General features: G+C 67.5%; 116 protein-coding genes, 2 tRNA genes and 1 pseudogene (1 of these 119 cut by a window edge). 58 read left to right on the top strand and 61 right to left on the bottom strand.

Annotated elements, in window-relative coordinates; translation table 11 throughout:
- On the bottom strand, positions 1 to 865 hold the 5' portion of the coding sequence (locus tag ELY12_RS06750) for a PAS domain-containing protein (protein WP_241229757.1). It extends 113 nt beyond the left edge of the window; the window shows 865 of its 978 coding nt (coding positions 1–865); it begins with the start codon at positions 863 to 865; the stop codon falls past the left edge of the window.
- Positions 866 to 984: 119 nt separating this feature from the next.
- A complete protein-coding gene (locus ELY12_RS06745) occupies positions 985 to 1,860 on the bottom strand; it encodes an alpha/beta fold hydrolase (RefSeq protein WP_126175930.1) in 876 nt (291 codons plus the stop codon).
- Positions 1,861 to 1,953: 93 nt separating this feature from the next.
- On the opposite strand from ELY12_RS06745, the gene ELY12_RS06740 reads away from it, so the two are divergent.
- Entirely contained in the window at positions 1,954 to 3,117 is a 1,164-nt protein-coding gene (locus ELY12_RS06740) for an acyl-CoA dehydrogenase family protein (protein WP_126175929.1), read from the top strand.
- Positions 3,118 to 3,260: 143 nt separating this feature from the next.
- Here the strand turns inward: ELY12_RS06740 and ELY12_RS06735 are convergent, their stop codons facing one another.
- On the bottom strand, positions 3,261 to 4,010 hold the full coding sequence (locus ELY12_RS06735; protein WP_126175928.1) for an SDR family NAD(P)-dependent oxidoreductase: 750 nt from the start codon (positions 4,008 to 4,010) through the stop codon (positions 3,261 to 3,263).
- Between the two features lie 58 nt (positions 4,011 to 4,068).
- Between ELY12_RS06735 and ELY12_RS06730 the strand changes: the two genes are divergently transcribed.
- Entirely contained in the window at positions 4,069 to 4,857 is a 789-nt protein-coding gene (locus ELY12_RS06730; RefSeq protein ID WP_126175927.1) for an SDR family oxidoreductase, read from the top strand.
- 131 nt (positions 4,858 to 4,988) lie between these two features.
- On the opposite strand, the gene ligD is transcribed toward ELY12_RS06730, so the two are convergent.
- The 3 genes from ligD to ku are packed head-to-tail and all read right to left on the bottom strand — an operon-like array spanning position 4,989 to position 8,925.
- Positions 4,989 to 7,556 (bottom strand): DNA ligase D, encoded by a 2,568-nt coding sequence (gene ligD, locus ELY12_RS06725; protein WP_126175926.1) that lies wholly within the window; start codon positions 7,554 to 7,556, stop codon positions 4,989 to 4,991.
- Positions 7,553 to 8,023, bottom strand: coding sequence for an MgtC/SapB family protein (locus ELY12_RS06720; protein WP_126175925.1), 471 nt, complete (start codon positions 8,021 to 8,023; stop codon positions 7,553 to 7,555). Before ELY12_RS06720 ends, ligD begins: the two co-directional genes overlap by 4 nt.
- Positions 8,023 to 8,925 carry a non-homologous end joining protein Ku gene (gene ku / locus ELY12_RS06715; protein ID WP_126175924.1) on the bottom strand — a complete coding sequence of 301 codons (903 nt, stop codon included), beginning with the start codon at positions 8,923 to 8,925 and terminating at the stop codon, positions 8,023 to 8,025. Before ku ends, ELY12_RS06720 begins: the two co-directional genes overlap by 1 nt.
- A gap of 86 nt (positions 8,926 to 9,011) precedes the next feature.
- On the opposite strand from ku, the gene ELY12_RS06710 reads away from it, so the two are divergent.
- On the top strand, positions 9,012 to 9,452 hold the full coding sequence (locus tag ELY12_RS06710; protein ID WP_126175923.1) for a DUF2721 domain-containing protein: 441 nt from the start codon (positions 9,012 to 9,014) through the stop codon (positions 9,450 to 9,452).
- Here the strand turns inward: ELY12_RS06710 and ELY12_RS06705 are convergent.
- The 4 genes from ELY12_RS06705 to ELY12_RS06690 form a co-directional block, all read right to left on the bottom strand.
- Positions 9,449 to 9,754, bottom strand: a complete 306-nt coding sequence (locus ELY12_RS06705) for a polyhydroxyalkanoic acid system family protein (protein ID WP_126175922.1) — start codon at positions 9,752 to 9,754, stop codon at positions 9,449 to 9,451. The two genes, ELY12_RS06710 and ELY12_RS06705, sit on opposite strands and share 4 nt — an antisense overlap.
- On the bottom strand, positions 9,754 to 10,539 hold the full coding sequence (locus ELY12_RS06700; RefSeq protein WP_126175921.1) for a hypothetical protein: 786 nt from the start codon (positions 10,537 to 10,539) through the stop codon (positions 9,754 to 9,756). Before ELY12_RS06700 ends, ELY12_RS06705 begins: the two co-directional genes overlap by 1 nt.
- 5 nt (positions 10,540 to 10,544) lie before the next feature.
- Positions 10,545 to 11,744, bottom strand: coding sequence for a toxic anion resistance protein (locus ELY12_RS06695; protein ID WP_126175920.1), 1,200 nt, complete (start codon positions 11,742 to 11,744; stop codon positions 10,545 to 10,547).
- A 106-nt stretch (positions 11,745 to 11,850) separates the two neighbouring features.
- On the bottom strand, positions 11,851 to 13,590 hold the full coding sequence (locus tag ELY12_RS06690; RefSeq protein ID WP_126175919.1) for a fatty acyl-AMP ligase: 1,740 nt from the start codon (positions 13,588 to 13,590) through the stop codon (positions 11,851 to 11,853).
- A gap of 132 nt (positions 13,591 to 13,722) precedes the next feature.
- Between ELY12_RS06690 and ELY12_RS06685 the strand changes: the two genes are divergently transcribed.
- The 4 genes and pseudogenes from ELY12_RS06685 to ELY12_RS14485 all read left to right on the top strand — a co-directional run.
- Positions 13,723 to 14,277: a regulatory protein RecX gene (locus ELY12_RS06685; RefSeq protein ID WP_126175918.1), complete on the top strand. Its 555-nt coding sequence runs from the start codon at positions 13,723 to 13,725 to the stop codon at positions 14,275 to 14,277.
- Positions 14,274 to 14,753, top strand: a complete 480-nt coding sequence (locus ELY12_RS06680; protein ID WP_126175917.1) for a DUF192 domain-containing protein — start codon at positions 14,274 to 14,276, stop codon at positions 14,751 to 14,753. Before ELY12_RS06685 ends, ELY12_RS06680 begins: the two co-directional genes overlap by 4 nt.
- Positions 14,754 to 14,793: 40 nt before the next feature.
- A complete protein-coding gene (locus ELY12_RS06675) occupies positions 14,794 to 15,207 on the top strand; it encodes an NADH:ubiquinone oxidoreductase subunit NDUFA12 (protein WP_126175916.1) in 414 nt (137 codons plus the stop codon).
- Between the two features lie 152 nt (positions 15,208 to 15,359).
- A pseudogene (locus ELY12_RS14485) lies at positions 15,360 to 15,599 on the top strand (DUF2155 domain-containing protein); the annotation flags it as partial.
- Between the two features lie 35 nt (positions 15,600 to 15,634).
- Here ELY12_RS14485 and aat read toward each other — a convergent pair.
- Positions 15,635 to 16,345: a leucyl/phenylalanyl-tRNA--protein transferase gene (aat, locus tag ELY12_RS06665; protein WP_164549431.1), complete on the bottom strand. Its 711-nt coding sequence runs from the start codon at positions 16,343 to 16,345 to the stop codon at positions 15,635 to 15,637.
- Between the two features lie 74 nt (positions 16,346 to 16,419).
- On the opposite strand from aat, the gene ELY12_RS06660 reads away from it, so the two are divergent.
- The 6 genes from ELY12_RS06660 to nusG all read left to right on the top strand — a co-directional run bounded on the left by ELY12_RS06660 (position 16,420) and on the right by nusG (position 19,213).
- Positions 16,420 to 16,495 (top strand) — tRNA-Trp (locus ELY12_RS06660).
- Between the two features lie 131 nt (positions 16,496 to 16,626).
- Positions 16,627 to 17,097: a carboxymuconolactone decarboxylase family protein gene (locus ELY12_RS06655; RefSeq protein WP_126175915.1), complete on the top strand. Its 471-nt coding sequence runs from the start codon at positions 16,627 to 16,629 to the stop codon at positions 17,095 to 17,097.
- Entirely contained in the window at positions 17,087 to 17,998 is a 912-nt protein-coding gene (locus tag ELY12_RS06650; RefSeq protein ID WP_126175914.1) for a sigma-70 family RNA polymerase sigma factor, read from the top strand. The genes ELY12_RS06655 and ELY12_RS06650 overlap by 11 nt, the downstream gene beginning before the upstream one ends.
- Before the next feature lie 75 nt (positions 17,999 to 18,073).
- The gene (locus ELY12_RS14280; RefSeq protein ID WP_164549430.1) at positions 18,074 to 18,223 is read left to right on the top strand and encodes a hypothetical protein; all 150 of its coding nucleotides are present in this window, start codon (positions 18,074 to 18,076) and stop codon (positions 18,221 to 18,223) included.
- 233 nt (positions 18,224 to 18,456) lie between these two features.
- Entirely contained in the window at positions 18,457 to 18,651 is a 195-nt protein-coding gene (gene secE / locus ELY12_RS06645; protein WP_126175913.1) for a preprotein translocase subunit SecE, read from the top strand.
- Between the two features lie 25 nt (positions 18,652 to 18,676).
- Complete coding sequence (gene nusG / locus ELY12_RS06640; protein ID WP_126175912.1) at positions 18,677 to 19,213, top strand: transcription termination/antitermination protein NusG; 537 nt, start codon at positions 18,677 to 18,679, stop codon at positions 19,211 to 19,213.
- A 21-nt stretch (positions 19,214 to 19,234) separates the two neighbouring features.
- Here the strand turns inward: nusG and ELY12_RS06635 are convergent, their stop codons facing one another.
- Positions 19,235 to 20,311: a retroviral-like aspartic protease family protein gene (locus tag ELY12_RS06635; protein WP_126175911.1), complete on the bottom strand. Its 1,077-nt coding sequence runs from the start codon at positions 20,309 to 20,311 to the stop codon at positions 19,235 to 19,237.
- A 225-nt stretch (positions 20,312 to 20,536) separates the two neighbouring features.
- On the opposite strand from ELY12_RS06635, the gene rplK reads away from it, so the two are divergent.
- Positions 20,537 to 20,968 carry a 50S ribosomal protein L11 gene (gene rplK / locus ELY12_RS06630; RefSeq protein WP_126175910.1) on the top strand — a complete coding sequence of 144 codons (432 nt, stop codon included), beginning with the start codon at positions 20,537 to 20,539 and terminating at the stop codon, positions 20,966 to 20,968.
- Positions 20,969 to 20,972: 4 nt separating this feature from the next.
- The gene (gene rplA / locus ELY12_RS06625) at positions 20,973 to 21,668 is read left to right on the top strand and encodes a 50S ribosomal protein L1 (RefSeq protein ID WP_126175909.1); all 696 of its coding nucleotides are present in this window, start codon (positions 20,973 to 20,975) and stop codon (positions 21,666 to 21,668) included.
- A 67-nt stretch (positions 21,669 to 21,735) separates the two neighbouring features.
- Here the strand turns inward: rplA and ELY12_RS06620 are convergent, their stop codons facing one another.
- The 3 genes from ELY12_RS06620 to ELY12_RS06610 all read right to left on the bottom strand — a co-directional run bounded on the left by ELY12_RS06620 (position 21,736) and on the right by ELY12_RS06610 (position 25,124).
- Positions 21,736 to 22,764 carry a polysaccharide deacetylase family protein gene (locus ELY12_RS06620; RefSeq protein ID WP_126175908.1) on the bottom strand — a complete coding sequence of 343 codons (1,029 nt, stop codon included), beginning with the start codon at positions 22,762 to 22,764 and terminating at the stop codon, positions 21,736 to 21,738.
- A 67-nt stretch (positions 22,765 to 22,831) separates the two neighbouring features.
- Positions 22,832 to 23,596, bottom strand: a complete 765-nt coding sequence (locus tag ELY12_RS06615) for a competence/damage-inducible protein A (protein ID WP_126175907.1) — start codon at positions 23,594 to 23,596, stop codon at positions 22,832 to 22,834.
- 37 nt (positions 23,597 to 23,633) lie between these two features.
- A complete protein-coding gene (locus tag ELY12_RS06610) occupies positions 23,634 to 25,124 on the bottom strand; it encodes a flavin-containing monooxygenase (protein WP_241229756.1) in 1,491 nt (496 codons plus the stop codon).
- Positions 25,125 to 25,276: 152 nt separating this feature from the next.
- Here ELY12_RS06610 and ELY12_RS06605 point away from each other — a divergent pair, with 152 nt between their 5' ends.
- On the top strand, positions 25,277 to 28,687 hold the full coding sequence (locus ELY12_RS06605) for an amidohydrolase family protein (RefSeq protein ID WP_126175905.1): 3,411 nt from the start codon (positions 25,277 to 25,279) through the stop codon (positions 28,685 to 28,687).
- Here ELY12_RS06605 and ELY12_RS06600 read toward each other — a convergent pair.
- From ELY12_RS06600 to ELY12_RS06570, 7 genes are all read right to left on the bottom strand, one after another.
- Positions 28,684 to 30,039, bottom strand: coding sequence for a methyl-accepting chemotaxis protein (locus tag ELY12_RS06600; RefSeq protein ID WP_164549429.1), 1,356 nt, complete (start codon positions 30,037 to 30,039; stop codon positions 28,684 to 28,686). The two genes, ELY12_RS06605 and ELY12_RS06600, sit on opposite strands and share 4 nt — an antisense overlap.
- Positions 30,036 to 31,550, bottom strand: coding sequence for a putative bifunctional diguanylate cyclase/phosphodiesterase (locus tag ELY12_RS06595; RefSeq protein ID WP_241229755.1), 1,515 nt, complete (start codon positions 31,548 to 31,550; stop codon positions 30,036 to 30,038). Before ELY12_RS06595 ends, ELY12_RS06600 begins: the two co-directional genes overlap by 4 nt.
- A gap of 83 nt (positions 31,551 to 31,633) precedes the next feature.
- A complete protein-coding gene (locus ELY12_RS06590) occupies positions 31,634 to 32,485 on the bottom strand; it encodes a CheR family methyltransferase (protein ID WP_126175903.1) in 852 nt (283 codons plus the stop codon).
- A complete protein-coding gene (cheB, locus tag ELY12_RS06585; protein ID WP_241229754.1) occupies positions 32,482 to 33,594 on the bottom strand; it encodes a chemotaxis-specific protein-glutamate methyltransferase CheB in 1,113 nt (370 codons plus the stop codon). The genes ELY12_RS06590 and cheB overlap by 4 nt, the downstream gene beginning before the upstream one ends.
- A gap of 11 nt (positions 33,595 to 33,605) precedes the next feature.
- Positions 33,606 to 33,971 carry a response regulator gene (locus ELY12_RS06580; protein WP_126175902.1) on the bottom strand — a complete coding sequence of 122 codons (366 nt, stop codon included), beginning with the start codon at positions 33,969 to 33,971 and terminating at the stop codon, positions 33,606 to 33,608.
- 61 nt (positions 33,972 to 34,032) lie between these two features.
- Complete coding sequence (locus ELY12_RS06575) at positions 34,033 to 34,470, bottom strand: chemotaxis protein CheW (protein WP_126175901.1); 438 nt, start codon at positions 34,468 to 34,470, stop codon at positions 34,033 to 34,035.
- Positions 34,467 to 36,815, bottom strand: coding sequence for a chemotaxis protein CheA (locus ELY12_RS06570; RefSeq protein ID WP_126175900.1), 2,349 nt, complete (start codon positions 36,813 to 36,815; stop codon positions 34,467 to 34,469). Before ELY12_RS06570 ends, ELY12_RS06575 begins: the two co-directional genes overlap by 4 nt.
- 109 nt (positions 36,816 to 36,924) lie before the next feature.
- Here ELY12_RS06570 and ELY12_RS06565 point away from each other — a divergent pair, with 109 nt between their 5' ends.
- From ELY12_RS06565 to ELY12_RS06540, 6 genes are all read left to right on the top strand, one after another.
- Complete coding sequence (locus ELY12_RS06565) at positions 36,925 to 40,488, top strand: hydantoinase B/oxoprolinase family protein (RefSeq protein ID WP_126175899.1); 3,564 nt, start codon at positions 36,925 to 36,927, stop codon at positions 40,486 to 40,488.
- Positions 40,488 to 41,168, top strand: a complete 681-nt coding sequence (locus tag ELY12_RS06560) for a DUF969 domain-containing protein (RefSeq protein WP_126175898.1) — start codon at positions 40,488 to 40,490, stop codon at positions 41,166 to 41,168. Before ELY12_RS06565 ends, ELY12_RS06560 begins: the two co-directional genes overlap by 1 nt.
- Complete coding sequence (locus tag ELY12_RS06555) at positions 41,165 to 42,106, top strand: DUF979 domain-containing protein (RefSeq protein WP_126175897.1); 942 nt, start codon at positions 41,165 to 41,167, stop codon at positions 42,104 to 42,106. The genes ELY12_RS06560 and ELY12_RS06555 overlap by 4 nt, the downstream gene beginning before the upstream one ends.
- Positions 42,107 to 42,367: 261 nt before the next feature.
- Entirely contained in the window at positions 42,368 to 43,357 is a 990-nt protein-coding gene (locus ELY12_RS06550; RefSeq protein ID WP_126175896.1) for a DUF2891 domain-containing protein, read from the top strand.
- 31 nt (positions 43,358 to 43,388) lie between these two features.
- Positions 43,389 to 44,147 (top strand): class II aldolase/adducin family protein, encoded by a 759-nt coding sequence (locus ELY12_RS06545; protein WP_126175895.1) that lies wholly within the window; start codon positions 43,389 to 43,391, stop codon positions 44,145 to 44,147.
- 10 nt (positions 44,148 to 44,157) lie between these two features.
- Positions 44,158 to 44,697: a (2Fe-2S)-binding protein gene (locus ELY12_RS06540; protein WP_126175894.1), complete on the top strand. Its 540-nt coding sequence runs from the start codon at positions 44,158 to 44,160 to the stop codon at positions 44,695 to 44,697.
- On the opposite strand, the gene ELY12_RS06535 is transcribed toward ELY12_RS06540, so the two are convergent.
- A complete protein-coding gene (locus ELY12_RS06535) occupies positions 44,698 to 45,378 on the bottom strand; it encodes a Fe2+-dependent dioxygenase (RefSeq protein ID WP_126175893.1) in 681 nt (226 codons plus the stop codon).
- Positions 45,379 to 45,394: 16 nt separating this feature from the next.
- Positions 45,395 to 47,830, bottom strand: coding sequence for a TonB-dependent receptor (locus ELY12_RS06530; protein ID WP_126175892.1), 2,436 nt, complete (start codon positions 47,828 to 47,830; stop codon positions 45,395 to 45,397).
- Positions 47,831 to 47,972: 142 nt separating this feature from the next.
- On the opposite strand from ELY12_RS06530, the gene arsC reads away from it, so the two are divergent.
- Positions 47,973 to 48,317 carry an arsenate reductase (glutaredoxin) gene (gene arsC / locus ELY12_RS06525; protein WP_126175891.1) on the top strand — a complete coding sequence of 115 codons (345 nt, stop codon included), beginning with the start codon at positions 47,973 to 47,975 and terminating at the stop codon, positions 48,315 to 48,317.
- Here arsC and ELY12_RS06520 read toward each other — a convergent pair whose 3' ends face one another.
- Positions 48,318 to 49,667: an MFS transporter gene (locus ELY12_RS06520; protein WP_206435784.1), complete on the bottom strand. Its 1,350-nt coding sequence runs from the start codon at positions 49,665 to 49,667 to the stop codon at positions 48,318 to 48,320. It abuts the gene before it with no gap.
- 110 nt (positions 49,668 to 49,777) lie between these two features.
- On the opposite strand from ELY12_RS06520, the gene ELY12_RS06515 reads away from it, so the two are divergent.
- Complete coding sequence (locus ELY12_RS06515) at positions 49,778 to 50,404, top strand: class I SAM-dependent methyltransferase (RefSeq protein WP_164549428.1); 627 nt, start codon at positions 49,778 to 49,780, stop codon at positions 50,402 to 50,404.
- Positions 50,405 to 50,408: 4 nt separating this feature from the next.
- Here ELY12_RS06515 and ELY12_RS06510 read toward each other — a convergent pair whose 3' ends face one another.
- Complete coding sequence (locus tag ELY12_RS06510) at positions 50,409 to 51,236, bottom strand: DUF7847 domain-containing protein (protein WP_126175890.1); 828 nt, start codon at positions 51,234 to 51,236, stop codon at positions 50,409 to 50,411.
- Between the two features lie 72 nt (positions 51,237 to 51,308).
- Here ELY12_RS06510 and lipB point away from each other — a divergent pair, with 72 nt between their 5' ends.
- On the top strand, positions 51,309 to 51,974 hold the full coding sequence (lipB, locus tag ELY12_RS06505; protein WP_126175889.1) for a lipoyl(octanoyl) transferase LipB: 666 nt from the start codon (positions 51,309 to 51,311) through the stop codon (positions 51,972 to 51,974).
- Positions 51,974 to 52,288: a hypothetical protein gene (locus tag ELY12_RS06500; protein ID WP_126175888.1), complete on the top strand. Its 315-nt coding sequence runs from the start codon at positions 51,974 to 51,976 to the stop codon at positions 52,286 to 52,288. Before lipB ends, ELY12_RS06500 begins: the two co-directional genes overlap by 1 nt.
- A 3-nt stretch (positions 52,289 to 52,291) precedes the next feature.
- Here ELY12_RS06500 and ELY12_RS06495 read toward each other — a convergent pair whose 3' ends face one another.
- Positions 52,292 to 53,404, bottom strand: a complete 1,113-nt coding sequence (locus ELY12_RS06495; protein WP_126175887.1) for an alkene reductase — start codon at positions 53,402 to 53,404, stop codon at positions 52,292 to 52,294.
- A gap of 51 nt (positions 53,405 to 53,455) precedes the next feature.
- Between ELY12_RS06495 and ELY12_RS06490 the strand changes: the two genes are divergently transcribed.
- Positions 53,456 to 54,343, top strand: a complete 888-nt coding sequence (locus ELY12_RS06490; RefSeq protein WP_126175886.1) for a DMT family transporter — start codon at positions 53,456 to 53,458, stop codon at positions 54,341 to 54,343.
- On the opposite strand, the gene ELY12_RS06485 is transcribed toward ELY12_RS06490, so the two are convergent.
- From ELY12_RS06485 to ELY12_RS06460, 6 genes are all read right to left on the bottom strand, one after another.
- Positions 54,340 to 56,463 (bottom strand): prolyl oligopeptidase family serine peptidase, encoded by a 2,124-nt coding sequence (locus ELY12_RS06485; RefSeq protein ID WP_126175885.1) that lies wholly within the window; start codon positions 56,461 to 56,463, stop codon positions 54,340 to 54,342. The genes ELY12_RS06490 and ELY12_RS06485 overlap by 4 nt on opposite strands.
- Entirely contained in the window at positions 56,460 to 57,452 is a 993-nt protein-coding gene (gene nadA, locus ELY12_RS06480) for a quinolinate synthase NadA (RefSeq protein WP_126175884.1), read from the bottom strand. The genes ELY12_RS06485 and nadA overlap by 4 nt, the downstream gene beginning before the upstream one ends.
- The gene (locus ELY12_RS06475; protein WP_126175883.1) at positions 57,449 to 58,036 is read right to left on the bottom strand and encodes a hypothetical protein; all 588 of its coding nucleotides are present in this window, start codon (positions 58,034 to 58,036) and stop codon (positions 57,449 to 57,451) included. The genes nadA and ELY12_RS06475 overlap by 4 nt, the downstream gene beginning before the upstream one ends.
- A 59-nt stretch (positions 58,037 to 58,095) precedes the next feature.
- Positions 58,096 to 58,899 carry a hypothetical protein gene (locus ELY12_RS06470; protein ID WP_126175882.1) on the bottom strand — a complete coding sequence of 268 codons (804 nt, stop codon included), beginning with the start codon at positions 58,897 to 58,899 and terminating at the stop codon, positions 58,096 to 58,098.
- Positions 58,900 to 58,990: 91 nt separating this feature from the next.
- On the bottom strand, positions 58,991 to 59,671 hold the full coding sequence (locus ELY12_RS06465) for a DUF4230 domain-containing protein (protein ID WP_126175881.1): 681 nt from the start codon (positions 59,669 to 59,671) through the stop codon (positions 58,991 to 58,993).
- A complete protein-coding gene (locus tag ELY12_RS06460) occupies positions 59,656 to 60,531 on the bottom strand; it encodes an MBL fold metallo-hydrolase (RefSeq protein WP_126175880.1) in 876 nt (291 codons plus the stop codon). The genes ELY12_RS06465 and ELY12_RS06460 overlap by 16 nt, the downstream gene beginning before the upstream one ends.
- Positions 60,532 to 60,572: 41 nt before the next feature.
- On the opposite strand from ELY12_RS06460, the gene ELY12_RS06455 reads away from it, so the two are divergent.
- Positions 60,573 to 62,033, top strand: a complete 1,461-nt coding sequence (locus tag ELY12_RS06455; RefSeq protein WP_126175879.1) for a glycerol kinase — start codon at positions 60,573 to 60,575, stop codon at positions 62,031 to 62,033.
- Here ELY12_RS06455 and ELY12_RS06450 read toward each other — a convergent pair.
- Together ELY12_RS06450 and ELY12_RS06445 are read right to left on the bottom strand one after the other, a co-directional pair.
- Complete coding sequence (locus ELY12_RS06450; protein WP_126175878.1) at positions 62,030 to 62,482, bottom strand: DUF1465 family protein; 453 nt, start codon at positions 62,480 to 62,482, stop codon at positions 62,030 to 62,032. The genes ELY12_RS06455 and ELY12_RS06450 overlap by 4 nt on opposite strands.
- 105 nt (positions 62,483 to 62,587) lie before the next feature.
- Positions 62,588 to 62,785 carry a YdcH family protein gene (locus ELY12_RS06445; RefSeq protein ID WP_126175966.1) on the bottom strand — a complete coding sequence of 66 codons (198 nt, stop codon included), beginning with the start codon at positions 62,783 to 62,785 and terminating at the stop codon, positions 62,588 to 62,590.
- A 219-nt stretch (positions 62,786 to 63,004) separates the two neighbouring features.
- Between ELY12_RS06445 and ELY12_RS06440 the strand changes: the two genes are divergently transcribed.
- From ELY12_RS06440 to tilS, 5 genes are all read left to right on the top strand, one after another.
- A complete protein-coding gene (locus ELY12_RS06440) occupies positions 63,005 to 63,163 on the top strand; it encodes a YdcH family protein (RefSeq protein ID WP_338142053.1) in 159 nt (52 codons plus the stop codon).
- 497 nt (positions 63,164 to 63,660) lie between these two features.
- Positions 63,661 to 65,928, top strand: coding sequence for a phosphoenolpyruvate--protein phosphotransferase (ptsP, locus tag ELY12_RS06435; protein WP_126175877.1), 2,268 nt, complete (start codon positions 63,661 to 63,663; stop codon positions 65,926 to 65,928).
- A gap of 126 nt (positions 65,929 to 66,054) precedes the next feature.
- Positions 66,055 to 66,885, top strand: coding sequence for a helix-turn-helix domain-containing protein (locus ELY12_RS06430; RefSeq protein ID WP_126175876.1), 831 nt, complete (start codon positions 66,055 to 66,057; stop codon positions 66,883 to 66,885).
- 81 nt (positions 66,886 to 66,966) lie between these two features.
- Entirely contained in the window at positions 66,967 to 67,884 is a 918-nt protein-coding gene (locus tag ELY12_RS06425) for a hypothetical protein (protein WP_241229753.1), read from the top strand.
- Positions 67,880 to 68,866, top strand: coding sequence for a tRNA lysidine(34) synthetase TilS (gene tilS, locus ELY12_RS06420; protein WP_241229761.1), 987 nt, complete (start codon positions 67,880 to 67,882; stop codon positions 68,864 to 68,866). The genes ELY12_RS06425 and tilS overlap by 5 nt, the downstream gene beginning before the upstream one ends.
- On the opposite strand, the gene ELY12_RS06415 is transcribed toward tilS, so the two are convergent.
- Together ELY12_RS06415 and ELY12_RS06410 are read right to left on the bottom strand one after the other, a co-directional pair.
- A complete protein-coding gene (locus ELY12_RS06415) occupies positions 68,863 to 69,525 on the bottom strand; it encodes a L,D-transpeptidase family protein (RefSeq protein ID WP_126175874.1) in 663 nt (220 codons plus the stop codon). The two genes, tilS and ELY12_RS06415, sit on opposite strands and share 4 nt — an antisense overlap.
- Positions 69,526 to 69,607: 82 nt before the next feature.
- Entirely contained in the window at positions 69,608 to 70,405 is a 798-nt protein-coding gene (locus ELY12_RS06410; RefSeq protein WP_126175873.1) for a transglutaminase-like domain-containing protein, read from the bottom strand.
- Positions 70,406 to 70,496: 91 nt separating this feature from the next.
- Here ELY12_RS06410 and ELY12_RS06405 point away from each other — a divergent pair, with 91 nt between their 5' ends.
- From ELY12_RS06405 to eda, 7 genes are all read left to right on the top strand, one after another.
- Positions 70,497 to 70,949 (top strand): MaoC family dehydratase, encoded by a 453-nt coding sequence (locus tag ELY12_RS06405; RefSeq protein ID WP_126175872.1) that lies wholly within the window; start codon positions 70,497 to 70,499, stop codon positions 70,947 to 70,949.
- Positions 70,946 to 71,836 (top strand): HpcH/HpaI aldolase/citrate lyase family protein, encoded by an 891-nt coding sequence (locus ELY12_RS06400; protein WP_126175871.1) that lies wholly within the window; start codon positions 70,946 to 70,948, stop codon positions 71,834 to 71,836. Before ELY12_RS06405 ends, ELY12_RS06400 begins: the two co-directional genes overlap by 4 nt.
- On the top strand, positions 71,833 to 72,249 hold the full coding sequence (locus ELY12_RS06395; protein ID WP_241229752.1) for a secondary thiamine-phosphate synthase enzyme YjbQ: 417 nt from the start codon (positions 71,833 to 71,835) through the stop codon (positions 72,247 to 72,249). Before ELY12_RS06400 ends, ELY12_RS06395 begins: the two co-directional genes overlap by 4 nt.
- The gene (locus ELY12_RS06390) at positions 72,246 to 73,130 is read left to right on the top strand and encodes an ROK family protein (RefSeq protein ID WP_126175870.1); all 885 of its coding nucleotides are present in this window, start codon (positions 72,246 to 72,248) and stop codon (positions 73,128 to 73,130) included. Before ELY12_RS06395 ends, ELY12_RS06390 begins: the two co-directional genes overlap by 4 nt.
- Before the next feature lie 93 nt (positions 73,131 to 73,223).
- A complete protein-coding gene (gene zwf, locus ELY12_RS06385; protein WP_126175869.1) occupies positions 73,224 to 74,672 on the top strand; it encodes a glucose-6-phosphate dehydrogenase in 1,449 nt (482 codons plus the stop codon).
- Positions 74,665 to 76,479, top strand: coding sequence for a phosphogluconate dehydratase (edd, locus tag ELY12_RS06380; protein ID WP_126175868.1), 1,815 nt, complete (start codon positions 74,665 to 74,667; stop codon positions 76,477 to 76,479). The genes zwf and edd overlap by 8 nt, the downstream gene beginning before the upstream one ends.
- Entirely contained in the window at positions 76,479 to 77,090 is a 612-nt protein-coding gene (gene eda, locus ELY12_RS06375) for a bifunctional 4-hydroxy-2-oxoglutarate aldolase/2-dehydro-3-deoxy-phosphogluconate aldolase (protein ID WP_206435783.1), read from the top strand. The genes edd and eda overlap by 1 nt, the downstream gene beginning before the upstream one ends.
- A gap of 4 nt (positions 77,091 to 77,094) precedes the next feature.
- Here the strand turns inward: eda and ELY12_RS06370 are convergent, their stop codons facing one another.
- Positions 77,095 to 77,820, bottom strand: a complete 726-nt coding sequence (locus tag ELY12_RS06370) for a Crp/Fnr family transcriptional regulator (RefSeq protein ID WP_241229751.1) — start codon at positions 77,818 to 77,820, stop codon at positions 77,095 to 77,097.
- 124 nt (positions 77,821 to 77,944) lie between these two features.
- Here ELY12_RS06370 and ELY12_RS06365 point away from each other — a divergent pair, with 124 nt between their 5' ends.
- The 10 genes from ELY12_RS06365 (at position 77,945) to ELY12_RS06320 (ending at position 91,444) form a co-directional block, all read left to right on the top strand.
- Positions 77,945 to 80,437, top strand: coding sequence for a DUF2339 domain-containing protein (locus tag ELY12_RS06365; RefSeq protein ID WP_164549427.1), 2,493 nt, complete (start codon positions 77,945 to 77,947; stop codon positions 80,435 to 80,437).
- A gap of 54 nt (positions 80,438 to 80,491) precedes the next feature.
- Entirely contained in the window at positions 80,492 to 81,112 is a 621-nt protein-coding gene (locus ELY12_RS06360) for a lytic transglycosylase domain-containing protein (protein ID WP_241229750.1), read from the top strand.
- Between the two features lie 3 nt (positions 81,113 to 81,115).
- Positions 81,116 to 81,430, top strand: coding sequence for a TrbC/VirB2 family type IV secretion system protein (locus tag ELY12_RS06355; protein WP_126175864.1), 315 nt, complete (start codon positions 81,116 to 81,118; stop codon positions 81,428 to 81,430).
- Position 81,431: 1 nt separating this feature from the next.
- Positions 81,432 to 81,713 (top strand): VirB3 family type IV secretion system protein, encoded by a 282-nt coding sequence (locus tag ELY12_RS06350; RefSeq protein WP_126175863.1) that lies wholly within the window; start codon positions 81,432 to 81,434, stop codon positions 81,711 to 81,713.
- Positions 81,710 to 84,142 carry a VirB4 family type IV secretion/conjugal transfer ATPase gene (locus tag ELY12_RS06345; RefSeq protein WP_126175862.1) on the top strand — a complete coding sequence of 811 codons (2,433 nt, stop codon included), beginning with the start codon at positions 81,710 to 81,712 and terminating at the stop codon, positions 84,140 to 84,142. Before ELY12_RS06350 ends, ELY12_RS06345 begins: the two co-directional genes overlap by 4 nt.
- Complete coding sequence (locus ELY12_RS06340) at positions 84,139 to 85,317, top strand: TrbL/VirB6 family protein (protein WP_126175861.1); 1,179 nt, start codon at positions 84,139 to 84,141, stop codon at positions 85,315 to 85,317. The genes ELY12_RS06345 and ELY12_RS06340 overlap by 4 nt, the downstream gene beginning before the upstream one ends.
- Positions 85,314 to 86,090 carry a TrbG/VirB9 family P-type conjugative transfer protein gene (locus ELY12_RS06335; protein ID WP_126175860.1) on the top strand — a complete coding sequence of 259 codons (777 nt, stop codon included), beginning with the start codon at positions 85,314 to 85,316 and terminating at the stop codon, positions 86,088 to 86,090. The genes ELY12_RS06340 and ELY12_RS06335 overlap by 4 nt, the downstream gene beginning before the upstream one ends.
- Complete coding sequence (locus tag ELY12_RS06330) at positions 86,090 to 87,199, top strand: TrbI/VirB10 family protein (protein WP_241229749.1); 1,110 nt, start codon at positions 86,090 to 86,092, stop codon at positions 87,197 to 87,199. The genes ELY12_RS06335 and ELY12_RS06330 overlap by 1 nt, the downstream gene beginning before the upstream one ends.
- Before the next feature lies 1 nt (position 87,200).
- Positions 87,201 to 88,190 (top strand): P-type DNA transfer ATPase VirB11, encoded by a 990-nt coding sequence (virB11, locus tag ELY12_RS06325; RefSeq protein WP_126175859.1) that lies wholly within the window; start codon positions 87,201 to 87,203, stop codon positions 88,188 to 88,190.
- Positions 88,191 to 88,420: 230 nt separating this feature from the next.
- Positions 88,421 to 91,444, top strand: a complete 3,024-nt coding sequence (locus ELY12_RS06320; RefSeq protein WP_206435782.1) for a TonB-dependent receptor — start codon at positions 88,421 to 88,423, stop codon at positions 91,442 to 91,444.
- A gap of 52 nt (positions 91,445 to 91,496) precedes the next feature.
- Here the strand turns inward: ELY12_RS06320 and ELY12_RS06315 are convergent, their stop codons facing one another.
- Positions 91,497 to 92,249, bottom strand: coding sequence for a queuosine precursor transporter (locus ELY12_RS06315; RefSeq protein ID WP_126175858.1), 753 nt, complete (start codon positions 92,247 to 92,249; stop codon positions 91,497 to 91,499).
- 61 nt (positions 92,250 to 92,310) lie between these two features.
- Between ELY12_RS06315 and ELY12_RS06310 the strand changes: the two genes are divergently transcribed.
- Positions 92,311 to 92,387 (top strand) — tRNA-Arg (locus tag ELY12_RS06310).
- A gap of 1 nt (position 92,388) precedes the next feature.
- Here the strand turns inward: ELY12_RS06310 and ELY12_RS06305 are convergent.
- The 11 genes from ELY12_RS06305 to ELY12_RS06255 form a co-directional block, all read right to left on the bottom strand.
- Positions 92,389 to 93,165, bottom strand: coding sequence for an NUDIX domain-containing protein (locus ELY12_RS06305; protein ID WP_126175857.1), 777 nt, complete (start codon positions 93,163 to 93,165; stop codon positions 92,389 to 92,391).
- 308 nt (positions 93,166 to 93,473) lie between these two features.
- Positions 93,474 to 93,797, bottom strand: coding sequence for a Grx4 family monothiol glutaredoxin (gene grxD, locus ELY12_RS06300; protein ID WP_126175856.1), 324 nt, complete (start codon positions 93,795 to 93,797; stop codon positions 93,474 to 93,476).
- Positions 93,798 to 93,831: 34 nt separating this feature from the next.
- Positions 93,832 to 94,065, bottom strand: coding sequence for a BolA/IbaG family iron-sulfur metabolism protein (locus ELY12_RS06295; RefSeq protein WP_126175855.1), 234 nt, complete (start codon positions 94,063 to 94,065; stop codon positions 93,832 to 93,834).
- A gap of 7 nt (positions 94,066 to 94,072) precedes the next feature.
- Entirely contained in the window at positions 94,073 to 94,396 is a 324-nt protein-coding gene (locus ELY12_RS06290; protein ID WP_126175854.1) for a DUF1476 domain-containing protein, read from the bottom strand.
- A 14-nt stretch (positions 94,397 to 94,410) separates the two neighbouring features.
- Positions 94,411 to 94,884 (bottom strand): cytochrome c, encoded by a 474-nt coding sequence (locus tag ELY12_RS06285; protein WP_164549426.1) that lies wholly within the window; start codon positions 94,882 to 94,884, stop codon positions 94,411 to 94,413.
- Between the two features lie 5 nt (positions 94,885 to 94,889).
- Positions 94,890 to 95,888, bottom strand: a complete 999-nt coding sequence (locus ELY12_RS06280) for an NADPH:quinone oxidoreductase family protein (protein ID WP_126175852.1) — start codon at positions 95,886 to 95,888, stop codon at positions 94,890 to 94,892.
- The gene (gene leuD, locus ELY12_RS06275) at positions 95,885 to 96,487 is read right to left on the bottom strand and encodes a 3-isopropylmalate dehydratase small subunit (RefSeq protein ID WP_126175851.1); all 603 of its coding nucleotides are present in this window, start codon (positions 96,485 to 96,487) and stop codon (positions 95,885 to 95,887) included. The genes ELY12_RS06280 and leuD overlap by 4 nt, the downstream gene beginning before the upstream one ends.
- Positions 96,487 to 96,645 carry an isopropylmalate isomerase gene (locus ELY12_RS06270; RefSeq protein WP_126175850.1) on the bottom strand — a complete coding sequence of 53 codons (159 nt, stop codon included), beginning with the start codon at positions 96,643 to 96,645 and terminating at the stop codon, positions 96,487 to 96,489. Before ELY12_RS06270 ends, leuD begins: the two co-directional genes overlap by 1 nt.
- Before the next feature lie 39 nt (positions 96,646 to 96,684).
- On the bottom strand, positions 96,685 to 97,173 hold the full coding sequence (locus ELY12_RS06265) for a DNA-deoxyinosine glycosylase (protein ID WP_277600240.1): 489 nt from the start codon (positions 97,171 to 97,173) through the stop codon (positions 96,685 to 96,687).
- 2 nt (positions 97,174 to 97,175) lie between these two features.
- Positions 97,176 to 98,609 carry a 3-isopropylmalate dehydratase large subunit gene (leuC, locus tag ELY12_RS06260; RefSeq protein ID WP_126175849.1) on the bottom strand — a complete coding sequence of 478 codons (1,434 nt, stop codon included), beginning with the start codon at positions 98,607 to 98,609 and terminating at the stop codon, positions 97,176 to 97,178.
- 70 nt (positions 98,610 to 98,679) lie between these two features.
- A complete protein-coding gene (locus tag ELY12_RS06255) occupies positions 98,680 to 99,057 on the bottom strand; it encodes a hypothetical protein (RefSeq protein WP_126175848.1) in 378 nt (125 codons plus the stop codon).
- 168 nt (positions 99,058 to 99,225) lie between these two features.
- On the opposite strand from ELY12_RS06255, the gene ELY12_RS06250 reads away from it, so the two are divergent.
- Positions 99,226 to 99,624 (top strand): acyl-CoA thioesterase, encoded by a 399-nt coding sequence (locus tag ELY12_RS06250; protein WP_126175847.1) that lies wholly within the window; start codon positions 99,226 to 99,228, stop codon positions 99,622 to 99,624.
- Between the two features lie 14 nt (positions 99,625 to 99,638).
- Complete coding sequence (locus ELY12_RS06245; protein ID WP_126175846.1) at positions 99,639 to 100,154, top strand: sterol desaturase family protein; 516 nt, start codon at positions 99,639 to 99,641, stop codon at positions 100,152 to 100,154.
- Here ELY12_RS06245 and ELY12_RS06240 read toward each other — a convergent pair.
- The 10 genes from ELY12_RS06240 to ELY12_RS14270 all read right to left on the bottom strand — a co-directional run bounded on the left by ELY12_RS06240 (position 100,144) and on the right by ELY12_RS14270 (position 103,717).
- Positions 100,144 to 100,554, bottom strand: a complete 411-nt coding sequence (locus tag ELY12_RS06240; RefSeq protein ID WP_126175845.1) for a SufE family protein — start codon at positions 100,552 to 100,554, stop codon at positions 100,144 to 100,146. The genes ELY12_RS06245 and ELY12_RS06240 overlap by 11 nt on opposite strands.
- A 32-nt stretch (positions 100,555 to 100,586) precedes the next feature.
- Complete coding sequence (locus ELY12_RS14275) at positions 100,587 to 100,763, bottom strand: hypothetical protein (protein ID WP_164549425.1); 177 nt, start codon at positions 100,761 to 100,763, stop codon at positions 100,587 to 100,589.
- Positions 100,763 to 101,002: a hypothetical protein gene (locus tag ELY12_RS06235; protein ID WP_126175844.1), complete on the bottom strand. Its 240-nt coding sequence runs from the start codon at positions 101,000 to 101,002 to the stop codon at positions 100,763 to 100,765. The genes ELY12_RS14275 and ELY12_RS06235 overlap by 1 nt, the downstream gene beginning before the upstream one ends.
- A gap of 34 nt (positions 101,003 to 101,036) precedes the next feature.
- On the bottom strand, positions 101,037 to 101,291 hold the full coding sequence (locus ELY12_RS06230; protein WP_241229747.1) for a hypothetical protein: 255 nt from the start codon (positions 101,289 to 101,291) through the stop codon (positions 101,037 to 101,039).
- Between the two features lie 8 nt (positions 101,292 to 101,299).
- Positions 101,300 to 101,638: a hypothetical protein gene (locus ELY12_RS06225; RefSeq protein WP_126175842.1), complete on the bottom strand. Its 339-nt coding sequence runs from the start codon at positions 101,636 to 101,638 to the stop codon at positions 101,300 to 101,302.
- A complete protein-coding gene (locus tag ELY12_RS06220; protein ID WP_206435781.1) occupies positions 101,638 to 101,952 on the bottom strand; it encodes a hypothetical protein in 315 nt (104 codons plus the stop codon). The genes ELY12_RS06225 and ELY12_RS06220 overlap by 1 nt, the downstream gene beginning before the upstream one ends.
- Positions 101,953 to 101,976: 24 nt before the next feature.
- Positions 101,977 to 102,354 (bottom strand): envelope stress response membrane protein PspC, encoded by a 378-nt coding sequence (gene pspC / locus ELY12_RS06215; RefSeq protein ID WP_126175841.1) that lies wholly within the window; start codon positions 102,352 to 102,354, stop codon positions 101,977 to 101,979.
- A complete protein-coding gene (gene pspB / locus ELY12_RS06210) occupies positions 102,351 to 102,647 on the bottom strand; it encodes an envelope stress response membrane protein PspB (protein WP_126175840.1) in 297 nt (98 codons plus the stop codon). The genes pspC and pspB overlap by 4 nt, the downstream gene beginning before the upstream one ends.
- A 3-nt stretch (positions 102,648 to 102,650) precedes the next feature.
- A complete protein-coding gene (gene pspA / locus ELY12_RS06205; protein WP_126175957.1) occupies positions 102,651 to 103,454 on the bottom strand; it encodes a phage shock protein PspA in 804 nt (267 codons plus the stop codon).
- A gap of 110 nt (positions 103,455 to 103,564) precedes the next feature.
- A complete protein-coding gene (locus ELY12_RS14270) occupies positions 103,565 to 103,717 on the bottom strand; it encodes a hypothetical protein (protein WP_164549424.1) in 153 nt (50 codons plus the stop codon).
- A gap of 142 nt (positions 103,718 to 103,859) precedes the next feature.
- On the opposite strand from ELY12_RS14270, the gene pspF reads away from it, so the two are divergent.
- Positions 103,860 to 104,885, top strand: coding sequence for a phage shock protein operon transcriptional activator (gene pspF / locus ELY12_RS06200; RefSeq protein WP_126175839.1), 1,026 nt, complete (start codon positions 103,860 to 103,862; stop codon positions 104,883 to 104,885).
- Positions 104,886 to 104,911: 26 nt separating this feature from the next.
- Here the strand turns inward: pspF and ELY12_RS06195 are convergent, their stop codons facing one another.
- Positions 104,912 to 106,240 (bottom strand): PepSY-associated TM helix domain-containing protein, encoded by a 1,329-nt coding sequence (locus ELY12_RS06195; protein WP_126175838.1) that lies wholly within the window; start codon positions 106,238 to 106,240, stop codon positions 104,912 to 104,914.
- A gap of 206 nt (positions 106,241 to 106,446) precedes the next feature.
- Between ELY12_RS06195 and rimP the strand changes: the two genes are divergently transcribed.
- The 4 genes from rimP to ELY12_RS06175 all read left to right on the top strand — a co-directional run.
- Complete coding sequence (rimP, locus tag ELY12_RS06190; RefSeq protein WP_126175837.1) at positions 106,447 to 107,025, top strand: ribosome maturation protein RimP; 579 nt, start codon at positions 106,447 to 106,449, stop codon at positions 107,023 to 107,025.
- Between the two features lie 6 nt (positions 107,026 to 107,031).
- A complete protein-coding gene (nusA, locus tag ELY12_RS06185; RefSeq protein WP_126175836.1) occupies positions 107,032 to 108,684 on the top strand; it encodes a transcription termination factor NusA in 1,653 nt (550 codons plus the stop codon).
- Positions 108,665 to 109,384 carry a DUF448 domain-containing protein gene (locus ELY12_RS06180; protein ID WP_126175835.1) on the top strand — a complete coding sequence of 240 codons (720 nt, stop codon included), beginning with the start codon at positions 108,665 to 108,667 and terminating at the stop codon, positions 109,382 to 109,384. The genes nusA and ELY12_RS06180 overlap by 20 nt, the downstream gene beginning before the upstream one ends.
- Before the next feature lie 22 nt (positions 109,385 to 109,406).
- The coding region (locus ELY12_RS06175; protein ID WP_164549423.1) for a translation initiation factor IF-2 associated domain-containing protein at positions 109,407 to 109,573 on the top strand (167 nt) is incomplete at its 3' end.

The raw sequence follows: 109,573 nt of genomic DNA, 5'->3' as shown, positions 1-109,573 counted from the left end.
GCCTCGTCCCAAAGCCGAATTCCTTGGGCTCGCAGGCGATGGGTGGGCCACCTCGCTCCTGCCACTGGATCCGTACTTGGCTATCGACCGAGACATTCAGCTCTATCCGTCCCTCCGGAACCGACAGCGCTCCATATTTTGCTGAGTTGGTCGCCAGTTCGTGGATCACCAGAGCGATCGGGGTAGCACCGCGATCATCCACTTTGAGATCGTCGCCGGAGATCGCCAGCCGCCCCTCGTCGATCGCGGGGTAGGGGCTGAGAATTTGCTTTAGCAAAGCCTTGAGGGTCTGCGGCCCGGGATGCGGTGCGCTGCGGTCGCTATGTGGTCGGGCATAGTCGTGTGCCCTGCCCAATGATGCGATCCGTCCCTGCAGCTGTGCCGAGAGCGGCTTGATCGCCGGGAATTGCCGAGCGGTAAGTGCGATGAGCCCGTTCACCACCGCAAAGATGTTCTTGATCCGATGGCTGAGCTCTCGGCTGAGGATCTCGTTCTGCTCGGCTGTCCGCTTGTGCTCGTCGATATCGGTGCAAGTCCCGACCCAGCGAATGATCCTGCCGCCCTCGTCTCGGACGGGCAAGGCGCGGCCCAACGTCCAGCGGTATTCCCCCGAATGATGCCGCAGGCGGTACTCGATCTCGTATGGCTCGCCGGTCGCGAGGCTGCGGCTCCACGCTTTCCATGCGCGCGGCTGGTCGTCGGGATGAAACATTCCGTTCCAGCCGTCGCCATCGGTCGACCCCGGCTCTACGCCCGTGAACGCGTACCACTGCGCATTGTAGTAGTCGTGCGCACCATCGGGCAGCGTCGACCAGACCATCTGCGGCATGGCGTCGGCAAGCTGGCGAAAGGTGATTTGCCCCACGGCGGAATCCGCGGTGTCAGCGATTGAACTTTCCAAGCAGGGTCTCTCCGCCGCGGTAAGGCGAAACTTGGAGAGCCGGCCCGCTTTTGCAACCTAAATCAACCCGAAGGGAAGCTCAACTAAGAGATGAACTCCCGCACCTCGGTGATGAAATCCTCGAACCGGTCGTGGTGCACCCAGTGGCCGGCGCGCTCATATTCGCTGACCTTCACGTTAGGCCCAAAGTACTGCAACCGCCCGTCCTTTTCGGGGTTCGAAGCCCACGAGTCCGCGCCGTAGATCATCAGCGTCGGGCAGGTGATCGCGCCCCACAGCGCCTGCTGCCCCTTGGTCGGCACGTCCTCGGGCGGCCAGGCGTGGAGGTGGGGGTCGAACTTCCAGCTGAAGGTGCCGTCCTCGTTGCGCATGACTGCGTGCAGCGTGAGGTGCCGGGCCTGTTCGGCCGAGAGGTAACTGTTCGCCTCCCGCATCCGCGCGAGGCAGTCCTCAAAGGTCGCGTACTTGCGCACCGAGCGCGACGAGGCCTCGCGCTTCTTGTCGATCCAACTGGTCCACTGGTCGCCGTAGGGGCGCTGGCGGCGCTGCTCGATCATCTTGGGGCTGGGGCCGAGGCCCTCGATGGTGACCAGCCGGCGGACGTTGTCGGGATAGAGCCCGGTGTAGCGGGTCGAGATATTGCCGCCCAGCGAATGCGCGACGATCGTCACCGGTGCGAGGCCCAATTGGTGGACGAGCTGGGCGACGTCGTAGACGTACCCCATCGTGTTGTAGACGCCGTTGTTGTTCCACTCGCTGTCGCCGTGGCCGCGCAGGTCGGGGCAGATTACGTGCCACTCGTCGCGCAGCGCCTGCGCGGTCCAGTCCCAATTGCGGCAATGATCGCGCCCGCCGTGGAGCAGGATCAGCGGCGGCGCGTCGGGGTTGCCCCAATCGGCGTAGTGCAGCCGCGTGCGCTGGCTGATGTAACTCTGCGAAGTGGGGCCCTGCTCGATCATCGTTGCCCTTTACGTAAGCGGAAAATTCGGTTGCGGATCGCTACCCGGCTGATACGCTCGGGCCAACACAAGAATCAACGAGAGGACCTCCCCATGCCCGTCATCGACGTTCCCGATCCCGAGTTCATGCAGGACGAGGAGATCGCCGTGTTCCGCGACGCGGTGGGCAAGTTCTTCGAACAGCATGCGCCGCAGAAGCGGGTGGAGAAGTGGCGCGAGGACGGGATGGTCGAACGCGCGTTCTGGGAAGAGGCCGGTCAGGCGGGCCTGCTCGGAATGACGGTGCCGGTCGAATACGGAGGCCACGGCGGCGACTTCCGCCACGATCTCGTGCTGCTCGACCAGCAGGCCGAGAAGGGCGTCGACGGGTTCGCCTCCAGCTTACACAACTGCATCATCCTGCCCTACCTCGTCCGTCACGGGACCGAGGAGCAGAAGAAGAAATGGCTGCCCAAGCTGGTCTCCGGCGAGATGATCAGCGCGATCGCGATGACCGAGCCGGGCGTCGGTTCGGACCTTCAGGCCATCACCACCACCGCCACCAAGGACGGCAACGGCTACCGCCTAAATGGCGCCAAGACCTTCATCTCCAGTGGGCAGCTCGCCAACTTCATCATCGTCGTCGCCAAGACCGATCCCACCGAGGGGCACAAGGGGATCAGCCTGATGTGCCTCGAGACCGACGGGGCCGAGGGGTTCCGGCGCGGCAAGAAGCTCGACAAGATCGGCCAGGACGCCGCCGACACCAGCGAGCTGTTCTTCGACGACGTGTACTTGCCCGCCGATAGCGTGCTCGGCGGGGTCGAGGGCAAGGGCTTCTACCAGCTCATGGGCGAGCTGCCGCAGGAGCGACTGTCAATCGCGATCGGCGCGATGATGACCATCGAGAAAGCGCTCGATACCACCGTCGAATACGTCAAGCAGCGCAAGGCGTTCGGCAAGACCATCTGGGACTTCCAGAACACCCAGTTCGTGCTCGCCGATCTGAAGGCGCGCGGCACCGCGGCCAAGGTGTTCGTCAACGACTGCATCGCCAAGCTGCTTCGCGGCGAATTGGACGTCACCACCGCCTCGATGGCGAAGTACTGGCTGACCGAGCTGCAGGGCGAAGTGGTCGACAAGTGCCTGCAGTTCCACGGCGGCTGGGGCTACATCAACGAGTATCCCATCGCGAAGATGTTCCGCGACAGCCGCATCACGCGGATTTTCGGCGGCTCGAACGAGATCATGAAGATGCTGATCGCGCGGTCGATGTAGGCAGGAAGGCAGCACCACCCCGGATCAAGTCCGGGGTGACGTTGAGTGCGATTGCTGCCCTATGTTCTCCGTCGCCCCGGACTTGATCCGGGGGCGGTGCTTTTCCTTCGTCCGGGGTCCCCGCAAAGTACTACTTTGTGGGGTTAGTATCGCGGCCCTCCATCGACCTGCACCAGCGCACCGGTGGTGTAGCTCGACGCCGGACTCGCCAGCATCAGCGCGGCGGTGACGATCTCCGCCGGTTCGCCCGGACGGCCGAGCGCTACGGGCTGCTCACGCCGCGCGTCCTCGCTCCAGGCGTTGGCGATGTCGGTCAGGAAGGGACCGGGGATGAGCGCATTGACCCGGACCTTGGGCGCGTACTCGGCGGCGAGGCTGACGGTCATCGCGTTCACCGCGGCCTTGGCCCCGGCATAGGGCACGACCTGCGGGATCGCCCGCAGCGAGGCGGTGCTGCTGACGTTGACGATGACGCCGCCATCGCCTTGCGCCATGCGGTGCGCGACCTGGCTGGCGAGGCGAAACGGGCCTTTGAAATTGAGGTTGAGCACGCTGTCGAACAGCGCCTCGGACACCTCGTGGCTCGGCATTGCCGGTCCCATGCCGGCGTTGTTGATGAGGATATCGACCCGGCCGAATTCGCCGTAGGCCGCCTCGATCAGCGCATCGATCTCGCCCCATCGCCCGCAGTGCGCGGCATGGGCGAGCGCGCGGCGGCCCATCGTGCTCACTTCCTCCGCCACTATGTCGCAGGCGTCCTGCTTGCGGCTGGCGATCACCACGTCCGCGCCGCGCTGGGCGAGCGCGAGCACCATCTCGCGCCCCAAGCCGCGGCTGCCGCCGGTGACCAGGGCGACCTTGCCGGTGAAATCGAACAGCGGATCGGGCGTCATTGCATCCTCCTCTGGGCAGGCTACGCTGCCGCCGGGCGCGCGCAAGGGAGAGATGCCGATGACGACATTCCGGGACGGGCTGCTCGAGGGCAAGGTGGCGTTCGTCGCCGGCGGGACCAGCGGGATCAACCTCGGCATCGCCAAGCGGATCGCGCAATTGGGCGCCAAGGTCGCAGTGTGCGGGCGCGATCCGGACAAAGCGGCGCGGGCCGCTGGAGCGATCGGTCCAGACGCGCTGGGGCTGTCGGCCGACGTGCGCGATTTCGCCGCGATCCGCGCTGCGCTGGAACAGACCGCGGGCGACTTCGGGCCGCTCGACATCGTCGTCGCCGGCGCGGCGGGCAATTTCCTGGCGCCCGCGCTCGGCATGTCGGCCAACGCGTTCAAGACGGTGGTCGACATCGACCTCCTCGGCACCTTCAACACGCTGCGCGCGTGTCATGACCTGCTCAACCGGCCCGGCGCCTCACTGATCGCGATCACCGCCGGGCAGGCGGACCAGGCGATGGCGCTGCAGATCCACGCCTGCGCGGCGAAAGCGGGGGTCAACCAAGTGGTTCGCACCCTCGCCATCGAGTGGGGGCCGGACGTGCGCGTCAACGGAATCTCGCCCGGGCCGATCGCCGGGACCGAGGGCATGGAGCGCCTCTCCCCGCCCGGCATGCGCGAGGCGAGCGAGGCGCGCATCCCTTTGAAGCGCTGGGGAGAGATCGAGGAGATCGCCGATGCCGCGGCGTTCCTGTGTTCGCCGGCGGCGACTTACATCACCGGCACGATCCTAGACGTCGATGGCGGCAGCTCGGTGGGAGATGCAGGGCGGATGGATTTTGCGAAGGGTCTCAGCTGACACCCCAAGGGCCTTAGCTAACACTCTTCGTCAGCCCGGACTTGATCCGGGCCAGTGCTTTTCTTGCCGATGTCGCAAAGGCAGCACCACCCCGGATCAAGTCCGGGGTGACGGTTGGTTGTGGGGCTGGGTCAGATATCCGGCAGCGACTGCTCGGCGAAGCCCCAGCCGTGCAGCTCCTTGGCTTTCGCCCGCTCCAGCAGCTTGGCGGCGTCCGCAATCGAGAACTCGTGCGCCGAGGGAAAGCCCGGTAGCTCGTCCCACGTCACCGGAACCGCCACCGGCGCGCCGGCGCGGGCGCGGGCGGAGTAGGGCAGCACGGCGGTCGAGCCGCGCTGGTTGCGCAGGTAGTCGATGAAAATCTTCCCCACCCGCTTCGCCTTGCTCATGTTCGAGACGAAGCGGTCGGGCTCGGCGATCGCCATCGCCTCGGCGAAGCGCTTGGAGAAGTCCTTGTGCTGGTCCCACGAATGGCCGGGGGTGAGCGGGATGACCACATGGACTCCCTTGCCGCCTGAGAGCATCGCGTAGCTGACGAGGCCCAGGTCCTCGAGCCGGTCGTGGAAATCGATCGCCGCCCGCTTCACGTCCTCGAAATCGAGGCCTTCGTCGGGGTCGAGGTCGATCACCATCCGGTCGGGCGCCTCCACGTCGGCGGTGCGCGAGCCCCAGCCGTGGAATTCGATCGTGCCCATCTGCACGCAGGTGAGCAGGCCCGCGGCATCCTCGACATAGAGGTAATCCTCCATGTCGCCGTCCTTCTCGCGGATCGGGACGTGGTGGACCGAGGGGCCGAACGACCCGCTGTCGTGCTTTTGGAAGAAGCACTTTTTCCCGCGCCCCTGCGGGCAGCGCACCAGGCTCACCGGGCGGAACGCCGCCCACGGCAGCATCAGCGGCGCGATCGCCTGATAGTAGTCGGCGAGCTGGCCCTTGGTCTCGCCGCTTTCGGGGAAGATCACCCGGTCGCGGTTGGAGATCTTGACCAGCTCTTCCACCGGCTCCGCTGCGGGCGCTTCCTGCGCGACTTCGGGCACGACCTCCTCCGCCTTCTTGTCGCCGCGCAGGCCGAGGAAGCTGCCATGGCGCACGTTGCCGCCCCCACTCTCGCTCGTGGGGCCGGTGAACTCGGCGAAGGCGATCTCGGCGACCAGCTTGGGCTTGATCCAGGTGACCCCGCGGCGTGACGGGCGGTCAACCTCGGCGGGCGCCTTGTCGGTCTTGAGCTTCGCAAACCGCTCGGCGAGGTCCATCAGCGTCTCCTGGTTGAACCCGGTGCCGACATTGCCCTTGTAGACCAGCTTGCCGCCCTCGTTCTGCGCCAACAGGATCGAGGAGAACGGCCGACCCGCTTTGTCGGACTTCTTCCACCCGATGATGACGAATTCCTGCCGCCGGGTGCACTTGACCTTCACCCAGCTCTTGCTCCGGGTCGAACGATAGGGCGCGTCGATCGCCTTCGAGATGATCCCTTCCTGGCCCGCGTCGCACATCGTTTTGAACAGCTTCTCGCCCGCGCCGATCACGTGGTCGGCGACGTGGATCGGCGGCTGCGCGGCCTTGAGCAGCGCCTCGAGCCGCTCCTTGCGCTCGATGTTGGGCAGGCGCGTCAAATCCTCGCCGTTGACTTCGAGCAGGTCGAACGCGTGGAACGAGAGGTTGTCGCTTGCCTTCTGCGACCCGTGCCCGCGCTTGAGCACCGCCTGCAACGAGGAGAAATCGGGATTCCCTTGCGCGTCGTAGGCCACGATCTCGCCGTCGATCAGGCACGGCGGGAGGTCGAGCTCGGCGAGTGCCTGCACCAGCGGCCCGAACTTGTCCGACCAGTCTAGCCCCTTGCGGGTGTAAACGCGCACGTCGCTGCCCGTCGCCGCGATCATCGCGCGGTAGCCGTCGAATTTGATCTCGTGCATCCAGCGGTTTCCCGCCGGTACGCTATCCACCAGCGTGGCGAGCTGCGGTTCGCGGAACCTGGGCGGCTTGCCGGGCTTCTTCGCTGCCTTGGGCTTGGCCTTCCTGGCGTTGTGCTTGGCCGCCTTTTCCATCTCCTTGACGAAGGTATCGCCGCGCTTGCCCTTCAAGGAGTGCGAACCTTCGGCATCGGAGGCGATCTCCGCCATCGAGCGGCCGGTGAGCACGCTGGTCAGCGCGTGTTCGACCAGCGGGTCGCCCGGCTCGGCGTATTCGTCCTGGATCTTGCGCAGCAGCCAGTTGTCGCGTTTCTCGCCCGGGCGGCGCTTCAAACGGATCAGCAGCCATTCGCCCTTCATCCGCTCGCCGTCGCAGCGGAAGTGGAGGTGGCCCTTGGCGAGGTCCTTCCAGCTCTTGCCCTCGACCGGCTCCCACGTGCCGCGGTCCCACAGCATCACCGTGCCGCCGCCATACTCGCCCTTGGGGATCGAGCCTTCGAAGTCGCCGTAGGACATCGGATGGTCCTCGGTCTGCACCGCGAGGCGTTTGATATCGGGATCGGGGCTGGGGCCCTTGGTCACCGCCCACGACTTCAACACGCCATCCGCCTCAAGCCGCAAGTCCCAGTGCAGGCGCGTAGCGTCGTGCTTCTGCACCACCAGCCGCCCGCCTTCCTTGCTCGCCGAGCTAGCCGCGCGCTTACCTGCAGGTTCGGCGGTCTTCTTAAAGTCGCGTTTGGCGTTGTATTCCTTGAGCGGGTCCGCCGCTTTCGCGCGGGTCTTGCTCATTGGGTGAAGTCCTCGTCAGGCCAGTACCGGCGCGCCAGCACGCCGAGCATCGTCAGCATCACGATCGAGGTCGCCGCCAGCATGGCCACCAGCGGCCACTGGCCGGCCCCGCAGGCGATACCCACGACGGCGGTCAGCCACAGGTGCGCCGCCGTGGTCAGGTTCTTGACCCGCCCCTTGCTGAACACGATCAGCCCGGCGCCGACGATGCCGATGAAGGATCCGGTCGCCTCGAAGATGCGGAGCACGTCTGCGCCATCGCCGCCGAGTTGATTGTAGAGCGAGATCATCGACACCGTCATCGCGGCGGCGGCCACGCATATCAGCCCGTGGGTTCGCAGCCCGGCAGCGCGACCCTTCACCTCCCGATCAAGCCCGAGCAGCAGGCCAAGCACGGCAGCGACGACGATCCGCAGCAGGACGTCGGTATCGACCCAGTGGACGAGAACCGGTTCGTTGAGCTCCATCAGGCGCGCTTCCGTGCCTTGTGAGCGGACTCCTTCTTGGGCGCGGCCTTCTTCGCGGTCCCTTTCTTCGCCGAAGCCTTCTTGACGGGCTTCTTCTCGTCGGAATCGTTGGCCGCCTTGCCGCTGACCGAGTTCTTCAGCGCGGCCATCAGGTCGATGACGTTGGAGCCGCGCGGCGCGGGGGCGTCGGGCTCCTCGATGATCTTCTTGCCCTTGGCCTTGGCCTTCTTCTCGACCAGCTTCTTGAGTGCATCGACATAGCGGTCGTGGAACTCGCCCGCGTCGAACGGCGCGCTCTTCTGGTCGATCAGCGAACCGGCCAGTTCGAGCATCTCCTTCGCCGGCTTGGTGGCGGGAATGTCCTTGAAATAGGTTTGCGCTTTCCTGACCTCGTCCTCGTAACGCAGCGTCTCCATGACGATGCCCTTGCCGCACGGCTTCAGGCTGACGAGCTGTTCGCGCCCGCGCACCGACAGCTGGCCGAGCGCGATCTTCTTCTTCGCGCGCAGCGCCTCGCGCAGCACGATGAAGGCCTCTTCCGCCAGCTCGTCTTGAGGCACGATGTAATAGGGCTTCTCGAAGTAGAACACGTCGATCTCGTTGGCGTCGACGAACTGGACGAGCTCGAGCGTGCGCTTGCTCTCGATCTTGACCGCCTCGATCTCGTCGTCGTCGAGGAGGACGTAGTTGCCCTTCGAGATCTCGTAGCCCTTGACTATCTCGTCGCGATCGACCGGGCCGATGCCTTGAACCACCTTCTCGTAGTTGATCCGCTTGCCGCTCGGCTCGTGGATCTGGTGGAACTGGATCGCGGCGCCGCTCTTGGTGGCGGCGTAGGCTTCGACCGGGATCGACACGAGCGCCAGCCTGATCTGTCCGGTCCAGTATGCGCGTGCGGCCATCTGACGAATTCCCCTTCTGTGCGTCAACTTGACGATTCATCGGGGGATTCGGTTCCAATCCCGGTCTGGGGCGTTATCGGGTCGCCATGATCGCGCAGACCATCCAACTCGCGCTCGCGCCGGTCTTCGTGCTGGTGGCGATGGGCAACATCATGAACTTGTTGTCGACCCGCCTCGGCCGGATCGTCGATCGCAGCCGCGCGCTACAGCGCGAGCACGGTGATACCGTGGGCACCGAGCACGACATGGTGGTGCGCGAGATGCGGCTGGTGGACCAGCGCATCCGGCTGATTATCAGGGCGATCTTGCTGCTGGTGATCAGCGGTATCTCGATCGGTCTGACGGTCGCGCTGCTGTTCATCGAGGAGCTGGCGGGCGCCAACCTGCAGCAGGTGGTCGCCGGCACTTTCATCGTCGCGGTCGGCCTGATGATGTGGGCGCTGGTGCTGTTCCTGCGCGAAACCCGGATCGCCTCCGCGGCGCTGCGCATACCCGCCGAGCTACTGGAGCACGAACGGCGGCTTTAGTCCTTCGGCGGCGCTAGCAGCTTCTTGCCGCCGCTCTCGATCGCGCCGGCGATCATCGGTTCGATGAACGACAGCGCCGCCGGCAGCGGCACTTCGAATATCAACTGTCCGGGCTCCAGGTCGACATGCGCGTGGAGGTTCTGGCCCATCGCGTTGATGTCCATCGTCATCCGCTCTTCGGTCGGCCAGGATGTCCGCACCGCGGCGCCGCCGGGGATGTGGTCGGCGATCTCGTGGCTTTTGCCCCGTAGGCGCTCGCGCACGGTGTCGTTGTCGAGAGTGTGCGGAATGGCGACGCGCATCAGGCGGGGTCCTTGGTGGGGGCGGCGATAGAGGGCGCGGGCAGGGCCATGTCCTCGTCGCCGTATTTATAGTCGAGGTAGCGGGTCTTGACCGCCAGATCGTCGAGGCTGCCTTCGGCGAGTTGCCGCGTCACTCGGTCGATCTCGTCGCTGATCTTGCCGAGGCCGCTGGCGAGCTGCGCGTCGGGCGTGGCGCCGGCGCGCTCCTCGGCGCGCAAGTGCTGCGGGATGCGGCGATAGCTGTCGACCATCTCGGGCAGGGTCTCGCCGACCAGGGTGCGGACTTCGTGCGCGGCCGGGTGATTGGGGTCGATCCCGTCGAGCTGCAGGCCGAGCGCATCGAGCTGGACGCCGATCTTGCCGACCATGTCGGCGGCGGGCGCGGGCAGGGCGGGGCGCTGCGCTTCGAGCCATAGCTCGGTGCGGCCAACCAGTTCCTTGGCGTCGGTCGCGCGGGTCAGGTCGACGCGCTTCGGGGTCTTCATCCGCGGGTACTTGCCGAGCACCGCGACCGCGACCACGCTGGCGACGATCAGCGCCATCACGCCCATGAAGCCGATGCCGTCGATGATTGTCCCGATCACCCCGCTCGCGACCCATAGCGCGAACAGCGCGAGCACGATGTTGCGCAGCTTGTGGCTGCGATGCCGCCGCCGCAGCCGGCGCGATTCCTGGCCGATCGACGGCTGGAGCGCGCGCCGGTGACGCCCGCCCGCGCGATTGTCGTCGCGCACCCGGCGCGCCTCGGCGAGCGCGCGTTCGGTGTCGCGGGTGAGGTTGCTCACCTCGGTTACTCCACCGTCAGCAGCTTGGACTCGGCGACGGTCGCCGAAGCCTTCGCCTGGCCCTCGGCGCGCGCGATATAGCCCTTCGACTTCTCGACTTCGGACGACAGCGTGTTGACGGTCTGCTTCATCGAATCGAGCGCGCGCAGCTTGAACGCATCGACCTCGTCCATCGTATCGTAGATGTTCTGGAACGCGCGCTGCAGCGTCTCGAGCGGGATCGTGCTGGCGGCGGCCTGCTCGTGAATCTTGCCGGTCTGCTCGCGCAGCAGCTTCGACGTGCTGTCGATGATGTTCGCGGTCGTGGTGTTGAGCGCGGTGATCTGGTTCAGCACCAGCCGCTGGTTGGTCATCGCCTCGGCCACGGTGACCGCGGTGCGCAGCGCGCCGACGGTGGTGGTGCTGGCGCGGTCGACGCCCTTCACCAGCTCGACGTTGTTCTTCTTGACGAGGTCGAGGCTGAGGTAGCCCTGCACGCTGACCGCCATCTGGGTCAGCAGGTCCTGCGTCCGCTGGCGAACGTAGAACAGCGCGGTCTCGCGGATCGCCTTGGCCTTGGCCGGGTCGGTCGCGTCGAGCTCGGCGGCCTTGTCCTCCAGCTTCTCATCGAGCGTCTTGGAGATGTGAATCATCTGCTCGAGATTACCCATCGCCTCCCACAGCTTCTGCCGCTCGACGTCGATCGCGGCGTTGTCCATCAACAGCTCGTCCTTGCCGCTGGCGAGGTTGCCGAGGATCGACTGGATGTGCGTCTGGGCGGACTGGTAACTGCGGAAATAATTGGTCAGCTTGTTGCCGAACGGGATGATGCCGAGGATTTTCTTCGGCGTGCTGAGCGCGCCGCGCTTGCCGGGATCGAGGTCCTCGACCACCCGCCGCAGCTCGGCAAGATTGGCACCGACGCCTTCATCCTTGCTCATCGCCCGCACCGGCCGGTCGAGGAAGCGGTTCGAGTGCCCGGCCGCCGCCATGATTTCCTTGCGGCCCATGTTGGTGATCTGATCGACCTTGCGGCCGAACTCGGGCGAGTTGGCGTCCTGCGCCACCAGGTCGGCGACGAAAGCATCGGCCTTTTCCTCGAGCTTGGACTTCTTGTCCTCACCCACCGGGACGAGGCCCGAGGCCTTTTCGGCCGAAACCACCGGCACCGGATCGGGCGGGGTCAGGTTGAGGTCGGTCGCGGTTGCGGTCTGTGTCTCTGCCATGGGTCCTCTCAGGAACGCGCTGTGTTAGAATGATAAGACAGTCCGCGCGTGTTTCAAGCCCGTCTAGCACGCCAGACGCGAGGTTGAACCTTTTGTGCGTTGAGAATCAGGCCGCTTCGAGCAGCTTGATCGGCTCGATTTCGCCCGACAGGTACAGCCGCTTCGCCTTGGCGCGGCTGAGCTTGCCCGAGCTGGTGCGCGGCAAAGTGCGCGGCGGGACCAATTCGACCACGCAGTTCATGCCGGTGATCGAACGAACCTTGTCGCGGATCTGGTCGTGGAGGCGCACCCGTTCCTCGGGGTCCGAGACGCGGCAGTGGACCAGCACCGCGGGCACTTCCTCGCCGTTCTCCGCCTCGACCGAGAACGCCGCGATGTCGCCGTGGTTGAAGCCGGGCAATTGCTCGACCGCCCACTCGATGTCTTGCGGCCAGTGGTTCTTGCCGTTGATGATGATCATGTCCTTCGCCCGGCCGACGATGAACAGGTAGCCGTCGCCGAGGTAGCCCATGTCGCCGGTGTCGAGCCAGCCATCGACGAGGCAGTCGTTGGTCGCTTCCTCGTTGCGGAAGTACGAGTGCATCACGCTCTCACCGCGGCACCAGACCTTGCCGATCTGGTGGTCGCCCTTGAGCTGGCCCTGCTCGCCGCGAATCTCCACCTCCATGCCGGGAAGCGGCTTGCCGCAATTGACGATCGCCCGGTAGCGCGCCGGTCTGCTGAGGTCGCGGGGGGTGCCCGACAGGCGCTCTTCCTCGACCAGCTCGACCCGGATGCCTTCGCCCGGCGGCATCACGGTGACCGCCAGGGTGGCTTCTGCGAGACCGTAGCTCGGGGTGAATGCGCTCGCCTTGAAGCCCGCTTCGGCAAATGCGTTGACGAAGTTCTGCATCACGTCGGGCCGGATCATGTCCGCGCCGTTGCCCGCGGTGCGCCAGCGCGACAGGTCGAAGCGTTCTGAAACATGGCTCTGCGACGATATCCGGCGCGCGCAAATGTCGTAACCAAAGGTGGGCGAATAACTGAGCGTATGGCCCGGATTGCGGCTGATCAGGTCGAGCCACGCCAGCGGGCGGCGCGCGAAGTGCTCGGTCTTGAGATAGTCGCAGCTTACCTGGTTGGCGATCGGCGACAGGAAGCAGCCGACGAGGCCCATGTCGTGATACCACGGCAGCCAGCTAACCACCCGGTCGTCGCCGCCAAGGTCCACCCCGGTCGCGTGGCCGTAGAGGTTGTGCAGCAGCGCGCGGTGAGTGACCGCCACGCCGGTCGGAAAACGGGTCGATCCGCTCGAATACTGCAGGTAGCAGATGTCGTCGGGCTGGGCTTTCGGCAGGTCGCACTCGGGTGCTGGACCGTGCGCGAAATCCTCCCAGCTCATGCCTTCGCAGCCCTGCCGGTCGGCGGCGGCCTGTGCCATCTCGGCGATCTCCGCCGGGTAGAACAGGATCTTGGGGTCTGCGCTCTGCAGCTGGACCACCAGCTGGTCGATGTAGCCTTCCTTGCCGCCGAAGGTGGTCGGCAGCGGCAGCGGGACCGGCCAGGCGCCGGCATAGATGCAACCGCAGAACAGGGCGGCGAATTCGGCGCCGGTCTCGGCGATCAGCGCGACGCGGTCGTCCTTGCCGATGCCGGCGGCGATCAGGCGATAGGCCATCGCGATGCCGTCCTCGCGCATCTCGCGGAAGGTGTACGCGCGTTCCAGGTCGCCGCGCATGTCGTGGAAGTTGAGGCCCTTCTCGCTGCGGGCCGCGTAGTCGATCGCCTCGGCAAAAGTGCCGAAATCGGCCCTGCGGCGAGGCAGGGGGCAATCGTTCGGCGTTGGCTTCGGTTGCGTATCGGTCATGTGTGGAGCGAAACCCGTTGTCTGCGCGCCTCTTGCGGCGCTTGTTGCGTGCAGTTCGGTCGTGCGCGTCCAATAGCACGTTGGTCCAAGGTTTCCCAATCGTTACACAGTGTGGCACGATTATGGCGGAAGATGGCCGCCGATCGATCCCGTCCACCGCGCAAACCGCGCCCGCTCGACCCCGCGCGGCTGGAGGAACTGGCGCTCGCCTATGTCGCGCGGTTCGCGACCAGCGGAGGCAAGTTGGAGCAATACCTGATTCGCAAAGTCCGAGAGCGCGGCTGGGAGGCGGATCGCCCAGCCGACCCGCGCGGTATCGTGGAGCGATTCGTCGAACTCGGCTATCTCGACGATGAAGCCTACGCCCGCGCCAAGAGCGGCAGTCTGCTACGGCGCGGGTACGGCCAGCGCCGGGTCAACCAGGCGCTCACCGCCGCCGGCATCGCCGAAGAGGTGCGCGAGGAAGTCCGCGCCGGAGAGGCAGAGGAACGGCGCGCCGCGGTCGCGCTCGCTTCCCGCCGCCGCCTAGGGCCGTGGGGCCCGCCCGCCGACCGCGACGTCCGCCAGAAGCAATTCGCTGCGATGCTGCGCGCGGGCCATGGATTCGATGTCGCCCGCGCGGTAATCGACGCCGCCACGATCGACGCGGCCGAAGAATGGGCCGCCGAGCCCGAGGAGTCCCGATGATCCGTTCCTTCGCCATCGCCGCCGTCGCCGCGCTTGCGGCCTGTTCCCCGCAGCCCGCCACCGAGGCGACCCCCGCCGCGGCCGCCTCGGCGACGCACCCGGTCTCCGGCCTGCCGGTGGTGCCGCTCACCATCACCACCGCGAAGGGCAAGCATACGTTCCGGGTCGAGGTCGCGAAGACCGACGAGGAGCAGGCGCAAGGCCTCATGTTCCGCACCCAGCTCGGGCCGGACGAGGGCATGATCTTTCCCCGCGAACCGGTCGACGTGCCGAGCTTCTGGATGAAGAACACCCCGCTGCCGCTTGATATCATTTTCATCGGCACCGACCTCCGCGTGCTCAACATTGCCGCCAACACCGTGCCCTATTCGCTCACCCCCGTGAGCGCGGTCGGCATGTCTAGCGCGGTGCTGGAAATCCCCGGCGGGCGCGCCGCCGCGCTCGGGATCGGGCCGGGCGCGAAGGTCGATTGGTAGCGCTTGGCGCTCCGCATCGAATCGGCTAACCGCGCCGGCCATGGGCTTTTTCTCCAAGATCTTCACCTGGTGGGACGGCGCGACCATCGGCACTTCGCTGTGGAGCGCGCTGAACGGCGAGCAGGTCGGCACCGACCTTGCCGGCAACCGCTACTTTCGCGCCAAGAAGCGCGTGAAGGCGGGCCAGCCGTTCGCAGGGAGCGAGCGGCGCTGGGTGATCTACGCCGGTGCGAACGATGCCAGCAACGTGCCCGCCGAATGGCACGGCTGGCTGCACGGATCGGTCGACGGCGTACCCGAGAGCCGCCTGCCGCCTCCCCGCGTGTGGGAGGCCGATCACACTCCGAACGCCACCGGCACCGCTACCGCCTATCGCCCCCAAGGCGCGCTCGAGCGCGGCGGACGGCGCGCGGCGGCGTCGGGCGATTACGAGGCTTGGAGCCCGGACGCCTGACCGTGCGCGCGGGTTTCACCTTCTTGGGTCTGGCCGCGCTCGCCGCGTGTTCGAAGGGCCCGCCGCCCCCGCAGGCGGTTGAGACCGATATTCCCGAAGACTTGCGCTCGCCCGCGCTGGTGCGCCCCGTTGAGGCGGGCGAAGGGACGCCGATGAAGGATCGCGTCGCGGTTATCGGGGTACTCAACAAGCGCAACAACCTGTCGCGCGATTTCGAGATGAAGCCGGGCGACGCGCAGCGATGGGGTGATGTGATCGTCCGTCTCGCCGCCTGCGAACGGACCGCTCCGTGGGAGTTCCCCAAGCAGACCGGCGCCTTCGCCCAGGTGTTCGTGCGCGGCGCGCGCGACAACGATGGGTGGAAAAAGATCTTCTCGGGCTGGCTGTTCAAGGAGTCGCCCAGCCTCAACGTGGTCGAGCACCCGATCTATGACGTGTGGGTCAAGGACTGCAGAATGAGCTTCGCGGGCGACAAGCCCGCGCCCGAGGCTTCCGCTTCCAGCGCGCCGAAAGCCTCCGGCAGCGATGCCGCACCGGCTCCGTCGCCCACGCCAACGGCCTCGCCCAGCAACGCCACGTAGCGCTCCTGCGAAATCTCCACCGCGCCCAATGAGGCGAGGTGTTCGGTCATGAACTGACAGTCGAGCAGCCGCGCCCCCGCGCGGCGCAGCAGCGCAACGAGCCAGGTCAGCGCCACCTTGCTCGCATTGTCGGCCCGACTAAACATCGATTCGCCGCAGAACACCCCGCCGAAGCCGACGCCGTAGAGGCCGCCCACCAGCTCATCGCCCTGCCAGCACTCGATCGAATGCGCATGGCCCTCGCCGTGCAGCGCTCGGTAGCTCGCCATAATGCGCGCGCTGATCCAGCTTTCGGGATGATCGGGCCGCGGCTCGGCGCACTCGGCGATCACCTGGTCGAAAGCCGCGTCGCAGGTCACCGCGAAGCGCTCCTTGCGCACAACTTTCGCCAGCGAGCGCGACAGGCGGAACCCGTCGAGCGGGAGAATCGCCCGGTGCTTGGGCTCGACCCAGAATACTTCCGGGTCGTCGCGCCCGTCCGACATCGGGAAGATCCCATTGCGGTACGCGAGCAGCAATAGGTCGCTCGGAATGATGGGCAGGGCAGGCGCGTGCATCGGTACTGCATTCTAGCAGGTTTGGCCGCTTGCGATGCAGCGCTTTTGCACCTACAGGGCGCCTCCTCCAGCGCAGGGGTGTAGCTCAGCTGGTAGAGCATCGGTCTCCAAAACCGAGGGCCGTGGGTTCGAGTCCCTCCGCCCCTGCCAATTTTACCGGAACGTCTGCTTGCTGCCCGTTGGCCGCACTTGCTGACGAATTTTCGGACCCATGTCACAACCGGCATGGCCGGATCGTCTTGGTTTCGAGCGCTTCGACGCTTGTGACAAGGAGACCGATCTTGACCCCCCGCCTCGACAATCCATCCGCCCTCTTTCCCGCCGGCTTCAAGGCGATGGTCGCACTCGAACAAGCGCTCGCCCAGGCGATCGATCCGGAGCTGCTTGAACTCGTCAAGCTGCGCGCGTCGCAGATCAACGGCTGCGCCTTTTGCATCTACATGCACACCACCGACTTGCGGAAGCGCGGCGTCGACGAAATGAAGCTTTACCTCCTGAGCGCGTGGCGCGACTCCTATCTCTATTCCGATCGCGAGCGAGCGGCGCTGGGCTGGACCGAGGCGCTGACCCGCGTGGCGGACGATGGGGCGAGTGAAGAAGCATATGATGCCCTCGCGGCCCAATTCGACGAAGGGGAACGGGTGCAACTGACCTTCGCCATCGGCGCGATCAATGTCTGGAACCGGCTCCAGGTCGGCTTCCGTGTTGCCCATCCGCCGCGCGGTGCGACAATGCGCGCCGATGCAGCCTGATACCCGCCTGAGCGATTTCGAGGCGCAGCGGCCCCGGCTGCTGCGCCTCGCTTATCGCATGCTGGGCTCGCTGAGCGAAGCCGAGGATGTCGTCCAGGATGCCTGGCCGCGCTGGGCGGCGGTCGATGGCAAAATCGATGTGCCGGAGGCCTACCTGACCCGGATCGCGACTCGCCTCTGCCTGGATCGACTAAAGTCGGCGCGGGCGCGGCGCGAGGAATATGTCGGCGCGTGGTTGCCGGAGCCGCTCCTCCAGCAGGCCAGCGAAGAGGCCGTAGCCGACGATGTCACTCTGACGCTCATGATGGCGATGGAGCGGCTTTCACCGCTCGAACGCGCTGCTTTCCTGCTGCACGACATTTTCGATACGCCGCTGAACGAGGTGGCCGCCGTCCTCGAACGCGAACCGGCCGCCGTTCGCCAGCTTGCTTCCCGTGCCCGCCGCCACGTCCGCGAGGCGAGGCCGCGGTACACGCTGTCACCGCAAAGCGCGTCGGAGCTCGTGCGCGCGTTTCATGAGGCGAGCACGAAAGGCGACCTCAAGACCCTGAGCGGTATTCTTGCCGACGAAGTCGCCGTATTCTCCGATGGCGGCGGCAGAGTCGTCGCCTTCCGCAATGTCGTCCGCGGAATGGACCGTGTGCTCCGCCTGTTCCAGGGGCTGGCGCGCAAGGCGGCATATCGGCCGCAACTGCTGCGCATCGTTATGATCGATGGTCTTCCCGGCTTCGTCAGCATCGACCGCGGGGCAATCTTGCAGACAACCGCGCTCGAGGTCCGCGATGGAAAGATCACCGCGCTCTACATCGTGCGCAACCCCGATAAGCTTCGACACATCAAGGCGATGCTTGCGATGAGCGACCGCGATTCTCCCGAGAATCAGCGCGTTAGCAAGCGTTAGCCCGGGAACCACCGCGCTCGGGGAAACGTTGTACGCGATAGCCGGAGGGGCAATTCGGTTCAGGGAATTATACGCATGTCTGGTCTTTCTTACCGCAGCAGCAGGCCCGATACCTGGGTGCAGCCCCGCCCGTTCCATGACGCGTCGATGCGCTATCAGATGCACGGGCCCATTCGGCCGATGGAAGAGCCTGGGTTCCTCGCCCGTCTGTTCGGCTGGCGCTGAGCCCCAACACGCTTTGCAAACGCGATGAGCCGCGCCGCGGGCCGCCGGGCCTGCGGCGCGGCTTGATTTTGGCTGGAGCGGGGCCTAATGGCGATCCCGCTTTTTCCGACAGATGGAGCGCCTGCCTACCCTCCCGGTACCTTGAACCGGGGCGGCTCGGTTCCTTACTTGTAAGAGGCGACCCGATCCCGAGGAAGCAGCACATCCATTTGCAGGCGAGAGCTGACGTTATCATGGCCAAGACCAGCCCGGCGGAATTCTTCAACCAGGTGCGCGCCGAAGCGCGCAAGGTGGTGTGGCCGAGCCGTGAAGAGACGGTTCGCACCGCGATCTTCGTCGCCATCATGATGGTCATCCTCTCGGTCTTCTTCCTCGGCATCGACACTCTGTTCGGCGCGATCATGCGCTGGCTGCTGTCGCTCGCCTGACGCTTTCACAGGTAAACACGCACCCATGGCCCGCTGGTACATCATCCACGCCTATTCCGGCTTCGAGAACAAGGTTCGCGACGCGATCATCTCGGAGGCCGAGCGGCTCGGCCTGTCCGACGCGGTCGAGGCGGTCGAAGTCCCGACCGAAACGGTGACCGAGGTCAAGCGCGGCAAGAAGGTGCAGGTCGAGCGCAAGTTCATGCCCGGCTACGTCCTCGCCAAGCTGGTGATGACCGACGACGTCTACCACCTCGTCAAGAACACCCCGAAGGTGACCGGCTTCCTGGGCTCGGGCAACAAGCCGCAGGCGATCTCGGAACGAGATGCAGCCCGCTATTTCGGCGGGATGGAAGAAGCCAAGGCCGCGCCCAAGCGGCAAGTCCACGTCGATTACGAAATCGGCGACCAGGTCAAGGTCAACGCCGGCCCGTTCGCGAGCTTCAACGGCGTGGTCGAGGAGCTCGACTTCGACAAGCAGCGGGTCAAGGTCAGCGTGTCGATCTTCGGCCGCGCGACCCCGGTCGAGCTGGGCTTCGAGGAAGTCGAACTGGTCAAGTAAGCCGCGCGCCGGGCCGTCGGCTCAGCGCGCGCAGACCGCTTCGTTCAGGCTGCTCAGCCGGCTGGCATATTCCGGCATCGTCGCGATGCGCACGTTGGTCACGTTGCACTTGCGCAACTGGAACCGCACCTTGCGCGCGCGGAAATCCAGGCTGACCTTGCGAAAGGTCTCCATCAGGTCGGTGCCGAGCAGCAGCGACGGCTTGTGGCTGATCCCGAATACCTCGAACGGCGTCACGTCGGCGAAGGCGATCGGGACATTCTGCAACGTGACCGATCCCAGCTTGAGCTCGGGAATGCGAATGAGCTCAAGGTCGGAGACGACGCCCGTCACCCCAGCGACTTGGATCTTCTCGACCTTGCCCGAGTAGCGCTTCATCAGCTTATCGCGGAGCGCGGTGTTGCCGATGGTGACTTCCGAACCGGTGTCGACCACCGCATCGACCTGGGTCTGTCCCGCTTTGACCTGGGTGAGGATAAGCTGCCCGCGCTTGAGCCGGGCGGTGACGACGATCTCGCCGTCCATCTGCGGCATCGGCCGGCTGGCGTCGTCGACCGAGATCGTGCGCTTCTCGAAATCGAGCATCAGCCGCTGTTCGACCAGCGCATCGAGGCCGATCATGCCCTCGGCACCGATGTCGTATTCCTTGAGCACCGGTAGCCGCAGGTCCTGCACCGCCGTGGGGCCAAGCTCGATCTCGTCCACCACCACCCGGTCGACCATGCTGCTGTCGGTCACGCCGTTGAGCAGCACACGGCCGCCATGCTGCAAGTTGAGCGCGCTGGCGATGCGGGTGCCGATGACCGAGGTATCCGCACCGCTATCGACCACGAACCGATAGGGGCCGGTGCCGTTGACGTTGACCTCAACCGTCATCCGGCTGCGCAGCTTGCGCGCCGCAATATCCTCGCCGCCGACCGCCAGGCTGTCGTCGATCTCGGCGGTGGTCGGAACCGGCATGTGCGCGGCGGGGTCGATCGGCTTGGGCTTGGCGGCGTCGTCATCGGCGCCAAGCGCGGGACTCGTGAGCGCGAACCCGATTACGCCGCATGCTGCGAGCCAGGACCTCGGCTGAGCAATCAAGGTGGTCGATCTCATGGCACTAAGCTATCGGGTCCGCAGCCGAGGCGCCAGCACCGTTCGATGAACGGCCCTATGGCGCCTGCTCATGACTTGCTTTTGGACCCCTTCATGCGTAAGGGCCCGGCTCCCCACGCAACAGCACCGGGAATCCATGCGGGAGAGTCGCCTCGGGGCGTCTCGTTCGACCGCTTACCATGAGCCTGTCCAAGCGGCAGGCGACAGTGAGAAAGGAGGCCACTCGTGGCCAAGAAGATCGACGGCTATATCAAGCTGCAGGTGCCCGCGGGCGCCGCCAACCCGTCGCCGCCCATCGGTCCTGCCCTGGGCCAGCGCGGCGTCAACATCATGGAATTCTGCAAGGCGTTCAACGCGGCGACCGGCGAGATGGAAAAGGGCATGCCCATTCCGACCGTCATCACCGTGTTTGCCGACCGCAGCTTCACCTTCGTCACCAAGACGCCGCCGGCGAGCTTCCTGATCAAGAAGGCCGCCAACCTCAAGTCGGGCTCGAAGGAGCCGGGCAAGGTGACCGCGGGCAAGATCGCGCGCAGCGAGCTGAGCAAGATCGCCGAGCTGAAGATGGCGGACCTGAACGCGAACGACATCGACCAGGCGACCAAGATCATCGAGGGCTCCGCGCGCTCGATGGGCCTCGAAGTGGTGGAGGGCTGAGACGATGGCCAAGCTGACCAAGAAGGCGAAGGTTCTCGCCCAGATCGACCGCGACACGCTCTACAGCTTCGACGATGCGCTGAAGCTGCTGCGTGACAACGCCAGCAAGAAGTTCGACGAGACTCTCGAAGTCGCGATGAACCTCGGCGTCGACCCGCGCCACGCCGACCAGATGGTCCGCGGCATGGTGTCGCTGCCCGCCGGCACCGGCAAGACCGTCAAGGTCGCGGTGTTCGCGCGCGGCGACAATGCCGACAAGGCGCTCGCCGCCGGGGCCGACAAGGTCGGTGCCGAAGACCTGATGGAAGACATGCAGGCCGGCAACCTCGACTATGACCGCGTGATCGCGACCCCCGACATGATGGGCGTCGTCGGCCGTCTCGGTAAGGTGCTCGGTCCCAAGGGCCTGATGCCGAACCCCAAGCTCGGCACCGTGACCCCCAACGTGGAACAGGCCGTGAAGGACGCCAAGGGCGGCCAGGTCGAATTCCGCGTGGAGAAGCAGGGCATCATCCACTCGGGGCTCGGCAAGCTGTCGTTCTCGGACGAGGACCTGAAGAAGAACTTCGCGGCGCTGACCAGCGCGGTGGTGCGTTCGAAGCCGGCCGGCGCCAAGGGCAAGTACGTGCAGAAGGTGTCGCTCACCAGCACGATGGGCCCGGGCCTGAAGCTCGACACCGCCGAGGTGGAGGGCGCCTAAGCGCTTTACCTGAGGAACTAAAAAGAAGGGGCCGGTGGAGCGATCCGCCGGCCCTCTTTCTTTGCCTTCAGGTCAGGAGCGCGGTGCTGGCGACCAAGGCATGCTGCGCCCCGAGCCGCACGCCGCGGCTGTAGAGCGCGTTGGAGATTGCCTGCTCGATAATGCGTGCGCCGCCGCGCACTGGGTGATGCGGCAGCAGTGGACAGCCGTCGTTTGCCTCGGGCACCGCGGGCGGTTGATCGGCGAATGTGGCGCTGTGCGCGCCCGGCATCGCGGCGAGAGATTCGCAGAAGCGGCGAAAACGACGCTCGACCAGCCGGTTGATCCTGGTGCGGTCACGGCTCAGCAACTCGAAGCTGTGCGACACGAGCGTCATGCTCGCGGCGCCGGCGTCCCGCGCGTGGCCGAGCGCCGCGACCAGCTCGCGGCGCGAAAGGGCCGTCAGCTGACCGTGGCGGAGCCGGCGGCCGAAGGTCTCGATGCAGCCGACCGGGACCTCGATGACGCCGTTGTGCTGGCGCGGCAGACGGTCGTCCGAGGTGAGCGAGATAGCGCATGCGCCGGTGCCCGTCAGCGCGGGGCAGTGGCTGCTGTCGTAGGCGATCCCGAGCGCCGCCAAAGCCTCGAGAGTATCGTCGTTCGCGCCGTAGTTGCCCGCGCGGAAGGCAACCGGCTTCGGTGCCCCGGCCGCGACGAGCATATCGCGCGCAAATTCGAGAATGCGGAGCTGGTCGTCGAGCGCGAAGTCCTTGAGGTTGCGCCCGGTGCGCCCTCCGGTGAGTCGGCCGCCGGCATGGTCCAGCCACTCGGTGTGACAATGGAGCTGCACGTCGTGGCCGCGTGACACAATCGGCGCGACGACATCCTCGACCGCGGCGACGCCCCACAGCAGCGTGGGCATCGGATCGACGAAGAACACGCCCTTGAGGCCGTGCGCGTCCATCACCTCCATCTGGTGGATGATGCCGACCGCGCCGGCGGGCGTTTCGCAGGCGATCGAGCGGGCGAAGTTCTCGGCGCGCGTGCCGGGGGTGCCGTTCGCTCCCGGAAGGTGCGCGGCGTATTCGGTGTCGATGGTGAGATAGACCGCCGTCACCGCGCGGTTTGCTCCCTGCTGCCTCCACAGTGGCCTTAGCAGCGAAGCGTTAACGGGTGGTGGGCGCTCAGATCTCGTCCGGATGGACCGGATGGCCCGCTGCTTCGAGGGCTTGCGTCAATTCGGCGACGCAGCGATCGAGCACTTCGGCATCGGTCGAGCGGACGACGAAGTTCGCGCCCACGCGCCCGTCGCGGAAGAAGGGGTAGCTGCCGATCTGCACGCCCTCGTGATCGCGCTCGGCGGCGCGCAGGACATCGGCGACCTCGCTCTCGGGCACCCAGCAGCCGATCGTCCGGCTGAGCAGCGGCGCGCCGCCTTCGAGCTCGCCGGTCAGCGCGTCGAGCATGCCTGCGGTGATGTGCGGCACGCCCGCCATGATGAACAGGTTGCCGATGCGGATGCCCGGCGCGCCCGACATGCGGTTGGGGATGAGCTCTGCCCCCTCGGGCACGCGCGCCATGCGCAGCCGCGCCTCGGTCAAAGCCGTGCCGCGGCCGGTGTAGTAGCGTTCGAGCATCGCGCGCGCTTCGGGGTGGATGACCACCGGCACACCCAGCGCCTTGGCGATCGCGTCCACCGTGATGTCGTCGTGAGTCGGGCCGATGCCGCCGGTGGTGAACAGGTAGTCGTTCGCGGCGCGCAGTGCGTTCACTGCCTCGACGATCCGGTCCTCGACATCGGGGACCACCCGCACTTCTGCAAGGCGAATGCCCTGCACCTGCAGCCAACTCGCGACCTGGGCGATGTTCTTGTCGTGCGTGCGGCCCGACAGGATCTCATCGCCGATCACAACGAGCGCGGCGGTCCAGATGCGTTCCGATGCGGCCATGCGGCGGCGCTAAGCGATTTGTGCGCCGCTGCCTAGCTTACTCCGCCGCTTCGAGCTGCCGCTCCGCGTGCGCATCGACCCGGTCGAACTTGAGCACCCCGTCGTCAATCGGCGCGGTCGCCAACGCCTTGCGATCGAAGCGGTAGTCCTGGTTGAGGCGCCACGGCAGCGTGGTCGCGCTCTTGGGCATGATGTGCTTACCGCGCTGGATGTAGCCGCTGGAGAAATCGAACAGGTCGTCCTCTTCCAGCTTATGGTCGGCAGGCAGCACCGGATCGGCAACGTTGGCGCCGACCGCTTCCATGTGGTTGAGTACCTTGCAGACGAATTCGGAATTGATGTCCGCGCGCAGCGTCCAGCTCGCATTGAGGTAGCCGAACACCACCGAGAAGTTCGGCAGGTTCGAGAACATGCACCCCTTGTAGTAGAACCGCTCGGCAAAGTTCACCGGCACGCCGTCTTGGCTGATCGCGATCTTGCCCGCGACCGCGAGCTTAAGGCCGGTCGCGGTGATGATGATGTCGGCCGGGATACGGCGCCCGTCCTTCAAGAGCACCGCGTCCTTCTCGAACGCCTCGATATGGCCGGTGACCACCTCGGCCTTGTCCTGCCGGATCGCGGCAAACAGGTCGTCGTCGGGGACCAGGCAGAGGCGCTGCTCCCACGGGTTGTAGGGCGGGGTCCAGGTCTTGGCGTCGTAGCGGTCGCCGAGCGCATCCTTGATCCGCTTGTGCAGCGCTTCCTTGACCTTCTCGGGCGCCGAGCGGGCGCGCTTGAAGGCGACGTCCTGCAGCAGCACGTTTTTCCACCGTGTGATCTTGTAGGCGGTCTCTTCCGGCAGCCACTTGCGCAAGAAGTTCGCCAGCCCGTCCTTGGCGGGGCGCGAGAACATCCAGGTCGGCGTGCGCTGGAGCATGGTGACCTTGGCCGCCTTGTCGCTCATCGCAGGGACGATGGTCACCGCGGTCGCGCCCGACCCGATCACCACCACGTTCTTGCCGGTGTAGTCCATGTCCTTGGGCCAGAACTGGGGGTGGACCACCTGACCTTCGAACCGCGACAGGTCGAAGCCCGCGTCGTACGGGTCGTCGTAGTCGTAGTAGCCGGTGCCCAGATAGAGCCAATTGGCGGTCACCGTCTCCTGCCGTCCGCCGCGCTCGGTGGTGACGCGCCAGCACGCCTCGTCCGAGTGCCAGTCCGCCGCGACGACCTTGGTGTCGTAGGTGATCTTGTTACGGATCCCGCGCTCGTCGACGATGCGATGGAGGTATTCGAGGATCGCCGGCCCGTCGGCGATCGATTTTTCGTGCTTCCAGGGTTCGAACTTGAAGCCCAGCGTGTGCATGTCGCTGTCCGAGCGGATGCCGGGATAGCGGAACAGGTCCCACGTGCCGCCAAGGTCCGCGCGCCGTTCGAGCAGGGCGTAGCTGCGGTGCGGGCACATCATCTCGATGTGCGCGGCCATGCCGATGCCGGAGATTCCGGCGCCGACGATCAGCACGTCATGGTCGCAGGCGGTCAGGCTCATCATCACTCTCCCGGGTTGACGCGAACGTAAATTGTTCCGTTGCGTTGTGCAACGATTCCCTCCCCCGCGTGCGTATGCGGTTCGTCGAATGGCGGGGTGACGCGCAGCCAAGGGGCGCTTAAGCGTGCGCGCACATAAGACAGGGGACAGCCATGAAATACTCGGTCGCGTCGGTTCTCGCCGCGGTGCTCGCGATGTCGACGGCGCATGCGCAGGAAGGCCAGCCGGTTGCTTCGGACAAGCCGGTCGAGGCGACCGAGGCGCCCGAGAACGAGGCGACCGATCCGGTGGTCGATGCCAGCAAGCTGCCGCTTCCTGACAGTGGCCAGCCTGCTGCGACGACCCCCGCCAACGCAGACAAGGCGGCGGACGATAAGTGGGACGTCAATGCCCCGCGCGGCACCACATTGAAGCAGGTGCCGATCCGCACCGACGAGGGCACCTGGATGGACCTCGACGTTTCGCCCGACGGACGGACGATCGCCTTCTCGCTACTGGGCGATATCTACACGATGCCGATTGCCGGCGGCACACCGACCCGGATCGCGGAAGGGCTGGCGTGGGAAGTGCAGCCGCGCTTCTCGCCCGATGGCCGCCGCATCGCTTTCGTCACCGACCGCGGTGGCGGCGATAACATCTGGATCATGAACGCCGATGGCAGCGGCAAGGTGGCGCTGACCAAGGAAGACTTCCGCCTTCTCAATCAGCCGAGCTGGAGCCCCGACGGGCAGTATATTGTCGCCAAGAAGCACTTCACCACCGGCCGCTCGCTCGGCACGGGCGAAGTGTGGCTTTACCACGTGTCGGGTGGGGGCGGCGTGAAGCTCGTCGCCAAGCCCGACGACGTCTACCAGAAGGAGCTTGGCGAGCCGATCTTCGCGCCCGACGGCAAGTCGATCTATTTCACCAAGAACGTCACCCCCGGCCCGATCTTCGAATACGCGCAGGATTCGAACGGCGAGGTGTTCGATATCGAGCGCTACGAGATCGCCACCGGTGAGACCACGACCGCGGTCGGCGGGCTCGGCGGATCGGTCCGTCCGACCCCGTCGCCCGACGGCAAGCGGATCGCCTTCGTCCGCCGCGACAGCGGGCAGACCAGCCTGTGGGTCAAGGACATCGCCAGCGGCGTGGAGCGCGAGATCTACCACGACCTCGACCGCGACGTGCAGGAGACTTGGGCGGTGACCGGGGTCTATCCGAACATGGACTGGACGCCCGACGCCAAGTCGATCGTGTTCTGGGCCGGCGGCAAGATCCGCCGCGTGAGCGCGGATGGCGGCGAGGCGAGCGTGATCCCGTTCCGCATCGACGACACCCGCGCCATCGCCGACGCGCCGCACCCCCGTATCCCGGTCGGCGAGGACAGCTTCCAGACCAAGATGGTCCGCTTCGCCTCGGTCTCGCCCGACGGGCGCAACGTGGTGTACGAATCGCTCGGCCACCTGTGGCTGCGCCCAACCGCCGGCGGCACGCCCAAGCGGCTGGTCTCGGGCGGCGGCGACGCGCTGGAGCTCTACCCCGCGTGGTCGCGCGACGGATCGCGCATCGCCTATGTCTCGTGGACCGACCAGGGCCTCGGCAAGATCATGACCGTCGGCGCGGGCGGCGGCGCGGCCAAGGCGCTGACCACCCAGCCCGGGCACTATGCCAATCCGACGTTCTCTCCCGACGGCCGCACGATCGTGTTCGAGAAGCGCGGCGGCGGGTTCATGACTTCGCCCGACTGGTCGGAGAACCCGGGCGTCTACAGCGTCCCGGCGACCGGCGGCACCCCCCGGCTGGTGGTGCGCGGCACCGCCTCACCGCAGTTCGGCGCGGATGGCGATCGGCTGTTCATGGTCGCCAGCGCAGACGGCAAGCAGCAGCTCATCTCGACCGACCTCAACGGGGAAGCGCGCCGAGTGCATGCCGAGGGCGAGCTCGCCAACGACTTCCGGATTTCGCCCGACGGCCGGACGGTCGCATTCCGCCAGAACTACGAGGTGTTCGCGATGCCGCTGATGCCCGGCGGACAGGCAGTCGGTGTCGACGAGAAGGGCGGCGCGCTGCCGATCACCAAGGTTTCGGCGGGCGGTGCGGACTACATCAACTGGTCAAACGGCGGCTCGCAGCTGCACTGGAGCCTCGGCCCGACGGTGTACACCGCCGCCCGCTCGGCGTTCTTCGCCGACGCCCCGCAGGACAAGGACGCGCCCAAATTCGTGCCGCCGACAAGCGGCATCTCGCTCGAGCGCACGGTCGCAGCGGACAAGCATCGCGGCAACGTCGTGCTCTCGGGCGCCCGGGTCCTGACCATGACGGGGGAAGGTGCCGGCGCGATCGACGATGCCGTCGTGGTCATCGATGATGATCGCATTGTCGCAATCGGGCCGCGAGCGAGCACGCCGCTTCCCGCCGGCGCCAAGGTGATCGACGTGACCGGCAGGATCATCATGCCGGGTCTTGTCGATGCGCACGCTCACGGGCCGGAGGGCGAGGGCGACCTCGTCCCGCAGCAGAACTGGGCGTTGATCCAGGCGCTCGCGCTCGGCACCACCACGATGCACGACCCGAGCGCGTCGTCGAGCCAGATCTTTGTCGCCTCCGAGCGCCAGAAGGCCGGTGATCTCCTCGGCCCGCGCATCTTTTCGACTGGCGAGATCATCTACGGCGCCAAGGCGCCCGATGTGTACGCGCGCATCGACAGCTACGACGACGCGCTGGCGCACGTCAGCCGGATCAAGGCGCAGGGCGGTCACTCGATCAAGAACTACAACCAGCCGCGGCGCGAGCAGCGCCAGCAGGTCGCCGCCGCCGCGCGGGCGGAAAACATGCTCGACGTGGCCGAAGGCGGCAGCCTCTACGGCTTTGACATGAGCATGGTGGCCGACGGCATCTCCACCCTCGAGCACAACCTGCCGATCGAGCACATCTACGAAGATGCGCTGCAGATGTTCGGCCAGTCGAACACCAACAACACGCCGACGCTGGTGGTGACCTACGGCGGGCTGGCGGGCGATCCCTATTGGCGGCAGGCGACCAACGTGTGGGAAAATCCGCTGATGATCCACACGCCGCCCAAGCAGCTCCTCGCCGACAACGCGCGGCGGGTGAAGGCGCCCGAGTGGGCCTTCGTCGATGACGATAATGCGCGGGTCGCGAAGAAGCTCGCCGAGCGCGGGGTGAAGATCTCGATCGGCGCGCACGGCCAGCAGCCGGGGATCGCGGCACACTGGGAGCTGTGGAGCTTCGTGCGCGGGGGTTGGAGCCCGACCGAAGCGCTGCGTGCCGGGACGATCGTGCCCGCGCGGTCGCTGGGGATGGACCGCGACATCGGCAGTCTCGAGCCGGGCAAGCTCGCCGACCTCATCGTCCTCAACGCCGATCCGAGCGTCGATATCGCCAACTCGGACAAGATCGACCGGGTGATGCTCGGCGGCCGGCTCTACGATGCCAGGACGATGAACGAGGTCGAGACCGGCACTTACCGGCGCGCGCCGTACTGGTGGGAGGGCGGCGCGTCGGGAGGTTCGCAGTCGCCGGGTCACGCCGGGACGTTCGGCGACGGGTCGGGCGACTAGTTCGCGCGCACGTGCCGTAGGTAGCCGTCGACCTTGCTGCGCAGGGTCGACGCCTGCGCCTTGAGCTCGCTCGCCGAGCTCAGCACCTGCGAGGCGGTGGCGCCGGTCGAAAGCGCCGTCTCGCGCACCTGCACGACGTTGGCGCTCACCTCGCCGGTGCCGCGCGCGGCGGTGTCGATGTTGCGCGCCAGTTCCTGCCCCGCGACCGACTGTTGATCGACCGCCGAGGCGATCGACACCGCGGTCGATTCGAGCTGCTGCACCTGGCTGGCGATCGACTGCAACGCGCCGACGCTGGCGCCGGTCGATTCCTGCATCGCCTTGATCTGGCCGGCAATCTCTTCGGTGGCCTTGCTGGTTTGTGCCGCGAGTTCCTTGACCTCGCTAGCCACGACAGCGAACCCGCGGCCCGCCTCACCGCTGCGCGCCGCCTCGATCGAGGCGTTGAGCGCGAGCAGGTTGGTGCGCCGCGCGATCGAGCCGATCAGTTCGACGATCTCGCCGATTTGGTCCGCCGAGTGTGCCAAGGCCTTGACCGTCCCGTCGGCCTGTTCCGCCGCCGTGGTCGCCTCGCGCGCCAGCACCGCCGACTGCGCGGCCTGACGGCTGATCTCGCCGATCGACATCGCGAACTCGTCGCTCGCAGCGGCGGCGGCCGACACGCCCGACGAGGCATCGTTCATTGAGCGCGAGACGAGATCGATCTGATTGGCGCTCTGCTCGGCCGCGCCCGCCATCGAGCTTGCCGCGCCCTCGAGCTGGTCGGCGGCTGAGGCGACCGCGGTCACGACGTCGCTCACTTCGCGATCGAAGTCGGCGCTCAGCTGCAGCAGCATGCGCTTCTGCTCTTCGCGTGCCTGCTTGCGGCCTTCGAACATCTCGTCGAGCTTGTACCCCGACTTCACGAACACCTCGAACGCTCGCGCCATGCTGCCGATCTCGTCGGTGCGATCGAGGTAGCGCAGCTTGTGCCCGCGGTTGCCGGTGGCAAGGCTCGCCATGTCATCGGTGAGCTCGCGCAATGGCCCGGCAGTGTCGATCACCCCGCGCCGCAGCGCCATGCCGATCATCACCACGGTGAACGCCCACAGCGCACCGATCGCCGCCATCACGGGACCCGCGCCGGTGACCTCGCTTGCCCCCAGTACCCAGAAGAAGCCGGCCGTCACAAAGGTCAGCGAGGCCAGCGGCACGCCGGCCAGCAGCTTGAACTTGCGGTCGAGCGGCAGGTTATTGAACCACGCCTGCAGCGGCTGGCGCTCAGCGGTGCCCGCGACGGCGCCATCGGCGAGCGTCACACTCGCGATTTCCTCGCTCAGGGTCTCGGCTTCGAAAGTGGTAATCGCGTTCATGCTGCCCTCGATGCTGCGCGGCTTGCAGGTTTGCCCAGATGATCCGCCACTTCGTGGGCGGGCATCGCCTTGTAATAGAGCCAGCCCTGGATCTGGTCGCACCCGGCGGCGCGGACCAGATCGGCCTGCTCTTCGGTCTCGACCCCTTCGGCCGTGACATCCATTTTCATCGCCCGCGCGACCGAAATGCTCGACAGCATCATCGCGCGGCTGCCCTCGTCGGCCTGCGCCTGCGTCACCAGCGAGCGGTCGAGCTTGAGCTTCTCGAACCGGAACTGGCGCAGGAAGCCGATCGAGGCGTAGCCAGTGCCGAAGTCGTCGAGCGAGATGTTGACCCCGAAATCTCGGATCACGTTAAGGCTGCGCTCGGCGATGACGGGGTCGATCACGAGGCAGGTCTCGGTAATTTCCAGCTCCAGCCGCTCGGGCGCGAAGCCGGTTTCCTCGAGTATCTGGCCGAGCTGGATCGGGAATTCCGGGTTGCGCAACTGCGCGGCCGAGATGTTGACCGACAGTTTGATCGATGGCCACGCCAGTGCATCGCGGCAAGCGCGCTCGATCACCCACAGGCCGATGCCGTTGATGAGGCCCGATTCCTCGGCCACCGGGATGAATACGTTCGGGCCGATCTTCTTGCCATCCGGCCGTTCCCAGCGCAGCAGCGATTCCACCGCCACGATCGCGCCGGAGCGTGCATCGACCAGGGGTTGATAGACCACCTCGAACTCGCCCTTGGCGAGCGCTCCGCGCAGTTCCTCGTCGAGCTGCTGGGTGGCTTCGCGGCTGCGGTCGAAGTCATCGGTGAACCAGGTGCAGCGCATCTTGCCGCCGCGCTTGGAGGCGTACATCGCCACGTCGGCCCGGCGCAGCAGCTCCGACGAACCGAGGCCGTCATGCCCGGTCGAGCGCGACAGGCCGACGCTCGCGCCGAGGAGGATGCGGCGATCCTCCAGCGGGACGGGCGCGCCGAGCCGGTCGATCAGGGTGCGACAGATGCCTTCCAGGATCGTGCCCGCGACCGGCCCCACCTTGAGCATCGCGAACTCATCGCCGCCGAGGCGATAGCAGCGCGCCTCGCTGCCGCAGATTTCCTGCAGCACCTGGGCGATCTCGATCAGGACGTGATCGCCGACGACGTGGCCGTAGTGATCGTTGACCAGCTTGAACCCGTCGAGGTCGATCAGCGCGACCGCCAGCTCTTCTCCGGGCTGGGCGAAGCGCGCGGCCTCTTCATGCAGTGCGCGCCGGTTGGGCAGCCCGCTCAGGCTGTCGGTGCGCCCCAGGTCTTCGAGGCGAACAATGTGCGTCAGGCCGAACTTGCCGAGCAGCATGACGGCGATGGCGTAGATGGTGACACAGATGCCGACGATCCACACCGCGTTGTCGTGCGACAGCCGTGCATCGAGCACGAACAGGCTCGCGAACACGCCGAAGATGCCGGACAGGATCACGAGCGGCGCGAACACGAGGGCGCGCGGTCCCAGTGCCAGTTTTCCACCCCGTGCGTTCACCGCGACCCCCCAAGGCGCTGCCGAAGACCGACGCCGGGTGAAGTTGATAGGGCGCATTGCCTAACGAACCGCTAAGTGGAAATTTACCGTCCGCCCGCCGCGCGGAGCGAGGGCGGAAGGAGGGGCGCAACCCGCTTGTAGAGGCCGCTGGTGTTGCACGCGGGCGCGAATGCCTCGCTCTGCCCGGTGACGGTCTCGCCGGCGCCGATCATCAGCCACCCGTCGTGCGCGGTGGCCTCGGCCAAGCGGCCGAACGCCTTGTGGCGATTGGCAGCGGCGAAGTAGAGCAGCACGTTGCGGCACAGCACCAGGTCGAACCGGCCGGGGTCGGGCGGTGCGTCGAGCACGTTGCGCTGCTGGAAGCGGATCGATCGGCGGAGTTCTGCGCGCGGGCGCCAGCCGTCGGCGCTTTCGTTGAACCAGCGCAGCATCTGCGACACGCCGAGCCCGCGCTGGATCTCGAACTGGGTATAGACTCCGCCGCGTGCCGCCTCGATCGCGCGGCTGGAGATATCGGTGCCGAGGATGTCGATCCGCCAGCCCTGCCAACGCTGCGGCTGGTCGGCGAACAGCATCGCGAGCGAGAGCGCCTCCTGACCGGTCGAGCAACCCGCGGACCAGATCGACAGCCGCTTGGTGTCGGCGCGCTTTGCGGCCAGATCGGGCAGCACTTCGTTGGCGAGGAGATCGAACATGATCCGGTCGCGGAAGAAGTAGGTCTCGTTGTTGAGCAGCGCTTCGACCACTTCGAGCGTCAGCCCCTCCTCGCGCGGATCGGCGAGCAGGCAGACAAGCTGGTCGAGGTTGGAGATGCCGCGCTCACGGAACAGGCCGGCGAGCGCGGTGTCGATCCGCCAGCGCCGGTTGGCGGTGAGCTGTTGGCCGGTGCGCGCGAACAGGAGGTCGGCGACGATCCGGTGCGAAACTTCGCTCATGCGCGCACCGCTTGCGCGGCGGCAGTCATTGCGGCGAGCCGGGCGGCGATCTGGTCGGGCGGAAGCACCGCGGTTGCGAGACCCGCCTCTGCGACCGCGCGCGGCATGCCCCACACGGCGGAAGTGGCGGCGTCCTGCGCGAAGATCGTGCCGCCTGCCTGCACCAGCCGGGCGGCACCGATCGCGCCATCGCGGCCCATTCCCGACAGGATTACACCGAGGGCGCGGCCGCCGGCGGAGTCAGCCAGCGATTCGAACAGCGGGTCGACCGACGGGGTGCACCCGCTCGGCACTGCGTGGTGCGCGATTCCGGTCACCAGGCGCGCGCCTTCGCGGCGGACGATCATGTGCCCGTCACCCGGCGCGACATGGATGCGGCCGGCTTCGGCAATGGTGCCGGGACCGGCGACCACCGCTGGACGTCCCGATGCCGCGGATAGTTGGCGGGCCAGGGTGCCCATGAAGCTCTCGGGCAAGTGTTGGACGACAAAGATTGGCAGTGTGAACGACTTGGGCAGCGCGCCCAGCAGCAAGCAGAGCGCATGGATGCCGCCGGTCGATGCACCGATCGCCAGCGCCAGCGGCTCCTCGCGCGCAGGGTTGCGGCGCAGCGGCGCGACCGGGACCGGGCGTCGCGCCGCAACAAAGCCGGTTGCCGGCGACCCGGCAAGCGCGCGGATCTTGGCAATCAGCGCGCGGCCGTACTCGGCGTCGAACTCCCCGGCGCGCGGCTTGAGCAGGGTGTCCGCGGCTCCCATCGAGAGCGCGGCGAGCGTGTGCTCGGCGCCCTCGGCAGTGAGCGATGACACGACGAGGACCTGGCCCCCGCGCGCCAGCTCGAGAATCTTAGGCAATGCCCCGATGCCGCCCATCCCGGGCATCTCGAGGTCGAGCAGGATGACGTCGGCCGGCGTCTCGGAAATCCGTGCAATCGCCATTTCGCCGGTCGTGGCCTTGGCGACGATTTCGCAGTCGGGCTCAGCCTCGACGATCCGCGAGAGGACGGTGCGCGCGACCAGCGAATCGTCGACGATCATGACCCTGATCGTCCGCCGTCCGGCGAGCGGCCGGTGCGGGGGCGGTCCGGTAAGCGGGGCCGGCCGGTCCACGACGCGGGGCCTCAGGCGAAGCCGACGAGCTGGAGCTTGATCTGCAGCGTCTCGTGGTCGAACGGCTTCATCACGTATTCGTCGGCCCCGGCGCTGATCGCCTCGCGGATGTGCGCGACGTCGTTCTCGGTGGTGCAGAACACGACCTTCGGCTTGTCGCCGCCTTCGCGCTGGCGCAGCTGGACGATGAATTCGATCCCGCTCATCACCGGCATGTTCCAGTCGAGCAGGATCACGTCGGGCATGCCCTCGGCGCAGCGGTCGAGGCCGTCGCGCCCGTGCTCCGCCTCGTCGACCGAGAAGCCCAATGATTCGAGGATGTGACGCGACACTTTGCGGATGACCCGCGAATCGTCGACGATCAGGCAATGCTTCATAGCGGGGGCGATCCGGCTGTTATTTTGTTCGTGGGAGTAGGCCCGAGCGGTAACCATCCAATTAAGCCGCCACCAACGGAGGGCCCGCGAGGAGCGCGCCGAGCGAAATGAGCAGGGCGGGGCCGCGATCGGTTTCGATCAGGCCCTCGCTCACACGATCCCAGCCGAAGCCGGCATCGCCAGCGACCGGCGCGGGATCACCCAACGCCGCGGCGACATCGTCGATGGCATCGACCACCAACGCGTAGCGGTGGCCGGAGTGATCGACGATCACCGCGCGGGCACCCGTCTCGGGCAGGCCATGCGGCGGCAGGCCGATCGCCGCTGCTGCGTCGATCACCGTGAGAGTGTTTGAGCGGAGCGCGGTCAGACCGAGGACGAAACGCGGCGCGCCCGGCACGCTGCAGATGGCCTCGAGCTCGACCACCGACTGCACTTCCGCGGTGCGGAGCGCGGCGCGGCGGCCGGCGATCTCGATCACGACGACGAGCTGGTTCATGCGGCCCTCCCGCTGCGGAGCGCGGCCAAGGCGGCGCTGAACCCCGCGCGATCATAGCGATAGAGCGAGCCGGGCACCTGGCCCGCGCGCTCGGGGTCGGAGCAGAGGGTGATGACGGTCCCGCCAGCCGGCGATGCCTCGCCGCCCTCGGTCGCAATCGCGACATCGGCCACCCCCTCGAAGCTGTCATCGACCACCCGGTAACCCGCGGCCTCGACCAGCGGGGCGAGAATCGTGTGCGCCCATTGGTCGCCGCTCGGCAGGCGGCAGACTGGCGGATCGAGCGCGCGCGGCGGCGCGGCGAAGCAGGCGAACAGCCAATGCGTGTCGAGCACTTCGGTCGGCAAACCATCGACCAGCGTCGTGCCTTCGGCCTCACCCGTGCGGCGTGCAGCCGCGACTTCTCCGGTCAATTCGACCGTGTCGAGGATGCGGTCGATCGCGTAGGCGATCTCGCTGTCGCCGTCGCCGAGGCGAAGCACGCTGACCTGTTCGCCCAGCGCGGCGGCGTCGGACACGCCGGCAAGCGGGAACAGCGAGTCGCCGATCACGACGCGCGGCGGATCGGACGCAAGATCGACGCCGGCGGCGGAGACCCGCTCGATCCGGCGGATGGCGCCCAGCCGGACGACCTTGCGGCCCCCATCGAGCCCCATGAACAGCAGCGCAGGTGTGCCGCGGACCTGCTCTTCGGCCACCTCTTCGCTCGCCCGCGCGCGCTTCTGGACGTCGCCGATGAGCTGCGCCTTGCGCGCGATGCCGGCGATATCGAGCATTAGCACCGGGTTACCGTCGTCGAGCAGCGTGCTCCCCGCATAGAGACCGGTCGCCATCACGGCGGGGGCCAGCGGCTTGATGACCAGTTCCTCGTGATCGAAGATCCGATCGACCGCGAGCGCGAACAGGTCGCCGCTGGCGAGGCGGATAAGGACCAGCGTGCTGTCCTCGGGGCGCAGATGATCCGCGAACCCGAGCTGCTCGCTGAGCGAGAGGCAGGCCACCCGCTTGCCGCGCACGGTGACCAGCGTCGCATCGCCCGCGCGGGCGAACTCGATATGGCTGGCGGAGCCGTGAACGATCTCCTCGACGTACGAGCGCGGCATGGCGAACAGTTGCTCGCCCGCGCCGACCGTCAGCGAAGGAATGATGCTGAGCGTCAGCGGCAGGCTGAGCACGATGCGGGTGCCTTCGCCCGGACGGCTGTTCACCTCGATCGATCCGCCGACGCGTTCGATGTTGGCGCGCACCACGTCCATGCCGACGCCGCGGCCCGAGACCGAGGTCACTTCGGCTGCGGTCGAGATGCCCGGCTCGAAGATCAGCGCCTGGCGGGCGGTGTCGTCGAGTCCATCGGCTTCGGCGCGCGAGATCGCACCGGCGGCAACGGCCTTCTCGACCAACCGCATCCCGTCGATCCCACGTCCGTCGTCCGCGATCGCGAGCATGATGCGGTTGCCGCTCTGGCGGGCGGAGATGTGCAGCGTGCCGATCTCGCGCTTGCCGGCGGCGAGCCGCTGCGAGGGCGGCTCGATGCCGTGGTCGATCGCGTTGCGGATGATGTGCGTCAGCGGATCACGGATCATCTCGATCATCTCGCGGTCGAGCTCGACGTCGCCGCCTTCAAGATCGATCATCACCTGCTTGCCGAGCTCGGCGGAGAGATCGCGCACCAGCCGGGGCAGGGCGCCGAACAGGTGCTCGATCCGCTGCATGCGCATGCGGGTGACCGCCTCGCGCACCTGGTCGAGGATGGTCGAGAGCCGCTCGAACGGGCCATGCACCGCCGGGTCCACCCCAGCGTCGCGCATCCGGCGCGACAGGTCGTTGCGCGCGAGGACGAGGTCGGACACGCTGCTCATCACGCTGTCGAGCAGGCCAATCGGCAGGCGGATCGAGCGCTGGGCGCCGTTGGGCGCAGTCGAGCGTGCGCCGCTCGCATCGCCGGCGCTCTCGGCCAGCAAGTCGGCCGAGTCCGCACTGTCGGGTTCGAGCGCCGCAATGAGTACATCCTCGCCGCGCGTGGGCAAGTCCTCGCCCGCCTCGATCGCGTCGATCATCGCGCCGATGCGATCGACAATCGCGAGCACCGCGGTGACCAGCCGCGGGCTGGCAGAGCGGCGGCCGGCGCGTACTTCGGCGAGCGCATCCTCGGCCGCGTGGCTGAGCGCCTCGAGCCGGGGAAAATCGAAGAAGCCGCAGTTGCCTTTGACCGTGTGGACGAAGCGGAAGATCGCATCGAGCCGCGCGCGGTCGGCCGGGTTGGCTTCCCATGCGACCAGCTCGCCCCCGACGGCGGCGAGCATCTCGCGCGTTTCGGCCAGAAATTCGGCCAGCAGATCGTCCATCGGTGCCCCCGGTAAGCGCTTGGCACCGGCTATGGGCGCGCGATGGTTAACTCCTCGTAAGCGAGGGCGCGTTTGCGGTCGCGGGGAGGCTGCGGCATAGCGCTGCGTGATGGCGGGCCGCTGGCAGTTCTGGATCGACCGCGGGGGCACCTTCACCGATGTCGTCGCCCGATCGCCGGACGGCGCGGTGCGGACCGCCAAGCTGCTGTCCGAAGATCCCGGACATTACGAAGACGCCGCGCTCGAGGCGATGCGGCGGCTGTCTGGGGTGCGCGAAGGTCCGCTCCCTCCGGCCGATATCCGCATCGGCACCACCATTGCCACCAACGCGCTGCTCGAGCGCAAGGGCGAGCCGGTGCTGCTCGCGATCACCAAGGGCTTCGGCGATGCGCTGGCGATCGGCACGCAGGAGCGGCCGGACATCTTTGCCCGCGAGATCGTCAAGGCGCCACCCCTGCCGGCCGAAGTGCTGGAGATTGATGAGCGGGTCACCGCGGATGGCAAGGTGCTGCGCTGGCTCGACCAGCGGGCGGCGCTGGAGGGACTGCGCGCCGCGCGCGGGCGGGGCATCCGCGCGGTCGCGATCGCGCTGATGCACGGCTACCGCCACTCGTCTCACGAAGCCGCGCTCGCCGAGCTGGCGCGCGAGGCGGGCTTCGACGAGATCGCGGTCAGCCACCGCGTGTCGCCGCTCGCCAAGCTGATCGGGCGGGCGGACACGACTGTTGCCGATGCCTACCTGACGCCGGGGCTGCGGGACTACGTGAGTCGGGTGACCGCAGGCCTCGGCGAAGATCACGAGCCGCTGTTCATGCAATCGAACGGCGGGCTAGCATCAGGGCCGGCGTTGCGGGGCAAGGACGCGATCCTGTCGGGCCCGGCGGGCGGGATCGTCGGCATGGCGGAGACCGCGCGCGCCGCTGGCTACGACCGGGTGATCGGGTTCGACATGGGCGGCACCTCGACCGACGTGTCGCTGTTCGCTGGCGCCTACGAGCGCGACAGCGAGAACCGGGTCGCGGGCGTGCGCATCCGCGCGCCGATGCTGCGCATTCACACCGTAGCGGCGGGCGGCGGCTCGTTCTGCCGGTTCGACGGTGCGCGCTTCCTTGCCGGGCCGGAGAGCGCGGGCGCGCAGCCGGGTCCGGCGTGCTATCGCCAGGGCGGCCCGCTGACGGTGACCGACTGCAACCTGATCCTCGGCAAGCTCCAGCCCGAGCACTTCCCGGCGGTGTTCGGCCCCGGAGCCGACCAGCCGCTCGACCGCGCGGCGTCGGAGGCGCGGATGGACGAGGTGCTCGCCCAGGTCGGCAGTGGCATGACGCGCGAGGAGGCGGCCGAGGGCTTCGTCGCGGTGGCGGTCGCCAACATGGCGCAGGCGATCCGGGCGGTGTCGGTCGCGCGGGGGCATGACGTCGCGCGGTTCGCGCTCAATTGTTTCGGGGGAGCGGGCGGGCAGCATGCCTGCCTGGTGGCCGATGCGCTGGGGATCGAGACGGTGCTGGTGCACCCGCTGGCGGGGGTGCTGTCGGCTTACGGGATGGGCCTCGCCGATCGCCGGGCGGTGCGCGAGGCGACCCTCGGACTGCCGCTGACAGGGTGCAATGAAGCGCTTGATCGGGGCACCGAACAGCTGGCCGAACAGGCGTCGCACGATCTGGTCGCGCAGGGTGTCGAGCGGGAGCTCATCCAAACGACGGCGGAGGCGCATATCCGGCTGTCTGCGGGCGACAGCACGATCGCCGTTCCCCTCGCTGACGAGAGCGCAATGCGCGCCGCCTTCGCCGAGGCGCATCGCGCGCGGTTCGGGTATGACACCGATGCCGCGCTGGTGATCGACATGGTGCGGGTCGAGGCTTTCGCGGCCGGAGAGACGCCGGACCCGTTGCAGTTCGCGAGCGGCAGCGCGCCGGGCGAGCCGCTCACGCTAGCCCGGTGCATGATGGCGGGTGAGCTGCGCGAAACGCCGGTCTTCGACCGCGCCCAGCTCGCCGCGGGCCAGACGATTGCGGGCCCCGCGCTCGTCATCGACCCGGTGGCGACGCTGGTGGTCGAACCGGGCTGGTCGGCGCGGCTCGATGCGGGCGGAATGCTCGTGCTCACCCGCTCGACCATCGCCCGCTCCGATACCGCCAGCACCGAGGCCGACCCGGTCCGGCTCGAGATCTTCGGTGGGCTGTTCATGGGCGTCGCCGAGGAAATGGGCGCGGCGCTGCAGCACTCGGCGAGCTCGGTGAACATCCGCGAGCGGCTCGATTTCAGCTGCGCGGTGTTCGACGGCGAGGGCAACCTGATCGCCAATGCGCCGCACATCCCGGTGCACCTGGGCTCGATGGGCGACAGCGTGCGGACGGTGATCGGCAACCGGGGCGGGGACATGCGCGCAGGCGATGCTTACGCGCTCAATGCGCCCTACGCGGGCGGGACGCATCTGCCGGACATCACCGTGATCGCGCCGGTGTTTGCGGGCGGCCACGCGCCTGCGTACTACGTGGCGGCACGCGGGCACCATGCCGATATCGGCGGGATCGCGCCCGGCTCGATGCCGTCGAATTCGACCCGGATCGAGGACGAGGGCGTAGTGCTCGATGACGTGCTGATCGCGCGCGACGGCCATTTCCTTGCGGAGGACCTGCGCGCGCTGCTCGGCTCAGGACCGCATCCGGCGCGCAACATCGAGCAGAACCTCGCCGATCTCGCCGCGCAGGTCGCGGCCTGTCGACGGGGCACGGAGCGGTTGCTCGGCCTCGTCACCGACCACGGCGAACCAGTGGTCACCGCCTACATGGCGCACCTGCTCGCCTTCGCCGAAGGCTCGGTGCGCGCGTTGCTCGAAAGCCTCGGCGACGGAGGCCACCAGCTCGCGATGGACAACGGCGCACACGTTTCCGTCGCGATCGAGATCGACCGGACGAACCGGCGCGCCATCATCGACTTCGCCGGCACCAGCGCGCAGCTCGGCGACAACTTCAACGCGCCGCGCCCGGTGGTCCGCGCGGCCTGCCTCTACGCGATCCGCACGCTGACCGGCAGCGCGATCCCCTTGAATGACGGCTTCCTGCGCCCGGTCGAAATCCGCGTCCCCGCGCATTCGATGCTGTCGCCCGAGTGGCCGGCGGCGGTGGTGGCGGGCAATGTCGAGACCAGCCAGGTGGTGACCGACGCGGTGCTCGGTGCGCTCGGCGCACAGGCGGGCAGCCAGGGGACGATGAACAACTTCACCTTCGGCGACGAGGCGCGGCAGTACTACGAGACGATCGCTGGCGGATCGGGCGCGGGGCCGGGGTTCGCCGGCGCCGACGTGGTCCAGACCCACATGACCAACAGCCGCCTGACCGACCCCGAGGTGCTGGAGGACCGCTTCCCGGTGCTGGTCGAAGAGTTCTCGATCCGGGGCGGATCGGGCGGGGCGGGCCGATGGCGCGGCGGCGAGGGCGCGGTGCGGCGCATCCGCTTCCGCGAGCCGATGCGCGCCAATATCCTGTCGAACCGCCGCAAGGTGCCGCCGGCGGGGCTGGCGGGCGGCGAAGATGGCGCGTGCGGGGTCAACCGCATCGAGCGGGCTGACGGTTCGGCAGAAATGCTCGGCGCGACGGCAACGGCGGATATGCTCGCGGGGGACGTCTTCGTGATCGAGACCCCCGGCGGGGGCGGATGGGGAGAGCCTGACTGATGTGGGTCTTGCTGGGAATTGCGGTGATCGTGGTGGGCTTCCTGCTCCGCTTCAATCCGCTGCTGGTGGTGGCGGCGTCGGCGCTGGTGACGGGGCTCGCGGCCGGGCTCGATCCGCTCAGCGTTCTTGCTGCGTTCGGCAAGGCGTTCAACGACGCGCGCTACGTCAGCCTGATCTACATCGTGCTGCCGGTGATCGGCATCCTCGAACGGCACGGCCTGCAGGAGCGCGCGCGGACTGCGATCGCTTCGCTTCGGGGCGCCACCGTCGGGCGCCTGCTGATCGGCTACCTGCTGTTCCGCCAGGTCACCGCCGCGCTCGGCCTAACCTCGATCGCGGGCCCCGCGCAGAGCGTGCGGCCGCTGGTCGCGCCGATGGCGCAGGCGGCGGCCGAGCGGCAGGGCGCCGACCCTGAGAGCGACCGCATCCCCGCGATGGCCGCGGCGACCGACAACGTGGGGCTGTTCTTCGGCGAGGACATCTTCATCGCGATCGGATCGATCCTGCTCATGGTCGGCGTGCTCCACGGGTTCGGCATCGAGGCCGAGCCGCTCGAGCTCGCCAAATGGGCAATCCCCACCGCGCTGTGCGCGTTCGCGATCCATGCCACGCGCCTGTGGTTGCTCGACCGCAAGCTGGCACGCGAGCGGAGGGAGATTGCGCTGGGAGATGCGGCATGATCGGTCTCGAATTCGGCTACGCCGTCGCCGGCGCAGTGTTCGGCGCTTATGCCCTGCTGTCCGCCACCGACCGCGCCAACCCCAGGCGCTGGGGCAACGCGGCGTTCTGGGGCCTGCTGGCGGTGAGCTTCTGGGCCGGCGACCTGCTGGGCGATATCGGCAACGGGCTGCTCGTGCTCGGGCTGGTGTTGATTGCCGGCCTCAAGCTGATGGGCAAGGGCGCGCGGCCGACCACCTCGCGCGAAGAGCGGCAGGCCGAGGCCGCGGAGCGCGGCAACCGCCTGTTCCTGCCGGCGCTGATGATCCCCGCTGTCGCGCTTATCGGCACGCTCGTGTTCAAGCAGATACCGCACCTGTTCGACACTAAGCAGGTGACGCTGGTCGCGCTCACCCTCGGCGTCATGCTCGCGCTCGCCGCCTGCTACGCCTGGCTGCGCCCCCACCCAGTGACGCCGATCGCCGAAGGGACGCGGCTGATGGACAGCGTCGGCTGGGCCGCCATCCTGCCGCAGATGCTCGCCAGCCTCGGCGCGGTGTTCGCGCTCGCGGGCGTGGGGGAGGTGGTCGGCGGGATCGCGCAGGGAGTGATCCCCGACGGCAGCCGGCTGGGCGCGGTGGCGGTCTATGCGCTCGGCATGGCGGGCTTCACCATTATCATGGGCAACGCCTTCGCCGCCTTCCCCGTGATGTTCGCCGGAGTCGGCATGCCGGTGCTGGTGGGCATATGGTCGGGCGACCCGATGCGGGTGGCCGCGATCGGTATGCTGGCGGGCTTCTGCGGCACGCTGATGACGCCGATGGCAGCCAACTTCAATCTGGTCCCCGCCGCGCTGCTGGAGCTCAAGGACCAGAACGCCGTGATCAAGGCGCAGATACCGACCGCGATCCCGCTGCTGCTGGCGAATATCGCGCTGCTCTACTTCCTGGCGTTCGGGTGAGCGCGGCACGGCACGCACGCTCGGGAAACGATTTTCCTACAGGGACGCCGGGGTGCTAAATGATGGCGATGGAGTGCTCCCGCCATGCAGATTGGAAGGTCACAATTCCGGACAACCAGAAGGTGACATTCGTGACAGCGGATATTGCCGCGTTCAACCGAAAATCCGGCCTGATTTCGGTATGTTGCCGGAGGTACGCGTGACCTTCCGAGTTTCAAAAAACGGGGTGCATCAGTGTGACACGGCCTGCCGGAGCGGCCGATGCTGAGCGAACCTACCGCGCGCAACTTCGTGCATATGACGCTGCCCAACCTCACCCGGCGTTGGCCCTACAAGCTCGACCAGGTGCTGAACGGCCCCGACGATGTCGCCGGGCCCGCCGCGATCCACCCGATCTTCCACGGCAGCTTCGATTGGCACAGCTGCGTCCACGGCTACTGGCAGGTGCTGCGCCTTCTGCGGCTGTTTCCCGACATGCCCGAGGCGGCCGACATCCGCGTGCTCGCCAACGCCATGCTGGTGCCGGCCAAGGTCGCGGGCGAGGTCGCCCGGCTCGACCGGCCCTTCGGCGCCAGTTTCGAGCGGCCCTATGGCTGGGCCTGGCTCCTCGCGCTCCATGCCGAAACCGCGCGGCACGACGCACCGTGGGCCGCGGCATTGGAGCCGCTCGCGTTGCGCTTCGCGGCGCAGTTCCGTGAGTTCCTGCCCAAGCTCACTTATCCGATCACCGTCGGCACCCACTTCAACACCGCCTTTGCGCTCGTCCTGGCGCTCGAGTGGGCGGAGAGGCGCGATCCCGTACTCGCCACGCTGATCCGCGAGCGCGCGGTGGGATGGTTCGGCGACCGCGCGGACTATCGCGGCTGGGAGCCGGGCGGCGACGAGTTCCTTTCGCCTGCGCTCACTGCCGCGCTGCTGATGAGCCGCGTGCTGCCACGCGACGCTTTCGCCGCGTGGTTCGAGAGCTTCCTCCCGCACGCGGACAGCGGCGCGCCGCAGATGCTTTTCGAGCCGGTCCACGTGTCCGACCGCAGCGACGGCAAGATCGCCCATCTCGACGGGCTCAACCTCAGCCGGGCGTGGTGCTGGAACGGCATCGGCGCGGCGCTCGGCGAGCCCGGTCGCTTCGCCGCGGTGGCGCAGCGGCACATCGCCGCCAGCCTGCCGCACATCGGCGAAGATTACATGGGCTCGCACTGGCTCGCGAGCTTCGCGCTGCTGGCGCTTGAAGCCGCGGCGTGCGATAAGTAGCGCCAAGCAACGGATGCAAGGAGAGTCCCCGATGGCCACCCAGCTCAAGCCCCGGATCGAATGCAGCGAGGCCGAATGGCAGGCCCGGCTCGACCTTGCCGCCTGCTACCGCATCTTCGACCACCTCGGCTGGTCGGAATCGATCTACAACCACATCAGCGTGAAGGTGCCGGGTGAGGACGACGCGTTCCTGATCAACCCGTTCGGGCTCCTGTATGACGAGGTGACCGCGTCGAACCTGGTCAAGATCGACATCGACGGCAACGTGCTCGCCGGCAACTACCCGGTGAACAAGGCCGGCTTCACCCAGCACGCTTACTTCCACCGGCACATCGAGAGCGCGCACGCGATCTGCCACACGCACACCACCGCCGGCATGGCGGTGTCGAGCCACAGCCGCGGGCTGCTGCCGATCAGCTTCTACGCCTGCAACTTCCAGGGCCAGATCGGCTATCACGACTTCGAGGGCGTGACGGTCCGCGAGGAAGAGGGCGAGCGACTGCTGCAGAACCTCGGCGGCAAGCGCATCCTGATGCTCAGGAACCACGGTCCGGTGGTGATGGGCCGCACGATTCCGGAAATGTTCGTGACCGCCTGGTCGCTCCAGCGCGCGTGCGAGATCCAGATCGCGGTGCTCAGCCAAGGTGAGCCGATCACCGTGCAGCAGGACGTGATCGACGTGCACCAGCGCGATCTCGGCCAGGTCGCGCTGCCCGGCGGGCCGGGCAAGGCCGATTTTGAGGCGTGGAAGCGCAAGATCGACCGCATCGACCGCAGCTGGCGCGACTGATCCGCCACCCATGACCGCGCTGACCGTCAACGGACGGCCCGTTCGCTTCGACGTCGATCCGCAGACGCCCCTCTTGTGGGCGCTGCGCGATGCGGCGAACCTGACCGGCACCAAGTACGGTTGCGGGGTCGGGGACTGCCGCGCGTGCACGGTGATCGTCGACGGCGAGGCGTTGCGCAGTTGCCTGATCACGGTCGCCGAGTCCGAAGGGCGCTTCGTCACCACCATCGAGGGCTTGAGCCGCGACCGCAGCCATCCGGTTCAGCAGGCGCTGGTGGCGGAGCAGGCGATCCAGTGCGGCTTCTGCACGCCGGGCATCGCGATGGCGGCCGCCGCCCTGCTCCAGCGCAATGCCGACCCGAGCGAGGACGAGATAAAGGCGGCGATCCCGAACCTGTGCCGCTGCGGGGTCTATCCGCGGCTGGTGCGGGCGGTGCAACGTGCCGGCCGGGTCGCGCGGCGGGAGGAGACGATCAGCGCAGCGCCGGCTCCGGGGATCAGTCCCGAGGACGCCGCGCGCGCGGTCCCGGCGATGAACCGCGCGGACTGATCAGGGCTCGGCCCAGCGGCGCAGCAGGTTGTGGTAGACGCCCGTGAGCTCGATCACCGGGCGTGCATCGTGGCCCTGTTCGGCGGCGACCTGGCGCACCGCGTTGTCGAGATCGAACAGGATCCGCCGCGCGCCGTCGTCGCGGATCATCGACTGGACCCAGAAGAAGCACGCGGTCCGCTCGCCGCTGGTCACCGGCTCGACCCGGTGGAGGCTGGAGGCGGGGTAGAGCAGCATGTGCCCCGCGGGCAACTTGACCGACTGCGCGCCGGCGCGGTCCTCGACCGTCAGCTCGCCGCCGTCGTAGTCCGCGGGGTCGGTCAGGAACAGCGTTGCCGACAGGTCGCTGCGCACCCGCAGACCGCCCGGACCCAGCCGCACCGCGTTGTCGATGTGGGTGCCGAAGGTCTCGCCGCCGGCATAGCGGTTGAACAGCGGCGGGAAGATCTTCGCCGGCAGCGCAGCGGCGATGAAGGTAGGGTTGGCCTGCAGCGCCTCGACCACAAGTCCCCCCGCCTTGCGCGCCGCCTCGCTGCCTTCGGCGAGCTGCCGGTTGCGCTTGGCGAGCGCGGACTGGTGGCCCGAGGTGGCGTTGCCGTCGACCCACTCGCCGCCCCCGACGAGCGCGCGCACCTCCGCCAGCTTGGCAGCGTCGAGCACATCGGGGATCGCAATCATCATCGGCGGCGCCCTTCGGTCAGAGGGTGTAGAACAAGCTCAGCGTCGCCTGCCGCGCTTCGCCGGGCGTGGCCCAACCGCCGGTGATCACGCCGCTGGTCGCGTTCACGTTGTTGCGGATGCCCGTGTAGTAGTCCTCGCCGAACAGGTTCTGCACGTTGAACTGCGCGGTCAGCCGCTCGGTCACGGGGTACGACATCAGCAGCCGCTGAGTCACGTAGTCATCCGAATAGAACTGCGTGCGCTGGAGCAGGGTGCGTTGGTGCAGCGCGAATTTGCCCTGGTAGGTCAGGCCGTAACCGACCTCGAGCCCGAACGGGAAACGGTACGAGGTGAACAGGCTGCCCGAATGCTTCGGCGTCTGCAGCAGCCGGTCGCCCGCCTGCGGATCGGGGATCGCCGCGCTGTTGAGGCACGCCGCGCTCGGGGCGGCGAGACAGGCGTCGGACACGCTCTGCCGCACCCGGCCGTCGAGGTAGGTGTAGTTGGCGAACACCAGCCAACGCGGGGTGATGTAACCCGACGCGCCAAGCGCGATGCCGTCGACCCGCGAGTGCCCATCGAGGACCTGGAGGCCGGCGGGTTGGGCGGGATCGTTGGAGGGCACGCGGAAGTTGGTCCGCTCGTTGCGGAACAGCGCGGCGGTCAGCAGCACCTTGCCGAGCTCCGCCTTGGCGCCGATCTCGTAGCTGCGTGCTTTCTCCGGAGCGACGGCGCATGGGTCGGCAGCGCCGGGTGCGCTCGGCACGCCGCAACCGAGGCGGACGGTCGCCGAAGAGGGCGTCGCCGAGTTGGCATATGCGGCGTAAAAGCTCACGTTCCGCGCCGGCTTAAACACCGCGCCCGCGCGCCACGAAAACAACGTTTCGTCGCTATGCTGCGGCAGCTTCTGCAGCGCGGTGAGCGGCGCGGTCCCCGGCGGGTAAAAGGCCAGCGGAATCGCGCGGAACGTCGCCCGGTTCTTTTCCCACCGCACTCCGCCGTTGAGCTCGAACATGTCGTTGAGCTCGAGATTGTCGAACGCGTAGATCGCCTTGTTGCTCGTGCTCGACTTCGAGAAGGCGGTCACCGTGCGGTTGAGCGGCTCCGTGTAGGTGGTGTCGGGGTTGGCGAGGCTGATCTGCGGCAGCGCCAGCGCCTGCCCGGCGGCGTTGCGGATCAGCGAAGCAGTGAGGATCGAATAATCCTCCTGCGCAAGCGATCCGCCGATCACGAGCGTGTTGCGTAATGTCCCCGCATCGCCGCTGACCACGCGCAAGTCGGTCTGGTTGTAGAGAAGCTGGTTCTCCTGGTCGCGGATCAGCCCGCGCGGGCCGTTGGGCTGGAAGAAGCCGGGTGCGACCGTTACCGGCAAGGAACCGAAACCGCCGCCCGGTAAGGCGACATTGTTGATCGTCGCCGTGCACGCGGCGCCAACGCTGCCGCCCGGCACGGAAGTGATCGGCTGGCGCCCCGTCGAGCTCAGGCAAAACGTACCCTGCGACGCGCTCGTCTGGCTGTATTGGCCCACCCGCTGCCAGCGCGTCAGGTTGCGAATGCTGACCGCGTCGGAGAACTCGTGGCGGAAGGTGGCCGAGAGCCGGTCGACGGTCACATCCTGCCGGTCGAGATTGACGATCCCGAAATAGTCGCTGTCGTCGATCTCGGGAATCGGCCCGTCGTTGATCTCGTTCTTGAAGTAAGGAACGCCGTAGACGGGAGTGTTGTCGTCACGCTGGTGGAACCAGTCGAGCGTCAGGCTGGTCGGCCCGTCGATCCCGAAGGTGATCGCCGGCGCTACACCCCAGCGCTTGAACCGCTCGACATCGCGCCCCGGCACATCGTTGCGGTGGATCATCGCGTTGAGCCTCACCGCCACCATCGGCGAGAGCCGTAGGTTGCTGTCGATCGTGCCGCGATAGTAATCGTCGGTACCGATGCCGGCCGACAGGATCGTCAGGTCGTTCGGCTGCGGCGTCTTGGTCGCGAGGTTGATCGTCCCGCCGACCGAGCCCGAACCCGAGTAGGCCGAGTTCGCGCCGTTGTAGATTTCGATCTGCTGGATGTAGAACGGATCGGTCCGGCTATATTGAGCGCTGTCGCGCACCCCGTCGATCGTGACGTCGTTGTTGGCCGAATAGCCGCGCAGGTTGATCGAATCGCCGTAGCCGCCGCCGCCTTCGCCCGCACCGAAGGTAATGCCGGGAATGGTCGCCAGCGCGTCGCGCAGGGTGAGCAGGTTCTGCTTGCGCAGGGTCTGGTCGCTGATCACCGTCACGGTCTGCGGCGTGTCCAGCAAGGGCGCGGTGGCCTTGGGGCTCTCGACCTCGTTCTCGACCCGCTCGCCTGAGACGATGATCGAAGGTGCAGCGGCATCGGCCGCGTCGTCCGCAAGCGCAGGCGCGGAGTGGAAAGCGCCGACGCACGCGAGGGCGAGAAATGGCACGTTCGCCGGGACGGCGGTCAAACTCTTCATTGGTCTTTCGATCCCCTTGATTGCAACCGCCGCTATTGCGAGTCTTTCGCAACGTCAATGCATATTGCAACTCATTCGCAAAAAGGTTTGGAGTTGAGCCAATCGGCAACACGGCTATGCGCATGCGAAAGGAGACCGAGCGATGAAGGCGACGATCTGGCACAACCCCGAATGCGGCAAGTCGCGCGCCACGCTGGCGATCCTAGAAGCGCGCCCGGAGCTGGACCTGACCGTGGTCGAGTACCTTAAGCAGCCGCCCACGCGGGAGAAGCTGACGCAGCTCTACCGCGATGCCGGAATCGCGCCGCGCGAGGGTGTGCGTACGTTCAAGACCGACGCTGAAGAGCGCGGCCTGACCACGGCCGAGGATGACGTGGTGCTCGATGCCATGGTTGCGGAGCCGCGCCTTATCGAACGCCCGCTGGTCGAAACCGACAAGGGTGTGCGCCTGTGCCGTCCGCCGGAACGGGTAGAGGAAATCCTCTAGCTAAGCGCGTGGCGCTTCGAGCTCCGCATCGCTCGCCAGCGAACGCCAGCCGAGCACGAACACCGCCGCGCACAGCGCGCAGATCGTCGTAAAGCCGATCCACGCGTGGTGGCCGTAGAGCCACACCCCGATCGGCGCCGCGACCACATAGGCGGCCCCGTTCACCGAGGCGACGATGCCGCCGATCTGGCCCTGCTCCGCGCGAGTTACCGCGAGCGAGGCGCCCGCGGTGAAGCCAGGCCGATACAGCCCGAACCCCATCGAGGCGATCGCCATACCCAATGCGATGGCATGGAGGTTGGTCGAGAGCGCGAAGACCACGATTCCGACGATCGCCAGCGCCATGCCCCACAACGTCGAGCTGCGCGGGCCGAGCTTGAGGCGCGGGATGAGGCCCCACTGAGCAAGCAGCGTCGCGATGGCGCCGCACATCAAGACGAGGCCGATTGGCCCCGTACCTTCATTGGGCGTGGCCCGCAGCCCCAACCGGTCGAGAATGAAGAAGCCGACGATGCCGAGGAACGCGGCCTGTGCGTGCCCGCCGACGAGGCCCGCGATCAGCCATGGCCGCAGGCGCGGATCTCGCCAAGACAGGTCCGGAATCGCTTCGGCGGGCGGGGTGTCGGGACCTTCGTCATCGCCTTGCACTTGCGGGTTGGAATTGGCGCCGTACGGCGCGCCGACCACTTCGCTCTTGGCGGGAAACATCGGATCGTCGTTCGGCAGCGAGACGCGCAGCGCGATGAGCACGATCAGCGCCAGCACCGCAAAGGCGAAGAACGGTCCGGGCAATCCAGTCGCCGGGAACACCAAAAGCGGCGCCAGCGCCGGGCCGATCACCGTGCCGAGCCCGAAGCTCGACGCGATCAGCGCCATCGCCTGGGTCCGCTCGGCGCGCGGCGTGCGGCTCGCGACATAGGCCTGCACCGCAGGCGGGGCGGCCGAGCCGAACCCGCCATAGAGGCTGCGCGCCGCTGCGAACAGCAGCAGGGTCCACAGCGCGGGGAGCAGACCCGCGAGCCCGAACCACAGGATCGTGCCGCAGATCGCGAAGCTGGCGATGAAGCCGACCAGGCCGAGCGCCATCATCGCCTTGCGCCCGCGGCGGTCGGACCGCCGCGCCCACAGCGGCGCGCAGATCACCCACAGCAGCGCGGACCAGGTGTAGGCGAGGCTGATCCACACGTCCGCCACGCCCAGTTCGGTGCCGATCGAGGGCATGACCGATTGCATCGCGGTGTTGCCCGCGGCGGTCACCAGCATGACCATGAATAGCAGCGCCAGCCGCTCGCGCGAGATCGGCTTGCGCGGCGCCTCGACGATGGGGGCGACGGGTTCGGAGTCGGCCATTCGCGCGGCGCTAGCGGGCGCGGGGGGTGCTTGCAATGCGGCTGCGAAACTGCCAGTGCCGCGCCCTTGCAAACGGCCCCGTCGGGGCGGCAGACAGGGCGCGCTTAGCTTTGACCACCCCCAACGAATTGGCGATCCGCCGCCGCGAAAGCTTCGGCCAGAAGACGGCGCGCTTTTTCGGCCAGTGGGGCGTGTTCTTCCGCGGCTTCCTCGAGCATCCGAAGATGGTCGGCTCGATCATCCCGTCCTCGCGCTTCACGATCGACAAGATGCTCGGTCCGGTGAAGTGGGACGAATGCCAGGTGTTCGTCGAGTACGGCCCCGGCGTCGGCACCTTCTGCCGCCCGGTGCTGGAGCGGATGCGGCGAGACGGCACGCTAATCGTGATTGACACCAATCCGCTCTATATCGACTACCTCAAGAAGACGATCACCGACGGCCGCTTCAAGCCGGTGCTCGGCAGCGCGGCGGACGTCGAAGAGATCGTCCGAGCGCACGGATTCGACCACGCCGATTACGTGCTGTCGGGCCTGCCGTTCTCGACCCTGCCCGATGGCGTCGGCCCGGAAATCGCGGCCGCGACTTATCGCATCATCCGCCCGGGCGGCGCGTTCCTGGTGTACCAATTCAGCGCCGCCGCGCGCGATTTCATGGCCAAGCACTTCCGCCGCATCGACAGCGGGTTCGAGGCGCTCAATGTGCTCCCTTGCCGCCTGTTCTGGGGCTGGAAGGACTAAGCCTTCAGTCGAAGGTTTCGCGCACCGCTTCGGCCGACGGGCCGGCAAGCTGGCGATAGATTGCCGCCAACAGACTGAGCAAGATCACGTAGAACACGGCATAGACCAGGCTGGACACGATCGCCTGTCCGATTAACGCTGTCTCCGCTCCGCCCAGCGCGAGCACCAATCCCACGATACCGCTGACCACCGCTCCCACCAGTCCGAGGGCGAAGAACAGCAAGACCAGGAAGAAGAAGATCCGCACGGAGTTGCCCTTGGTCAACCGCCATGAGCGGCTGAGGGCGGCCATAGGATTGGCTTGCCGCTCGATCGCGATGACCGCAGGGGTGAGTATGAACTTCGCGAAGAGATAGCAAAACGCGACCAGGGCGAGCGCGCCGACAAGCACCCCGGCTGCGACCGACGCGCCCGCGCCAATCGCGATCGGCACCAGGAGCAGGAGCCCGAACAGGACGCTGAGCAGGAGCTGCGCGCCGATATACGGGAGGAACAGCCGGGCGCCGACCTTGAGCGCCTCGCCGACAGTCGGCCGGCTCCGATCGGTCAGCAGCGTAAGCAAGCCGATCATGCCGATCGAAAAGACGACTGTAAGCAGCAGGACGATCCACCAGATATCGCCGTAGAATGCGAGCATCGCCCGGCCCATCGCCTCGGGATCCGGGTTGGCGGCTTGCGAAGCCTCCAGCGCCGTCATCTGGTTCATCAGCAGCAGCATGAACGCGAGGTAGGGGAGGAAGAAGAATACCCCCGCAACGATCGCGACCACCTGGCGGTTGGCGCCAATCAGGCGCATCGCCTCGTTCCACGCCGCGCCCATATCGAATTTCATTGTGCCCGATCCCTCTTATGCGGCCTTCTCACCCCTTGATAACCGCCGCTTGGCGCCCCACGCAATCTCTCGATGTCCACAGACCTTCCGCCCGAGATCGAATTGCGCATCTCAACCAGCCAAGTCCCCTACCGCGAGGCGCTGGCGGAGATGGAGGCACGCAATCGCGCGATCGCCGCGGGCGAGGCGCGCGAGCTGGTCTGGCTGCTCGAGCATCCGCCGGTCTATACCGCGGGCACCAGCGCGGCCGGCGATGAACTGCTCGACCCGCGGTTCGAGGTCGTCGAGGCGGGGCGGGGCGGGCGTTACACCTATCACGGGCCTGGCCAGCGGATCGGCTACGTCCTGCTCGATCTGGGCCGGCGGGGCCGCGACGTGCGTGCGTTTGTCCATGCGTTGGAGGGCTGGGTCATCGCGACGCTCGCCGACATCGGCCTCGAAACCTGGCGCGCGCCCGGGCGGATCGGCATCTGGACCCGCGACATCGACGGCTCGGAGGCCAAGATTGGCGCGATTGGCGTGCGCGTGCGGCGATGGGTCACGATGCACGGGTTCTCGGTCAACCTCGCGCCCGACCTGTCGCATTTCGGCGGCATCGTGCCGTGCGGGATCGCGGAGTTCGGGGTCACCAGCCTCGCCCGGCTCGGCATCGACCTTGCGCCGGAGGCCTTCGATGCGGCATTGCTCGCCCGCGCCGGCGATTTCCTCGCCGGAATCAAGCCGTGCGAGAACCGTTGATGATGTCCAATCGCCTTGCCGCCATGGCCTTGCTGGCGCTCCTCGCCGGGTGCAACGGCTCGGGCGAGAAAGGACCGGAGCGCAAGACCGCGGCGGGCGAGGTGCTCGGCGGGTCGATCAGCGATTCGATGCTGCCGCTCGACACGGTGCAATCGCAAAGCCCGCCACTGCGCGAAAGCGCGGACAACGGCGGCGAAACTTCGTCCGACACCGTCGACAAGCCGGCCGACAGCCCAGACGCGGAAGAGTCGACGGCAGACGCTTCGCCCTCGGCTGCGGCGAGCACTAGTGCTACGCCGCAAGCCGAGAACTGAGGCCTACTCCGCCGCGTCGGCGGTTTCCTCGTCCATCGTCGGATAGTCGATGTAGCCCGCCGGTCCCGGCAGGTACCAGCTCGCCGGCACGTTGACGTTGGGCGCCCACTCCGCGCCGACGCGGATGCGCTCGGCGAGGTCGGGGTTGGAGATGTAGGGGCGGCCGAACGCGATCGCATCGGCCCGACCGCTGGTCACGTCGGCCTCGGCGCTCTCCGCGGTGTAGTCGCTATTGAGCACCAGCGGACCGCTGTAGTTCGCGCGGATCACGCCGTCCTGCTGCGGCACGTCGGTCTGGCCGAAGGTGCCGTCCGGCCCCGGCTGGCGCAGCTCGACGAAGCCGAGCTGCAACTCCTCGCACACCTTGGCCGCCGCGCCGAAGGTGGTCGCGGGATCGCTGTCGTCGCACCCTTGCGTCTCGCCGTTGGGCGACAGGCGAACCGAGACGCGGTCCGCGCCCCAGACCTCGATCAGCGCGGTCAACACTTCGCGCAGGAAGCGGGTGCGGTTCTCCGCGCTGCCGCCGTATTCGTCGGAGCGCAGGTTGGTCGCATCGCGCAGGAATTGGTCGACGAGATAGCCGTTGGCTCCGTGGAGCTGGACGCCATCGAAGCCCGCGGCCTTCGCGTTCTCGGCCGCCTTGCGGTAGTCGCCGACGACGCGGGCGATCTCTTCCTTCGCGAGTTCGCGCGCGGGCTTATAGTCCTGCCGGCCGGTCGGGGTGTGGGCATGGCCGGGGGCGCAGGTCGCGCTCGCCGACACCGGTGGGTTCCCGCCGAGAAAGTCGGGGTGGACCAGCCGACCCATGTGCCACAGCTGCAGCACGATCTTGCCGCCTTCATCGTGGACCGCCTGGGTTACCGGCTTCCAGCCCTCGACCTGTTCGTCGCTCCAGATCCCGGGTGCGGCGGGCCAGCCGAGGCCCTCGACGCTGATCCCGGTCGCCTCGCTGATGATCAGCCCCGCGCCGGCGCGCTGACGGTAGTACTCGACCATCATCGCGTTGGGCACCGAGCCCGGCTGGGTCGAGCGGCCGCGAGTGAGCGGCGCCATCAGGATGCGGTTCTTCGCGCGGATCGCGCCGAGGTCGATGGGCTGGAACAAGGCTTCGTGCATGGGTGGCCTTTTCTTTGTGGTTTCGTTTCGCAACGGAGCTAGGGCGGCCCCATGGCGAGCGCAACACACCCCGACGCGGAGAAAAACTTGCACCCCCGGCTGCGCCACTTCGCGGCCCTGCTGGGTGGGAATGCCGCGCTCGCGCTGGGACCGTGGCTTGTGCGGCTGAGCGATACCGGGCCGGTCTCAGCCGGGTTCTGGCGCATGCTGCTGCCGCTCCCGCTGTTCGCGCTGCTGGCGTGGCGTGAGAAGCCGGTCGCGCCGGCCAGTCGCAGGACTGTGCTTGTCCTGCTCGCGGCGGGCGCGTTCTTCGCCGCCGATCTGGCAAGCTGGCACATCGGGATCGAGCAGACCCGGCTCGGCAACGCCACTTTGTTCGGCAATTCGGGCAGCATCCTGCTGATGCTCTGGGGCTTCATCGCCCTGCGACGCGCGCCGCATTTGCGGGAGGGCGTGGCGCTCGCGGCGGCGCTGGGCGGAGCGGCGATCCTGCTCGGGCGCAGCCTGGAGATTTCGACCGCGACACTGGTCGGCGACCTGTTCTGCCTGCTTGCGGGCGTGTTCTACGTGTTCTACCTCGTGCCGGCGCAGAACGCGCGGGCATCGATGGGGCAATTCAGCGTGCTGGCGCTGGTCTGCGCCTCGGCCGCGCCGATGTTGTTGGCCATCGCGCTGGCAATGGGGGAGCCTGTTCTGCCCGGGGCGAAGGGGTGGTTGCCGGTGGTCGCACTCGCGCTGTCGAGCCAGGTGATCGGGCAGGGGCTGCTGGTCTATGCGCTCAAGCACTTCACCCCGCTGGTGGTCGGCATGGCACTGCTGACCCAGCCCGCGCTCGCCGCGCTGGTCGGCTGGTTGGCGTTCCACGAAACGCTCGGCTTGCCCGACGTCGCCGGCATGGCGCTGGTCAGCGTCGCGCTGGTGCTCGCGAAGGGCCGCTAAGGCGCCGATCGGTTCCCCTCGATCAGTACCCGCTTGAGATAGGCGTGGAGCAACGCCGCGCGCACCGCGTCCTCGGCGTGATCCGCGCCGACCGAGTGGCCGCCTTCGAGGTATTCGTGGAAGTACACCGGGTTGCCGAGATCGATCAGCTTCGCCGCCATCTTGCGCGCGTGACCGGGGTGGACGCGGTCGTCCTCGGTCGATGAGTAGAAAAACACCGGCGGGTATTTCACGCCCGCCTTGACCGCCTGATACGGCGAGTACTTCGAGATGAATGCCCAGTCCCCAGGCAAGTCGGGATCGCCGTATTCCTCAACCCACGAGGCACCGGCGAGGAGGTGGCTATAGCGTTGCATGTCGAGCAGCGGCGAGCCGATGATGGCCGCGCCGAACAGGTCGGGCCGCTGCGTGATCGCCGCGCCCGCGAGCAAGCCGCCGTTGGAGCGGCCGGAGACCGCGATCTTGCCCTTGGTGGTGAGGCCGCGCGCGACGAGGTCTTCGGACACCGCGTAGAGGTCGTCGAAGGCGTTCTGATGCTTCTCGCGCAGCGTCGCCTCGTGCCACGCCGGGCCGTACTCGCCGCCGCCGCGGATGTTGGCGAGGACATAGACCTGCCCGTCCTCGACCCACCACTTGGCGAGCGGGCCGGCGCGGTAGGGCTCGGTGGTGAGGTAGGTCGGTAGCTGTGGGTTGCGGAAGCCGCCGTAGGCGTGGACCAGCGCGGCGGCCGGCCCGGACGCGCTCTTCTTGCGGGCGACGAAGTAGGGGATTTTCGTCCCGTCCTTCGAGGTCGCGAAGTGCTGCTCGACGTCGATCGTGCTCGCGTCGAACCGAGCCGGGAGCGACTGCAGCGCGCGCGCCTGGCCGTCGAGCGATACGGCGTATAGCGTGGGCGGCACCACGAAGCCCTGCGTGGTCACGAAGGCGGTGTCGTGCGCGTCATCGCTCGACACCAGCGCCAGCGTCGCCTTGTCGGGGAGCGCGGCGGCCTGCTGCTTCCAGCCGTCGCCGGCCTTGGTCAGCGCGACCAGCTTGCCCGAGACGTCGTCGAGGAGCGAAATCCAGATCGCGTGATCGGTGGTCGAAACGCCCTGCACCGACTGCTTACCCGTAGGCTGGAAAACCAGCCGCGGCGCCGGATTACTGCCGGCGATCACCCCCGCTATCGGCCACGAGACAACCGCGCCGGCGGGAAACGACCCCATCGGCTTGTTGAGGAACGCGATCAGGTCGCCGCCGAGCACGCCCTGGATGTCGGCGGTATCGGGCACCGGGGTGCGGGTCAGCGAGCCGTCCTTGCCCAGCAGCCAGGTGTCGCTGGCGTAGAAGCTCGTCCCCTGGCTGACGAAGGTGTAGCGCGTGTCGCCGTCGAGCACCGAGAACGCGCTGACCTGGATATCGGTCGGCGTGCCTTCCTTGACGGTCACCGCGCTCACCAGCGGGGTGCCGCGGCGCCAACGTTTGACGATCCGCGCGTAGCCCGAATTGGTCATCGACCCGGCGCCCCAGTCGGTACCGATCAGCAGCGTGTTCTCGTCCAGCCAAGTCACGTCGCTCTTCGCCTCGGGGACCACGAAGCCACCTTCGACGAAGCTGCGCGTGGTCCGGTCCCATTCGCGCACCACGTCGGCATCGCTGCCGCCCGGGCTCAAGGAGACAAGGCAGCGGCGGTATTCGGGCGCGAGGCAGTTCGCGCCGTGCCACACCCAGCTCTTGCCCTCCGCCCTGCCCAGCGCGTCGACGTCGATCAGCGTCTGCCACTGCGGTTTGCCGCCGAGGAACGAGGCGAGGCTCGCCTGCCGCCACAGCCCGCGCGGATGTGCGGCGTCGCGCCACAGGTTGGTGACCTGGTCGCCGAACACCTGGCCGGGCTCGGCGATCTGGCTTTCATCGTCGAGGATCGCGCGCGCTTCGGCACGGTCCTTTTCATATTGCGGATCGGCGGTCAGCGCCGCCTCGGTCTTCGCGTTCCATTCCTTGACCTGCGCCAGCGCGCGATCGCCGTGGATATCCTCCAGCCACAGGTAGGGATCGCCCTCGGCGCTGGCGCTCTCCGGCGCCGGCGTGGTGGCGCACGCGCTCAGGCCGGCGAGTGCGGCAATCGCGAGGAGGCGCTTCACGCGCGGTTCCCCAAATCACCCATGCCGATCGTCCCGCTCGCCATCTCCAGCATCCGGTCGAGGCTGCGCTTGGCGCGGATGCGCAGGCCTTCCTCGATCTCGATGCGCGGCTCGAGGTCGCGCAGCGCGGCGTAGAGCTTCTCGAGCGTATTGAGCGCCATGTACGGGCAGATGTTGCAGTTGCAGTTGCCGTCCGCCCCCGGTGCACCGATGAAGGTCTTCTCGGGGATCGCCAGTTCCATCTGGTGCATGATGTGCGGCTCGGTCGCGACGATCAGGGTGTCGCCGGGGAAGGTCTTGGCAAACTGCAGGATGCCGCTGGTCGAGCCGACATAGTCCGCATGATCGACGATCGTCGGCGGGCACTCGGGATGCGCGGCGACCGGCGCGCCGGGGTACTGCGCCTTCAATTTCAGGAGCTCGGTCTCGCTGAACGCCTCGTGCACGATGCACACCCCCGGCCACAGCAGCATCTCGCGCCCGAACTTGCGGCTGAGGTAGCCGCCGAGGTGCCGGTCGGGGCCGAAGATGATCTTCTGTTCGGGCGGAATCTGACTGATGATCGTCTCGGCGCTGGAGCTGGTGACGATCACGTCCGACAGCGCCTTCACCTCGGTCGAGCAGTTGATGTAGGTCAGCGCGATGTGATCGGGGTGCGCCTCGCGGAACGCCTTGAACTTCTCCGGCGGGCAGGAGTCCTCCAAGCTGCAGCCGGCGTCCATGTCGGGCAGGACGACGATCTTCTCGGGGGACAGGATCTTGGCGGTGTCGGCCATGAACTTGACCCCGCAGAACGCGATCACGTCCGCGTCGGTCTCGGCCGCCTTGCGCGACAGTTCGAGGCTGTCGCCCACGAAGTCCGCGATGTCCTGGATCGCGGGCTTCTGGTAGTAATGCGCCAGGATGACCGCGTTGCGCTCCTTGCGCAGGCGGTCGATCTCCGCGAGCAGGTCGTTGCCGGTGGGGAGGCTGCGGGACAGGTCGGTCATCGGGATCCTTGTCGCTTGGACGCGAAGTATTCGCGCCGCGAGAGCGAGATAGGACCCTCCGCCCGGCGCGGCAATGGCGAGGGTAGGGCCGGGGGACTATGCGCTACTTGTCCCTGGGAATGGGGTGCGAAACTCTGTGACCTTTCGCCCGGCGGTTCCTCGTCGATGCCGAACCGGTCGAGCGCCGCGAGGTGGCCGAGAAGCGCAGTATTGTCGGCTTTATGCGCGATCGCGGTGCATTTCCCGCCGTAGATGCGCGGCTGGAGGAGACCTTCGAGCGCCCGCCGGCGCCGCTCCTCGAATGTGACCTTAGGTTTCGGCCCGTCGCGGCCCAGTGCCTTTTCCCAAGCGGCGGCAAAATGTTCTCCGCCTGCTTTCGCGCGGAGGCGGTAGGCGGTCTCGCGCGCCATGCCGACCTTGCGCGCCGCCTTGGTGACCGATCGGGTGATCGCCAGCTCGGCGAGGAAGCGCGCCTGCCGCTCCGGCGTCCACCCGTCGCTTCGGGCACGCTGGAGGACGGGCAGGAAGGCGGGCACGCGCGGATGGTGCGCCCTGCGGCGGCGGGCTTTCGGATAGGTCTTCATCACCCAGGGTGATGCAGATTTCGCCCCGTGTAGGAAAGCGGCGCGTCGCCGCCGGTCACTCAGCCGGGATTGCGCGGCCGGCGCGTTCCGTCCGCCGGCGGGGCCGCGAACGCCATGCCGTCGATCGATGCCCCCGGCGTACCAGCGGTGACCGAGCGGTAGAGGCTGTCGCCCAGCTTGGTCGGCGCGATCAGTCCGGGCAGCGCGACGAGGACCGCCAGGCCGGCGAGGCACAGCCACCACGCGGGATGGACGCGGCCGTTCCGGCGCAGATCGCGCACGATGCCGATCAACGGAAAGATCACCGCCGCTCCCGCCGCGGCCTGGAAAGCGTAGGGGATCAGCAGCGGCATCGGCAGCAGGCGGCCGAAGCCCGGGCCCATGATCATCGTCATCCCGCTGATGTGCAGCCGCGCGTGCCAATCGGTCCGGTGGCGCAGCTTCACCGCGGCCAGCGTGAAGCCGACGAACAGCAGGATCGACAGCGGGTTGGCGATCAGGAAGTGTTGCGGCTGGAAGAAGAACGGCGAGGTGCCGTTGCGCACCACCGCGGTGATCACCATCAGCCCGGCGGTCACCATCAGCGCCATCCACGCGACGGCGACCCAGCCGAGCTTGCGGTGCAGCGCCATCGGCCCGCGCGTGGCGAGCCAGCTCTGGGTCACGAAGATCGCGGTCCAGCCCATGAAGGCGATCGCGTGGAAATGAACCCGCAGCGGTGAGGCGAAGGTCGAGCGGCCGGCGAGGAACTGGGTCGAGAACCCGGCAACGATCACCAGCGCCATGAAGATGGCGAGATTGCTGAAGAACCGCTCCTCGCGAGCGGGTTCTTCGTACGGCGCAGTTGCGGCCAATGTTGCCATGCCGATTTCCCCTCCGAAAACCAGCGACCCCGAATATTGTTATGGCTGCGAATTACTCCCGGCGCGGGAGGGGGTCAATCGCGGGCGCCGCTCAGTTCCCCGTCTTCTCGCCCTCGAAGCGCACCGTCACCTTGGCGTTTTCGTAGCCCGCGACCTGCAGCGGGATGGCGAGGTTCTGGCGCACCGCCTCCTTGGCGGCGTTGCGGGCAAGCGCGAGGACTTGCGGATTCTTGGCGAACACCGCCGCCCTGCGCTCCGCCTGCAGCGAGTTGTTCTTCGACAGGCTGCGCTGGGCGCCCGCGGTGACCCAGTTGCCTTCGGTGAACACGCGCGCCTGCGCTTCGTCGAGATTAGGGCGCGAGATGCGCAGCGGCGGCAGGACGACGTTCAGCGTCTCGCTCGCCGCGTCCCACTGGAACGCGTCGCGGTCCATGTTGGCGAGATCGAGCCGATAGGTGACGGTCGCGGGAATGATCGAGGCTTGCCGGCTCTTGAGCAGGTCGATCCCGAGCACGCCTTGCGCGTTCTGGCTTTCGGCGACGATCTCGAACCGGCTGGAGAAGACGTTCAAAGAGTTTTGCTTCTCGAACGCGAGCATCGCACTGCCGACCGGATCGCCTTCCTCATTGTAGAAAAATGCCCGCCAGCCGAGCCAGGCGACCGCGGCGATGAGGACGATGACGATGAGCCACGGCACCGCCTGGATGCGAGCGAGGGGGCGTTCGTCCACAACAGGCGTGCGAACGTCGCGGTCGGTTATTGTGCGGTCCATATCTCACCCGAACGGGCGATCATGCCGCGCCGTTCCAGATCGATCAGGTGGGCGGTCACGCTCATCTCGGCGGCGCCGATCAGCCGCGGGTCGAGGCCCTTGTACATCAGCGGCACGAAATCCGCGGCGCGCATCGTGCCATTCTCGGCGAGAATGCGGACGATCTGGTTCTCGCGCTGGCGGCGGTGTCCGATCATCCCGCGCACCAGTTGGCGCGGCTTGTCGATCTGCGGACCATGCGCGGGGTAGTAGACCGTGTCCTCGCGCGCATAGAGCTTGTCGAGGCTGGCCATGTAGGCGGTCATGTCGCCGTCGGGCGGGACCACCACGCTCGTCGACCAGCCCATCACATGGTCGCCGGTGAACAGCGCGCCGCTTTCCTCGAGCGCGAAGCACAAGTGGTTGGAGGTGTGGCCGGGGGTGTGGACTGCACGCAGGGTCCAGCCGTCGCCGGTCATCGCCTCGCCGTCCTCCATGACGCGGTCGGGTGCGTAGTCGCGGTCGAACGCGGCGTCGGCGCGGGGGCCGCTGTCGTCGAGCACGAGCGGCGCGCAGCCGACGATCGGAGCCCCGGTCTTCTCCGCCAGCGGGCGCGAGGCGGGGGAGTGGTCGCGGTGGGTGTGGGTGCACATGATCGCCGCGACCTTGGCGTCGCCGATCGCGCCGAGCAGGGCCTCGAGGTGCGCGGGTTCCGCCGGACCGGGGTCGATCACCGCGACGTTACTGCCCGCGCCGACGACGTAGGTCTCGGTCCCGGTGTAGGTGTAAGGCGAGGGATTGGGCGCCAGAACGCGGCGCACAAGAGGTTCAACCTGCTCGGCCAAGCCGGTCGGCCAGGGTTTGGGCGGGGGGCCTGCCATGCGCTTGCATATGGGGCCCGCGATGCCGCATGTCACCCGCCATGTCCGACCACATCCTGGTTCTCGATTCCGGCACCACTTCGACCCGCGCGATTGCGTTCGATCTGACGGGCCGGGTGGCGGCGGTGGCGCAGCGGGCGCTGACCCAGCACTACCCGCGGCCCGGCTGGGTCGAGCACGACGCGCAGGAGATATGGCGCTTCACCCTTGCCTGCGCCGAAGAAGTCACGGCGGGGATCGGGCTAGAGCGGATCGCGGCGATCGGTATCACCAACCAGCGCGAGACGGTGGTCGCATGGGACCGGCAGTCGGGCGAGCCGCTGGCGCGGGCAATCGTGTGGCAGGACCGGCGGACTGCGGATTTCTGCGCTGGGCTAAAGGAGCAGGGGCACGAAGCGGAGGTGCAGCGCCGGACCGGGCTGCTGCTCGATCCGTATTTCTCCGCCACCAAGATGCGCTGGCTGCTCGACAACGAGGGCCAGGTGCGGAGCGCCGCTGAGGCCGGGCGGCTGGCGCTGGGCACGGTCGAGAGCTGGCTGGTGTGGAAACTATCGGGCGGAGCGCATGTCAGCGATGCGTCCAATGCCAGCCGCACTTTGCTGCTGTTGCTCGACGGCGCGCAGTGCGACGCGGGGTTGTGCGACCTGTTCGGCGTGCCCCGCTCCGCGCTGCCCGTGGTGGTCGATACCCACGGTCCGATCGCGGAGACCACGCTGCTCGGGCGGACGATCCCGATCACCGGGCTGGCCGGCGACCAGCAGGCGGCGACCATCGGGCAGGGCTGCTTCGCGCTGGGCGAGACCAAGTCGACCTACGGCACGGGCGCGTTCGTGCTGACCAACATGGGCGGCGCCATCCCCCATTCGGCTAACCGGCTGCTCGGCACGGTGCTGATGCAGAAGGATGGCAAGCGGACCTACGCGCTCGAGGGCTCGGTGTTCGTCGCCGGCAGCCTGGTGCAGTGGCTGCGGGACTCGCTCGGGCTGATCACCAGCGCGGCGGAGACCGAGGCGCTGGCGCGCTCGGTGGCGGACAGCGGCGGGGTGACGATCGTGCCGGCGCTGTCAGGGCTCGGCGCGCCGCACTGGAACGCCGAGGCGCGCGGGGTGATCGCGGGCCTCAGCTTTTCGAGCGGCAAGGCACAGATTGCGCGCGCTGCGCTCGAGGCGATGGCGCATCAGACGCACGACCTCGCCGAAGCCTTCGCGGCCGATGGGGCACCGTGGCAGCGCCTCCGCATCGACGGCGGCATGAGCGCGAACGACTGGATGGCGCAGGATCTCGCCGACATGCTGGGCCTGCCGGTCGAGCGGCCCGACATGGTCGAGACCACCGCGCTCGGTGCGGGCGTGCTCGCGGCGGTTGGCGCGGGCCTGTTCGGCAGTCTGGAAGACGCGGTCGGCGCGATGCGCGGCGCAGTGCGCACGTTCACCCCGGCGATGGATCAGGCGACGCGGGCCGAACGGCTATCCCGCTGGATCCGCGCGCTGGCGGCGGTCTAGAGCGAGCCGAGCGAGCGCCCCAACCGCTCGCGCAGGCCGAGCACCGCCGGCTGGACCACGAACCGCTCACGCCAGGCCGCATCGAGCCGCGCGACCCGTCCGTGGAACGCCTCGGTCTCGGCGATCAGCGCGCAAGTCTCGGGCTCGAGCCTGGCGAGTTGCTCGGGATCGGCCGCGCGGTCGGGCGGGAGCACACCGTGGCGGCGGAGCTGGAACTCCGACAGCTCGCCCGCGAAGTAGGCGCGGTGATTGAGCAGCCACGCGAGCACGTGCATCATCCGCGTGGTCGTGCGCAGCCCTTCGACCGATAGCGCGATGCGCACCATGTCCTCACCTTCGCTGCGCGTGGGCGCGAGGTCGAATGCGGCGCGCACCTCGTCGGCCAGCACCAGCGCCTCGCAGTAGAGCGCCTCGATAATCGGTTTGCTGATATCGGTCGGAATAGACATCGAACTAGCAGCTATCGCCCGCGACTCGGCGCCGCCACAAGGGTAACCCAACAATCCCGCACTGTTTTCGCATCGTGCCGGGATGGGACGATTTTTACCCCAGATTCACGCTATAATATCGGGCAGCAGTTGATCCTCCACGATCGCGATCTGGTCCTTGAGCCGCAGCTTGCGCTTCTTCAGGCGAGCGATCTGCAGCTGGTCGGTCGAGCCCGATCCGCTCAGCGCATCGATTGCCGCGTCGAGGTCGCGATGCTCGGTCCTGAGCGAGGCCAGCAGCTTCTTCAGCTCCTGTTCGGTCACCGTTCCCAAGTCCCCCGCCAAACGGCCGCTCATCGGCTCGTCGCGCGCCACCGCGCGGCTCGTCGAATAGGCAATCGTAGGGGCTTCGCAAGCCGTGATTCGTATGTTTCTATGCACTCAGCGCGGCGGTGCCTGCGCGGGCCGAGTCCCTGCTGGCACTGGTCGCCTTTCCCGGGCCGCAAGCACTTGCTGCACAGGCCCGCAAAAAGGAGAACACGCATGCTGTCATCGTCCCACTCCGAAGCTCTTCAGACCAAGCACGCAGGCATCGACGCCCGCCTGCGGGAAGAACTTGGCCGGCCGGCGCCGGACGCAGGGATGATCCAGCAATTGAAGCGCGCCAAGCTGCGCATCAAGGAAGAGCTCAACCAGATCTGACTGCTTCCCCCGTCCAATGGGGGTGTGACCGTCCGGGTGACGGGAGGGAATGACGCGCGGCGGATGCGATGCGAGTGGCATCCGCGCGCGTCATTTTTCGTTTTTGATCTTTGCGTTTCGCTCGCGCCTCCGCGCGAGCGTCCTCGGCGCGTTCCTTCCGCTTCGCTACAGGGCGCCTGCGGGCGGCCGATCGGCCTTGCGGTCTGCTGTGCAGGTGGCCTTCGGCCGACTGCGCCTTCGGCTCCGACTCCGCCGACCGTGCTCTTGCGGCGCGAGCCTGATGTACGGGTCACGCGTATCGTTCACCCACCCACAACGTCGCCCCGGGCTTGACCCGGGGTGGTGCTTTTCTTCTCCGGTGCTCGAGAAGAAAGCACTGGCCCGGATCAAGTCCGGGCCGACGACAGGTGAGGGGCGTTAGGGCAGGGACGCAAGTGAGAATGCGAGCCGCATCGACATTTCCCTTGCCCGCCATCATCGGCTAGTCCCCCACACCGATGTCCGCCGTTGCCGCCGCTCGCCAGATCCTCAACCAGTTGCACGAGGTCATGGCCTCGCGCCTGCACCCGCAGGGCAAGCTCGACCGCGTGGTCGAAATCATCGGCGAGACGCTCGATAGCGAGGTCTGCTCGATCTACCTGCTGCGCGAAGGCATGCTCGAGCTGTTTGCCACCCGCGGCCTCGAACAGAGCGCGGTTCACGTCACCCGGCTGGCGATCGGCGAGGGCCTCAACGGCATCATCGCCGAGCATATCGAGACCCTGAACCTCGCCGAAGCCGCCGCGCACCCCGACTTCGCCTACCGCCCTGAAACCGGCGAGGAGAAGTTCCACTCGTTCGCCGGCGTCCCCATCGTCCACCGCGAGCGGGCCGTGGGTACCCTGTGCGTCCAGCACGCAGATCCGCGCCGCTACGAGGATATCGAGATCGAGGCGCTGCAGACCGTCGCGATGGTGCTGTCCGAACTGATCGCCAATGCCGACCTGGTCGACGAAGAAACCTCGAACCTGGGCGAGGCGGCCACCGGACCGCAGATGATCCAGGGGCTGACGCTGGTCAAAGGCATCGCCGGGGGCAGCGCGGTGTTCCACCAGCCGCGGGTGCACATCGACCACGTCGTTGCCGACGACATCGAGGCCGAGCGCCAGCGGGTCTATCGCGCGTTCGACAAGATGCGCGACCAGATCGACGCGATGGCGAACCAGGCCGAGTTCGGGAAGGGCGGCGAGCACGACGATATCCTGCAGACCTACAAGATGTTCGCCTACGACGAAGGCTGGGGCCGGCGGATCAACGAGGCGATCGATTCCGGCCTGACTGCCGAAGCGGCGATTGAGCGGGTTCAGCAGCGCACTCGCATGCGCATGCGCGAGATCGACGATCCGCTGCTGGCGGACCGGATGCACGATCTGGAGGACCTGTCGAACCGCCTCCTGCGGATCGTCTCGGGCCAGCTCGGCACCGCGGCGACTCAAGGGCTGAAGCGCGATACGATCCTGATCGCCAAGAACCTCGGGCCTGCCGAACTGCTCGAATACGACCGCCGGCGGCTGAAGGGCGTGATCCTCGAGGAAGGCTCGCTCACCGCGCACGTGGTGATCGTCGCGCGGGCGATGGGCGTGCCGGTGCTCGGCCGTGCACGGGGCCTGCGCGGGATCGTGCGCGAGGGCGACGAGATCCTGCTCGATGCCGACAAGGCCATCGCGCATATCCGCCCGGTCCAGCAGACGATCGACCTGTTCGCCGAACGCTTCGCCGCGTCGCGCCAGCGCCAGGCGGCCTATGCCGAAATGCGCGACATCGAGCCGTTCACCCGCGACGGCACGCGCATTCAGGTGATGATGAACGCGGGCTTGCGCGATGATCTCGCTTCGCTGCCGCTGGTCGGCGCTGACGGCATCGGGCTGTTCCGCACCGAATTCCAGTTCCTCGTCTCGGCCACGCTGCCCGCGCGCGAGCGGCAGACGCGGCTCTACCGCGACGTGCTCGACGCGGCGGGCGACAAGCCGGTGATTTTCCGTACGGTGGACATCGGCGGCGACAAGGCGGTGCCCTACCTCGATTCCGAGGAAAGCGAGAACGACGAGAACCCGGCGATGGGCTGGCGCGCGCTGCGGCTGGCGCTGGAGCGCGAGGGGCTGCTCAAGGCACAGGCGCGCGCGCTGCTGGAGGCAGGGGCGGGCAAGTCATTGAACGTGATGTTCCCGATGGTGTCCGAGCCGTGGGAATTCGACGCGGCCAAGGCGGTGTTCGACAAGCAGCTCGCGTACCTCAAGAGCCAGAAGAAGATCCTGCCCGAGGCGATCCGTTATGGCGCGATGCTGGAGGTGCCGGCGCTGGCCGAGACGCTCGATATCCTGCTGCCGAAATTAAGCTTCCTGTCGGTCGGCACCAACGACCTGACCCAGTTCCTGTTCGCCGCCGACCGCGCCAATCCCAAGCTCGCCGAGCGGTACGACTGGCTGAGCCCGGCGATCCTGCGTTTCCTCGCGCGCGTGACCCAGGCGACCGCGGGATCGGGGATCGACCTCGGCATCTGCGGCGAGATGGGCGGGCGGCGGCTCGAGGCGCTCGCGCTGCTCGGATTGGGCTTCCGCCGGTTCTCGATCACGCCGGTGTCAGTCGGGCCAATCAAGGAACTGGTGCGCAAGGTCGACCTCAATGAAATCGGGACGACAATGAAGCGACTGCTGTCTTCGCCGACCGCCAGCATCCGCGAGGAGCTGCAGGCCTGGGCCGAGGCGAACGGCATCGATACCGACTGAACTCGCCGTGCGTAAGGCGCGGTTCGTCGCTGGGCTTGTGATGTTCAGGTGTCGGCAAGCTTGACAGCGGCCAAGCCCGGCGGCTCAAACCGCGCGGGGGCGCGGGTCGTAACTTCGGGACGCCAGATGGACGAAGACACAGGTCCGCACGACGGACAACTGCCGCTGCACGGCGTGGGCGATCGCCTGCGCATGGCGCGCGAGCAGGCGGGGATGACGCTGCCGCAGCTTTCGGCGGAGACGCGGATACCCGCGCGGCACCTCGAAATGATCGAACGCGGCGATTTCGCGAGCCTCCCGGCCAAGACCTACGCGACCGGCTTTGCCCGGACTTACGCCAAGGCGGTTGGCCTCGACGATCGGGCGGTGGTGGAAGAGGTCCGCGCGGAGCTCGCAGCCAACCAGGGCGGCGACCGCAACCGCGCGGCGACCTTCGAGCCGGGCGATCCGGCGCGGGTTCCTTCGCGCGGCCTCGCGCTGTTCAGCCTGTTCGCGCTGATCCTGCTGGTCGCCGGCGCGGTGATGTTCTACAGCCGGATCATCTCGCCCGGTTCGGGCCCCGGCTCGCTGCTCGACGAGCAGCGCATCGCGGCGGCCAACGCGAAGGCCAAGGCGCAGCCGCGCGCTGCCACGCCCGCCGCTGCCGCGACCGGCCCGGTGGTGTTCACCGCGCTGGAGGACGGCGTGTGGGTCAAGTTCTACGACGGGGCCGGCGCGCAGCTGATGCAGAAGCAGATGGCCAAGGGCGAGACTTACACGGTGCCGGCCGAGGCGCAGGGACCGCAGGTGTGGACCGGGCGGCCCGATGCGCTGGCGATCACCGTCGGCGGCAAGCCGGTGCCTAGGCTCGCCGAGAGCGAGGGGATTATGAAGGACGTGCCGGTCACCGCGCAGGCGTTGCTGGCGCGCGGAACCGGGCAAACCGCGGTCCCGGCGGCTGGACCGAGCGGTACGTAAAGGTTAACCACCGCGTTCATCGGCGGTTCGTCCACAGAAGGCGAAACCGGTAGCGTGGAATATTGGACGGGACGGACTTTCATGGGGATCAATCTCACTCGCGGCCTCGCGGCGCCGCTCGCGGTTCTGGCGATGGCGGGGGCCGCGCTGCCGGCCAGCGCGCAGGACGGCTCGACCGAGGCGCGGCTGAAGAAGGCCGAGACCGAGATCCGCGCGCTGCAGCGCAAGGTGTTCCCCGGCGGCGACGGCAAGTACTTCGAGCCCGAGATCACCGCCGCGCAGCCGACCGGCACCACCGCCGCGCGCCCCTCGACCACCGCGGTCACCGACATGCTCGCGCGGCTCGATGCGCTCGAAAGCCAGATCGCGCGCCTGACCTCGCAGACCGAGGAGAACACCAACGCGATCGCGCAGCTCGGCACGCGCCTGGGCGCGCTCGAGGTGACCAGCACTGCCGCGGCGGCGGCGACCGTTCCGGCTGTCACGCCCACGCCCACGTCCACTCCGGCGGTCACCGCCACGCGCACTCCGCCGCCTCCGCCGCCCGCCGCCAAGCCGACCGCCCAGCGGCTCGCCGCGGTGCAGGCGATCGCCAAGCCGCAGACCGACGATCCGGGCAAGGACGAGTACGACTATGGCTTCCGCCTGTGGGAGGCCAAGTTCTACCCCGAGGCGCAGCAGCAGCTCAGCCTTTACGTCGAGAAGTATCCCAAGCACGCGCAAATCAGCTACGGCCGTAACCTCTTGGGGCGAGCCTATCTCGACGGCGGCAAGCCCAACGAGGCGGCGCCGTGGTTCCTCAAGAACTACCAGAGCGACAAGCAGGGCGCCCGCGCGCCCGACAGCCTGCTGTACCTCGCGGAATCGATGATCGCGGTGAAAGACACCAAGCGCGCCTGCATCGCGCTCGCGGAGTTCGGCGAGACCTATCCGGCGGTCGCGAGCGGCCGGCTCAAGAGCCAGTACGATGCCGACCGCGGCAAGGTGAAGTGCAATTGAGAACGCGCTCGTAGAGCGTTTTCGCGCCGATCTGCGGCGCGTCTGGCCCGAGATTGGCGAGGGCGGCAAGTTCGGCGTCGCGGTCTCGGGTGGGCCGGATAGCGTCGCACTCCTGCTGCTCGCCCATGCCGCGCTGCCGGGGCGCGTGATCGCGGCGACCGTCGATCACGGATTGCGGCCCGAAGCCGTAGGTGAGGCGCGCATGGTCGCGCGGCTGTGTGCCGACCTCAAGGTGCCGCACGAGACGGTCGAAGTGACGGTCGAGCCCGGCAACCTGCAGGATCGCGCGCGGGAGGCGCGCTACGAGGCGCTGTGCGGCGCGTTCGGGCGGCGCGGCGCGGAAGTGTTCGCCACCGCGCATCATGCCGAGGACCAGGCCGAGACCGTGCTGATGCGGCTCAACCGCGGCAGCGGATTGAGCGGCCTCGCCGGCATCCGCGCCCGCAGGATCGTGTTCGGAGAGAACCCGCTCGGCGAGTATCTCGTGGTCCGGCCGTTGCTCCACTGGCGCCGAACGGAACTCGCGCAGATCGTCGCCGACGCCGGGATCGACCCGGTGCGCGATCCCTCGAACGACGACACCCGCTTCGACCGGGTGCAGATGCGGCAGGCGCTGGCGGAGACCCCGTGGCTCGATCCGCAAGCGATCGCCCGCAGCGCCGCGTACTTGCAGGACGCCGAGGAGGCGGTCGACGACGCGGTGCTGGACGCTTCCCACCGTTACGTATTCTGGGAGGGCGAAGTCGCGTTCGTCCACTGGGGCCATGCGCGGCTGATCCAGACCGAACTCGTCGGCCGGGTGCTGAGCGACCTCGGCGCCGAGGTTCCGCGCTCGGCCGTGGCGCAGATGGTCGAGCAGTTGAAAACCGATGGCCACGCGACGCTGGGCGGGGTCATGGCCAAGCGCGCCTGGCACCAGAAGGATCCGCTTACGCAGGTGGACGCCTGGCGGTTCGAACGCGAGCCGCCCCGCAAAACCTAGACGATCTTCTGCCCCAGCTTCATCATCTCGCCGCGGGTGATGACGACCTTGTCGCCCGGCTTGGCGATGGCGAAGATCTTCTCGATGAACCCGTCCGGCCCGGAGATGCAGCCGTGGCTGGCGTAGCCATTCTCGACCACGTGACCGCCGTGGATCGCCACCCCGTCGCTGGTCAGGAACATCGACCACGGCATCGGCGCGTTGCCGTACTTCTCCGACTTGTTGTGGCGCTGCTTGGCGAGGATCGGAAAAGTGCCGAGCGGGGTCGGATACTCGTCCGTCCCCAGCAGCACCGCCGCCGCGCCGATCTCGTAGCCGCCCTTGAATACTGACAGCACACGGGCGTCGAGATCGACCGTGATCACCAGCGGGCCGTCCGGCACGCCGGCGTCATCCCAATGCCACTCGCCGTACTTGATCGGGCCGTCGATCGGCAGGATACGCTTGACGGTGAAGGCCTGCTCGGCCGGCGCGATGCCCGGTGCCGCGGCAGGCTTGCGCGCCTGAACGAGCGCCGCGGGCTCGGCCGGGATTGCCTGTTCGAGGCTCGGCGCCGGCTGCTCCTTGGGAGAAAACTGCCCGGTGGCGAAGGCGGCTCCGGTGAAGCCCAGCAACACCGCGGCCGTCGCGCCGCCAACCCACTTGATGATCGCGTCCATGGCCAAGCTATGCGCCAGCCGGCGGACGCGTTCCACCCCACCCGGCCGCGCGTCCCCCGGCGGGACGGCGGCGCGGCAAAGGTTAAGCGTTGCGGCGGGTGACGGTCACCGTCTTGTCGCCGAAATTCGACGCGCCGAAGCTGGTGAGGAAGCTGACGTCGGCGGCGTCGCGCCCGACGCCGATCTTCACCGTCTCCGCCGGGTCAGCCATGCGGGTCGCGTCGACGATGTACCACGCGCCGCCGCCGGGCGTGCTGTCGTCGGCGAGGAAGACCTCCGCCAGCGCGTGAAAATCGGGCGGATTCACGCCCGGCGCGAAGCACGAAACGTAGCGCGCCGGGATGGTCGAGGCGCGCGCGAGCGTGATCAGCACATGCGCGTAATCGCGGCAGATTCCCCGCCGTTCGACGAAGCTGTCGAGCGCGGTGGTGCTGGTGGTGCTGACCTGTTCGTAGGTGAAGTGCTGCGCGATCCAGTCGTGGATCGCCTGCACCCGCGCGCCGCCGCTGGTGCCGCCGAACTCGTCCTCGACGAACGGCTGGAAGCGGTCGGCGGGGCAGTACCGGGAATCGAGCAGGTAATCGAGCGTCTCGCCGGGCAGGTCGTGCGGGCTGAGTTGGGCGAGGCCGGAGATGTCGGGCGCCAGCCGCTCGACCTCCACCAGAGCCTCGTACCCGACCTCGATCTTGCCGGTCGCCTCGAACAGCACGCGCTCGCCGATCCCGTCGTGCGCCGCCACACGGGCGATGTCCGCGCAGTTGATGCGGGTGTCGGTCGACAGCACGCGCTGCTCGGGGATCGCCGCGGCTTCGAACTGGAGGATGATGTCGGTCGGCTGGTCGCAGGTGAAGTCGAACCGGGAGGAAATGGCGATCGGCATAGCGGAAGCTCTAACGCGCACAGATTGGCATGGGTTTCGCCCTGTCATTCGCCGCGCCCGCGCGCTAGTCGCATTCGCAAAGGAGACGCGCATGCCGGGCCTGTGGTTCGACGAATTGGCGGTGGGGCAGACCTTCGATCACCCGATCCGCCGGACGGTGACGGAGACCGACAACCTGCTGTTCACGACGCTGAGCCACAATCCGGCCGCGCTGCACCTCGATGCCGAATACATGAAGGACAGCGACTACGGCCGCATCCTGGTCAATTCGTGCTTCACGCTATCGCTGATGGTCGGCGTATCGGTCGGCGACACCACGCTCGGCACCGCCGTCGCTAACCTCGGGTGGGACGAGGTGCGGTTTCCCGCGCCGGTGTTCATCGGCGATACTCTGCGGATCGAGACCGAGGTTTTGGAGCTGCGGGAGAGCAAATCGCGGCCCGAGGCCGGCATCGTGACCTTCGCACACCGGGCGTACAACCAGGACGGCAAGCTGGTCGCTACCTGCAAGCGCAGCGGCCTCCAGCGGAAGAAACCGGCATGAGCCGCGCGTTGCGCTCGCTGCTGTTCATTCCGGGGGACAGCGACAAGAAGCTCGGCAAGGTCGCCGGCTGCGGCGCCGATGCGGTGATCCTCGATCTGGAGGACGCGGTGGCGCCCGCCAACAAGCTGGCGGCGCGCGACAAGGTGGCCGATTTCTTACGCGCGTTCGACCGCGGTGCCTCGGGTGCGCCCGAGCTGTGGGTGCGGATAAACCCGCTCGACAGCGGGCTGGCCGAGAGCGACCTCGCGGCGATCGTGCCGGCGCAGCCCGACGGGATCGTGCAGCCCAAGCCTGACGGGCCGGAGGATGTCGCCAGGGTCTCGAGCCTGCTCGACCACATGGAGCTGGCGCATGAGTTGAAGCCGGGGTCGATCGGCATCATCCCCGTAGCGACCGAGACCGCGATCGCGCCGTTCCGGCTAGGTGAATACGCTGACGCCGGGCTGACCCGCCTGCGCGGGATCACTTGGGGCGCGGAGGATCTCGCTGCCGCCCTCGGGGCGACTGGCAACCGCGGTGCGGACGGCGAATGGCTGTTCACCTATCGCCTGGTCCGGTCGCTCACGCTGATGGCCGCGCACGCGGCGGGCGTGCCCGCGATCGAGACGCTGCATGCCGATTTCAAGGACGAGCCGGGGCTGCTCGCCAGCAGCCGGCAGGCGCGCGCCGAGGGGTTCTCGGGCCGCCTCGCGATCCATCCGGCGCAAGTCGGGCCGATCAACGACGGCTTCACCCCCAGTGTGGAGGAAGTTGCTTTCGCCCGCCGCGTGGTCGCTGCCTTCGAAGCGGAACCTAACGCCGGCACCGTCGGGATCGACGGCAAGATGTTCGACATCCCGCACCTGAAGTCCGCGCGCCGCACGCTGGCGGCCGCCGGCGAGGCGTGACTGTCGCGCAGGGCCTGCTGCGGTTCGAGACCGCGGGCAAGGGTCTGACCGATATCACCCGCGAGGTCGGCATGTGGCTCGCGCAGTCGCGCCTGCTCAAGGGCGTGTTGACGGTGTTCTGCCGCCACACCAGCGCTGGCCTGCTGATCAGCGAGAACGCGAGTGTGGCGGTTCAGCGCGACCTCCTGCGCTGGCTCGACCGCCTCGCGCCCGAGAGTGGCCAATACGAGCACGATGACGAGGGACCCGACGACATGCCCGCGCACATCAAGGCGATGCTCACCGGCAGCGCGCTGACGATCCCGTTCTCGTCGAACCGGATGCTGCTCGGCACTTGGCAAGGCGTGTTTCTCGCCGAGCACCGTGCCCGCCCGCACTCTCGCGAGATCGTGCTCACGGCGGTCGGCGAATGAGCCTGATCGGCGCAGTCGAAGCGGGCGGGACCAAGTTCGTCCTTGCGCTGGCTGACGAGGCAGGCGGCATCCGCGCGCACGCCCGCATTCCGACCGAGACGCCCGATGTTACCATGCGCGCGATGGCGGATTTCTTTCGCGCCGCCCAGGCCGAGCACGGGCCGATCGGCGCGTTCGGGATCGGCAGCTTCGGCCCGATCCAGCTCGACCAGCGAGCGGATAATTGGGGCGCGATCACCACCACGACAAAGGCGCACTGGAGCGGCGCGTCCTACCCGCAGGCGCTGGCCGAATTCGGCGTACCGCTGGCGGTCGATACCGACGTCAACGCCGCGGCGCTCGGCGAATGGATCGCGGGCGCGGGGCAGGGAGTGGCGAGCCTCGCTTACACCACCGTCGGCACCGGCATCGGCGGCGGGGTGCTGCGCGACGGGGTTCCGGTGATGGGCATCGCCCACCTCGAATGCGGGCACTTGCGCCCGCCCCGCGTCGAGGGCGACGCGTTTCCGGGCGTCTGCAGCTATCACGGCGATTGCGTCGAGGGGCTCGCCAGCGGGCCCGCGATCATGGCGCGGTGGGGCGCCAGCCTCGACCGGCTCGGCGAGGCGGAGCTGGAGACGATCGCCCACTACCTTGCCGATTATGCCGCGGCGGTGGTGCTGCTGCACATGCCCGAGCGGCTGATCTTCGGCGGCGGGGTCAGCAAAGCGACGGGCCTGATCCCCGCGCTCCGCCGCCTGACCGAGGTACGGCTGGCCGGGTTCGTCGATCACCCCGCGCTCGACCCGGGGCTGGAGCGCTATCTCGTGGCGCCGGGCCTCGGCGACGATGCCGGCATTCGCGGGGCGATCGAGCTCGGGAGGCGGGCGCTGCCCACTTGAGGCAAATAAACATGCCCTTCCTTTGCCCTCGGGCGTTGGGTTGCTAGGGGCTCAGACGATCTCCGCGCCAGGCGGCGCATTCCCCGGAGGGCCATGACCGACACCCGCTTCACCGCCGACCGCCTGCTGTTGTTCGGCGCGACTGGCGACCTGGCGCAGCGCATGCTCCTGCCCTCGCTGTGCGCGTTGGCGCACGACGGGCTGCTGGCGCCGGGTCTCAAGATCGTCGGCACCGCGCGCTCGGAGATGAGCGACGCGGAATTCCGCAACTTCGCCCGCGCCGCGCTGGAGAAGCACCTTCCTGCGGGTCGGCGCGGGGGCCTAGCGGACTTTCTCAATCGCCTGAGCTACCAGGCGCTCGACGCCTCCAAGACCGACGGTTTCGATGTGCTCGCCAAGAAGGTCGGCAAGCCGCAGCAGGGGCTCGCGATCTTCCTGTCGACCGCGCCGAGCCTGTTCGAGCCGACCATCGCCGGCTTGCAATCCGCCGGTCTGGCGGGCGCGAACGTCCGCATCGGCCTCGAAAAGCCGCTCGGCACCAGCCTCGAAAGCAGCCGCGAGATCAACGACGCGGTGGCCTCCGCCTTCAGCGAGGACCGCATCTTCCGGATCGATCACTACCTCGGCAAGGAGACGGTCCAGAACCTCCTCGCGCTGCGCTTTGCCAACGTGATGTTCGAGCCGATCTGGAACGCCAATTACATCGATCACGTGCAGATCACCGTCGCCGAGACGGTCGGGCTGGAGAGCCGCGTCGCCTACTACGACGACAGCGGCGCGCTGCGCGACATGGTGCAGAACCACATGCTCCAGCTCCTCGCGCTGGTGGCGATGGAGCCGCCGACCAGCTTCGACGCCACCGCGGTGCGCGACGAGAAGGTCAAGGTGCTGCGCTCCCTGCGCAAGGTCGCCGAGGGTGAGACCGTCACCGGCCAGTACCGCGCCGGCGCGATCTCCGGCCAGGCAGTGCCCGGCTACGACGACGAACTGGGCAAGGACAGCGCGACCGAGACCTTCGTCGCGATCAAGGCGCATGTCGACAACTGGCGCTGGAAGGGCGTGCCGTTCTACCTGCGAACCGGCAAGCGCCTGCCCGAGCGGGTGACCGAGATCGTCATCCAGTTCCGCTGCGTGCCGTTCTCGATCTTCGAGGGGCGAGGCGCGAAAACGCGGCCCAACCAGCTCGTGATCGGCATCCAGCCCGAAGAGAATGTGCACCTGTCGCTGATGGCCAAGGTGCCGGGCCTCGACCGCGAGGGCATCCGGTTGCGGCCGGTGCCGCTCGACATCTCGATGCCCGACGCGCTGGGCGGGGTGGTGCATCGCATCGCCTACGAACGGCTGTTGCTCGACCTCATCGAAGGCGACCAGACGCTGTTCGTTCGCCGGGACGAGGTCGAGGCGCAGTGGGAGTGGGTCGACGCCATCCGCGCGCTGTGGGCCGACACCGGCCTCGAGCCCAAGAGTTACGGCGCGGGCAACTGGGGCCCCAGCGCGGCGATCGCGCTGGCCGAGCGCGATGGGGTGACGTGGCATGAGTAGCCTCCACGACACAGTGCACCGGGTCACCCAGCGAATCGTCGAGCGCTCGGCCGACAGCCGCCGCCGCTACCTCGACCTGATGGAGCGCGAGGGCGACCGGCATGCCGACCGCAACACCGCGCTCGCGTGCTCCAACCTCGCGCATGGGTTCGCGGCGAGCGCCGAGGACAAGCCCTCGATCGCCACCCGCGCAGGGCCGAACATCGGCATCGTCACCGCCTACAACGACACCATCTCCGCCCACCAGCCGTTCGGCGCTTACCCGCCGCAGATGAAGGTCTGGGCGCGCGAGGTGGGCGCGACAGCCCAAGTGGCAGGTGCAACCCCAGCGATGTGCGACGGCGTGACTCAGGGCACCGATGGTATGGAGCTGAGCCTGTTCAGCCGCGACGTCATCGCGCTGTCAACTGCGGTAAGCCTCAGCCACTGCATGTACGATGCGGTGGCGATGCTCGGCATGTGCGATAAGATTGTACCGGGCTTACTGATCGGTGGCCTGCGGTTCGGATACCTGCCGACGATGTTCTTCTCGGCCGGCGCAATGCCGACCGGCATCTCGAACAAGGAGAAGCAGCGGGTCCGCCAGTTCTACGCGGAAGGGAAAGCGACCCGTGCCGAACTGCTCAAAAGCGAGGCGGCGAGCTATCACTCGGCCGGGGTGTGCACCTTCTACGGCACCGCCAATTCCAACCAGATGATGCTCGACCTGATGGGCCTGTCGCTTCCCGGCGCGGCGTTCATCAATCCGGGCACCCCGCTGCGGCAGGCGCTGACCCGCGCCTCGGTCCACCGGCTGGCGGCGATCACGCGGGACGGCAACGACTACCGCCCGCTGGCGAAATGCGTCGACGAGAAAGCGGTCGTCAACGCCACCGTCGGCCTGCTCGCGACCGGCGGCTCGACCAATCACGCGCTGCACATCCCCGCCTTCGCCCGCGCGGCCGGGGTGCAGATCGACTGGAACGACATGGCCGAGCTGAGCAGCGCGGTGCCGCTGCTGGCGCGGGTCTATCCCAACGGCGCGGACGACGTGAACCACTTCCAGGCTGCCGGCGGGCTCGGCTTCGTCGTGCGCGAACTGCTCGACGCGGGGCTGATCCACCGCGACATCATGACCGTCCACGGCGAGAACTTAAGCGCCTACGCGCTCGAACCGTGGCTCGACGGAGAGGAACTCGCCTGGCGCGATCCCGGGCCGAGCGGCGACGAGACGATCCTGCGCGGCGCCGCGGCGCCCTTCGCGCCCGAAGGCGGAATGCGGCTGGTCGAGGGTAATCTCGGCCGTGCCTGCTTCAAGACCAGCGCGGTCGATCCCGAGCGCTGGACGATCGAGGCGCCCTGCCGGGTGTTCGACGACCAGCGCGCGGTGGCCGAGGCCTTCGCCGCCGGGGAGCTCGACCGCGACGTAGTCGTCGTCGTCCGCTTCCAGGGCCCGCAAGCGAACGGCATGCCCGAGCTCCACAAGCTGACCCCGCCCCTCGGGGTGCTGCAGGACCGCGGCTACCGCGTGGCGCTGGTCACCGACGGGCGCATGAGCGGCGCGAGCGGCAAGGTGCCCGCGGCGATCCACTGCACGCCCGAGGCGGTCAGCGGCGGCCCGCTCGCGTACCTGCGCGACGGCGATGTCGTGCGCTTGTGCGCCGAGCGGGGCGAGCTGACCACCACCGCCGACCTGACAAGCCGCGAGCCCGCGACGATGACCGAAGACCTGCATGGCGTCGGCCGCGAGCTGTTCGCGATGTTCCGGACCGGCGCCGACTCCGCCGAGCATGGCGCCAGCGCGATGCTTGCCGCGGGAGGACTGTGATGGATATCGAAGCGATCATGCGCACCGCGCCGGTCATCCCGGTCATCGTGGTGGAGGATCTGGCGCACGCAGTGCCGCTGGCCGAGGCGCTGGTGGCTGGCGGGCTGCCGGTGCTCGAAGTCACTCTGCGCACGCCGGTCGCACTCGACGCGATCCGCGCGATGGCCGAGGTGCCCGGCGCGATCGTCGGCGCGGGCACGGTCACCAACGCCAACCAACTCAATCAAGCGCTCGACGCGGGCAGTCGCTTCATCGTCTCCCCGGGTCTGACCGAGCCGCTTGGCCGCGCGGCGATTGCCTCCGGCGTGCCATTCCTCCCCGGCATCGCCAACGCGGGCGACATCATGCGCGGGCTCGATCTCGGATTGACGCACTTCAAGTTCTTCCCCGCGATGGCGGCCGGCGGGCTGCCTGCGCTCAAGTCACTCGCGGCGCCGTTCGGGATGGTGCGCTTCTGCCCTACCGGTGGGATCGGGCCGGACAACGCTGCCGCGTGGCTCGCGTTCGATCCGGTCCTGTGCGTGGGAGGAAGCTGGGTCGCGCCCAAAGGTGTTCCGGTGCGCGATGAAGTCGAGCGCCTGGCGCGAGAGGCAGCCAAGCTCGCCGGCTGACAAACTAGCGGTCGTCGTCGAGCTCATGCCGAACGCTGAGCGGTCCCTCGCCGCCATAGAGATAGGCCGGATCGAAATCGCCGTGCTCCTCGAGCTTCGCCCGGTCGCGCACGATCACCAGCCCGCGGCGGAACTCGGCGATGTCCTCGCGCCTTAGTTCCGATAGCGCCCGGTTCATGTGGATCGGCGTGGTCCCGCACATGTCCGCCAGATCGGTCTGTGTGAGCGGAGAGCGAAACCCGTTCGGCCTACCAAGCCCCACCATCTCCAGCCGCTTCCAGATTTCCGCGAGGCGATGCGCCACCCGCCGGCTCGCCTTCAGCTGCTCCAGCTTGAGCGTCCACTGCCGGTGGATCGCGGCATCGAGCAGCGTCGAAAACCAGAACAGCCGCGACAGGTGCGGGTGGTTTTCGTGGATGTAACCGATCCGCTCGTGCGTCACGAAGCCGACCTTGGTCGGGCCGATCGTCACCACGTCGTGATCGAGCCGCTTGAGCGCATAGGCGTGGAGATCGACGAAATCGCCCGGCACATGAATGCCGACCACGTAGCGGCGTTCGCGCTCGCTGATCGTGCGCAGGATGTAGCCCTCGATCAGCATCGTGCTGCGCTCGGCCACCTGCCCGCGCGACAGGACGCGGTGCGGCCGGTCGAACTCCGCGACCTCCTCGACCGAATTTTCGAGTAGCTCTTTCTCGCGCTCGCCCATCGCGTGACGGGAGCGGCCCATGAGGAAGCGCCCCGTCAGCGGGTATTGTTCTGCATCCTCCACCATGCCTAACTTTAGTGCATGGGACAGGGTTCGGTTCCGGGCCCGCTTGAATAAAAGTCAGCGACAGTGAACGATGGGCGCAATGGTCCTGTTGGTCTTCCTGGTTCTGGCCGGCGCGCTCGCCTGGTTGTGGCGGCGCGTCGACACGCTGGAGCGCGAGGTTGTCCGACTGCGCGACAGAGCGCCAATGCCGGCTTCGCCCGCGTCGTCAACGATCCCCGCCGAGCGGCAGGCGCCGGTCGAGACCGTTAGCCCCGGAGCGCTAATCCCGGCTCCCTCCGCCGAGCCGGTAGCGGACGCACCCACGGCTGAGGAGGAGCCCGAACCGTGGCGCCCGCGTTTCGATTTCGAGGACCTGTTCGGCCGCCTGCTGCCGATCTGGGCGGGCGGCGTGACACTGGCGGTCGCGGGGTTCTTCCTCGTCCGCTGGTCGATCGACGCCGGGCTGCTCACCCCGCCGGTGCGCGTGGTGCTCGCCGGGCTGTTCGGGATCGCGTTGATCGGCGGGGCGGAGGTCGCTTATCGCTGGCGCGAGCGGGTGGCCGATCCGCGCGTGGCGCAAGCACTGGCCGGGGCGGGGCTGGCGACGCTCTACGCGGCGTTCTACCTCGCCGGAACCGCGTACGGCCTGATCGGGTCGACCTTCGCGTTCATCGGGCTGGCGTTGGTGACCGCGGCGGCGATCGCGCTGTCGTACCGCTTCGGCCTGCCGAGCGCGGTCCTCGGGCTGGTCGGCGGATTCGCCGCACCGGCGCTGGTCGGCAGTGAGCAGGCGAACCTGCCGCTGCTGACGCTCTACCTCGCGCTGGTGACGACGGGCCTGTCGCTCACTGGCCGGCGACAGAACCGCGGTTGGCTCGGCATGGCCGCCCTCGCTGGCGGACTCGGGTGGGGTGGGTTGCTCACCGCAAGCGAGATCACCAGAACGCCCGACGTCGCGGTGCTGGGTGCATACCTCGTGCTGCTGGGCGCGGTGATTCCTGCCATCTCGGGCGGCGAGGGCCGGACGCATTGGTGGGTCCGCGTCGTCGCGAGTGGTCTCGCTGCGCTCCAGCTTGCGGTGCTTGTGCAGCAGGGCGGGTTCGCTCCGCTGGCGTGGGGCATGTACGTGCTGCTGGGCACCGCGCTCGCCTGGTTCGGCTGGCGCGACGCCGCGATGCGGGAGGCGAGCGCGACGGCGGCAGCGGTCGGGATTGCGCTGCTCCTGGTCTGGCCATCGCCTGCGGTCGGCATGTTCACCGGTGTGAGCGTCGCGCTCGCGGCGATTTTTGCAGGGGTGCCGCTGGCACAGATCTGGGGCGGAACGGGCCGAGACCTCGACTTCGCGCAAGTCGGCGGAGTCGCGCTGGGCCTTGCTCTGGCGGCGCTGTGGCAATTCGGTTCGGCTCTCCCGGACAGTCCGCAGCCGGGCATGGCGCTCGCACTGTTCGCGCTTGGCTGCCTCCCCGCTGCCGCGCTCGCACTCGCGCGCCTCTCACCACTTTCCCCTACAGCCGGCGTACGGATCGCGGCCGAAGCCATCGGAGCACTGCTGGCGTACAGCGCGGTAGCGCAAATTGCGCCGCAGGATGCGCTCGCGTGGATCGCCGCGCTCGCCGCTGCGGTGCTGGCATGGCGCTGGAGGCAGTTTGCCGCTGCCTCGGCGACGTTCGCCATTCTTGCCGCGCTGTGGGCGGTCGAGCCGCTTTACGATTGGCTCCTGGCGGGTTCGCAGGCCTTGGCCGGCGTGCCGATGAAGGTCGAGGACCTGCCCTCGGTGCGGATGACCGGGCTACCCTTGTTGCCGGCGGTTGTCGGCGGTGGTGCGTGGACGCTCTTTGCGGCTCCCGCAGTCGCTCGCCGCATCACTGGAGCTGCTGTGATCGTGGCGGCGGCCGTAGCCGCGCACGTCTTGTTCCGGCACCTGTTCGCCGCTCTCGCAGGCAGTGATTTCGTCGTGACCGGTGTGATCGAGCGTGCGGTGTGGGAGGCCATCCTGCTCGGCGCCGCGTGGCTGGCGGCGACGCGCAATTATCGCGGGGTGGCGATTGGACTCGCGGTGACAGCGTTTGCCCACTTCGCGTGGTTCTCGCTTGTCTTGCACAACCCGCTGTGGAGCGCGCAGGCGGTCGGAGCGCTGCCGGTCGCCAACGCCGTGCTGCCGAGCTTCGCGGTGGGACTGGCAGCATTGCTCCTGCTTCGCCGCTGGCTGCCGGTTGGGACGCCGGCAATCCGCTGGGTGCTCGACGGCGCGATCATGACGGTCATCGCTGTGTTTGCCCTCACCGAACTGCGCCAGTTGTTCGCCGGCTCGCTGCTTAGCTCGACGCCGGTCGGCCCGACCGAGGACCTGCTTCGCTCGCTGATCGGAATCGTGCTCGCGGTCGGCTTCCTGTTGTGGGGCGCGCGCACGCACGAGCGGAGCTGGCGGATCGGCAGCCTGGTGGTGATGGTAATCGCGGTGCTGAAGGTGTTCCTGATCGATGCCGCGGGGCTTGAGGGGCTCGCGCGGATCGCCTCGTTCATGGCGCTCGGCTTCAGCCTGATCGGGATCGGCTGGTTCTATGCCCGGCAATTGCGCGCGCCGGTGCAGTAAACTGTCGCTTCGTCGGCACTTAGTGTAGACAAGCCGGTCTTCGGAGGGTGTGCGATGATTCTCGCCAGGCTGGGCGGTCTTGTCACGGTTGCGCTGTTGGGCGCCGCGGCGCCCGCGCATGCCGACGTGATGGAGATCGGCCCCAACGGACCGCGCTGGATTTCGGGCGCGCTCGCGGTCGAGGCGCCGGCTGAGATCGGGTCCGATGTGGTCGAGCTGTCAGCCGACTTTGCGGTCCCGCCGCAAGCGATCGCTGATGCCGCGCGGCAGGCGGGGGTGGTGCCGGGGGTCTATGCGGCCAAGGTCGACGAGCTGTCGCGGCGGTTCGATCTCAGCCCCACGCTGATCGAAGCGCTGGTGTGGCAGGAGAGCCGCTGGAACGCCGCCGCCCGTTCGCCGGTCGGTGCCAGGGGCCTTGCGCAACTGATGCCGGGGACGGCCCGCTATCTGGGGGTGAACCCCGACGATCCGCTCGCGAATCTCGAGGGTGGGGCGCGCTATCTGCGTGAGCAGCTCGACCGGTTCGACGGCGATATCGAGAAGGCGCTGGCCGCTTACAACGCGGGGCCGGGGCGGGTGATTGCCGCGGGGGGCATCCCGCGGATTCGCGAAACGCAAGGGTATGTCGCCTCGATCATGGGGCGGCTGTCGGATCATTCGAGGGACAAGAACTAGTCAATGAAGCGCTTCATTTCGCCCCGAACACTGGCCGGAACACTGCTGTTCGGCGTTATTCCGAGCGCTGCACACGCGCAGAACGCCGATCCGGCCGGCTCCGGTCCGATCGTGGCGGCGCTTTCTTGGCTGCAAGGCACGCTGCTGGGCAACGTCGCGACCGCGGTGGCGGTGATGGCGGTCGCGGCGGTGGGCTTCATGATGCTGACCGGACGCCTCAACTGGCGCTTCGGCGCGACCGTGATCATCGGCGTATTCATCCTGTTCGGCGCGGCCTCGATCGTCGCCGGCATCCAGGGCGTGGCGGGGGGGGCCTGAGGTGGAGCTTGTCCGTCACCGCGTGCACCGGGCGCTGACCAGGCCGCAGATGTTCGCGGGCGTGACATTCAATTACTTCGTCATCAACGGCATGGTGACGACCATCGCCTTCATCATCACCAAGAACCTCTGGATGCTGCCGGTACCGTTTGTGGTCCACGCTATCGGGTACTTCGCCTGCCTCCGTGAACCGCGAATCTTCGACCTCTGGATCACGAAGGTCTCCACCTGCCCGCGCGTCCGCAATTGGAAGCGCTGGGGCTGCAACAGTTACGCGGCATGAAGAAGTGGGTCGGAGCCGCCGCCTGGAGCGCCAAGGAAGCCCGCGCCGGCGACCGCCTCCCCTATGCGCGGCTGCTGGACGGCAGCACCGTGCTGCTGCGCGACGGCAGCGTGATGACCGCGCTGCAGGTGCCCGGCCTGCTGTTCGAGACCGAGGATAGCGAAGCACTCAACCACCACGCGGCGACCCGCGAGGTGATGCTGCGTTCCACGCTCGACGCGCGCTTCGTGCTCTATCACCATGTCGTCCGCCGCCGGGTCGAGATCGAACTGGAGGCGCGCTTCCCCGATCCGCTGACCGCACACATCGACGCCAGGTGGAAGGAGCGGCTCGGCAGCGGATCGCTGTTCGTCAACGACCAGTTCGTCACCCTCATCCGCCGCCCCGCGCGCGGCAAGGCGGGGCTGGCCGAGAAGGCGAGCAAGATGTGGAGCCGTAAGGGTCAGCGCGAGGTCGAAGCCGATCCCAAGGATGTGCGCGCGCTCAAAGCCGCTGCCACCGGCCTTGTCGCGTCGTTGCAGGCGTATGGCGCGGCGCTGCTCGACGACTACCAGGGGCCGAGCGGGGCGACCAACAACGAGATCCTCGAGCTGCTCAGCGCGCTCTACAACGGCGAAATGCGCCCGGTCCGGCGTCCGGCCAGCGAGACCGACATCGGCCAGATGCTGCCCTACCGCCGGGCGAGCTTCGGGCTCGACGCGATGGAGCTGCGCGGGTCGGGCGAGCCGGAGTTCGCCGCGGTCCTCAGCCTCAAGGATTATCCCGAGGCGACCAGTCCCGGCCTGCTCGACGCGCTGCTGCGCCAGCCGTTCGAGATGGTCGTCAGCGAAAGCTACGCCCCGTCCGAGCGCACCACCGCGCGCGAGCGGATGGATCTCGCGATCCGGCGGCTGAAGTCGGCCGACGAAGAGGCACTCGCCGAGCGGGCCGACATGCTCGCCGCACGCGATGCGCTGGGCAACGGGGCGGTGAGCTTCGGCGACCATCACCTGACCGTGCTGGTGCGCGAGAAGAACCTGCCCGCGCTCGACGAGGCGACCGCAGCCTGTGCCGCCGCGCTCGCCGATACCGGCGCGATCGTGGTGCGCGAGGACACCAACCTCGAGCCTGCGTTCTGGGGCCAGTTTCCCGGCAACGAGGCCTACATCGCCCGCCGCGCGATGATCTCCAGCGCGAACATGGCGAGCTTCGGGTCCTTGCACGGGATGGCGCTCGGCCAAGCCGAGGGCAATCACTGGGGCGAGGCGGTGACGCTGCTGCAGACCACCAGTCAGACGCCGTTCTTCTTCAACTTCCATTCGGGCGACCTCGGCAATTTCACCGTCATCGGCCCGTCGGGCAGCGGCAAGACGGTGGTGATGAATTTCCTCGCTGCGCAGGCCCAGAAATTCAGCCCCCGCACTATCCTGTTCGACAAAGACCGCGGGGCGGAGCTGTTCGTGCGCGGGATCGGCGGGCGGTACGACCGCATTGCCAGCGGGGAACCGACCGGCTTCAATCCGCTTGCACTGCCCGACAGCGCCGCCAATCGCGCGTTCCTGCGCGACTGGTTGGGCGTGCTGCTCGGCGCAGAGGGGCCGGAGGAGCTGACGACCATCGCCGGCGCGGTTGATGCGGCCTATGCCAACGACGCGGGGCTGCGCCGGCTGCGACACTTCAAGGAACTGCTGTCGGGCGCCAAGCGGCCCGCGCCGGGCGATCTCGCCGACCGGCTCTCCGCCTGGATCGGAACCGGCGAACACGCCTGGCTGTTCGACAACGAGCGCGACCGGCTCGATCTCGGCGCGCGCGTGCTCGGGTTCGACATGACCGCGCTGCTCGAGAATCCGCGGCTGCGCACGCCGACGATGATGTACCTGTTCCACCGGATCGAGGAGCGGCTCGACGGCAAGCCGACCATGATCCTGATCGACGAGGGTTGGAAGGCGCTTGACGACGCGGTGTTCGCCGCGCGCATCCGCGACTGGCTGAAGACCCTGCGCAAACGCAACGCGCTGGTCGGCTTCGCGACCCAGTCGGCGCGCGACGCACTGGAAAGCCGCATCGCCACCGCGCTGGTCGAGCAGACCGCGACGATGATCTTCATGCCCAACGCTCGCGCGCGGGCCGAGGACTACTGCGACGGCTTCGGCCTGACCCGGCACGAGCTGGCGCTGATCCGCAGCCTGCCCGCGCACAGCCGCGCGTTCCTGATCCGCCAGCCGGACGCCAGCGTGGTGGTCCGGCTCGACCTGTCGGGCGCACCCGAAGTGCTCGCTGTGCTGTCGGGCCGGGAGAGCACGGTGCGCCGGCTCGACCTGCTGCGCGAGGCGGTGGGCGACAACCCCGCCGACTGGTTCCCCGCGCTTACCGGCCACGCCTGGCCCGGCGGCACCGCAATCGAGGACGCCGGAACGGGCGTCGAAGCGTTCAAGTTGGCCGCCGAATGAGCGCGCAGTGCGAAGCCGCGGCGCAAGGCGTCGGCAACGGGGTGGCGGCGGCGCTGCGCGCGGTCGACTGCGTCGCGGGCGAGACCACCGCCGCAGCATTCGGCCGGCTGTTTGCACCCGGCGGGGCGCTGCTGACCGTCCTCACCATCCTGCTGACGCTCTACGTCGCCTTCTTTGCCATTAACCTGCTGCTCGGCCGCGCCAGCCTGGGCGTTCGTTCGCTCACTCCGCGGATGATGACCATCGGGCTGGTGCTGACCTTCGTCACGAGCTGGATCGCCTACAGCTCGGTGGTGTGGAACCTCGCGATCGGCGCGCCCGACCAGATCGCTACCGTGATCACCGGCAGCCAGGGCTCCGCGACCGATGTCTTCGCGCAGAAGATCGACGTGGTGTTCCAGGCCCTGCAGCAGGCCAGTCCTGGACAGGCGCAGGGCAAGGACATCTCGGCCTTCTCGCCCGAAGGCATGATGTGGCTCGGCGCGATGCTGCTGCTGCTCGGCACGGTCGGCGTACTGGTAACCGCGCGCATCGCGGTGGCGGTGCTGATCGCGGTCGGGCCGGTGTTCGTGGTCATGGCGCTGTTCGGCGGCACGCGCGGGCTGTTCACCGGCTGGCTCAAGGGCCTCGTCATGCTCGCGCTGGTGCCGCTGTTCGCGGTGCTGGGCGGGAGCGTGATGCTGGAGCTGGCGGTGCCGGTGCTCGCCGCGCTGGTGCAGACGCCGGGGCAGATCGATGCCCAAGCGGCGATGGCGTTCCTGATGATCGGCGCGGTGCACGTCGCGCTGATGGTGATGGTGCTGAAGGTATCGGGCACGATGGTGTCCGGCTGGCGGGTGTTCGGACTGGTGCCTGACAAGGACGAGCGCGGCGGTAGGGTGACTGCTCTGGCGCCTGCGCCGTCGGCGATCGTGCCGGCGACTACTCCTGCCGCGTCCAGCACCACAGCGACCGACCGGCGCATCCCGGTGTCTTCGTTCGCGGTCGCACCGGCGGCCAACGACGCCGGCGCGCTCGGCGAGGGCGGTCGGCGCGAAACGCGCGTGATCTCGCGCGACATCGCTTCAGCCGGTGCTCAGGTCGAACCGCTCATGACCAGCGGCGCATCGCGCGCGCGCGGCATTGGCAGCCGCTTTCGCGCGCCTGCCCCGCGCCTATCGGAGAAAATGAAATGATCCGCTTGGGGTTCGCGCTCGCTGTGCTCGGCGCGTCCAGCATGTCACTGGCCAACGACGCGCGCATCGTCGAAAAGTTCTACGACGCCGGCAAGGTCGTCCGCATCGAGGGCAAGACCAAGGTCCAGGCAACGATCCAGTTCGGCGAGGACGAGCATATCGAGAACGTCGCGATCGGCGATTCGCAGGCGTGGCAGGTCACCCCCAACAAGCGCGCCAACCTGCTGTTCGTAAAGCCGCTGGCGGCAACCGCGGCGACCAACATGACAGTGGTGACCGACCGGCACACCTATTTGTTCGATCTCGTCGCCAGCGCCTCGGCCAAGCCGCTCTACGTGCTCAAGTTCACGTATCCCGAGCAGCCCAAGCCGCAGGTCGCTACAGTCGAGGCGCCGACCGCCGATGAACTGGCCGCGGTAACCGACCCGCAAGCGGTCACTGACCCTGCCGCGCTCAACTTCGCGTGGGCGGGGAAGGGCGATCGCAAGCTGCTGCCCGCGCGCACCTATGACGATGGCACCGCAACTTTCCTCGCCTGGTCGGCCGGGAGCCCGGTGCCGGCGATCCTGATCAAGGATACGGCGGGCACCGAAGGCCCGGTCAATTTCACCGTGCGCGGGGACGTGATCGTGGTCGACGGCGTGCCGCGCGAAATCGTGCTGCGTTCGGGGAAGGATAGCGCGACGCTGGTCAACAGCGGCCCGGTCGGCGCGGCCCGCTCGCTCCAGCCCGCGCTCGCGCGCAGCGATGTTCCATCCGGGGAGAACCGATAATGCGCCTCGCCATGCGACTGCCGGCGAAGAAGCCGGGTGAGACCATCGCCAACGACCTCGATCCGCGCGAGGGCGAGACGGCGGAGATCATCGATCTCGCGAGCCGCAACGCGTTCCCCGCGGTTACCCAGCGCAAGGGCAAGTCGGACGGGCTCGGGCTGGCGGCGGGGGTCGCGATCGTCGGCCTGCTCGGCGCGGTGACGTTGTGGTCGATGAACGCCGCGCGCACCGCGCCCAAGGAGGGCGTCGGCGGGCAGCAGGCGGTGCAGCAGCAGCCGGTGGTCATTCCCCCGCAGGCGGTGACGGTGGTGCCGCAGCCGGGTCAGCCGCAGCCGGTTGGTGTGGCACGGCTCGATCCCGCGCCGCAGCCGGTGCTGTCGATGATGCCGAACGGCCAGCCGATGCCCGCCGCCAATCCGTACGCCAACCCGACGGTGGTGTTCGACGCGGGCAATCTCGCACAGCCGGTGGGCGACGCCGCTCCGGCTCCGGGCGAGGCGGTGGCGGCCAACGCCGGCGATTTCGCCAGCCGGGTCGGCGGTGTCGGCGGCGGGATGGCGCAGGCCAAGGCGATGGTCAATCCGCAGACCACCGTCACGCAAGGGACGCTGATTCCGGCGGTGCTGGAGACCGCGATCAACACCGACGTGCCGGGCTATGTCCGCGCGGTGGTGAGCCAGGACGTGCGCAGCTTCGACGGCACCCGCGTGCTGGTGCCGCGCTCGAGCCGGCTGATCGGGCAGTACCAGTCGGGCCTGCAGGGCGGGCAGAAGCGCGCCTATGTCATCTGGACGCGGCTGATCCGGCCCGATGGGGCCTCGGTTAATCTCGCCTCGCCCGCGATCGGGTTTGACGGGACCACCGGGCTGGCGGGATCGGTGAACAACCATTTCTTCAAGCGCTTCGGCTCCGCGATGCTGCTGTCGGTGATCGGCGGCCTTGCGACCGGGGGTGCTTCGGTGGTGCTCGGCGGGGGGACGAGCGCGGCGAGCACCGCGCTGCAGCAGGACGGCCAGATTGCGCCGACCGTGCGGGTGCGGCAGGGCGAGCCGATCCGCGTCTTTACCGCGCGCGACCTCGACTTCAGCCAAGTCGGCGCGGCGAAGTGACATGACGGCGGAGGTGCATCCTCTGCCCGGCGCGAGCGGCGAGCGCAGCGTCTATCTCGACGCCTACCTAGCGCCGTTCGCGCAGTGGCTCGCGCGCGACACGGTGACCGAGATCATCGTCAACCGACCGGGCGAGGTGTGGATCGAGGATGCCGCCGAAGCCGGGATGCGGCGGATCGCCGCGCCCGAGATTGATGACCAATTGGTCCAGCGCCTCGCCGAGCAGGTGGCGCGGGTCAGCCATCAGGGGATCAACCGCGAGCATCCGCTGCTCGGTGCGACGCTGCCCGACGGTGCGCGCGTGCAGTTCTGCGGCCCGCCAGCGGCGCGCAAACACTGGGCGATGGCGATCCGCCGCCACCGCCGGCTCGACCTGCCGCTTGATGCCTACGACGCGGGTCCTTTGGCCGACGCTGCGAGCGCGCCGATGCCCGATCCGCAGGCCGAGCCGATCGCCTACCTCCGCGCCGCGATCGCGCAGCAGAAGACGATCCTCATCTCGGGCGGCACGAGCACCGGCAAGACCACCTTCCTCAACGCTATGCTCGGCGAGATCCCCGGCCACGAGCGGGTAATCCTGGTCGAGGATACGCCAGAGCTTCGCCTGCCCGGTGACAACGGCGTCGGCCTGGTCGCGGTCAAGGGTGAGCTCGGCGAAGCCAAGGTCACCGCCAACGAACTGCTCCAGGCCGCCCTCCGTCTGCGTCCCGACCGCATCGTGCTCGGCGAGTTGCGCGGCGCGGAAAGCGTGAGCTTCCTGCGCGCGATCAACACCGGCCATCCGGGCAGCTTCTCGACGATCCATGCCAACTCCCTGCGCGGCGCGCTCGACCAACTGGCGCTGATGGTCATGCAAACCGGCATCGGCCTCTCGCGCAGCGACACGATCGCCTATGCCGCGAGCGTGATCGACGTGGTCGTCCAGCTCGGCCGCGACGGCGATGGACGGCGCGGAATCACCGCGATCGCCGAAAGTTCCACGCTTTTATAAGTCCGCCGACGATTGTGAGCCGCTGTTGCAAAGCGGCCACGAATTCCGGAAGTCCGCGATTTCCGTAGGGTAAATTGCGCGCGCCCTCCGCCGGACCGCTTCGCAAGAAAGTTTCACGCTGGCCCCAATTCACAGGGCGCAAAGCAATCTATTGCCAGCATACCGGAAATTGCATTAGCTTCCCCCTCGATAGAGGCCGCGCATAGACGGCCCGATCGAGGAGAGGACTGATGAGGGTTAAGGCTACCCTGCTTGCCGGCATTTGTGCGTCGGTGATGGCAGTTCCCGCATACGCGCAAGATACGTCACCCGATAGCGCGCCGGACCAGACCGAAAACGCCGGTCCGGTTGAAACGGGCAACGTCATCGTGGTCACCGCGCAGCGCCGTGCGGAGGCACTGCAGAACGTGCCGATCGCGGTAAGCGCGTTTACTGCAGAGGCACTGGAAGCACAGCAGATCGACAATGCAAGCGACCTGCAACTTACCCTGCCCAACGTCACGTTCTCGAAAGGCAACTTCACCGGATCGAGCTTCACCATTCGCGGCGTCGGCGACCTGTGCGTCGGCAACAGCTGCGACAGCGCGACCGGCATCCACGTCAACGGCTCACCGCTGTTTGGCACGCGCCTGTTCGAGACCGAGTATTTCGATCTCGAGCGGGTCGAGGTGCTGCGCGGCCCGCAGGGCACGCTGTTCGGCCGCAACGCGACCTCTGGCGTCGTCAACTTCATTACCGCCAAGCCCGACCTGTCGGGCTTCCACGCCAAGGCCGAGGGCGAGTACGCCAACTACAACTCGGTCAAGGTCAAGGGGATGGTCAACCTGCCGGTCGGCGACACTTTCGGCGTGCGCCTGGCGGGCTTCTACCTGAATCGGGGCGGCTATACGAAGAACCTGTTCGACAACTCGCGGATCGATGGGCGCGACATGTACGCCATTCGCGGCTCGCTCCGGTGGGAGCCGGGCCCGAACACTACAGTCGATCTGATGGGTTACTACTTCCGAGAAAAGGACGATCGCCTCCGCATCCAGAAGCAGCAGTGCCAACGCGATCCGACCGGCGTCCTCGGGTGTCTCAACAATCGGCGCGATTTCGGCAAGGTCAACGGCAACGCGACCTTCCCCAGCGTGCTCGGCTCGCGCGAAGTGTTCGGGCTTAACGGTATTCCGCCCGCGCTCGGCCTCGGAGTTGGCAGCCTCTATGGTCAGGACGCCAACTTCAACACGATCGAGCCGGATGACGTCCGCACGGTCAACACCGATTTTACGCCGGAATACTTCACGGATGAAATCCAGGCGCAGGCGCACCTCGATCAGTCGTTCGGCAACATCAACCTGAGCCTGACCGGCATCTATCAGAAGGTGCGGATCGAATCGCGGCAGGACTATAACCTCGATGTCGCCAGCCGCGCCTCGATCCAGCCGGGCCTCAACTCGCTGGCATTCGTCGCCGCCAACGGCGTTCCCACCGGTCTGCCCGCGCCGTTCCCGGCCTTTGTGCCCGGTTCAGCGGCTTACTTCGCCCCGATCGCGGCCGCGCTCATTCCACAGGGCCCCAACGGCCCGCTGTGCACGTCGAACACCAACGCCAATGGCCTTGGTGTGTTCGGCGGCGACGGCGTCTGCGCGAACGGCCCGCTCGCCTTCGACCGTTCGAACGGACAGAACGAGGCATGGTCGGCGGAAGCCATCCTCAGCACCGATTTCGACGGGCCGATCAACTTCCTGGTCGGGGGCATTTACGCTCAGAACACGATCAAGAACGGCGACTATTACGTCAACGCCTTCGCGATCGACTATTTCGCGTCGCTCTTCGGCAGCTTCAGCACCTTCGCTACGACCACGAACGCGAGCCCCGACCTGCCGCCGTCGTTTCTGGGGTCGCCGTACTTCCGGAACCACCTCGAGCGTTTCCGGCTCAAGTCCTACGGTATCTTCGGTGAAGCCTACTGGGACATCAACGACCGGCTCAAGTTTACCGCCGGCATCCGCTATAACAACGACAAGAAGCATGACGTGTCGAACTCGACGCTCGCGAACTTCCTTGTCCCGTACAGCACCACGACCAACATCTTCGATTCGCCGTTCGCCGGCACATATGATGCGGACACGGGCGCAACCGGTCTGCCGGGGCCGCAGCAGTTCCGCGTGCGCGACGTCAGTTTCGACGAGTTCACGGGCCGTGCAGTGCTCGATTTCCAGATAACCCCGGATAACCTTGTCTATGCTTCGTACTCGCGGGGCTACAAGTCGGGCGGAATCAATCCGGCGCTTCAGGTCATCATTCCCGGAGTCACCGAATCGTTCGCACCGGAAATTGTCGACGCGTTCGAAGTGGGCTCGAAGAACACCTTCGCCAACGGCGCTATGCAGCTCAACCTGACGGGCTTCTACTACAAGTATAAGGGCCTGCAGCTCAGCCGCATTGTCGCGCGCACCTCGCTCAACGACAATATCAATGCCGATATCTACGGCGTCGAGGCGGAGGCAGTCATTCGGCCGGGTCCCGATACCCTGGTCAACTTGGGCTTCAGTTATCTGCATACCAAGGTGACGGACGACAGGTTGTTCATCAACCAGCGCGATCCGTCGGGCGGCTTGCCCAATTCGGTGATCATCAAGGACATCGGGCAAGCCTTCAACTGCGCCGTCGTGGGCACGTCGCAGGCAGCGGCCAATGCCTTCGTGACCAACGTCAACAACGGCATCAATGCATCGAAGGGCCTCACCGCTGCCAACGGTCTGCGAGGGCCGACGCCGTTCCCGACCGATTCCAACCTCGGTGCCGCGACCGGCGCGTTCAGCAGCTGCGATGCGCTCGTGGCTGCGGCCGCCAATCCCGCACTGGGCGGTTCGATCACCGTCTACGGCGGCGGTGTGCCGATCAGCATCAAGGGCAACGAACTGCCGCAGGCGCCCAACTTCAAGGCCTCGATGGGCATCCAGCACACCATTCGCATGAACAGCGGGATGACCCTCGTTCCGCGGGCGGACGTGACCTACACCGGCGAAAGCTACGGCAACATCTTCAACGGCCGGATCAACAAGGTGCAGAGCTACATCCAGGCCAATGCCCAGGTGCAGCTCAATGGGGTGGACGACAAGTGGTTCGTCCGCGCCTTCGTGCAGAACATCTTCGACAGCAACGCGACGACCGGTCTCTACCTGACCGACCAGTCATCGGGCCTGTTCACCAACATCTTCACGCTCGAGCCGCGCCGCTACGGCATCGCGGCCGGGGTGAACTTCTAAGCTACGCCTTCACGGGGGAGGAAGGGCCGGTCCGCGAGGGCCGGCCCTTTTCCTATGCGCGGTCCGCGTCGATGGATTTGCCGAACGGCGAGAAGTTGGTGTCGGTATCGAAAACCTCTGCCCCCTCGCGCCGCTTGAGCGTGCCGACCACCAGATAGGTGACCGGCGTCAGGATCGCTTCCCACGCCGTCTTGATCGCCCATTGCGACAAAACGACCTGAAACAGCTGCTCGGGCGGCCAGCCGGCGAGGCCGTAGAACGCGAGCGGGTAGAAGATCAGGCTGTCGAGCCCCTGGCCGACAACGGTCGAGCCGATCGTGCGGGTCCACAGGTGCTTGCCGCCGGTCGCGACTTTCATCCGCGCGAGGACGAAGCTGTTGGCGAACTCGCCGGCCCAGAAGGCGACCATCGAGGCGGCGACGATCCGCCACGAATTGCCGAACACGAACTCGTACGAGGATTGGCCCGGCCAGCCCTCAGCCGGCGGCAGCGCGACCACCACCGCGGCCATGAAGGCCATGAAGGCAAGCGCGGCGAACCCGGTCCAGATCACCCGGCGCGCGCGGGCATAGCCATAGACCTCGGTCAGGACGTCGCCGATGATGTAGCTGACCGGGAAGAACAGGACGCCCGCGCCGAACGACCATTGGGTGCCGCCGGGCAGGGTGACATAGCTCGGCTTGGATGCGCCGATGATGTTCGACAGCAACAGGATCGCGACGAACGCGGCCATGATGAGGTCGTAGTACTTGAAGTGGCGCGGCGCGGCGGCCTCGCCTTCGATGCGGGTGACGGCGTCGTTCATGGGTCGCGAGTTATCGCGATTTGAGGGACGCGAAAAGCGCGCTATGCGCGTGAACCAGCGCGCGCCCGTAGCTCAACTGGATAGAGTCCCCGCCTTCTAAGCGGGTTGTTGCAGGTTCGAGTCCTGCCGGGCGCGCCAATCAACCACGCGCGACCGATGTCAACGGCTCGCCGTGCACCGGATATCCCGCGTCTTTCGGGATCATCAGCCACCTCTCGCCGTCGCGTTCCTCGATCCGCGGCGTGATAGTCTGGACCGGGATCACCTCGGCCTGCGCTCGCGCCTCTGCGAACGTGGCGAACTCGGCGAGGCGCTCGAGATTGCGGCGGGTGGGGAAGATGAGGGCGATTTCCTCGCGCTCCGCCGCGGCGAGCGCGTCAGCGGCGCTGGTCCAGAACAGATGCGTGTTCTCGGTCGCATCGATCTCGAGCTCGACCGCGCCGGTACCGAGGTCGGCGAGATAGAAGCGGGTGTCGAAGATTCGCGGGATACGCTCGTTCTTGGGGTGCCAGCGGGCGAACGGGATCAGTGCTGCGAGATCGAGCGTCCACCCCATCGCGTCGAGGACCGGGGCGAGTGCGCCCTGTTCGAGCAGGAGCTTGCGCGCGGCGATTGCCTCGTCGGCGCTGGGCGTGGCCGTCAGGCCGATCGCGAGGCCGGTTTCCTCCAGCGTCTCGCGCATCGCGGCGATGCGGTGGGCGGCTTCGTCGGGGTCGAGATCGCCGGCGATGGTTTGCGCAAGCTCGTAATCTGCCGGGTCCACCCGGCCGCCCGGAAACACCGCCATGCCGCCGGCAAAGGTCATCGCGCGATTGCGGGTGATCATGAGGATTTCCGGCGGCCCCCCAGCGGCAGCGTGGCGGAACACGACCACCGTCGCGGCGGGGATCGAGGGGGGCTGGTCGGGGGCATCCATCGGCCGGACTGTGGCTGGCGAAGGGTTGCTTGCCAAGACCGATTATCGCCGTGGAATGTGTCGGAAACGCTTACACCGCCGCGAGTTCGTTAAGCCCGTTAACCATCGTGTCGGGCGGAATTGCGTGGCTGGTTCGACTTGGCACGGCTCGTGCTAGATAACCTATACCCAACGGTCTTCGAAAACGAGGCGGAGCCCCCAGTCTCCCGGTTCCGCCTCCCCGACCTCAAGAACCCTAACCCCCCTAAAGAAAACCCGTCCGGCCTACCCAGCCGGACGGGAATTCTGTGTGCATCGGGCCGGAGCGTTCAGCTCGCCTGTGCGCGCTCGTTCAACATCTGCTGCAGCTCGCCGGCTTCGTACATCTCCATCATGATGTCGCTGCCGCCGACGAACTCGCCGCCGACATAGAGCTGCGGGATGGTCGGCCAGTCGCTGAACGACTTGATGCCCTGGCGGATCTCCATGTCCTGCAGCACGTCGACCGTTTCGTACTGCGCGTTGCAGTGATCGAGGATCGCGATCGCGCGGCTGGAGAAGCCGCACTGCGGGAACAGCGGGGTGCCCTTCATGAACAGGACGACGTCGTTGCCCTGAACGATGTCGCTGATACGCTGGTTGACGTCGGACATTGGCCGAACCCTTCGAATTGAACTGTGCGCCCTGTCAGTTGGGTGCGGCGGTGGTCAGTTGCAAGGCGTGGAGCTCTCCGCCCATCCGCCCGCCGAGCGCCTCGTACACCAGCTTGTGCTGCGCCACGCGGGTCTTGCCGACGAACGCCGATGAGACGACGTGCGCTGCATAGTGATCGCCGTCGCCTGCAAGGTCGCGGATCTCGACCGTTGCATCGGGCAGCGCGGCGCGGATCAGCGCCTCGATATCGGCCGCGGCCATCGCCATCGCGGGCTTAGCTTTCGCTCATCAGCTGGCGGCGCGCCTCGACCGACTTTTCTTCCAGCGCGGCGCGCACTTCGGCTTCGTCGACCTCGCACCCGGCACCGGTCAGGTCGCCGAGCACCTTGCGGATCACGTCCTCGTCGCCCGCTTCCTCGAAGTCGGCCTGGACCACCGCCTTGGCATAGGCGTCGGTTTCTTCGGGGGTCAGGCCCATCTTTTGCGCGGCCCACTGGCCGAGCAGCTTGTTGCGCCGTGCGGCCACGCGGAACGCGGTTTCCTCGTCCATCGCGAACTTGCGCTCTTCGCCGCGCTCGCGATCGTCAAACTGGGTCATTGAAACTCTGCCTGTTATTGAGTGCGGTAAGTGTCATGGCACGCTTTGCACGCAGCCTTGGTGCTGGCAAGGGCGGCCGCGATCCCCGCGTCATCGCCGGCGTCGATAGCAGCGAGCAGCGCCCCGGTCGCATCACGGTATTGCGCGGTGCGCGCTGCGAAACCGGTAGCGTCGCTCCAGATTGCTGGGCTGGCTTCGGTGCCCGGAACGCCGGCAGTGCGGCCGTCGAACAGCGCGGAAAGCGAGCGGGCGAACTTGGCCAGTCCTTCGGCAGGCAGGCGATAGGACCGCGGCGCGGCTTTCTTGTCATACCCGGCCGACACTGCGCCGAGCGCGCCGACCGACATCGCCATGCCGCCTTGGCGCGCGTCCACGAGCCCCTGCGCGTCGATCGCGGGCGCGGGCGGTGCGTGATCCTCGAAATTGACGGCACACGCGCCCAGCGCGGCAGCGCAAGAGAGCGCCAGAACAGCGGCGGACATGCGCATGCGCATCACTCCATCGTCACCACGAGCTTGCCGACGGCCTCGCGATTTTCCAGCTTGGCGATCGCCTCCCCGCCGCGTTCGAGCGGAAACGTCTCGGAAATCAGCGGATCGATCTTGCCAGCCTTGAGCAGGTCGAACAGCTCGGCCGCCTGGGCGCGGAACTTCTCCGGCTCGCGCGCGGTGAAGGCGCCCCAGAACACGCCGCAGATGTCGCAGCTCTTGAGCAGGGTCAGATTGAGCGGCATCTTGGCGATGCCCGCGGGGAAGCCGACCACCAGGAACTTGCCCTCCCAAGCGATCGCGCGCAGCGCCGGCTCCGAATACTGGCCGCCGACGATGTCGTAGACGATGTTCGCGCCCTCGGGCCCGCACGCGGCCTTGAACTTGTTGGCCAAGTCCTTCGACGCGTCCTTGTCCATCGCGTCCTTGGGATAGACGACCACGTCATCCGCCCCCGCGCGCCGCGCGACTTCGCCCTTTTCCTCGCTCGAGACGGCCGCAATGACCCTGGCGCCAAATGCCTTGCCGAGCTCGACCGCCGACAGACCCACGCCGCCCGCGGCGCCAAGCACCAGCATGACGTCGCCCGGTTTGATGTGGCCGCGGTCCTTGAGGCCGTGGATGGTGGTGCCGTAAGTCATCATCAGCGACGCGGCTTTTTCCAGCGGCACGCCTTCGGGGACCGGGAACATGCGCTTGGCATCGACCGCGATCTTCTCGACCAGGCCGCCGTTGCCGATCCCGCCGAACACGCGGTCGCCGGGCTTGAACTGGGTCACACCGTCGCCGACCGATTCCACCACCCCGGCGATCTCGCCCCCGGGCGCGAATGGCCGCTCGGGCTTGAACTGGTACATGTCGCGGATGATCAGCGCGTCGGGGAAGTTGATCGCGCAAGCCTTCACCGCGACCACGATCTGGCCCGGCCCGGCGACAGGATCGTCGATCTCGTCGAGGGTCAGTGTCTCGGGTCCGCCGGTGGCGTGGGTGCGTAATGCCTTCAAGCTGCCTTCTCCGTTCCATGGGCGAGCCACGGCATGTCGCGGGCCTGCCTTCGTTCGTATTCGTTGATCGCGGTATCGCGCGCGAGCGTCAGGCCGATCTCGTCGAGCCCGTCCATCAGACAGGCCTTGCGGAACGGGTCGAGCTCGAACGCGAAGCGGTCCTGAAAAGGCGTGGTGACGACTTGGTGCTCGAGGTCGACGGAGATCGGATCGGTCCGTGCGACCTCGAGCAGGCGATCGACCTGCTCTTGTGGCAGAACCACCGCGAGGATGCCGTTCTTGAACGCGTTGCCGGCGAAGATGTCGGAGAAACTCGGCGCGATAACCGCCTTCACGCCCATGTCGCCGAGGGCCCAGGCGGCGTGCTCGCGGCTCGAACCGCAGCCGAAATTGTCGCCCGCAATCAGAATTGGCGCGCTGGCGAATTCGGGATCGTCGAACACGTTGCCGGGCTCGGCCCGCACCGTCTCGAATGCGCCGCGGCCGAGGCCTTCGCGGGTCACCGTCTTGAGCCAGTGCGCGGGGATGATGACGTCGGTATCGACGTTCTTAGCGCCGAACGGGATCGCCCGGCCCTCGACCTCGCGCAGCGGCACCATCAGTCGGTTTCCGGCGGCTCGCCCGACGGGATCGTGGGCTTCTTGTCGGCTTCTTTCTTGTCCTTGCGCTTGCTCGCGTAGAGCAGCGCAGCGGCGACGGCGGCGGAACCGATGGCCGCACCTGCAGCGATGGCTTTGCCGGATAACTTGTTGGTCATGGCACGACCATGCTGGCCGCATCCGGCACGCGCAAGGGGTCAGTCCAAGAAATCGGCTAGACGCGCCCAAAGCCGCTCTTTCTCAACCAGCGGCATCGCCGCGTAGGCGGGAGAGGAAGATGGCAGGTCGATCAGCGCGAGGCCGCTGCCTTCGAGCTGCGGCCGTCCGATCGCCGCGCTCTTGCGGCCGTTGAACGCAACCGCCCGCAGCTCGGGGAGGGTGGCGACCAGGTCGGCGAGAGGTGCATGCTCCGCCCGACGGATCGCAGCGTCGAGACTGCCAGTTCGGGTCGCTGAGGCAACCGTATCCCACAGAGCGATCTTTGCGGCGAGGAGAGCGGCGAGCCGTCTATCATAGTCCAGCGACGACAAGTCCTGACCGACCGCGTTGCCGACCAGCCGCCAGAACAGGTTCTGTGGATGCGCGTAATAGCGCTGCTCAGCGAGCGAGACTTCGCCCGGCAGGCTGCCGAGAATGAGCACGCGCGCATCGGGCGCGGCGACAGGAGGGAAGGCGGACTTGCGCAGCGTCAGCCGATGAGCTCTCGGACATCGGTGAGCTTGCCCGTCACCGCCGCTGCCGCGGCCATCGCCGGCGAAACCAGATGCGTGCGCGCGCCCGGGCCTTGGCGGCCGACGAAGTTGCGGTTGCTGGTAGAGGCGCAGCGCTCTCCGGCGGGCACCTTGTCCGGGTTCATCGCGAGGCACGCCGAACAACCCGGCTCGCGCCATTCGAGGCCGGCGTCGATGAACACCTTGTCGAGCCCCTCGGCCTCGGCCTGCGCCTTCACCAGGCCCGAGCCCGGCACGACGATCGCCCACTTGACGCCCGCCGCCTTGTGCCGCCCGCGCAGCACGTCGGCGGCGGCGCGCAGGTCCTCGATCCGGCTGTTGGTGCAGCTGCCGATGAAGACATTCTCGATCGCTACCTCGGACAGCTTTTGGCCCGGCTCGAGCCCCATGTAGGCGAGGCTCTTGCGCGCCGCTTCCTGCTTCGAGGGATCGGCGAAGCTGTCGGGCAGCGGCACCTTGTCGCCGATGGGGGCAACGTCTTCCGGGCTGGTGCCCCAGGTGACGGTCGGCTGGACGGCGGCGGCGTCGATCGTCACCGATTTGTCGAACACGGCGCCGGCGTCGGTGGCGAGCGAGCGCCACCATTGGGTTGCGCGGTCCCACGCCTCGCCCTCGGGCGCCAGCGGGCGGTCCTTGAGGTAAGCGAACACGGTCTCGTCGGGCGCGATCAGGCCGGCGCGCGCGCCGCCTTCGATGCTCATGTTGCAGACGGTGAGACGGCCCTCGACGCTCATGTCCTCGAACACCGCGCCGCGGTATTCGATCACGTGCCCGGTGCCGCCGGCGGTGCCGATCACGCCGATGATGTGGAGGATCAGGTCCTTGGGCGTCACACCCGGGCCGAGCTGGCCTTCGACGCGCACTTCCATCGACTTCGACTTGCGCAGCAGCAGCGTCTGGGTGGCGAGCACGTGCTCGACCTCGCTGGTGCCGATTCCGAATGCCAGCGCGCCGACGCCGCCGTGCGAGGCCGTGTGGCTGTCGCCACAGACGATCGTGGTGCCGGGGAGCGAGAAGCCCTGCTCGGGGCCGACCACGTGGACGATGCCCTGCGCCGCGTCGGTCGCGCCGATGTAGGCGATGCCAAACTCGGCGGTGTTGCGCTCCAGCGCTGCCAGCTGTGCGGCGCTTTCGGCATCGGCGATCGGCAGGCGATTGCCCTCGGTATCGAGGCGCGCGGTGGTGGGGAGGTTGTGGTCCGGGACTGCCAGGGTCAGGTCGGGACGGCGCACCGGGCGGCCCGCGGCGCGCAGGCCTTCGAACGCCTGCGGGCTGGTCACTTCGTGGACGAGGTGGCGGTCGATGTAGAGGAGGGCGGTGCCGTCATCGCGGGTCTCGACGACGTGCGCGTCCCAGATTTTCTCGTACAAAGTGCGGGGGCGGCTGGCCATGCCGGTTGGCTAGGCCCGCCGCCCCCGAGGCGACAAGATGGGAAATCTTGCCCGCGCTTAGGGCGCGTGTTTAGCGGTGACGCACATTGTCGTAGCGATTGTAACGGCCCGCATCGGCGCGGTTGTTGCCGTCCCAACGCTGGCTCCTCAGCTGGTTACGGACCTGCGCGATGCCGTTGTTGAGGCTCGCCAATTCGTACCGGGTGAAGCCGCCGCGGGCATAGGCGCGGAAGGTGTTCTGCAGGCGGTCGACCTGGCGATCGAGCTGCTGCGCTTCGCGGTGCGAAATGGTCCGGCGCGCTTCGGCGCGGTCGATCTGATTGTCGAGCTGGGCGATCTCCGAGCGCAGTGCACCCGCATTGTAGCCGGCGGCCGAGGCCGGAACGGCGATGCCCAGCGCCAGCGAAGCGGCGAGGGCCGAGGCGACGATCTTTTTGGCATTGGTCATCTTCGGTGTCCTTCATTGAACGGCGGGACTTTTCCCGTCGCATTCAGAATTAGGCCTGCGAAAATGAACGGCAGAAATACGATCGGTCGCGGATTGCCGCGATTGTGTAACGAAATGTCGCGGCAGATTGTCATGGATTCGTAAGCCCGTCGTGCTTAGCTTACACCCATGTCAGCAACGCCCTTCCATTTCCCGATTCGCATCGTTCCGGGCGACATCGATTTCATGGGGCACGTGAACAACGCGCGATACCTCGGCTGGGTGCAGGACGCGGTACTGGCGCACTGGAACAAGCTCGCGCCCGCCGAGGCGGTGGCGGAGCGGCTGTGGGTCGCGCTCAAGCACGAGATTACCTACCGCCGCCCGGCGTTCCTCGACGACGATGTGATCGCCCGCACAGTGCTGGAGAAAATCCACGGCGCCCGCGCCTTTTACCATACGGTGATCGAGCGCGGCGAGGAAGTGCTGGCCGAGGTCCGCTCCAGCTGGTGCTGCGTCGACGCCGGCACCCTGCGTCCCGCGCGTATCGGCGACGAGATCAGCCGGTTCTTCTTTCCCGCCGACTGACCTATATTGGCCGCATGGCCGCGCTCCTACCAATCCTGATCGTGCTCGCCACCGTGCTGGCAATGGAAGGCATCGCGGGGGCGAGCCACAAGTATGTCATGCACGGCTTCGGCTGGGCCTGGCACCGCGATCACCACGAGCCGCATGACGGGTTCCTCGAGAAGAATGATCGCTTCGCCCTCGTTGGCGCGGCGCTTAGCATCGGGATGTTCGCGATCGGCAGCCCCCTGATCATGGGTGGCGACGCGTGGTGGCCGGGGACCTGGATCGGGCTCGGCGTACTGTTTTATGGCGTGATCTACACGGCTGTGCACGACGGCCTCGTCCACCAGCGCTGGTTCCGCTGGGTGCCCAAGCGCGGCTACGCCAAGCGGCTGGTCCAGGCGCACAAGCTGCATCATGCGACCATCGGCAAGGAGGGCGGAGTGAGCTTCGGTTTCGTCTTCGCCCGCGATCCGGCGCGGCTGAAGGCCGAGCTCAGGCGGCAGCGCGAAGCGGGGATCGCCGTGGTGCGCGAAGCTATTCGCTAGCTGCCAGCCGCGCCGCGTGCGCCTTGACGAGCGCAATCATGTTGGGGACGCCCTGCGTGCGGTTGGAGCTCAATTGGTGCTTGAGGTCGAACGGGGCGAGCGCGGCCTCGATATCCATCGCGGCGATCTCGGCTGCGGGCTGGTCCTGCACCGCGGCGATCACGAGCGCGACCACGCCCTTGGTGATCGCGGCGTTACTGTCGGCGAGGAAATGCAAGCGCGCTGCATCACCGGTGGGATAGACCCACACGCTGGCGGAGCAGCCGCGCACCAGGGTGGCGTCGGTCTTGAGCGCGTCCGGCATCGGTTCGAGCGCGCGGCCGAGCTCGATCAGCAGGCGATAGCGGTCGTCGGAGTCGAGGAAATCGTATTCCTCGGCGATGTCGGCGAGAGAGCGCATCGCGCGCCCCTAGCCGAGCGAAGGCGCGGCTCCTAGCCCGCGAGACCACCCGGCCGGGTCAGCGCGTAATACAGCACGTAGAACCAGCCGAAGAATCCTTGGATCGTGGCCCAGAGGATGGACTTGTGCAGACTCCAGCTAATGGCGACGGCGAGGGCGCTGCCGAGGCCGATGCCGGCCTTGGTCACGTCGGCGCGTACTACCGCCATCAGAGGTCAACCCCGCTGGCGATCGCTTCCAGCTTGCGGATGCGCTCCTTGAGATCGCTGAGCTCGATCCGCGCGGCACCGAGCGCGCTGCCGGTGTCGGGCTCGCGCAGGCGTCCGGGCGTCTGCTCCAGCTCGTGCTCCTTCAGGGTGAGCCAGCCTTGCCAGCCGCGCAGCATCGCGAAGGCGACGATGGCGATGGCCGTGAGCGAGGTGGCGGCAATGACGATCTGTTCGCTCATGTCCTCAAATCCTCCTGGCGTCTCGTGTGCCCGGTCAGCGGTCCCGCAGGGCTTCGATCTCGTCGGCGACGCGCCGCGTTTCGAGAGCCTGCGTGGTGTTGGCGTCGGTGGCGATGCGCTCGAGCACGCGGATGCGCTCGTGCAGATGCTCGATCTCGTGGCGCATCGCGGCCTTCTCGCCGTCGTCGGCGGGCGGCGTCATCAGTGAGTCGCCCCGGGGCAGGGGCGGGTGCCCGCGGAAGATCCGCACCAGCCCGGACATCACGATCGCGACGATCGCGACGATCATCCATCCACTCACTGCACGTTCTCCTTCTTGTCGCGCAGGCGCTCGATCTCGTGCGTCAGGCGGTAGCCGCCGTCGGTGACGATCCGTTCGACCGTCTCCAGCCGCTCGCGCATCGCGCCGATCTCGGCCTTGAGCTGCGCGTTCTCCTGCGTCAGCAGGGTCACACGGGCGACGGCGTCCTTGTCGGTCGAGGGCTTGAGCGATTGGCCCCAAGTCCCTTGCAGCGGGTAGCCATTCTTGATCCTCAGGCGGGTGTTGTGAACCGAGGCCAGGATCCCGGCCATGCCGAGGATGAATCCTCCGCCGATGAGGAATCCCAGGTAGGGTACCAGATCGCTAGGCTCCATCAGATGCGCTCCTTGGTGCGCAGGCTGTCGAGCGACACTCCGCTATCCATTTCGTCGACTCGGCGCTGATCGCGCAGCGCCTCGATTTGAGTAGCGACGTCGTAGCCGCGATCGGTGACGATGCGTTCAAGCACACGGATGCGGTCTTCGAGCTCCTGGTTCGAGGCGGCGTACTGTGCTGCCTTTTCCGCGCTCCGCTCGGCCGTAGCTGCGAGACGCTTTTCTTCGAGCTTGCTGCGCGACCTCACCCAGACGATGCCGAACACCATCAGGAAAGGCGCCATCACCGCCACCAGTCCCGTCAAATCTGCCATTCGATATTCTCCCTCGGAAGCCGCTCAGCGCAGCCGTTCGATTTCGGCCGACAGGCGCGGATTGCTGGTGACGTAGTAAGTCTCGACTTCGGCCAGGCGGCGGTCGATGTCGCGGAACTTGCCGCGGATCTCGCGCGCCGTGCGCTTCGGGCTCTGCCGCACGCGCTGCCAGTACCGCTGCTCGTCGGCATCGACGTACAGGTGGGGCGGCTTCTTGTTCAGCAACATGCCGGCGATGAAGTACCCGGGCAGCAGGATCGGGGCGACCGTCACCAGCAGCAGCAGGAACGCCAGCCGCACCCACAGGACATTGACGCCCGTGTAGTCGGCGATCCCCGCGCAGACGCCCATCAGCTTGGCATTGTGCTTGTCGCGGTAAAGCGTGGTGCGGGGGCTATTCACGAGCGGACTCCCTTTTTCCCGGCGAGCAGGCGGTCGAGCTCGCGCAGCGGCGCGTTGTCTTCCTCGCGGTCGGCGATCAGCCGGGCGGGCTTGAATTCGGGATTGTCGCTGGCGACCAGCCGCTCGACGGTGTCCATCCGCTCGTCGAGCCGCTTGGCGAGGCTGTACAGCTCCTCCAGCAAGGCTTCGTCGTCGGTGGTGATGGTCGCCGCGGTCTTCCACTTGGTGATGTAGTGCATGATGATCCAGGGCAACCCCAGCAGCACTGCGAGTACGGGAACTACGTCCTCCACGAATTAGGCCTCCTTACCCTGGTCTTGCTCGTCGTCGGTCATCCCGAGCGCGCGCTTCATTTCTGCAAGTTCGTCGTCGATCTGGTCCTGGCCCGCGAGCGCGGCGATTTCGTCCGACAGGCTCGGCTTGCCAGTGCCGTCGGCGATCGACAGCGCGTCGGCGCGGCCTTCGGCGTAATCGACCCGGCGTTCGAGCTGGTCGAACCGCGAGAGGGCGTCGTCCACCCGCTCGTTGGTCATCAGGCTGCGCAGCTTGACGCGGTTCTCCGCGCTTTCGAGACGAGCGGCGATCGCCGTCTGGCGGCTGCGCGCTTCGCGCAGGCGGACCTGCAGTTTCTCGATGTCCTGCTCGTACGCGCGCAGGGCATCGTCGAGCACGGCGATCTCGGTCTTGAGCTGGTCGGCCATGTCGCCGGCCTTCTTCTTCTCCATCAGCGCGGCACGGGCGAGGTCCTCGCGGTCCTTGCTCAGCGCGAGCTGCGCCTTCTCCGCCCAATCGGCTTGCAGCCGCTCGAGCTTGATGGTGTGGCGGTGCATTTCCTTCTGGTCGGCGATCGTGCGCGCTGCGCTCGCGCGCACTTCGACCAAGGTCTCCTCCATCTCGAGGATGATCATGCGGATCATCTTGGTCGGGTCATCGGCCTTGTCGAGCATGTCGTTGAAGTTGGCCGCGATGATGTCCCGGGTGCGGCTGAAGATACCCATGAAGGCGACTCCGTAATTGGCGATGTCCCGCTGTGAGGACGGGGACTGGGTGGGGGTAGGGCTGCGGCGCAGGCGTTCGACTTCCTCTTCGATCCGGCTCATCCGGGAAGGACGGGCCGGAGCGCTGTCGTCGCGGTGGGACTGGTATCCGCGAGACGGGATATCGCGCTCCGGCCCTAGGGGGTCGAACGGATCGTCGGAGGTCGGCTTGTTCACGCCAGCTCCACCGCGTGGAAGACGGGGACCGCCGCGTAGGCGGGAGTCGCCTGAAGCTGGCTGCTGAGCGCCACGAACAGGGCCATCGCGGCGACACTGGCGGTCGCGGCTTGGCCAAGGCGGGTCTGCAGGAAACGGCGGTCGAACATTGTCGGGGTGCTCCCAGTGATACGATGTTCACCTATCAGCAAGGGACGTGCCAATTTGCATTTACGGATAGCGGAGGGTTTTCGACGAACAGCATGATGGTTTCGTTTGCCGACAAATGGGAAAATCCGCTATAGGTTGGGTGTGGAGCGGGAAAGCCAGTTTATCGGCCAATCGGGCGCGTTTCTCGACGCAGTCGAGCGCGCGAGTTCGGCCGCGATCATGAACCGTCCGGTCCTCGTGGTGGGCGAGCGCGGCACGGGCAAGGAACTGATCGCCGAGCGCCTCCATCGCCTGTCGAGCCGGTGGGACGAACCGCTGGTGACGATGAACTGCGCGGCGCTACCCGAAACGCTGATCGAGGCCGAGTTGTTCGGTCACGAGGCGGGCGCCTTCACCGGCGCCACCCGATCGCGTGCGGGGCGGTTCGAGGAAGCGGATCGCGGGACGCTATTTCTCGATGAATTAGCGACACTTAGCATGCAGGCGCAGGAACGGCTGCTGCGGGCGGTGGAGTATGGCGAGGTCGCGCGGATTGGCTCCAACCGGCCGATCAAGGTGGACGTGCGGATCGTCGCCGCGACCAATGAGGATTTGCCGACGCTGGCGGAGCGGGGGACCTTCCGCGCCGACCTGCTCGACCGGCTCAGTTTCGAGGTCATCACCCTGCCGCCGCTGCGGGTGCGCGAGGGCGATATCGTTGTTCTGGCGGAGTTTTTCGGCCGCCGCATGGCCAGCGAATTGCGCTGGGAGGAGTGGCCCGGGTTCGCCGACCACGTCCGCGAGCGGCTCGAAAATCACCCGTGGCCGGGCAATGTACGCGAGCTCAGGAACGTGATCGAGCGCGCGGTTTACCGCTGGGGCGATTCCAAGAGCGCGATCGGTCACGTGGTGTTCGACCCGTTCGAAAGCCCGTGGAAACCTGCTGCAGCGGCGCCTCAGCCCGGCGCACAAAAGGTTCAACCTGCTTCCGAAGCCGCTCCGACGGCACCCGACTACGACCAGATCGGCGATTTGCGCGCAGCGGTCGAGGCGCATGAACGCGCGATCGTCGAGCACGCGCTGGGCCGCAACCGTTGGAACCAGCGCCAGACGGCGAAGGCGTTGGGATTGTCCTACGACCAGCTGCGCCATTGCATCAAGAAGCACGGGCTCGGCGAAAGCGAGTGACGCCAGAAGGCTAGTAAGGGGGCTCCTCAGGACGTCAGTTGCGGTGAAACCTCATGCCGACCTCTGAGACGGACAAGGCTTTCTACCGCGACCACCAGAAGGAGTGACAAACCGAACAGAGGCAGGAGCAATGCCAGGGCGACCGCGGCCGCCATGGTCCACCGGGGAAGCGCTCGACCCGTCCGAACAGGCGCTCCCCAGGCGCCTTGGGGACGCCGCTTCAGCCACATCCATACGCCGGCGAGGCTGATGCCGATGAGTGTCAGCGCGGTCAGCACGCCGATAAGCTGGTTCGCCCAACCAAACAGCTGACCTTCGTGCCAGGCGACCCCGGTATTCACGATCCGGTCGATCACGTGCTGGTCGGCAAAGCCCTTCCTGCCGACTTCGCCGCCGGTGACCGGATCGAACGTCACCTGCCGTCCGAGAGGGCGGTTCTGCGGGTCCGACTTGGCAGTCCAGACGTTGCCGGTGGGCGGACCGAATCGCCCGGTGCCGTGCGGCGGGATCACCGTGACGGGAAACGCCATATGCTCGGCCGCCGCGCGCTCGACGAAAGCGGCCAGCGGAATCCCGGGCGCCGGTGCGGGGTGAGGCGGCTGGGCCATGGGCATCGCCCCGTGGTGCCCGGCATGGCCGCCGTCGACCCCGATCGTCCAGTCCTGCGGCCCATCGATCAGGTGCAGCTCCTCGCGCGCCCATTTGAACGCGCTGCCCCAGGCACCCGCCCACGGGAGGCCGCTCGCCAGCATCACCAGCACGAGGCCGGCGATCCAGAACCCGGCGACGCGGTGCAGATCCTTGAGCAGCGGGCGCCCCCGCAAGTGCAGCCGCGGCCACAGCGTCCCCGCCGCGCGCAGCGGACGCGGCCACCACATATAGAGCCCGGTCAGGATCATCACGATCGTCCAGCTCGCGGCCAACTCGACCAGCCGATCTCCCCATTCGCCGAGTAGCAGGGTGCCGTGAATGCGCGCGACGGTTTCGGAAATCCGCTCGTTCCGGTCGAGGGCGCCGAGCACCTTGCCCTGCGGCGAGACGAACACCTGCCGCTCGTCGCCGTTCGGCATGGCGAACGCGATCATCGCCGCATCGCCCTCGGGGCGGGGAAGGCGATAGCCGTTGAAGCGCAAGCCTGGATTGCGCGCCGCCGCGGCGGCGAGCTGGGCGTCCGCCGAAACCGCGTTCGCGCTGCCGAGATCGACGAACGCCCGCTCCTCCCATCGATCGATCTGCGGCTTGAACAGGTAGATCGAGCCGGTGATCGACAGAACCATGATGAACGGCAGGACGAACAGCCCGGCGCAGAAATGCCAGCGCCACAGGGCGCGGTAGGTTCGGTCGTCGCGTGACATGAAGGGTCCCGGGGGTTCGGTCGCCGCGCATTAGGCGTGCGCGCCGCGCCCGTCAGCAGCAAAACGCAATCGGGCAGGCGGCCTCTTTCCGATTGCAATGTTTGACTTCGCCGCCTATCTGGCCGGCAATCCCACATCGCAAGACTGAGGGGCTGGCGCCGCAAGGGGCCGGCACCAAACCCGCTTGCATCGACCGAAAGACCCCGTTGGCCGATATCGCGCGCCTGACCCAACTGATCGAACCCGAAGCGCAGGCGCTCGGGCTTGAGCTCGTGCGGGTCAAGATGATGCAGTCGGAAGCCGGCGACGGCGGCGAGGCGCTGCAGATCATGGCGGAGGATCCCGCCACCGGGCAGCTGATCATCGACCAGTGCGCCGCGCTCTCGCGCCGGGTCAGCGACGCGATCGACGCGCGCGAGGAAGCGGGCGAAGTGCTGATCGACGGCGCCTATCACCTCGAAGTGAGCAGTCCCGGGATCGACCGGCCGCTGACCCGCGCCAGGGACTTCGCCGACTGGGCGGGGCACGAGGCGCGGATCGTCATGGACAAGGGCTGGGACGGCCAGCGCGTGCTCAAGGGCGACCTCAAGGGCATCGATGGCGACCGGGTCACCATCGCCGACCGCAAGGCGGGCGAGGTCACCATCCCGCGGGACCAGATCCACACGGCCCAGCTCGTCCTCACCGACGCGCTGATCGCCGCGACCAAACCCATCGACACTACTGGCGCTGAAGAAGAAGTGCTGGGGGGTGCCGACGAAATTCTCGAAACAGAGGAAGAGTAAGACCAGATGGCCACCTCCATTTCCGCCAACCGGGCAGAGCTGCTCGCGATCGCGAACTCGGTCGCCACCGAGAAGATGATCGACAAGTCGATCGTCATCGAGGCGATGGAAGAGGCGATCCAGAAGGCGGCCCGCGCCCGCTATGGTAACGAGAACGACATTCGCGCCAAGCTCGACCCGATGACCGGCGACCTGCGCCTGTGGCGCGTCGTCGAAGTGGTCGAGGAGGTCGAGGACTACTTCAAGCAGGTCAGCCTGGAGCAGGCTGCCAAGCTGCAGGCCGATGCCAAGCTGGGCGATTTCATCGTCGATCCGCTGCCGCCGGTCGACCTCGGCCGCATCGACGCGCAGAGCGCCAAGCAGGTGATCTTCCAGAAGGTCCGCGATGCGGAGCGCGAGCGCCAGTTCGAGGAGTTCCAGGACCGCGCGGGCGAGATCATCACCGGCGTGATCAAGTCGGTCGAGTTCGGCCACGTGATCGTCAACCTCGGCCGCGCCGAGGGCGTCATCCGCCGCGACCAGCAGATCCCGCGCGAGGCCGCGCGTGTCGGCGAGCGTGTCCGCGCGCTGATCACCAAGGTGGAGCGCAACAACCGCGGTCCGCAGATCTTCCTCAGCCGCGCGCACCCCGAGTTCATGAAGAAGCTGTTCGCGCAGGAAGTGCCCGAAATCTACGACGGCGTGATCACCATCCAGGCCGCCGCCCGCGATCCGGGCAGCCGCGCCAAGATCGGCGTGATCAGCCGCGACAGCAGCATCGACCCGGTCGGCGCGTGCGTCGGCATGAAGGGCAGCCGCGTGCAGGCCGTCGTGCAGGAGCTGCAGGGCGAGAAGATCGACATCATCCCGTGGAGCGAGGACACCGCGACCTTCGTGGTCAATGCGCTCCAGCCCGCCACCGTCAGCCGCGTCGTGCTCGATGAGGACGACGGCCGGATCGAGGTGGTGGTGCCCGACGACCAGCTCAGCCTCGCGATCGGCCGCCGGGGCCAGAACGTGCGCCTGGCGAGCCAGCTCACCGGCCACCAGATCGATATCATGACCGAGGAAGAGGCGAGCGAGAAGCGGACCAAGGAATTCGCCGAACGCTCGAAGACTTTCGAGGAAGAGCTCGACGTCGACGAGACGCTGTCGCAGCTGCTGGTCGCCGAGGGCTTCGCCGAGCTGGAGGAGGTCGCTTACGTCGACTTGTCCGAGCTCGCGACTATCGAAGGTTTCGACGAGGAGCTGGCCGAAGAGCTGCAGAGCCGCGCGATCGAAGCGCTCGAGCGCCGCGACGCCGCCTACCGCGAGGAACGTCGCGCGCTGGGCGTCGAGGACGCGCTGGCGGAGATCCCGCACCTCACCGAAGCGATGCTGGTCACGCTCGGCAAGGGCGGCATCAAGACGCTCGACGATCTCGCCGATCTCGCGACCGACGAGCTGATCGCCAAGAAGCGCGAGGCCCCGCGCCGCCGCCAGACCGCCCCGACCGAAGGCCCGCGCCTGCGCGCCGACCAGGTCAAGGCGCGGCCCGAGGACAAGGGCGGCGTGCTGGGCGAGTACGGCCTGACCGAAGAGCAGGGCAACGAGATCATCATGGCCGCCCGCGCGCACTGGTTCGAAGACGAGGCGGATGCCTCGACCGAGGAGGCCGTGAATGCGGACTCCGAACAATGAGCGCGTAAGCTCCGACATCGCTGAAGCGCGTCCGGCCCGGAAGTCCGAGCCGGAGCGCAAATGCATCCTCTCGGGGGAGCATGGCGCGCGTGGTGAGCTCGTGCGGCTGGCGATTTCGCCCGACGGACTGGTGCTGCCCGATATCCACGCCAAGGCTCCCGGCCGCGGTGCGTGGCTCGGAGTCTCGCGCGCCGAGCTGGAAACCGCGCTGGCGAAAGGCAAGCTCAAGGGCGCGCTCGCGCGCGCCTTCAAAGGCGCGGCGCTGACGATCCCTGAGGATCTGCCGCAGCGCATCGAGGACGGGCTCACCCGCGCGCTGCTCGACCGGCTCGGCCTCGAAATGCGCGCGGGGCACCTTATCTTGGGGAGCGAGCGGATCGCCGAGCATGCGCGCGGCGGGGCGGTGGAGCTGCTGCTCCACGCATCCGACGCCAGCGACGACGGCAACCGCAAGCTCGACCAGGCCTGGCGGGTCGGCCGCGAGGCGGAAGGATCGGGCGAGACCGGGGTGGTCTTGCCACTGGACCGGGCGGCTTTGTCTGTGGCAATGGGCCGCGACAACGTCGTCCACATGGCGCTGGCCAATCCGGCCGCAGCCGCGCGGGTGTCTCTCGCGCTCTCGCGCCTGATGCATTTCACAGGGCCGCAAGCTGCGGTTGCGACTGGCAGCGGGGCATCGCCCGCTGCGCTGGACGATTGATCGAAGGACGAAGACGAGTTTTATGAGCGACAGCAACGACACTCCGCGCGAACGCAAGCCCCTGGGGCTGAAGCGCTCGGTCGACGCGGGCGAGGTCAAGCAGACCTTCAGCCACGGCCGTACCAACAAGGTGGTGGTCGAGGTCAAGCGTCGCCGCCTGGTCGGCAAGCCGGGTGAGGCCGCGCCGGC

The organism is Tsuneonella rigui (genome assembly GCF_003958625.1).
GTDB lineage: Bacteria > Pseudomonadota > Alphaproteobacteria > Sphingomonadales > Sphingomonadaceae > Tsuneonella > Tsuneonella rigui.
Note: the sequence above shows the minus strand (reverse complement) of the source record. Positions and strands in the feature narration are given on the sequence as shown.

Excerpts from the sequence above, each read along its gene's own strand:
- ELY12_RS06745 (WP_126175930.1), bottom strand. The coding sequence starts at position 1,860 with ATGATCGAGCAGGGCCCCACTTCGCAGAGTTACATCAGCCAGCGCACG.
- ELY12_RS06740 (WP_126175929.1), top strand. The coding sequence starts at position 1,954 with ATGCCCGTCATCGACGTTCCCGATCCCGAGTTCATGCAGGACGAGGAG.
- ELY12_RS06735 (WP_126175928.1), bottom strand. The coding sequence starts at position 4,010 with ATGACGCCCGATCCGCTGTTCGATTTCACCGGCAAGGTCGCCCTGGTC.
- ELY12_RS06730 (WP_126175927.1), top strand. The coding sequence starts at position 4,069 with ATGACGACATTCCGGGACGGGCTGCTCGAGGGCAAGGTGGCGTTCGTC.
- ligD (WP_126175926.1), bottom strand. The coding sequence starts at position 7,556 with ATGAGCAAGACCCGCGCGAAAGCGGCGGACCCGCTCAAGGAATACAAC.
- ELY12_RS06720 (WP_126175925.1), bottom strand. The coding sequence starts at position 8,023 with ATGGAGCTCAACGAACCGGTTCTCGTCCACTGGGTCGATACCGACGTC.
- ku (WP_126175924.1), bottom strand. The coding sequence starts at position 8,925 with ATGGCCGCACGCGCATACTGGACCGGACAGATCAGGCTGGCGCTCGTG.
- ELY12_RS06710 (WP_126175923.1), top strand. The coding sequence starts at position 9,012 with ATGATCGCGCAGACCATCCAACTCGCGCTCGCGCCGGTCTTCGTGCTG.
- ELY12_RS06705 (WP_126175922.1), bottom strand. The coding sequence starts at position 9,754 with ATGCGCGTCGCCATTCCGCACACTCTCGACAACGACACCGTGCGCGAG.
- ELY12_RS06695 (WP_126175920.1), bottom strand. The coding sequence starts at position 11,744 with ATGGCAGAGACACAGACCGCAACCGCGACCGACCTCAACCTGACCCCG.
- ELY12_RS06690 (WP_126175919.1), bottom strand. The coding sequence starts at position 13,590 with ATGACCGATACGCAACCGAAGCCAACGCCGAACGATTGCCCCCTGCCT.
- ELY12_RS06685 (WP_126175918.1), top strand. The coding sequence starts at position 13,723 with ATGGCCGCCGATCGATCCCGTCCACCGCGCAAACCGCGCCCGCTCGAC.
- ELY12_RS06680 (WP_126175917.1), top strand. The coding sequence starts at position 14,274 with ATGATCCGTTCCTTCGCCATCGCCGCCGTCGCCGCGCTTGCGGCCTGT.
- ELY12_RS06675 (WP_126175916.1), top strand. The coding sequence starts at position 14,794 with ATGGGCTTTTTCTCCAAGATCTTCACCTGGTGGGACGGCGCGACCATC.
- aat (WP_164549431.1), bottom strand. The coding sequence starts at position 16,345 with ATGCACGCGCCTGCCCTGCCCATCATTCCGAGCGACCTATTGCTGCTC.
- ELY12_RS06650 (WP_126175914.1), top strand. The coding sequence starts at position 17,087 with ATGCAGCCTGATACCCGCCTGAGCGATTTCGAGGCGCAGCGGCCCCGG.
- ELY12_RS14280 (WP_164549430.1), top strand. The coding sequence starts at position 18,074 with ATGTCTGGTCTTTCTTACCGCAGCAGCAGGCCCGATACCTGGGTGCAG.
- secE (WP_126175913.1), top strand. The coding sequence starts at position 18,457 with ATGGCCAAGACCAGCCCGGCGGAATTCTTCAACCAGGTGCGCGCCGAA.
- nusG (WP_126175912.1), top strand. The coding sequence starts at position 18,677 with ATGGCCCGCTGGTACATCATCCACGCCTATTCCGGCTTCGAGAACAAG.
- ELY12_RS06635 (WP_126175911.1), bottom strand. The coding sequence starts at position 20,311 with ATGAGATCGACCACCTTGATTGCTCAGCCGAGGTCCTGGCTCGCAGCA.
- rplA (WP_126175909.1), top strand. The coding sequence starts at position 20,973 with ATGGCCAAGCTGACCAAGAAGGCGAAGGTTCTCGCCCAGATCGACCGC.
- ELY12_RS06615 (WP_126175907.1), bottom strand. The coding sequence starts at position 23,596 with ATGGCCGCATCGGAACGCATCTGGACCGCCGCGCTCGTTGTGATCGGC.
- ELY12_RS06610 (WP_241229756.1), bottom strand. The coding sequence starts at position 25,124 with ATGAGCCTGACCGCCTGCGACCATGACGTGCTGATCGTCGGCGCCGGA.
- ELY12_RS06605 (WP_126175905.1), top strand. The coding sequence starts at position 25,277 with ATGAAATACTCGGTCGCGTCGGTTCTCGCCGCGGTGCTCGCGATGTCG.
- ELY12_RS06600 (WP_164549429.1), bottom strand. The coding sequence starts at position 30,039 with ATGAACGCGATTACCACTTTCGAAGCCGAGACCCTGAGCGAGGAAATC.
- ELY12_RS06590 (WP_126175903.1), bottom strand. The coding sequence starts at position 32,485 with ATGAGCGAAGTTTCGCACCGGATCGTCGCCGACCTCCTGTTCGCGCGC.
- ELY12_RS06580 (WP_126175902.1), bottom strand. The coding sequence starts at position 33,971 with ATGAAGCATTGCCTGATCGTCGACGATTCGCGGGTCATCCGCAAAGTG.
- ELY12_RS06575 (WP_126175901.1), bottom strand. The coding sequence starts at position 34,470 with ATGAACCAGCTCGTCGTCGTGATCGAGATCGCCGGCCGCCGCGCCGCG.
- ELY12_RS06570 (WP_126175900.1), bottom strand. The coding sequence starts at position 36,815 with ATGGACGATCTGCTGGCCGAATTTCTGGCCGAAACGCGCGAGATGCTC.
- ELY12_RS06565 (WP_126175899.1), top strand. The coding sequence starts at position 36,925 with ATGGCGGGCCGCTGGCAGTTCTGGATCGACCGCGGGGGCACCTTCACC.
- ELY12_RS06560 (WP_126175898.1), top strand. The coding sequence starts at position 40,488 with ATGTGGGTCTTGCTGGGAATTGCGGTGATCGTGGTGGGCTTCCTGCTC.
- ELY12_RS06555 (WP_126175897.1), top strand. The coding sequence starts at position 41,165 with ATGATCGGTCTCGAATTCGGCTACGCCGTCGCCGGCGCAGTGTTCGGC.
- ELY12_RS06550 (WP_126175896.1), top strand. The coding sequence starts at position 42,368 with ATGCTGAGCGAACCTACCGCGCGCAACTTCGTGCATATGACGCTGCCC.
- ELY12_RS06545 (WP_126175895.1), top strand. The coding sequence starts at position 43,389 with ATGGCCACCCAGCTCAAGCCCCGGATCGAATGCAGCGAGGCCGAATGG.
- ELY12_RS06540 (WP_126175894.1), top strand. The coding sequence starts at position 44,158 with ATGACCGCGCTGACCGTCAACGGACGGCCCGTTCGCTTCGACGTCGAT.
- ELY12_RS06535 (WP_126175893.1), bottom strand. The coding sequence starts at position 45,378 with ATGATGATTGCGATCCCCGATGTGCTCGACGCTGCCAAGCTGGCGGAG.
- ELY12_RS06530 (WP_126175892.1), bottom strand. The coding sequence starts at position 47,830 with ATGAAGAGTTTGACCGCCGTCCCGGCGAACGTGCCATTTCTCGCCCTC.
- arsC (WP_126175891.1), top strand. The coding sequence starts at position 47,973 with ATGAAGGCGACGATCTGGCACAACCCCGAATGCGGCAAGTCGCGCGCC.
- ELY12_RS06520 (WP_206435784.1), bottom strand. The coding sequence starts at position 49,667 with ATGGCCGACTCCGAACCCGTCGCCCCCATCGTCGAGGCGCCGCGCAAG.
- ELY12_RS06510 (WP_126175890.1), bottom strand. The coding sequence starts at position 51,236 with ATGAAATTCGATATGGGCGCGGCGTGGAACGAGGCGATGCGCCTGATT.
- lipB (WP_126175889.1), top strand. The coding sequence starts at position 51,309 with ATGTCCACAGACCTTCCGCCCGAGATCGAATTGCGCATCTCAACCAGC.
- ELY12_RS06500 (WP_126175888.1), top strand. The coding sequence starts at position 51,974 with ATGATGTCCAATCGCCTTGCCGCCATGGCCTTGCTGGCGCTCCTCGCC.
- ELY12_RS06495 (WP_126175887.1), bottom strand. The coding sequence starts at position 53,404 with ATGCACGAAGCCTTGTTCCAGCCCATCGACCTCGGCGCGATCCGCGCG.
- ELY12_RS06490 (WP_126175886.1), top strand. The coding sequence starts at position 53,456 with ATGGCGAGCGCAACACACCCCGACGCGGAGAAAAACTTGCACCCCCGG.
- nadA (WP_126175884.1), bottom strand. The coding sequence starts at position 57,452 with ATGACCGACCTGTCCCGCAGCCTCCCCACCGGCAACGACCTGCTCGCG.
- ELY12_RS06475 (WP_126175883.1), bottom strand. The coding sequence starts at position 58,036 with ATGAAGACCTATCCGAAAGCCCGCCGCCGCAGGGCGCACCATCCGCGC.
- ELY12_RS06470 (WP_126175882.1), bottom strand. The coding sequence starts at position 58,899 with ATGGCAACATTGGCCGCAACTGCGCCGTACGAAGAACCCGCTCGCGAG.
- ELY12_RS06465 (WP_126175881.1), bottom strand. The coding sequence starts at position 59,671 with ATGGACCGCACAATAACCGACCGCGACGTTCGCACGCCTGTTGTGGAC.
- ELY12_RS06460 (WP_126175880.1), bottom strand. The coding sequence starts at position 60,531 with ATGGCAGGCCCCCCGCCCAAACCCTGGCCGACCGGCTTGGCCGAGCAG.
- ELY12_RS06455 (WP_126175879.1), top strand. The coding sequence starts at position 60,573 with ATGTCCGACCACATCCTGGTTCTCGATTCCGGCACCACTTCGACCCGC.
- ELY12_RS06450 (WP_126175878.1), bottom strand. The coding sequence starts at position 62,482 with ATGTCTATTCCGACCGATATCAGCAAACCGATTATCGAGGCGCTCTAC.
- ELY12_RS06440 (WP_338142053.1), top strand. The coding sequence starts at position 63,005 with ATGCTGTCATCGTCCCACTCCGAAGCTCTTCAGACCAAGCACGCAGGC.
- ptsP (WP_126175877.1), top strand. The coding sequence starts at position 63,661 with ATGTCCGCCGTTGCCGCCGCTCGCCAGATCCTCAACCAGTTGCACGAG.
- ELY12_RS06430 (WP_126175876.1), top strand. The coding sequence starts at position 66,055 with ATGGACGAAGACACAGGTCCGCACGACGGACAACTGCCGCTGCACGGC.
- ELY12_RS06425 (WP_241229753.1), top strand. The coding sequence starts at position 66,967 with ATGGGGATCAATCTCACTCGCGGCCTCGCGGCGCCGCTCGCGGTTCTG.
- ELY12_RS06415 (WP_126175874.1), bottom strand. The coding sequence starts at position 69,525 with ATGGACGCGATCATCAAGTGGGTTGGCGGCGCGACGGCCGCGGTGTTG.
- ELY12_RS06410 (WP_126175873.1), bottom strand. The coding sequence starts at position 70,405 with ATGCCGATCGCCATTTCCTCCCGGTTCGACTTCACCTGCGACCAGCCG.
- ELY12_RS06405 (WP_126175872.1), top strand. The coding sequence starts at position 70,497 with ATGCCGGGCCTGTGGTTCGACGAATTGGCGGTGGGGCAGACCTTCGAT.
- ELY12_RS06400 (WP_126175871.1), top strand. The coding sequence starts at position 70,946 with ATGAGCCGCGCGTTGCGCTCGCTGCTGTTCATTCCGGGGGACAGCGAC.
- ELY12_RS06390 (WP_126175870.1), top strand. The coding sequence starts at position 72,246 with ATGAGCCTGATCGGCGCAGTCGAAGCGGGCGGGACCAAGTTCGTCCTT.
- zwf (WP_126175869.1), top strand. The coding sequence starts at position 73,224 with ATGACCGACACCCGCTTCACCGCCGACCGCCTGCTGTTGTTCGGCGCG.
- edd (WP_126175868.1), top strand. The coding sequence starts at position 74,665 with ATGAGTAGCCTCCACGACACAGTGCACCGGGTCACCCAGCGAATCGTC.
- eda (WP_206435783.1), top strand. The coding sequence starts at position 76,479 with ATGGATATCGAAGCGATCATGCGCACCGCGCCGGTCATCCCGGTCATC.
- ELY12_RS06370 (WP_241229751.1), bottom strand. The coding sequence starts at position 77,820 with ATGGGCCGCTCCCGTCACGCGATGGGCGAGCGCGAGAAAGAGCTACTC.
- ELY12_RS06365 (WP_164549427.1), top strand. The coding sequence starts at position 77,945 with ATGGTCCTGTTGGTCTTCCTGGTTCTGGCCGGCGCGCTCGCCTGGTTG.
- ELY12_RS06360 (WP_241229750.1), top strand. The coding sequence starts at position 80,492 with ATGATTCTCGCCAGGCTGGGCGGTCTTGTCACGGTTGCGCTGTTGGGC.
- ELY12_RS06355 (WP_126175864.1), top strand. The coding sequence starts at position 81,116 with ATGAAGCGCTTCATTTCGCCCCGAACACTGGCCGGAACACTGCTGTTC.
- ELY12_RS06345 (WP_126175862.1), top strand. The coding sequence starts at position 81,710 with ATGAAGAAGTGGGTCGGAGCCGCCGCCTGGAGCGCCAAGGAAGCCCGC.
- ELY12_RS06340 (WP_126175861.1), top strand. The coding sequence starts at position 84,139 with ATGAGCGCGCAGTGCGAAGCCGCGGCGCAAGGCGTCGGCAACGGGGTG.
- ELY12_RS06335 (WP_126175860.1), top strand. The coding sequence starts at position 85,314 with ATGATCCGCTTGGGGTTCGCGCTCGCTGTGCTCGGCGCGTCCAGCATG.
- ELY12_RS06330 (WP_241229749.1), top strand. The coding sequence starts at position 86,090 with ATGCGCCTCGCCATGCGACTGCCGGCGAAGAAGCCGGGTGAGACCATC.
- virB11 (WP_126175859.1), top strand. The coding sequence starts at position 87,201 with ATGACGGCGGAGGTGCATCCTCTGCCCGGCGCGAGCGGCGAGCGCAGC.
- ELY12_RS06320 (WP_206435782.1), top strand. The coding sequence starts at position 88,421 with ATGAGGGTTAAGGCTACCCTGCTTGCCGGCATTTGTGCGTCGGTGATG.
- ELY12_RS06315 (WP_126175858.1), bottom strand. The coding sequence starts at position 92,249 with ATGAACGACGCCGTCACCCGCATCGAAGGCGAGGCCGCCGCGCCGCGC.
- ELY12_RS06305 (WP_126175857.1), bottom strand. The coding sequence starts at position 93,165 with ATGGATGCCCCCGACCAGCCCCCCTCGATCCCCGCCGCGACGGTGGTC.
- grxD (WP_126175856.1), bottom strand. The coding sequence starts at position 93,797 with ATGTCCGACGTCAACCAGCGTATCAGCGACATCGTTCAGGGCAACGAC.
- ELY12_RS06295 (WP_126175855.1), bottom strand. The coding sequence starts at position 94,065 with ATGGCGATGGCCGCGGCCGATATCGAGGCGCTGATCCGCGCCGCGCTG.
- ELY12_RS06290 (WP_126175854.1), bottom strand. The coding sequence starts at position 94,396 with ATGACCCAGTTTGACGATCGCGAGCGCGGCGAAGAGCGCAAGTTCGCG.
- ELY12_RS06285 (WP_164549426.1), bottom strand. The coding sequence starts at position 94,884 with ATGCGCATGTCCGCCGCTGTTCTGGCGCTCTCTTGCGCTGCCGCGCTG.
- leuD (WP_126175851.1), bottom strand. The coding sequence starts at position 96,487 with ATGGTGCCGCTGCGCGAGGTCGAGGGCCGGGCGATCCCGTTCGGCGCT.
- ELY12_RS06270 (WP_126175850.1), bottom strand. The coding sequence starts at position 96,645 with ATGACCAACAAGTTATCCGGCAAAGCCATCGCTGCAGGTGCGGCCATC.
- leuC (WP_126175849.1), bottom strand. The coding sequence starts at position 98,609 with ATGGCCAGCCGCCCCCGCACTTTGTACGAGAAAATCTGGGACGCGCAC.
- ELY12_RS06255 (WP_126175848.1), bottom strand. The coding sequence starts at position 99,057 with ATGACCAATGCCAAAAAGATCGTCGCCTCGGCCCTCGCCGCTTCGCTG.
- ELY12_RS06250 (WP_126175847.1), top strand. The coding sequence starts at position 99,226 with ATGTCAGCAACGCCCTTCCATTTCCCGATTCGCATCGTTCCGGGCGAC.
- ELY12_RS06245 (WP_126175846.1), top strand. The coding sequence starts at position 99,639 with ATGGCCGCGCTCCTACCAATCCTGATCGTGCTCGCCACCGTGCTGGCA.
- ELY12_RS06240 (WP_126175845.1), bottom strand. The coding sequence starts at position 100,554 with ATGCGCTCTCTCGCCGACATCGCCGAGGAATACGATTTCCTCGACTCC.
- ELY12_RS14275 (WP_164549425.1), bottom strand. The coding sequence starts at position 100,763 with ATGGCGGTAGTACGCGCCGACGTGACCAAGGCCGGCATCGGCCTCGGC.
- ELY12_RS06235 (WP_126175844.1), bottom strand. The coding sequence starts at position 101,002 with ATGAGCGAACAGATCGTCATTGCCGCCACCTCGCTCACGGCCATCGCC.
- ELY12_RS06230 (WP_241229747.1), bottom strand. The coding sequence starts at position 101,291 with ATGATCGTCGCGATCGTCGCGATCGTGATGTCCGGGCTGGTGCGGATC.
- ELY12_RS06225 (WP_126175842.1), bottom strand. The coding sequence starts at position 101,638 with ATGGAGCCTAGCGATCTGGTACCCTACCTGGGATTCCTCATCGGCGGA.
- ELY12_RS06220 (WP_206435781.1), bottom strand. The coding sequence starts at position 101,952 with ATGGCAGATTTGACGGGACTGGTGGCGGTGATGGCGCCTTTCCTGATG.
- pspA (WP_126175957.1), bottom strand. The coding sequence starts at position 103,454 with ATGAGCCGGATCGAAGAGGAAGTCGAACGCCTGCGCCGCAGCCCTACC.
- ELY12_RS14270 (WP_164549424.1), bottom strand. The coding sequence starts at position 103,717 with ATGTTCGACCGCCGTTTCCTGCAGACCCGCCTTGGCCAAGCCGCGACC.
- ELY12_RS06195 (WP_126175838.1), bottom strand. The coding sequence starts at position 106,240 with ATGTCACGCGACGACCGAACCTACCGCGCCCTGTGGCGCTGGCATTTC.
- nusA (WP_126175836.1), top strand. The coding sequence starts at position 107,032 with ATGGCCACCTCCATTTCCGCCAACCGGGCAGAGCTGCTCGCGATCGCG.
- ELY12_RS06180 (WP_126175835.1), top strand. The coding sequence starts at position 108,665 with ATGCGGACTCCGAACAATGAGCGCGTAAGCTCCGACATCGCTGAAGCG.